Source organism: Aquicella siphonis (assembly GCF_902459485.1).
Classification (GTDB): Bacteria; Pseudomonadota; Gammaproteobacteria; order DSM-16500; family DSM-16500; genus Aquicella; species Aquicella siphonis.
In genome coordinates this window covers 230,687-346,029 of sequence record NZ_LR699120.1, presented here as the reverse complement: position 1 = coordinate 346,029, position 115,343 = coordinate 230,687, and the positions used below count along the sequence as shown (strand labels likewise).

The 115,343-nt window shown below is 46.2% G+C and carries 84 protein-coding genes and 1 pseudogene (2 of these 85 running past the window's edge); 46 read left to right on the top strand and 39 right to left on the bottom strand.

Features of this window, described 5'->3' with window-relative positions:
• The 12 genes from AQULUS_RS12650 to AQULUS_RS12595 all read right to left on the bottom strand — a co-directional run.
• Nucleotides 1–368 carry the 5' portion of a peptidylprolyl isomerase gene (locus AQULUS_RS12650; protein WP_148340662.1) on the bottom strand. 127 nt of this gene lie to the left of the window's left edge, so the window shows 368 of its 495 coding nt (coding positions 1–368); its start codon is at nucleotides 366–368; its stop codon lies off the left edge, out of view.
• Nucleotides 369–445: 77 nt separating this feature from the next.
• Nucleotides 446–1,834: an NAD(P)(+) transhydrogenase (Re/Si-specific) subunit beta gene (locus AQULUS_RS12645; protein ID WP_148340660.1), complete on the bottom strand. Its 1,389-nt coding sequence runs from the start codon at nucleotides 1,832–1,834 to the stop codon at nucleotides 446–448.
• Complete coding sequence (locus tag AQULUS_RS12640) at nucleotides 1,831–2,136, bottom strand: NAD(P) transhydrogenase subunit alpha (protein ID WP_148340658.1); 306 nt, start codon at nucleotides 2,134–2,136, stop codon at nucleotides 1,831–1,833. Before AQULUS_RS12640 ends, AQULUS_RS12645 begins: the two co-directional genes overlap by 4 nt.
• Nucleotides 2,137–2,248: 112 nt before the next feature.
• Complete coding sequence (locus AQULUS_RS12635) at nucleotides 2,249–3,400, bottom strand: Re/Si-specific NAD(P)(+) transhydrogenase subunit alpha (protein WP_148340656.1); 1,152 nt, start codon at nucleotides 3,398–3,400, stop codon at nucleotides 2,249–2,251.
• 14 nt (nucleotides 3,401–3,414) lie between these two features.
• Entirely contained in the window at nucleotides 3,415–3,756 is a 342-nt protein-coding gene (locus tag AQULUS_RS12630; protein WP_148340654.1) for a 4a-hydroxytetrahydrobiopterin dehydratase, read from the bottom strand.
• 29 nt (nucleotides 3,757–3,785) lie between these two features.
• Nucleotides 3,786–4,574 carry a phenylalanine 4-monooxygenase gene (phhA, locus tag AQULUS_RS12625; RefSeq protein WP_148340646.1) on the bottom strand — a complete coding sequence of 263 codons (789 nt, stop codon included), beginning with the start codon at nucleotides 4,572–4,574 and terminating at the stop codon, nucleotides 3,786–3,788.
• A 59-nt stretch (nucleotides 4,575–4,633) separates the two neighbouring features.
• Entirely contained in the window at nucleotides 4,634–5,926 is a 1,293-nt protein-coding gene (hmgA, locus tag AQULUS_RS12620) for a homogentisate 1,2-dioxygenase (protein WP_148340645.1), read from the bottom strand.
• Nucleotides 5,927–5,953: 27 nt separating this feature from the next.
• On the bottom strand, nucleotides 5,954–7,078 hold the full coding sequence (gene hisC / locus AQULUS_RS12615) for a histidinol-phosphate transaminase (RefSeq protein ID WP_148340643.1): 1,125 nt from the start codon (nucleotides 7,076–7,078) through the stop codon (nucleotides 5,954–5,956).
• Between the two features lie 19 nt (nucleotides 7,079–7,097).
• A complete protein-coding gene (gene maiA / locus AQULUS_RS12610) occupies nucleotides 7,098–7,739 on the bottom strand; it encodes a maleylacetoacetate isomerase (RefSeq protein WP_408608955.1) in 642 nt (213 codons plus the stop codon).
• Nucleotides 7,733–8,734 (bottom strand): fumarylacetoacetate hydrolase family protein, encoded by a 1,002-nt coding sequence (locus tag AQULUS_RS12605; RefSeq protein WP_148340641.1) that lies wholly within the window; start codon nucleotides 8,732–8,734, stop codon nucleotides 7,733–7,735. The genes maiA and AQULUS_RS12605 overlap by 7 nt, the downstream gene beginning before the upstream one ends.
• On the bottom strand, nucleotides 8,731–9,801 hold the full coding sequence (gene hppD / locus AQULUS_RS12600) for a 4-hydroxyphenylpyruvate dioxygenase (RefSeq protein WP_148340639.1): 1,071 nt from the start codon (nucleotides 9,799–9,801) through the stop codon (nucleotides 8,731–8,733). Before hppD ends, AQULUS_RS12605 begins: the two co-directional genes overlap by 4 nt.
• A 283-nt stretch (nucleotides 9,802–10,084) precedes the next feature.
• Complete coding sequence (locus tag AQULUS_RS12595; RefSeq protein WP_148340637.1) at nucleotides 10,085–11,440, bottom strand: MBL fold metallo-hydrolase RNA specificity domain-containing protein; 1,356 nt, start codon at nucleotides 11,438–11,440, stop codon at nucleotides 10,085–10,087.
• Between the two features lie 212 nt (nucleotides 11,441–11,652).
• On the opposite strand from AQULUS_RS12595, the gene AQULUS_RS12590 reads away from it, so the two are divergent.
• Nucleotides 11,653–13,713 (top strand): adenylate/guanylate cyclase domain-containing protein, encoded by a 2,061-nt coding sequence (locus AQULUS_RS12590; RefSeq protein WP_148340635.1) that lies wholly within the window; start codon nucleotides 11,653–11,655, stop codon nucleotides 13,711–13,713.
• Between the two features lie 108 nt (nucleotides 13,714–13,821).
• Here AQULUS_RS12590 and AQULUS_RS12585 read toward each other — a convergent pair whose 3' ends face one another.
• Together AQULUS_RS12585 and AQULUS_RS12580 are read right to left on the bottom strand one after the other, a co-directional pair.
• The gene (locus tag AQULUS_RS12585; protein WP_148340633.1) at nucleotides 13,822–14,784 is read right to left on the bottom strand and encodes a phosphatase domain-containing putative toxin; all 963 of its coding nucleotides are present in this window, start codon (nucleotides 14,782–14,784) and stop codon (nucleotides 13,822–13,824) included.
• Complete coding sequence (locus AQULUS_RS12580; protein ID WP_148340631.1) at nucleotides 14,781–15,266, bottom strand: cupin domain-containing protein; 486 nt, start codon at nucleotides 15,264–15,266, stop codon at nucleotides 14,781–14,783. Before AQULUS_RS12580 ends, AQULUS_RS12585 begins: the two co-directional genes overlap by 4 nt.
• Before the next feature lie 210 nt (nucleotides 15,267–15,476).
• Here AQULUS_RS12580 and AQULUS_RS12575 point away from each other — a divergent pair, with 210 nt between their 5' ends.
• The 5 genes from AQULUS_RS12575 (at nucleotide 15,477) to AQULUS_RS12555 (ending at nucleotide 19,853) form a co-directional block, all read left to right on the top strand.
• The gene (locus AQULUS_RS12575; RefSeq protein ID WP_148340629.1) at nucleotides 15,477–16,775 is read left to right on the top strand and encodes a cation:dicarboxylate symporter family transporter; all 1,299 of its coding nucleotides are present in this window, start codon (nucleotides 15,477–15,479) and stop codon (nucleotides 16,773–16,775) included.
• A gap of 33 nt (nucleotides 16,776–16,808) precedes the next feature.
• A complete protein-coding gene (locus AQULUS_RS12570) occupies nucleotides 16,809–17,414 on the top strand; it encodes a thymidine kinase (protein WP_148340627.1) in 606 nt (201 codons plus the stop codon).
• Nucleotides 17,415–17,724: 310 nt separating this feature from the next.
• Entirely contained in the window at nucleotides 17,725–18,168 is a 444-nt protein-coding gene (locus AQULUS_RS12565) for a CBS domain-containing protein (protein WP_148340625.1), read from the top strand.
• A 102-nt stretch (nucleotides 18,169–18,270) separates the two neighbouring features.
• Nucleotides 18,271–18,783 (top strand): Dps family protein, encoded by a 513-nt coding sequence (locus AQULUS_RS12560; protein WP_148340623.1) that lies wholly within the window; start codon nucleotides 18,271–18,273, stop codon nucleotides 18,781–18,783.
• 221 nt (nucleotides 18,784–19,004) lie between these two features.
• Nucleotides 19,005–19,853, top strand: coding sequence for an alpha/beta fold hydrolase (locus tag AQULUS_RS12555; protein ID WP_148340621.1), 849 nt, complete (start codon nucleotides 19,005–19,007; stop codon nucleotides 19,851–19,853).
• Nucleotides 19,854–19,910: 57 nt separating this feature from the next.
• Here AQULUS_RS12555 and hemB read toward each other — a convergent pair whose 3' ends face one another.
• Complete coding sequence (hemB, locus tag AQULUS_RS12550; protein WP_148340619.1) at nucleotides 19,911–20,915, bottom strand: porphobilinogen synthase; 1,005 nt, start codon at nucleotides 20,913–20,915, stop codon at nucleotides 19,911–19,913.
• A 397-nt stretch (nucleotides 20,916–21,312) separates the two neighbouring features.
• Between hemB and AQULUS_RS12545 the strand changes: the two genes are divergently transcribed.
• From AQULUS_RS12545 to AQULUS_RS12490, 12 genes and pseudogenes are all read left to right on the top strand, one after another.
• A complete protein-coding gene (locus AQULUS_RS12545) occupies nucleotides 21,313–23,454 on the top strand; it encodes a RelA/SpoT family protein (protein WP_148340617.1) in 2,142 nt (713 codons plus the stop codon).
• Between the two features lie 220 nt (nucleotides 23,455–23,674).
• Entirely contained in the window at nucleotides 23,675–24,376 is a 702-nt protein-coding gene (locus tag AQULUS_RS12540; RefSeq protein WP_148340615.1) for a GntR family transcriptional regulator, read from the top strand.
• A 1-nt stretch (nucleotide 24,377) separates the two neighbouring features.
• On the top strand, nucleotides 24,378–25,676 hold the full coding sequence (locus AQULUS_RS12535; RefSeq protein ID WP_148340613.1) for a type III PLP-dependent enzyme domain-containing protein: 1,299 nt from the start codon (nucleotides 24,378–24,380) through the stop codon (nucleotides 25,674–25,676).
• A complete protein-coding gene (locus AQULUS_RS12530) occupies nucleotides 25,673–27,232 on the top strand; it encodes a methionine--tRNA ligase (protein WP_148340611.1) in 1,560 nt (519 codons plus the stop codon). Before AQULUS_RS12535 ends, AQULUS_RS12530 begins: the two co-directional genes overlap by 4 nt.
• The gene (locus AQULUS_RS12525; RefSeq protein WP_148340609.1) at nucleotides 27,222–28,538 is read left to right on the top strand and encodes a lysine N(6)-hydroxylase/L-ornithine N(5)-oxygenase family protein; all 1,317 of its coding nucleotides are present in this window, start codon (nucleotides 27,222–27,224) and stop codon (nucleotides 28,536–28,538) included. Before AQULUS_RS12530 ends, AQULUS_RS12525 begins: the two co-directional genes overlap by 11 nt.
• Complete coding sequence (locus tag AQULUS_RS12520; protein WP_172622888.1) at nucleotides 28,531–28,869, top strand: cupin domain-containing protein; 339 nt, start codon at nucleotides 28,531–28,533, stop codon at nucleotides 28,867–28,869. The genes AQULUS_RS12525 and AQULUS_RS12520 overlap by 8 nt, the downstream gene beginning before the upstream one ends.
• 7 nt (nucleotides 28,870–28,876) lie before the next feature.
• On the top strand, nucleotides 28,877–29,917 hold the full coding sequence (locus AQULUS_RS12515; RefSeq protein WP_172622887.1) for an NAD(P)/FAD-dependent oxidoreductase: 1,041 nt from the start codon (nucleotides 28,877–28,879) through the stop codon (nucleotides 29,915–29,917).
• A gap of 221 nt (nucleotides 29,918–30,138) precedes the next feature.
• On the top strand, nucleotides 30,139–30,225 hold the full coding sequence (locus tag AQULUS_RS13205; RefSeq protein WP_148340814.1) for a potassium-transporting ATPase subunit F: 87 nt from the start codon (nucleotides 30,139–30,141) through the stop codon (nucleotides 30,223–30,225).
• Nucleotides 30,226–30,248: 23 nt separating this feature from the next.
• Entirely contained in the window at nucleotides 30,249–32,069 is a 1,821-nt protein-coding gene (gene kdpA / locus AQULUS_RS12505) for a potassium-transporting ATPase subunit KdpA (protein ID WP_148340603.1), read from the top strand.
• Nucleotides 32,059–34,122, top strand: coding sequence for a potassium-transporting ATPase subunit KdpB (gene kdpB, locus AQULUS_RS12500; protein WP_148340602.1), 2,064 nt, complete (start codon nucleotides 32,059–32,061; stop codon nucleotides 34,120–34,122). The genes kdpA and kdpB overlap by 11 nt, the downstream gene beginning before the upstream one ends.
• Before the next feature lie 24 nt (nucleotides 34,123–34,146).
• Nucleotides 34,147–34,734 (top strand): annotated as a pseudogene (gene kdpC, locus AQULUS_RS12495) (potassium-transporting ATPase subunit KdpC).
• Between the two features lie 67 nt (nucleotides 34,735–34,801).
• Nucleotides 34,802–37,480 (top strand): sensor histidine kinase, encoded by a 2,679-nt coding sequence (locus AQULUS_RS12490; RefSeq protein WP_148340601.1) that lies wholly within the window; start codon nucleotides 34,802–34,804, stop codon nucleotides 37,478–37,480.
• 26 nt (nucleotides 37,481–37,506) lie between these two features.
• On the opposite strand, the gene AQULUS_RS12485 is transcribed toward AQULUS_RS12490, so the two are convergent.
• The 3 genes from AQULUS_RS12485 to AQULUS_RS12475 all read right to left on the bottom strand — a co-directional run bounded on the left by AQULUS_RS12485 (nucleotide 37,507) and on the right by AQULUS_RS12475 (nucleotide 39,430).
• Nucleotides 37,507–37,974 carry a MarR family winged helix-turn-helix transcriptional regulator gene (locus AQULUS_RS12485; RefSeq protein ID WP_172622886.1) on the bottom strand — a complete coding sequence of 156 codons (468 nt, stop codon included), beginning with the start codon at nucleotides 37,972–37,974 and terminating at the stop codon, nucleotides 37,507–37,509.
• Nucleotides 37,967–38,392, bottom strand: a complete 426-nt coding sequence (locus AQULUS_RS12480) for an SRPBCC family protein (RefSeq protein WP_148340598.1) — start codon at nucleotides 38,390–38,392, stop codon at nucleotides 37,967–37,969. Before AQULUS_RS12480 ends, AQULUS_RS12485 begins: the two co-directional genes overlap by 8 nt.
• Before the next feature lie 84 nt (nucleotides 38,393–38,476).
• Complete coding sequence (locus tag AQULUS_RS12475; protein WP_172622885.1) at nucleotides 38,477–39,430, bottom strand: isopenicillin N synthase family dioxygenase; 954 nt, start codon at nucleotides 39,428–39,430, stop codon at nucleotides 38,477–38,479.
• A gap of 240 nt (nucleotides 39,431–39,670) precedes the next feature.
• Between AQULUS_RS12475 and AQULUS_RS12470 the strand changes: the two genes are divergently transcribed.
• On the top strand, nucleotides 39,671–40,987 hold the full coding sequence (locus tag AQULUS_RS12470; protein WP_148340596.1) for a hypothetical protein: 1,317 nt from the start codon (nucleotides 39,671–39,673) through the stop codon (nucleotides 40,985–40,987).
• A gap of 76 nt (nucleotides 40,988–41,063) precedes the next feature.
• On the opposite strand, the gene AQULUS_RS12465 is transcribed toward AQULUS_RS12470, so the two are convergent.
• Entirely contained in the window at nucleotides 41,064–42,143 is a 1,080-nt protein-coding gene (locus AQULUS_RS12465; RefSeq protein ID WP_148340595.1) for an NAD(P)H-dependent flavin oxidoreductase, read from the bottom strand.
• 12 nt (nucleotides 42,144–42,155) lie between these two features.
• On the bottom strand, nucleotides 42,156–43,382 hold the full coding sequence (locus tag AQULUS_RS12460; RefSeq protein ID WP_172622884.1) for an alpha/beta hydrolase family protein: 1,227 nt from the start codon (nucleotides 43,380–43,382) through the stop codon (nucleotides 42,156–42,158).
• A 197-nt stretch (nucleotides 43,383–43,579) separates the two neighbouring features.
• Here AQULUS_RS12460 and ppsA point away from each other — a divergent pair, with 197 nt between their 5' ends.
• Nucleotides 43,580–45,940, top strand: coding sequence for a phosphoenolpyruvate synthase (ppsA, locus tag AQULUS_RS12455; protein WP_148340593.1), 2,361 nt, complete (start codon nucleotides 43,580–43,582; stop codon nucleotides 45,938–45,940).
• Nucleotides 45,941–45,991: 51 nt separating this feature from the next.
• Here the strand turns inward: ppsA and glmS are convergent, their stop codons facing one another.
• Together glmS and AQULUS_RS12445 are read right to left on the bottom strand one after the other, a co-directional pair.
• Nucleotides 45,992–47,824 carry a glutamine--fructose-6-phosphate transaminase (isomerizing) gene (glmS, locus tag AQULUS_RS12450; RefSeq protein WP_148340592.1) on the bottom strand — a complete coding sequence of 611 codons (1,833 nt, stop codon included), beginning with the start codon at nucleotides 47,822–47,824 and terminating at the stop codon, nucleotides 45,992–45,994.
• 375 nt (nucleotides 47,825–48,199) lie between these two features.
• Nucleotides 48,200–50,365, bottom strand: a complete 2,166-nt coding sequence (locus AQULUS_RS12445) for a sensor domain-containing protein (RefSeq protein WP_172622883.1) — start codon at nucleotides 50,363–50,365, stop codon at nucleotides 48,200–48,202.
• A 270-nt stretch (nucleotides 50,366–50,635) separates the two neighbouring features.
• On the opposite strand from AQULUS_RS12445, the gene AQULUS_RS12440 reads away from it, so the two are divergent.
• From AQULUS_RS12440 to AQULUS_RS12430, 3 genes are all read left to right on the top strand, one after another.
• The gene (locus AQULUS_RS12440) at nucleotides 50,636–51,862 is read left to right on the top strand and encodes a Bcr/CflA family efflux MFS transporter (RefSeq protein ID WP_148340590.1); all 1,227 of its coding nucleotides are present in this window, start codon (nucleotides 50,636–50,638) and stop codon (nucleotides 51,860–51,862) included.
• A gap of 78 nt (nucleotides 51,863–51,940) precedes the next feature.
• A complete protein-coding gene (locus AQULUS_RS12435; RefSeq protein WP_148340589.1) occupies nucleotides 51,941–52,957 on the top strand; it encodes a hypothetical protein in 1,017 nt (338 codons plus the stop codon).
• Nucleotides 52,958–53,048: 91 nt separating this feature from the next.
• The gene (locus tag AQULUS_RS12430) at nucleotides 53,049–54,140 is read left to right on the top strand and encodes a serine hydrolase (RefSeq protein WP_148340588.1); all 1,092 of its coding nucleotides are present in this window, start codon (nucleotides 53,049–53,051) and stop codon (nucleotides 54,138–54,140) included.
• A gap of 134 nt (nucleotides 54,141–54,274) precedes the next feature.
• Here the strand turns inward: AQULUS_RS12430 and AQULUS_RS12425 are convergent, their stop codons facing one another.
• Both AQULUS_RS12425 and AQULUS_RS12420 read right to left on the bottom strand, forming a co-directional pair.
• Nucleotides 54,275–55,057, bottom strand: coding sequence for a hypothetical protein (locus AQULUS_RS12425; protein WP_148340587.1), 783 nt, complete (start codon nucleotides 55,055–55,057; stop codon nucleotides 54,275–54,277).
• Between the two features lie 67 nt (nucleotides 55,058–55,124).
• Nucleotides 55,125–55,463: a GIY-YIG nuclease family protein gene (locus AQULUS_RS12420; RefSeq protein ID WP_148340586.1), complete on the bottom strand. Its 339-nt coding sequence runs from the start codon at nucleotides 55,461–55,463 to the stop codon at nucleotides 55,125–55,127.
• A gap of 151 nt (nucleotides 55,464–55,614) precedes the next feature.
• Between AQULUS_RS12420 and AQULUS_RS12415 the strand changes: the two genes are divergently transcribed.
• The 3 genes from AQULUS_RS12415 to AQULUS_RS12405 all read left to right on the top strand — a co-directional run bounded on the left by AQULUS_RS12415 (nucleotide 55,615) and on the right by AQULUS_RS12405 (nucleotide 58,077).
• Nucleotides 55,615–55,827 (top strand): cold-shock protein, encoded by a 213-nt coding sequence (locus tag AQULUS_RS12415; protein ID WP_148340585.1) that lies wholly within the window; start codon nucleotides 55,615–55,617, stop codon nucleotides 55,825–55,827.
• Between the two features lie 120 nt (nucleotides 55,828–55,947).
• Nucleotides 55,948–56,949, top strand: coding sequence for a serine/threonine protein kinase (locus AQULUS_RS12410; protein ID WP_148340584.1), 1,002 nt, complete (start codon nucleotides 55,948–55,950; stop codon nucleotides 56,947–56,949).
• Between the two features lie 354 nt (nucleotides 56,950–57,303).
• Nucleotides 57,304–58,077: an SDR family oxidoreductase gene (locus AQULUS_RS12405; protein ID WP_148340812.1), complete on the top strand. Its 774-nt coding sequence runs from the start codon at nucleotides 57,304–57,306 to the stop codon at nucleotides 58,075–58,077.
• A 55-nt stretch (nucleotides 58,078–58,132) separates the two neighbouring features.
• On the opposite strand, the gene AQULUS_RS12400 is transcribed toward AQULUS_RS12405, so the two are convergent.
• Nucleotides 58,133–59,017: a glutaminyl-peptide cyclotransferase gene (locus AQULUS_RS12400; RefSeq protein ID WP_148340583.1), complete on the bottom strand. Its 885-nt coding sequence runs from the start codon at nucleotides 59,015–59,017 to the stop codon at nucleotides 58,133–58,135.
• Between the two features lie 288 nt (nucleotides 59,018–59,305).
• On the opposite strand from AQULUS_RS12400, the gene AQULUS_RS12395 reads away from it, so the two are divergent.
• From AQULUS_RS12395 to AQULUS_RS12385, 3 genes are all read left to right on the top strand, one after another.
• Nucleotides 59,306–61,816, top strand: a complete 2,511-nt coding sequence (locus tag AQULUS_RS12395) for a bifunctional diguanylate cyclase/phosphodiesterase (RefSeq protein ID WP_148340582.1) — start codon at nucleotides 59,306–59,308, stop codon at nucleotides 61,814–61,816.
• Between the two features lie 179 nt (nucleotides 61,817–61,995).
• A complete protein-coding gene (gene zapE, locus AQULUS_RS12390) occupies nucleotides 61,996–63,093 on the top strand; it encodes a cell division protein ZapE (RefSeq protein WP_148340581.1) in 1,098 nt (365 codons plus the stop codon).
• A 599-nt stretch (nucleotides 63,094–63,692) separates the two neighbouring features.
• Nucleotides 63,693–64,625 (top strand): transglycosylase SLT domain-containing protein, encoded by a 933-nt coding sequence (locus AQULUS_RS12385; RefSeq protein ID WP_148340580.1) that lies wholly within the window; start codon nucleotides 63,693–63,695, stop codon nucleotides 64,623–64,625.
• A gap of 55 nt (nucleotides 64,626–64,680) precedes the next feature.
• On the opposite strand, the gene AQULUS_RS12380 is transcribed toward AQULUS_RS12385, so the two are convergent.
• A complete protein-coding gene (locus tag AQULUS_RS12380) occupies nucleotides 64,681–65,634 on the bottom strand; it encodes a diacylglycerol/lipid kinase family protein (protein ID WP_148340579.1) in 954 nt (317 codons plus the stop codon).
• A gap of 179 nt (nucleotides 65,635–65,813) precedes the next feature.
• Between AQULUS_RS12380 and AQULUS_RS12375 the strand changes: the two genes are divergently transcribed.
• The 4 genes from AQULUS_RS12375 to AQULUS_RS12360 all read left to right on the top strand — a co-directional run bounded on the left by AQULUS_RS12375 (nucleotide 65,814) and on the right by AQULUS_RS12360 (nucleotide 70,670).
• Nucleotides 65,814–66,230 (top strand): hypothetical protein, encoded by a 417-nt coding sequence (locus AQULUS_RS12375; protein ID WP_148340578.1) that lies wholly within the window; start codon nucleotides 65,814–65,816, stop codon nucleotides 66,228–66,230.
• Nucleotides 66,220–68,493 (top strand): GAF domain-containing protein, encoded by a 2,274-nt coding sequence (locus AQULUS_RS12370; protein ID WP_148340577.1) that lies wholly within the window; start codon nucleotides 66,220–66,222, stop codon nucleotides 68,491–68,493. Before AQULUS_RS12375 ends, AQULUS_RS12370 begins: the two co-directional genes overlap by 11 nt.
• 250 nt (nucleotides 68,494–68,743) lie before the next feature.
• Nucleotides 68,744–69,748, top strand: coding sequence for a Crp/Fnr family transcriptional regulator (locus tag AQULUS_RS12365; RefSeq protein WP_172622882.1), 1,005 nt, complete (start codon nucleotides 68,744–68,746; stop codon nucleotides 69,746–69,748).
• Between the two features lie 4 nt (nucleotides 69,749–69,752).
• Nucleotides 69,753–70,670 carry a class II glutamine amidotransferase gene (locus tag AQULUS_RS12360; protein ID WP_148340575.1) on the top strand — a complete coding sequence of 306 codons (918 nt, stop codon included), beginning with the start codon at nucleotides 69,753–69,755 and terminating at the stop codon, nucleotides 70,668–70,670.
• A 35-nt stretch (nucleotides 70,671–70,705) separates the two neighbouring features.
• Here AQULUS_RS12360 and AQULUS_RS12355 read toward each other — a convergent pair whose 3' ends face one another.
• Both AQULUS_RS12355 and AQULUS_RS12350 read right to left on the bottom strand, forming a co-directional pair.
• Nucleotides 70,706–71,593: a ribose-phosphate diphosphokinase gene (locus AQULUS_RS12355; RefSeq protein ID WP_148340574.1), complete on the bottom strand. Its 888-nt coding sequence runs from the start codon at nucleotides 71,591–71,593 to the stop codon at nucleotides 70,706–70,708.
• Nucleotide 71,594: 1 nt separating this feature from the next.
• Nucleotides 71,595–73,160, bottom strand: coding sequence for a thymidine phosphorylase family protein (locus tag AQULUS_RS12350; RefSeq protein WP_148340573.1), 1,566 nt, complete (start codon nucleotides 73,158–73,160; stop codon nucleotides 71,595–71,597).
• Nucleotides 73,161–73,689: 529 nt separating this feature from the next.
• Between AQULUS_RS12350 and cfa the strand changes: the two genes are divergently transcribed.
• On the top strand, nucleotides 73,690–74,889 hold the full coding sequence (gene cfa, locus AQULUS_RS12345; RefSeq protein WP_148340572.1) for a cyclopropane fatty acyl phospholipid synthase: 1,200 nt from the start codon (nucleotides 73,690–73,692) through the stop codon (nucleotides 74,887–74,889).
• Entirely contained in the window at nucleotides 74,886–76,016 is a 1,131-nt protein-coding gene (locus AQULUS_RS12340) for a CapA family protein (protein ID WP_148340571.1), read from the top strand. The genes cfa and AQULUS_RS12340 overlap by 4 nt, the downstream gene beginning before the upstream one ends.
• 1 nt (nucleotide 76,017) lies before the next feature.
• Here the strand turns inward: AQULUS_RS12340 and fabD are convergent, their stop codons facing one another.
• Nucleotides 76,018–76,899, bottom strand: coding sequence for an ACP S-malonyltransferase (gene fabD, locus AQULUS_RS12335; protein ID WP_148340570.1), 882 nt, complete (start codon nucleotides 76,897–76,899; stop codon nucleotides 76,018–76,020).
• Nucleotides 76,899–78,500, bottom strand: a complete 1,602-nt coding sequence (locus AQULUS_RS12330; protein ID WP_148340569.1) for an HAL/PAL/TAL family ammonia-lyase — start codon at nucleotides 78,498–78,500, stop codon at nucleotides 76,899–76,901. The genes fabD and AQULUS_RS12330 overlap by 1 nt, the downstream gene beginning before the upstream one ends.
• A gap of 387 nt (nucleotides 78,501–78,887) precedes the next feature.
• On the opposite strand from AQULUS_RS12330, the gene AQULUS_RS12325 reads away from it, so the two are divergent.
• Together AQULUS_RS12325 and AQULUS_RS12320 are read left to right on the top strand one after the other, a co-directional pair.
• On the top strand, nucleotides 78,888–92,798 hold the full coding sequence (locus AQULUS_RS12325) for an SDR family NAD(P)-dependent oxidoreductase (protein WP_172622881.1): 13,911 nt from the start codon (nucleotides 78,888–78,890) through the stop codon (nucleotides 92,796–92,798).
• A 19-nt stretch (nucleotides 92,799–92,817) separates the two neighbouring features.
• Nucleotides 92,818–96,720, top strand: a complete 3,903-nt coding sequence (locus AQULUS_RS12320) for a beta-ketoacyl synthase N-terminal-like domain-containing protein (protein WP_148340567.1) — start codon at nucleotides 92,818–92,820, stop codon at nucleotides 96,718–96,720.
• An 88-nt stretch (nucleotides 96,721–96,808) separates the two neighbouring features.
• Here the strand turns inward: AQULUS_RS12320 and AQULUS_RS12315 are convergent, their stop codons facing one another.
• Nucleotides 96,809–98,092, bottom strand: coding sequence for an OmpP1/FadL family transporter (locus tag AQULUS_RS12315; RefSeq protein ID WP_232051926.1), 1,284 nt, complete (start codon nucleotides 98,090–98,092; stop codon nucleotides 96,809–96,811).
• Between the two features lie 93 nt (nucleotides 98,093–98,185).
• Between AQULUS_RS12315 and AQULUS_RS12310 the strand changes: the two genes are divergently transcribed.
• Both AQULUS_RS12310 and AQULUS_RS12305 read left to right on the top strand, forming a co-directional pair.
• Nucleotides 98,186–98,965 (top strand): class I SAM-dependent methyltransferase, encoded by a 780-nt coding sequence (locus AQULUS_RS12310; protein WP_148340566.1) that lies wholly within the window; start codon nucleotides 98,186–98,188, stop codon nucleotides 98,963–98,965.
• Between the two features lie 71 nt (nucleotides 98,966–99,036).
• Nucleotides 99,037–101,136: a putative bifunctional diguanylate cyclase/phosphodiesterase gene (locus AQULUS_RS12305; protein ID WP_148340565.1), complete on the top strand. Its 2,100-nt coding sequence runs from the start codon at nucleotides 99,037–99,039 to the stop codon at nucleotides 101,134–101,136.
• Between the two features lie 72 nt (nucleotides 101,137–101,208).
• Here AQULUS_RS12305 and glsA read toward each other — a convergent pair whose 3' ends face one another.
• A complete protein-coding gene (glsA, locus tag AQULUS_RS12300) occupies nucleotides 101,209–102,234 on the bottom strand; it encodes a glutaminase A (protein WP_148340564.1) in 1,026 nt (341 codons plus the stop codon).
• A 359-nt stretch (nucleotides 102,235–102,593) separates the two neighbouring features.
• On the opposite strand from glsA, the gene AQULUS_RS12295 reads away from it, so the two are divergent.
• On the top strand, nucleotides 102,594–102,803 hold the full coding sequence (locus AQULUS_RS12295; protein WP_148340563.1) for a cold-shock protein: 210 nt from the start codon (nucleotides 102,594–102,596) through the stop codon (nucleotides 102,801–102,803).
• Nucleotides 102,804–102,939: 136 nt separating this feature from the next.
• Nucleotides 102,940–104,067: a DEAD/DEAH box helicase gene (locus AQULUS_RS12290; protein WP_148340562.1), complete on the top strand. Its 1,128-nt coding sequence runs from the start codon at nucleotides 102,940–102,942 to the stop codon at nucleotides 104,065–104,067.
• 86 nt (nucleotides 104,068–104,153) lie between these two features.
• Here AQULUS_RS12290 and AQULUS_RS12285 read toward each other — a convergent pair whose 3' ends face one another.
• On the bottom strand, nucleotides 104,154–105,062 hold the full coding sequence (locus AQULUS_RS12285; protein ID WP_148340561.1) for a replication initiation protein: 909 nt from the start codon (nucleotides 105,060–105,062) through the stop codon (nucleotides 104,154–104,156).
• 90 nt (nucleotides 105,063–105,152) lie between these two features.
• Between AQULUS_RS12285 and AQULUS_RS12280 the strand changes: the two genes are divergently transcribed.
• On the top strand, nucleotides 105,153–105,950 hold the full coding sequence (locus AQULUS_RS12280; RefSeq protein WP_148340560.1) for a sulfite exporter TauE/SafE family protein: 798 nt from the start codon (nucleotides 105,153–105,155) through the stop codon (nucleotides 105,948–105,950).
• 95 nt (nucleotides 105,951–106,045) lie between these two features.
• On the opposite strand, the gene AQULUS_RS12275 is transcribed toward AQULUS_RS12280, so the two are convergent.
• Together AQULUS_RS12275 and AQULUS_RS12270 are read right to left on the bottom strand one after the other, a co-directional pair.
• A complete protein-coding gene (locus tag AQULUS_RS12275) occupies nucleotides 106,046–107,098 on the bottom strand; it encodes a DMT family transporter (protein WP_148340559.1) in 1,053 nt (350 codons plus the stop codon).
• Between the two features lie 32 nt (nucleotides 107,099–107,130).
• Entirely contained in the window at nucleotides 107,131–108,123 is a 993-nt protein-coding gene (locus AQULUS_RS12270) for an aminoglycoside phosphotransferase family protein (RefSeq protein ID WP_148340558.1), read from the bottom strand.
• A gap of 226 nt (nucleotides 108,124–108,349) precedes the next feature.
• Between AQULUS_RS12270 and AQULUS_RS12265 the strand changes: the two genes are divergently transcribed.
• Entirely contained in the window at nucleotides 108,350–109,333 is a 984-nt protein-coding gene (locus tag AQULUS_RS12265) for an IS30 family transposase (protein WP_197737351.1), read from the top strand.
• A gap of 5 nt (nucleotides 109,334–109,338) precedes the next feature.
• Here AQULUS_RS12265 and AQULUS_RS12260 read toward each other — a convergent pair whose 3' ends face one another.
• The 4 genes from AQULUS_RS12260 to AQULUS_RS12245 form a co-directional block, all read right to left on the bottom strand.
• Nucleotides 109,339–109,734 carry a hypothetical protein gene (locus AQULUS_RS12260; RefSeq protein WP_148340556.1) on the bottom strand — a complete coding sequence of 132 codons (396 nt, stop codon included), beginning with the start codon at nucleotides 109,732–109,734 and terminating at the stop codon, nucleotides 109,339–109,341.
• 265 nt (nucleotides 109,735–109,999) lie between these two features.
• Nucleotides 110,000–110,896 (bottom strand): haloalkane dehalogenase, encoded by an 897-nt coding sequence (locus AQULUS_RS12255; protein WP_148340555.1) that lies wholly within the window; start codon nucleotides 110,894–110,896, stop codon nucleotides 110,000–110,002.
• A gap of 21 nt (nucleotides 110,897–110,917) precedes the next feature.
• Nucleotides 110,918–111,298: a DUF1398 family protein gene (locus tag AQULUS_RS12250; RefSeq protein ID WP_148340554.1), complete on the bottom strand. Its 381-nt coding sequence runs from the start codon at nucleotides 111,296–111,298 to the stop codon at nucleotides 110,918–110,920.
• Nucleotides 111,299–111,311: 13 nt separating this feature from the next.
• On the bottom strand, nucleotides 111,312–111,713 hold the full coding sequence (locus tag AQULUS_RS12245) for a MarR family winged helix-turn-helix transcriptional regulator (protein WP_172622880.1): 402 nt from the start codon (nucleotides 111,711–111,713) through the stop codon (nucleotides 111,312–111,314).
• A gap of 539 nt (nucleotides 111,714–112,252) precedes the next feature.
• Here AQULUS_RS12245 and AQULUS_RS12240 point away from each other — a divergent pair.
• The 3 genes from AQULUS_RS12240 to AQULUS_RS12230 form a co-directional block, all read left to right on the top strand.
• Nucleotides 112,253–113,263: a polysaccharide pyruvyl transferase family protein gene (locus AQULUS_RS12240; protein WP_148340552.1), complete on the top strand. Its 1,011-nt coding sequence runs from the start codon at nucleotides 112,253–112,255 to the stop codon at nucleotides 113,261–113,263.
• A gap of 305 nt (nucleotides 113,264–113,568) precedes the next feature.
• A complete protein-coding gene (locus AQULUS_RS12235; protein WP_172622879.1) occupies nucleotides 113,569–114,516 on the top strand; it encodes a glycosyltransferase in 948 nt (315 codons plus the stop codon).
• Nucleotides 114,517–114,534: 18 nt separating this feature from the next.
• Nucleotides 114,535–115,343: the 5' portion of an MATE family efflux transporter gene (locus tag AQULUS_RS12230; protein ID WP_148340550.1), read on the top strand. 556 nt of this gene lie beyond the right edge of the window; 809 of the gene's 1,365 nt are visible here — the first part of the coding sequence; the start codon lies at nucleotides 114,535–114,537; its stop codon lies off the right edge, out of view.

Below are 115,343 nucleotides of genomic sequence, written 5' to 3'. Positions count from 1 at the left end.
AATACACAATAACCCCACCCGTTGGGCGATTCGGATGTAAAATTCAGAAAATCATTGTCAACGACATTGATGAAGAATTGCGCGCTTGCCGAGTGAGGATCCGACGTGCGGGCCATGGCGATGGTGCCTTTTTTGTTAGGCAGGCTTTTGTTGGCTTCGTTAGCGATGGGTTGCTGCGTAGTCTTTTGCCTCATGTTGACGTCAAATCCTCCGCCTTGAATCATAAAGCCATTCATGACGCGGTGAAACAAAGTTCCATCGTAATGGCCGCTTTTGACATATTTCATGAAATTTTCCGCAGTCTTAGGGGTATTTTCAAGGTCGAGTTCAATAGTGATGTCACCGTAATTGGTGTGTATTTTAATCATGAAAAGCTTCTCCAATCGGAATATCGTCGAATCAAAGCGTGAAGTATACAGGCACGAACACAAATTGCCATAAGCGCCTAGCCTCCCCAGGCGCGTTTAAACCCGTATGCAAGCCGGGTGAGGCTTTCTTTTGCGTCACCAAAGAGAAGGAAAGTATGTTCCTTGTGATAAAGTTCATTTTCAACGCCTGAAAAGCCGGGGCTCATGCTGCGTTTCAGGACAATGACTTTTTTGGCTTTATCGACATCGAGAATGGGCATGCCATAAATCGGGCTGGATTTGACGGTACGTGCGGCCGGATTTGTCACATCATTGGCGCCCACTACGAGAGCGATGTCCGCATGCGGGAATTCAGGATTGATTTCATCCATGTCAAATAAATCCGTGTACGGAACATTTGCTTCCGCCAGCAAAACATTCATGTGGCCTGGCATCCTGCCGGCAACCGGATGTATGGCGTATTTCACATTCACGCCGTTTGCTTTCAGTTTATCTGCGAATTCTCTCAAGGCATGGTGAGCCTGTGATGCTGCCATACCATAACCTGGAGCAATAATGACAGATTTGGCCTGTTCGAAAAATGGCAATACTTCTTCCACCGAAATGGATTGAGGCTCGCCCTTGTCTGGGGAATATGCTTTTTTTGTGTGTTCTTCTTCCATTTTCCCGAATGCGCCAAATAAGACATTGGTAATGGATCGGTTCATGGCTTTGCACATAAGAATGGAGAGAATGAATCCTGAAGCGCCGTCCAGCGCACCGGTGACAATCTGGATGCGGTTGGCCAGCATGAATCCCATGACGGCGCCAGTCAATCCGCCATAAGAGTTAAAAACAGCAATAACAACAGGCATATCAGCAGCGCCTATCGGTGTGACAAGAAATATTCCGAACAGAAATGAGAGTGATAACAAGACATAAAAGGTAAGATTCGTTTCAGGATTCAGCATGAGATAAATCACAATCCCGGCCATGACAACGAACAGTGATATGTTCACTATATTCTGTCCCTTGTATGTGATAGGGCGGCTAGGAAGGACGCCATGCAGCTTGCCGGCGACCATGAGACTGCCTGTGAATGTCAGCGCGCCCAGCATGACTTCCACGGCGATAATTCCCATGCTGGCGGAGGAAAGTGATGCGTGGTAGCGGTAATATTCGGCGACGCCGATTAAGCAGGCTGCCAGCGCGCCGCCAGCATGGGAAAGGGCGATGCGCTGGGGAATCTTGGTCATGGGAATCCATAGCGAAATCGGCAGGCTGAGCACTGTTCCCAATACAATACCGGCAATAATCCAGACATAGGATACAATCTGATGGTTGAACAAGGTTCCAATGATGGCAATCAGCATGCCGACAGACGCAAAATTCATGCCTCTTCTGGCTGTTTCCGGGGAACTCAGGGAGCGTATGCCAAGAATGAAAAGTATCGCGGAAATAACATAACACAGCTGCAATATGCTCATGATTTATTGCCCCTGGGATTTTCTTTTTTAAACATTTTGAGAATGCGGTCAGTTATCAGAAAACCGCCGACCACATTGATGGTTGAGCAAGTCACAGCAACAAATGCCAGAAGGTTGGTGATCAGGTCATAATTTTCGCCTGCGACGGCAATGGAGCCGATCAGGGCAATACCTGAAATGGCGTTTGTCGCCGCCATCAGCGGTGTGTGCAACAGGGGAGGAATGCGTGAAATCAGCTGAAAACCAAGAAAACCGGCGAGAATGAAGATATAGACATCAGAAATACCCAGTTCGTTATGCATGACGAAGTCCTTTTCAATTCATTTAGCTGGCGGGTACGCCCGCGGGGCTGTATCATCTCATGATCTTATCGTATACAAAAACACTTTCAGATACCAATATCGGCAATGAGGATTATTTCAGAACCTGTTTGACGACTGCATTCAGGACGTCGCCTTGATAAGTCACCAGGCATCCTTTGACAATCTCGTCAGTCATATCAAGCCGGGATGCTTGTAATTGCGGTGCGATATAACTCAAAAACGCAAGCAGGTTTTTTGAATATAGCTGGCTTGCATTTGAAACGACCGTGCTGGGAATGTTTAAAATGCCGATGATGGTAACATCATGTCTGACTATGATCTGTCCGGGTTCTGATAACTCACAATTTCCTTCTTGTTCGACGGCCAGGTCCACAATGACCGACCCGCGTTTCATTTCCCTTACCATGGATTCCGTGATTAAAATCGGCGCGCGCTTTCCCGGAATCAGGGCTGTGGTGATAATGACGTCTGCTTCGCGGCTGTATTGGCGGATAATTTCCTGTTCCTTTTGGTAAAATTCCGCCGTTTGTTCTTTTGCATATCCACCCGTGTCTTGAGATTGTTCGTGTGATGTTTCCAGACTGACAAAATCAGCGCCCAGACTTTTGACTTGTTCGGCCACCACCGGCCTGGTATCGAAGGCGATGACGACACCGCCAAGACGCCGGGCTGTTGCGATGGCTTGTAAACCTGCGACGCCCGCCCCGATCACAATAACCTTGGCGGGCAGAATAGTGCCTGCCGCCGTTGTCAGCATGGGAAAAATCTTCCCAAGATGGTCTGCCGCCAGGATGACACTTTTGTAGCCGGCGAGATTGCTCATGGAACTCAGGATATCCATAGACTGCGCGCGGGCAATTCTCGGGAGCATGTCAAGTGAAAAGGAAGTGATTTTCTTTTCTATCAGCTGTTTTACGAGGTCCGGGTTGCGAGCTGGATAAAGCGGAGCGATGAGTGTCGTTCCCTCCTTCATCATGTCAAGTTCATGCATGTGTAACTTTTCATCCATGACAGGCTTGTTAACCTTTAAAATTACATCCGCTTGTGCGAACAAGGTCTGATGGTCCGAAGCGATCACAGCGCCCGCCTGCTGATAATCCTTGTCTTCAATATGAGACAGCAACCCGGCTCCGGACTCAACCGCTACTTCCATTCCTGCCTTGATCATCCGGGATACGGTTTCCGGAACGGCGGCGACACGTTTTTCTCCTGGCATCACTTCCCTGGGAATACCAATCTTCATGTATTCTTACTCGCTCAGATGTTGGTGGCTTCGAGATTATCTATTTTGGCAGCGCAGATAAAATCATTTTTGGTTAATCCATTGACCGCATGCGTTGTGTATTTGATCAGGCAGTAATTATAACCTACTTCCATGTCTGGATGATGATTTTCCTGATTCGCAATCCACGCCACCGCGTTGACAAACGCCATGGTTTTGTAAAAACCCTTGAATGTGAAACGCTTGCTGATAAATTTTTCGTCTGCGCTCACATCCCATCCCTTGACCTGCGGGAGCAATTTGCTGATTTCATCATGAGTTAGCGCGGGAATACCGCCTTCGCAGCCTACACAGCGTATAGTATGTAATTCGGACATTTGGAGTCTCCAGGAGTTAAGATGAAATATCATTTTGTATACGCAGGTTCGTACATGCCTAACTCGCGCGCTTGATGGATCATGCCAATCAAATCCATTTCCGTTAAACTGAATAGTACGTCAAAGCTGTCTATCACAAAATAGATAGGTTGAATGATATCAATTCGATAAGGCGTGCGTAATACGTCCATGACATCAAACGGCTTGCGCTGCGGTATCGGGCTTTCCAAACAATATACGGTTTCGCTCTTTGAAGATAAAATCCCGCCGCCGTAAGCGCGCAATCCGGTGCCGGTTTTGATTAAACCAAATTCTATAGTAAACCAATAGAGTTTCGCCAGCATGACTTGGTCAGCATGTGATGCCTTCAGGCCTAATTTGCCGTAGGTATGGGTGAAATCAGCGCAAGCCTTATTGGTCAGCATGGGGCAGTGGCCGAAAACTTCATGGAAAATATCCGGTTCCTGCAAATAATCCAGTTCTTCACGTCGTCGTATGAATGTCGCGGCAGGAAATTTTCGACTGGCGAGCAGGCTAAAAAAATGATCGAATGGAATCAGGGCAGGCACGGGCTCCAGCGCCCAGCCGGTCGTGTCACGCAGGACGCTGGATACTTCAGGGCATTGAGGAATGCGGTCGTGAGGCAAATCCAGCAAATCAATCCCGCGTATGTACTCGTCGCAGGCGCGTCCCTGGACTATGGGAATTTGCCGGGTAATCAAATCCTGCCAGATCTGATTTTCTTCGGGAGAATAATCTGCGTTTCCATGTTCATCAACAGGCCTGGCAACATAAGTGGATGTTTTTTTGTATGTCATATCGTTGAGCCTTTTCCTTTGCCTTGGTGATATTTTACCATGTTACATATATTACTTGGTTAAGCCTGAAAGCAAACTTTTAAACCTTTCCAGCATTCCAGATAGTTTTTTTGACGAAAATCCGCATTTAACGCAGCAGGGGTCAATTGCCATACTTGTCTGGATTCAAACATAAAAGCAAGTGTATCGCTGTAATATTCCGGCTGCAAAGGCATGGAAACGGCTTTTTCGTAAGCACTCGCATCCGGACCATGTGCAGACATGCAGTTGTGCAGGCTGCCGCCGCCGGGTACAAAACCGTTTTCCTTGGCATCATACGTACCATAAATCAGTCCCATGTATTCGCTCATGATATTACGATGATAGTAAGGGGGACGAAACGTATCGCTCGCGACCATCCAGCGGGGAGGAAAAATAACAAAATCGACGTTTGCCACGCCAGGTTCTTGCGAAGGCGAGGTAAGCACAGTGAAAATGGATGGATCAGGATGATCAAAACTGACGGTATTGATGGTGTTGAAAAGTCTGAGGTCATATTTGTATGGCGCGTAATTGCCATGCCATGCCACCACATCTAACGGGGAGTGGGAAATTTCTGCCTCCCATAAATGACCTTGGAATTTCGCCAGCAGCCGATAACGGCTTGCACTATCTTCGAAAGCGGCAGTGGGATAAAGAAAATCACGCGGATTCGCCAGCCCGTTTGCGCCTATGACGCCCAGTTCCGGAAGGCGAAAAGGTGCGCCAAAGTTTTCACAGATGTATCCGCGCGCACGTGATCCCAATAGTTTGACTTGATATTTGATGCCGCGCTGGATGACAAGAATTTCACCAGGTTCAATGTCCAGCGTGCCAAACTCGGTTTTAAACCGCAGGCGTCCTTCCTGGGGTACGATGAGAAAATCCCCGTCTGCATTATAGAAATACTGATTCTCCATGGAACGTGTCGCGCAATACAGATGAATGGCCGCTCCTGTTTGCAACTCTATGCTTCCGTTTCCGGCCAGTGTGACCAAGCCTTCAATGAAATCGCAGTCAGATTGCGGATATGGCATGGGATCCCAGCGCAGCTGGGTAGGCGGTGTGAGCGAAGGGTTAAAAGGCGTGCCGGCAAGACCCGAGGGAGTAACCGGGGTAAATTCACCGTGTAAAACCGAGGGACGAATGCGGTAGAGCCAGCTGGACAGATTTTCCTTTCTGGGAGCGGTGAATGCACGCCCGCTTAATTGCTCGGCATAGAGTCCGTATGGCACTTTTTGCGGAGAATTCCGGCTTTTTACCAGCGCGCCGGGAAGCGCTTCCGCTTCAAAATGATTTCCAAAACCGCAGTGGTAAGCTAATGAGTCTGACATAAATACACCTCGTGCCGAATGACATTTTTACGCTGTTACCGTGTTGTCCCGGGCATGCAATACCTTGTTGACCGCTTTCAGAAAGCGGTCATTTTGCTGCCGTGTGCCTATGGTTACACGAATGTGCCGCGGCATGTCATATGCTTTGAGCGGCCGGACAATCACGCCTTCAAGCAATAACTTTTGATATACCGACATGCCATTGCTGACATCCACGGTGATAAAATTGCCGATGGATGGAATGTATTTCAGATTTAACTGGCGCAAGCCTTCTTCCAGTTGCTGCATTCCCTGCTGGTTAATCTCGACACTGTTTTGTACATGTGATTGATCATCCAGCGCGGCGCAGGCCGCTTTGGCGGCGATGGTGTTGACATTGAATGGAAGACGGGTACGGTTCAGGATATCAGCAATTTCTACGGATGAAATGGAATATCCCAGCCTGAGCGCGGCCAAACCATAGACTTTGGAAAAGGTGCGCGTGATGACAAGGTTGGGGTATCGGGGGAGAAACTCCAGCGTATTCGGGTAGTCTGGATTGGTAATGTATTCGGAATAGGCTTCATCGACCACCACCAGCACGTGAGGCGGAACGGATTCCATCAGTCTGATGAAATCCATTTTATTGGTATAGGTTCCGGTCGGGTTATTGGGGTTGACCAGAAACAAGACGCGTGTTTTTTCATCGATGGATTGGATCATGCTGGGGATGTCATGTCCCCATTCCCGCGCAGGGACAACTTTGGCGCGTGTTCCATAACTTTGAATCAAAATGGGAATGGTCAGGAAAGCGAATTGTGAAATTACAGCGGTATCATCCTTGTGAAGATAGGCTTTCACGATTAATTCCAGCACGTTTTCAGAACCGTTTCCGACAGTGATTTGTTCAGGCAGTACAGAGAGAAATCTTGAAAGCGCCTGTTTGAGTTCATAACAGCCCCCATCAGGATAAAAATGCGCTTTTTGCAAGGCTTGCGTCGCGGCCTGTATTACTTTCGGGCTAGGCCCCAGCGGGTTTTCGTTGCTGGCGAGTTTGATGGAAGAAGTAATCCCGAGCTCGCGCTCCAGTTCTTCAATGGGTTTGCCTGGCTGATAAGGAGTCAGGTTGCGTACGCTGTTGTTTGCCAGGGAACGAAAGTCAACTTTACTCATGGGTGATGATCCTTTATTTTTATGCCGCCGCCTCAGCAGGACGTGCCTTGATAAAGGCTTCCAGTTTTTGACAGTTTGCGTCAATGCGCACCAGGGTGGGGCAGGCATCTAGATTGCAGTTAAATCTTCTTGCGTTCAGCAGTTGTGGAACCAGGCACAAATCAGCGAGTGTGGGCTGGCTGCCAAAACAAAATTCATCGGTTGATGGGTGACGCTCCAGCTGTTTTTCCAGGGCGGTAAGACCTTTGTTCATCCAGTGATGATACCACTTGGTTTTTTGCTCGTCGGACAGATGCAGCTCTTCCGTCAGATATTTCAAGATGCGTAAGTTATTCAACGGATGCAAATCCGCGGCGATGGATAAGGCGAATGAGCGAACCCGGGCTTTTTCATAGGGATGGGATGGCAGCAAAGGCGGTTCAGGATGCAAGTCTTCCAGGTATTCAATGATCGCAAGCGATTGGGTCAGGATCTTGTTTCCATCCTGCAGCGCGGGCACCAGGGATTGGGGGTTGATCTTCCGGTATTCATCGGAATGCTGCTCCCCGCCGTTATTCAATAAATGAACAGGAACAGATTGATAATCCAGCTTTTTCAGATTGAGCGCAATTCTTACGCGATAACTCGCGCTGGAACGGAAATAATCATAGAGTTTCAGCATACTTCCTCACGTTCTTTCACGGCAATCACTTGTTGGTCAATGGCGCCAAATATCGAGTGTCCCTGCGCGTCAAGCATCTCGATGCGGACACGGTCTCCCGGCTTCATGAATGGTGTGACAGCCTTGCCCGTCGCGATGATTTCCAGCATGCGTTTTTCGGCAATGCAGGAGGAGCCTTTGGACCGGTCATAATTGGAGACGGTTCCTGAACCGATAATGGTGCCGGCAGACAGCTTTCTGGTTTTGGCGGCATGGGCGATCAAAGCAGGAAAATCAAAAGTCATGTCCGTGCCCGCATGCGGCTGCCCAAATAACTCTCCATTGAAATGTGTCAGCAATGGCAAACTGAGTTTTTTACCATCCCACACCATGGGCAATTCGTCGGGCGTCACAGCGACAGGTGAAAATGCACTGGATGGTTTGCTCTGGAAGAAGCCAAAACTTTTTGCCAGTTCATCGGGAATGAGGTTGCGCAGTGAGACATCATTCACCAGCATGATAAGACAAATGGATTGTTCAGCGATTTCTCTGCTGGCGCCAGGAGGAACATCTGTTGTAATGACCGCAATTTCGGATTCAAAGTCCAGTCCCCATTTTTCATCCTGCAGGGGAATGCTGTCCCAGGGGCCGAGAAAAGTATCAGAACCGCCTTGATACATGAGCGGGTCATGCCAGAAGTTGGATGGCATTTCCGCGCCCCGCGCCTTGCGGACCAGTTCAACATGATTGACATACGCGCTGCCGTCCGCCCATTGGTAGGCGCGCGGAAGGGGGGAGGCGACAGATTGCTGGTTAAACCGCAATGGATTGCTGATTTCACCCGCGTTTAACTTCTGATAGATTGATTCCAGCCTGGGTTTGCATTCCATCCAGTTGTCCAGCGCGTGCTGCAGGGTAGGCGCGATTTCCGGAACAGTCACCGCAAATTCCAGGTGGCGGCTGACAATTGCAAGATGCCCGTCGCGCGAGTTGTTTTTCAGGGTTGCGAGCTTCATACTTTCTGGTCTTCCACTTTGAGTACACCGCGGCGAATTTGGTCAAGTTCAATGGATTCGAACAAGGCGCGAAAGTTGCCTTCGCCAAATCCTTCGTCACCTTTGCGTTGTATGATTTCAAAAAACACGGGCCCCAGCATGTTTTTAGTGAAAATCTGCAATAATAATTTTTTGCCATTCGATGTGTCGCCATCAATGAGAATGCGGTTTTTTCTCAGATCTTCAGTGGGTTCACCGTGATTGGGCAGGCGTTTTTCGATGAGATCGAAATAAGTGTCCGGTGTATCCAGGAATTCGAGACCCTGGCCGCGTAAGGATTCAACGCTTGTATAGATACTGCTTGTCCCCAGGGCAATGTGCTGTATGCCTTCGCCATTAAAGTCTTTGAGGAATTCTTCAATCTGAGATTTGTCGTCGGAAGATTCATTGAGAGGAATGCGAATCTTGCCGCAGGGGCTGGTCATGGCCTTGCTTTTTAATCCGGTGACCCTGCCTTCGATATCAAAGTACCGCACTTCATGAAAATTGAAAAGACGCGTATAAAAATCAGCCCATTCCACCATGTTGCCGCGATGCAGATTATGTGTGACATGATCAAGATAAGTAAGGCCGTTGCCTTGATGCGGCAACTGTGACGGCTCATGATAAGAAAAATGATGAGCGTAATTAGAACTGCCATTTTTATAATCAACAAAATATATCAGGCTGTTGCCTACGCCGTATATTGCAGGCATGTCATAAACGGCTTTGTTAGCCAGCGGTTGATAGGGAATCGCGCCTTTCGCCAGGGCGTGCTGGTAGGCGGCTTTCGCATCGCTTACGCGGAATCCCATTGCCGAGACCGAAGCGCCGTGCTCATCCGCAAATTGGCTGGCCATGCTGTCTTTGGTGGAATTAATGATGAAGCGTATGTCATTTTGCTGGAAGATGACGGCATCATGTTGATTGTGATGTGCTACAGGAATAAAACCCATGGCCAGGAATTGCTGAGTGAGTTTGGGAACATCATGAGTGGCAAATTCAAGAAAATCAAATCCATCTGTTCCTACAGGGTTGTGAGGGTGCATACGTCACTCCTTAATAGTCTATTTTATAACCCGCGATTGGCAGCGCGCCTAATAACAGGGTTGAGAATACATCTTGAGTTTTCGCAATAGTGAATGGTAATAGATCAAGCGGGCTATGTCACGCAGGAAGCGCTGATCTCAGGCGGGGCAGGCGGCAGCTGTCGTCTCGTCCAGCGATATTTGAAGTCCTATCAAGAGGTTGTTGACCTGTCACCGTTGTTCTGCCAATTTGTGTCCTTGTCCGCATCCAGGGCATGGAGATACAGCAAAGGCAACATTTTCATCAGAGACTTGCGGTTTGTAAATATTCTGGTATTTGGCAAGCCCAGCCCAGTTCAGTAGAAATTTTTTCTGACAATGATAAAGCACTTTCAATCATGCCGTGTGTGATAAAGACTTTGCCGGGCGGCTGTTTGAAGTGCTTCAGCCAATCCAGCATTTCCTGATAATCCGCGTGTGCAGACATGTTTTCCATCATGAGGATGCTGGCGCGCACAGGAATATATTCACCGTGAATTTTGATTTCAGTTTCACCTCGCATCAGGCGGTCGCCGCGAGTGCCGGGCGCCTGGTAACCAGTGAATAAAATGGTGTGGTTTTCATAAGGTAAAAAGGCTTTCAAATGGTGCAAAATACGCCCGCCCGTCGCCATGCCGCTCGCTGAAATGATGATTTTGGAATGGCGAGATTGAGAAACCGCTTTGGATTCTTCTGGTGTGCGAATGTATTTTGCGGTTTTGCATACCTGAATACATACGTTTTCCGGCAGTTGATGTTCGTCCGCGTATTTGCAAAACAGATCACTTACATCCTGCGCCATGGGGCTGTCAAGGTAAACGGGCACATCAGGTATGCGGCCTTGTTCTTTTAATGAGTAGAGATAATAAAGAATATCCTGTGACCGTCCAACCGCGAAAGCGGGAATGATGACGCTTCCCTCCTTGGAGAGTGTATTGTTAACAACGTCCGCTAATTGATTTTCGGGGCTGGAGGCACTGTGCAGCCGGTCGCCGTAAGTGGATTCGATCACAAGGTAATCGCTATGGGTGACGATAGCGGGGGCGCGCATAATGGGGTGATGCTTTCGTCCCAGGTCACCCGTGAACAAAATGGATTGACCGTGATGCTCCAGCCTGACGAGTGATGCTCCTATTATATGTCCTGACGGCAATAATTTTAGCGTCAGGTCTTGCGTCAATTCGTGTGCGGAATCGAAATCCAGGGGCATGAAGTAATCCAGCGCTTGTATGGCATCCTGATAGGTATAGAGTGGCAGGGCGGGAGTATGCTTGGAATAGCCGTATCGGTTCGCACGGGCGGCATCCTCTTCTTCCAGATGCCCGCAATCAGGAAGAAGTATGCTGCATAAATCGCGGGTTCCACGGGTGCAATATATTTTTCCACGAAAGCCGTTCTTTACCAGCAGCGGAATATAGCCGGAATGATCGACATGCGCATGGGTGAGTATGACAGCTTCAATCTCTTGGGGATTAACCGGCAATTTGTCCCAGTTTTTAAGACGCATGTCTTTATAACCCTGATAGAGTCCGCAGTCGATCATGAATTTTTTATTCTTGACGGTGAGCAGGTATTTTGATCCGGTGACGGTTCTGGCGGCGCCCAGGAATGATATCTCCATGATTCAGTCTCTTTGTCTTTCCAGCCCTTATCATAACCTGTTTTGAAAAAGAAAGAATCAGGGATTGATATTCAGGTACGAGATCAAGCTGATGGAACATTCTCATTTTCTCAGAATGATTCTATGGCATTCAGGAGTTGTCATGTAGAATGATCGTAATTGTCTGTATGAGCGATAAAGAAATCAGCTGTCCCGCGTAACAAGGAACGTACATGATCGATAAATTATTGTCCAAGTCTCGGCATTGGCTGTTCAGTCTTCGATTTTGCATACTTGCAATTTTTATCTCTCTCTTTTTGCTGACTGCCATTTTAATTATTGCCGTGACTTCTATCGCATTTTCCGATGAGTTGGCATTTACCTCGCTGTCTCTGATGCGGCACGTGTCTGATGTGGTTTTGCATGAGCTGGTTTCCGGAATCCGGCCTGTGGAAGTGGCTGCCAAATTCTCGTCTGACCTGATTAGAAGCGGTGTGGTAGAAAAAAATGAGACTGATCTTGTCCCGTATACCTATTATCTGACTAGCATGGCTGACCTGGTGCAGGGTGCGTATTGGGGAGATGAAAAGGGAAATTTCATCTACTCCCAGAAGACATCCGATGGCTCAATCAGTTCGGAGATTTACACTCGCAAAGGCCAGACTGCCAAGCATGTCACTATTCAAAGAGATATGCACGGAAAAATCATTAACACCGCAGTCTCTCCGAATGTATCTTTTGATCCGCGCACAAGACCATGGTATGTCGAAGCAAAAAAAATAAAAAAAACCACATGGACGGATATTTATCAGTTTTATGAAGAAATGCCCGTCAGTCCTTTGGGCATTACAGTCGCATCACCCGTACTAGACCGTAATGGGAATGTCACCGGTGTATTTGGCGTCGATATGAGGCTGGACTTTTTGACCAAATTCATCAATGAAGTCAAAGTGACTCCGCACGGCTTTGCATTCATTATCACAACCAAGGAAAATCTGGTGGCCTATCCGCAGCTGGGCCCGTTCACAACCTACGGTGTTCATAACGAAGATTTGATTAACGTGCACAAACAAGCTACGCCGTTGATAGATAAATCGATAGACAAGTATAAAAAAACAGGTTTGTATGAATTTGGCATCCGGGATCACGGTGAGACTTATATCGTCACGTACCATGAAGTTCCTGATCTTGCAAACCATGGCTGGTTGATTGGGGTTATCACTCCGACAAATGATTTTGTGAGTTTTCTTAAGCGGGTGCATCTGATTACATTGCTTGTCAGCTTTTGTATGCTGATCCTGGGTATCATTATCGTCTCCAGGCTGGTAGCGCGCGTTGTGAAACCGATCAATATGCTGGTCAGGGAAACAGATAAAATCAAGCGCTTTGAACTGGAGGGAGAGATCACGGTCCAATCCAGAATAAAGGAAGTGCTTTATCTGCGGAATTCAATTTCATCCATGAAGCAGGGGCTTAAACATTTTCAGCGTTATGTGCCGAAAATGCTGGTGCGCCAGCTCATTGAAGTCGGACAGGATGTTTCTGTGGGCGGAGAGAGAAAGGAATTGGTGGTGTTTTTTTCGGATATTGAAAATTTTACTACCATTTCAGAAGCGATGAATCCGAATCAATTGATGGAGCAGGTGTGTGAATATTTCGAAGTCATGACACAGGTCATTCTTGCTGAAAAGGGCACAATCGACAAGTATATCGGGGACTCCATCATGGCGTTTTGGGGTGCTCCCATCGAAGAAGACCATCCCTGCGAACGCGCGGCTAAAGCGGCGCTGGAATGTCAGACAAAAATTGCGAATCTTAACGCGAAATGGAAAAAACAAGGCAAACCGCAAATGCATACGCGAATGGGCATTCATCTCGGCGAGGCTGTCGTGGGTAACGTCGGATCCTCAGAGCGGATTAATTATACCGCGCTGGGAGATACCATCAATATTGCAAGCCGTCTGGAAAACATCAACAAGGTATATCACACGCATATTGTTGTCAGTGATGCCGTATATGAGATAATCAAGGATAAGTTTGTACTCCGCCTGGTAGATCATGTCGTCGTGAAGGGAAGAAAGAAACCAATATACATTTATGAGTTATTAGGTGACGATATGGGTAAAATCCCTTTTGATATCCTGTCTTACCGCCTTGAATTTGAGAAAGGCTTTCAAGCCTATGAACGCCAGAGCTGGGAGGTTGCCCTGTCCCATTTTCAAAAGTGCATGCAGATATATCCGGAAGACACGATTGCCAGCCTGTTTATACAAAGGTGTCGAAAACACGCATGATCATTTTAATATCCGCCAGGATGGCAAGTTCAGGCTGTTCACGCCGGGCCTGGCAAGACTCAAACCGTCCTAGCGTGGCGGTTTGAGTCTGTGAATCCAGGAGTATGTTTAGCTAAGCGGGTGCTCCTTGATCCAGGTGCTCCAGGCGCCGGAATATCCGCGCAAAGATGTGCTGGCGTACTGGTAAAAGTGCATCAGGAAATCGAGTCTGGCCTTGTAATACTGTTGCATGTCAGGATGCTTGCGTTCGATATCTGTCAGATCATAATAAGGCGAAACCGACGCTTGTCGTTTGATAATTTCATTAAATGAAATCTTGTCTGCGTTTTTCAGCATGTCATACATGGCCATGAACGTTGTCGCGCGGCCGTTGCCGCCGCGGCAGTGCATGTGCAGCCAGACATTGTCGGGAAGGCTTTTGACGAGGCTGACAAAACGGTCGACGTCTTCATCGCGCGGCGCCATATGATCGGTTACGGTCAGCCGGATATATTCAAAACCGGCTTTTTCCGCCACGCTTTTTTCGCTTTCCAGTGTGTCTACCTTGACATTGACGCCCTGGGAAAATTTATGTTCATCGAACTGATCAATCGATAAGACATTATTTATTACCGACCGCCCCGCCAGGGACTGCAGCCAACCTTGCTCGGCAGCGATGGATTGTTGATAGGAATTTCCCAGATTGATCCAGTTGTGTTCGTCAGTGAGTGTAATTGCATTATTATTCAGGTATGCATGATCTTCCTCGCGCAAATCCAGGTCTATCATCTTTTTGTATTTGCCCCCGGTCTCCTTCTCAATATTGCTCGCGATTTTCTTGAATCCTTTCGCGCTGGGCGCGCCGCTTGCCGATACCCACGCGTGTTTCAGGCCTGACGTATTGCCTTTATAGGCATCCCTGATCATCTTGACCGTGCGCCAGTGCTTGACATCGGAAGTGCTTTTATCCGTATCCTGCACAATACAAGGGTGTTCCCTGGTCCCGTCGCAAAAATCGGAATTGAGCGCATATGCGTGATTCGCTATGGCGAAAGCCGATGCGAGTGTAGCTAGAAGAGGAATGATTTTCATGAATGTATCCTTGTTTGATTGGATTGGGATTGTGCCGCTGCTGTGTCGTTATAAATCGCCCCCCACGGGCCGACGCCGCTTATCTGCAGGATGGTTTCATCCTGTGTCCAGCCATAATGCTGAGTCTTGGCGGGAATGGTGATATACGTACCGGCTGTCATAGGAATAGTTTTGTTTAAATCAAACTTGTTGCCGGTTCCCAGATGATATGTGCCGGAAATAACCATGTCATGCTCGGAAATGTCATGGTAATGAGGGGCGATCTTGAAATTTGCCGGAAATTTCAGCCTTGCTATAAAGAAACCCTTTTTTTGCGGGTCTCCTGCTAGTATGGCGACTTGCGTGCCCGGCAGGCTGGGCAGGTTATTCCAGACCAGCGTGCCGCTGTCTGATGTTATCGGCCTCAGTTCTTCAGAATGGGCGGCGCAGGTGAATGCCGCCAGAAGGATAGAGGCCGTCACAGGGAGAAATTTTGAGCGCATTACTAAAACTCCTTTTTAGTCATACTCTTGGTCAGAATGAGTCGGAAAAAAATCAGAGCGAGTTTATGGAACCCGGTGAAAAGTTGCAAGTCCGGCTTGCTGAAAATCAGCCGCTGCGGGCAAGAAGGTTTCCAAACCTTGATTTTTATGAGACTCTAAATAGTTACGATCATAACAAGACAGCATAAGTAACGGGGGGTCGTTTAGGTCATGATCATTTCAATGGTTGATATACTGGTTTTTATTTTTTCGCTTGGGTTGCTGCATGGAATTAAAAGTCCAGCAGTACAACTGAGTGTTCGTGTGCTGCTGGGTCTGGGTCTGGGAATTGGATATGGTTTTCTTCTCAAGTTAACACCGGCGAATTCCTTGCTGGACATCATTAAAAGTATACTTTACCTGATTGGCAACGGTTATTTGGCATTACTGAAAATGCTGGTTATCCCGCTCATCCTGACCTCTATTATTCATGCGATCCTGAACCTGGGCGTGGGAGAAGAACGCTCTATCAAGACATTAAGTTTTTACACCTGCGGTATCCTGCTCGCGATGACATCTGTATCTTCACTGATAGGAATCAGTGTTGGACATCTGCTCGGGGTGGGCAGCGGGCTGTCACTTCCGGAGTTCATCCAGGTTCCCAAGCATGCTTATACAGGCGTGATCGATACCTTGATGGGGATGCTGCCTGCTAATCCTGTGAGCGCGATGTCGCAGGAAAACACAATTGCGATTGTTATTTTTGCCGCGCTGTTGGGTGTTGCGGCCCGGACGCTTGATCACAAAGACCACGACAAGATGAAAGTTTTTCGGGAATTTGTCGCTTCCCTGTTCGCGATTGTCAAAAGACTGGCTAATCTGGTTTTGAGTTTGACTCCTTACGGGATTCTTGCACTTATGTCGCTTTTGCTGCTGGATCAGGGGACAGCAATGTTGAGCGGAATGATACGTTTCATTCTGGCGATGTACGCGGCCATGGTGCTTGTCATGGGCATGCATAGCCTGCTGCTGATGCTGTTTGGCGTGAATCCCGTCGCCTACTTCAAAAAAGCCTATATTCCTTTGCTGGTTGCTTTTACAACGCGTTCCAGTTTCGGAACCCTGCCTGTGACTGAAGAAACATTAAGAGATAAGTTCCGCACCAGTCAAACCACGGCAACATTTGTGCCCAGCATAGGCGCTACTATAGGCATGAACGCATGCGCCGGTGTGTTCCCCGCCATGCTGGTCGTCATGACATTGGCAGTCCTGCACCAGCCTCTGACGCTGAATATTATTCTGATGGTCATGTTTATCAATGCTCTTGCCTCACTGGGAATATCTGGGATTCCTGGCACAGCCTACATTGCGGCGACCGTGACACTGACCAGCCTGAATCTTCCGTATGCGATCGTGGCTTTGGTGCAAGGCATTGATCCTGTCGTCGATATGGGGCGTACGGCGGTAAATGTAAATGGAGTCCTGACAACTTCTTTGATGGTGGAAAACCTCACGCGCCCTGATAAATAATAGCGTGTCGGAATCCTAGTCAGGGGAAATGCAATGGCAAAACTTTATTTTTATTACTCGGCGATGAATGCCGGAAAAAGTACGGTATTACTCCAATCAGCATACAATTACCGTGAGAGAGGCATGGCGACCCTCTTATTCACACCGTCGATAGACAGTCGTTATGAAAGCGGCAAAATACATTCGCGCATAGGCTTAAGTGCGGATGCCGTTTCATTCGACGCCGGCACCGACCTTTTTGACTATACGCAAATGGAAAAAAATCACACTCCTCATCTCCAATGCGTGCTGGTTGATGAAGCCCAGTTTCTCAGCAAGGCGCAAGTCATGCAGCTGTCAGAAGTTGTTGACAAACTGCATCTTCCGGTCTTGGCATATGGTTTGCGCTCGGACTATCGCGGCGAACCATTTGAAGGCAGCCTCTACCTGCTGGTCTGGGCGGATAATCTGGTGGAATTGAAAACAATTTGTCACTGCGGCAAGAAGGCAATCATGAACACCCGGATTGATGCGCAGGGCAAAGTTGTCAAAACAGGCAACCAAGTGTGTATAGGCGGCAATGATCAGTATATTCCTATGTGCCGGCAGCATTTCAAGGCGGCTGCTGGTCAGGGTGCAATAGCGGACAAATTAAAATAACGTCGGGGCAAAAGCTCCATATACCCAGTCCAAGCCGGAAGCCGTGTATGGGCTAACGCTCCGGGCTTGTTAAGCATCTAAAATATTATTTAGTTCCGTTCCAGGACGCCGAGCAGTATTTTTTGTTCGGTGTTTTTTTGTCTGTTTCTAACTCAATGATTTAGCATAAAGTGTTCAGGGGACGCGGAGCAGCATTGGTGTTTTAGATTACAGGGGACAGGATTTAACCGGCGTCAAATCATGTATACTACATAGAGAGGCCGCAAGTGAGAAAAAGGATAGTAATGCTTTGATTCAAGAGGGTTTTATTATGGATACACCACTAAGTGTGCTGCTAAAGGACAAGGGTTATAAAATTGAAACTATTACGCCCGGTATTTCTGTTTATGATTGTGCGGTGAAGCTGACCCAGCTCAAGGTCGGCGCGCTGCTGGTCATTGATGGCGGAAAACTGGCTGGCATAGTGAGTGAACGCGATATTCTCCGAAAAATCGTGGCGCTGGGTGAAGACGCCAAAAAAGAAATTGTTAATTCCATCATGACCAGGGAATTGATTACCGTAACGCCTTCCACAACGGTGGGGGAGGCCATGAGGATAGTGACAGACAAAAGGATAAGGCATCTCCCAGTCCTGGAAAGCGGCAAACTGGTGGGTATTATCTCAATAGGCGATTTGACGCGGTGGGCGATGTTATTGCAGGAGCAACAGATTTCGTCACTTACGAATTATATTCAGGGTGAACGTTCCGGCTGAACATCTCTTTAGCATGGGCGCTGCAGCAACACGACTCCTGCTCGCCTGCGGATGAACGGTAGCTATTCAGACATTGGGCCAACTAACATAGGGATAACGAATATGAAAGACATCACATTAATCGCTGCTACTCCACAAAAACTGTCCACGCCTAATGATTTGGGCGAAAAGGCGCGTCAGGCTGTTCCTGCCGCGATTAACCCTATCGTCGCCGATGCATTTGCCTTATATGTCAAGACAAAGAATTTTCACTGGCATATGTCGGGCAGCCATTATCGGGATTATCACTTGCTGCTTGATGAGCAAAGTGACCAGATTTTTGCGATGATAGATGTGCTTGCGGAGAGAGTGCGCAAATTAGGCGGGCTGACTATTCGATCAATTGATCATATCAAGAGCCTGCAGCGTATTCGTGATGACAATGATGCATTTGTGCAGCCTAAAGACATGCTCAGGCGATTGATGGAGGATAACAAAAGCTTTGCCTCCAGTCTGCGGGCTGCTCACAAGATTTGCGATGATAATAATGATATTGCGACCGCCAGCCTTCTTGAAAATTATGTGGATGAGACCGAGCGCAGGATATGGTTTTTATACGAGACACTGTCAGATTAATTGTTTTTCAATGCGAACAACTTTGCGTTCGGGTGTGACACATGAGGTTAATGCCGCGCAGGACTTCGGTATGTTGATATCAATGAATCTGCCGGAATATTATGCTGCGGTTTCTATCACGCATGATGATTGGCCGGCCATGAAACTCGTCGAGAATGATTGCTGAACTCTTGAGTGCGAAGAGTGATGCACAGTGAGTTCTGATATCAACAGGGTCTGATATGAAACCGAATTACTTATGGACCAGCTCAGGAGCGCGTTTGAGATGTATACGCAGTGCGTGTGACGGCAATGTCAACTGGATATTCCTTCCCGGCGGCCCGGGACTGGGCTCTGAATCATTAAGAGGATTGACGCAAATCCTGAAGATGCCCGGGATGATATGGCACCTTGATTTACCCGGCGATGGATCAAACACCAAAACGGATAGCGGCTTTTCACATTGGTCCAGGGCGCTTGTTGAGGCAGTCAAGGCATTGCCTAACGTTATCTTGGCGGCGCATTCAACGGGCGGTATGTACGCGCTTTCCACACCGGCATTGAGCAGGTTACTGACAGGGCTGGTATTAATGGATACGGCGCCAGACGCGTCGTGGCAAAATCGGTTTATGCAATTTGCTGTTAATCATCCAATAGATGGCATCACGGAATTACAGAAAAAATATATAAAAAAGCCAAGTAATGCTTTATTAAAGCAAATAACAGTTGCTTCTGCGCCATATTCATTCACAAAAAGGGGGCTGAGGAAGGGTGTTGCGCTTTTCAAGTCATTACCATTCAATTATAAGGCGTGTGAATGGTCAGCAAAGCATTTTGATAGTACTTACAGGGCTAAATGGGTGCCAGACAATATGCCGGTATTAATTTTTGCGGGCGCAAAAGACAGAATCATTCCATTGGATTTTTTTATCGCATCGAAAAAATTTCAAAGAAAAAATATTGTGTTTCTGCGCATTAAAGACGCTGGGCATTATCCCTGGATAGAAAATCCCGGGCAGGTGGCTGAGGCATTCAATCAGTACTCCCGCATAGTCATGGCCAGGAGCGCGGAGAAAAAAGGGCGGCGTTGAATGCATCCTGGTCAGCCTCTGCAACTTAAGTGCAGGGTTCATTGAATAAAATAAAAATTAATTTTCATTGAGCCACGCGGCTGCTTCTTTCGCGAAATAAGTGATGATGAAATCAGCCCCCGCGCGACGAATGGATGTCAGGATTTCAATGGCCGCGCTGCGCTCATCCAGCCATCCTTTCTGTGCTGCCGCCTTGATCATTGCGAATTCGCCGCTGGTATGATAAGCGCCCAGCGGCAGCGCAGGATATGCTTGTTTGACTTTTGCAATTACATCCAGATAAGTATGGGCGGGCTTGACCATCAGCATGTCCGCGCCTTCTGCGATGTCGAGGGCGCATTCGCGAATCGCTTCGCTGACATTGGCGAAATCCATTTGATGCGTGCGGCGGTCGCCGAATTTCGGCGTGCCTTCAGCCGCATCCCGAAATGGGCCATACATGGAAGAAGAGTATTTTACTGAATAACTGAGAACTGGAATGTGTTTGTATCCGGCTTCATCAAGGGCATGGCGGATAGCCTGAACCATGCCGTCAATCATTCCGCTGGGCGCGATGACATCAGCCCCTGATCTGGCGTGGCTGACAGCTTGCATCGCGAGCAGCGCCAGTGTCTTGTCATTATCAACATCCATGCCATGCGCATGCTGGGTGAGGACGCCACAATGACCGTGGTCGGTGTATTCACAAAAACAGACATCAGAGAAGATGAGAAGCTCCGGGGCGGTTTGTTTGATCAGAGGAATCGCGGATTGTATGATGCCGTTTTCGGAATAGGAATCCTTGCCCTCGGGATCTTTGTGCTCGGGTATGCCGAACAACATGACGCTGCGAATTCCAAGAGCAGTGAGGTCTCTGATTTCATTTTCCAGCTGATCCACGCTGAGCTGAAAGTGCCCAGGCATGGAGGCGATGGCGTTTTTGATGTTTTTCCCGTGGCGTATAAATAACGGCAAAACGAAATCGCCGGGTTCCAGCCGGGTTTGTTTTACCAGGTTTCGCAGGGTTTTATGCTGTCTTAGACGTCGCAAGCGTGTTTTGGGATACAAGCCGTGGTAGTTCATCAATATGACCTCAGGTTCATGCTCATGGATATGCGGTATGCGCACAGCGTTTACATTTGCACAAGTTCAGCCGGTTCGGCCCGGGCGGAGAGGCAATATTCTGCTTATTTTGAAGCTTGCGGTCAGCACGAACCCAGCGCCGCAAATAATAACCTAATTTTCAGGGTTAAACAAACACTGTAAATTCAAAAGCTAATGCTGTGAAGTCCGTGTTCCGCTGCCGCGCTTCCTGATCATATATACTATTATTCAGTAAGTTAGAAAATGCCATTCGCGATGAAATAAGCTTATATTTCTCGGGGATAGTTGGGATATAATTAAAAAAAAGAAACCGGACCAAAGGTCCAGCGACTGAGTCGAATTGCGAGAGTGGTTTGTCTATCGATACAGGTATTTTATGAGTAAGCGCCGTTATCCTATTAATCCTGAAGAGTGGATTCATTTTCTGTCTGAAACGCGCGGCGAAGCTGCCGCTGCTCCGCTAAAAACAGCAGTGGGTCTTTATGACAGTAAAAACCAGGCACAACTGGAAAAGGGTCTGGGCATTGCCGACATCCTGCTGGCGCTGGGACTTGACAATGAAACGCTGGCTTCGGCGGTTCTTTACCCTCTCCTGCAGGCAAACGAAATTCATATTGATTCTGTCGCGGAATGTCTGGGTGAAAGCAGCGGCAAGCTATTACAAGATGTGATGCAGATGCGGCTGCTGGGGAAGCTTCAACAATTTCAACTCAAAGGCAGCCACCAAATCGAAAACCTGCGCAAGATGCTATTGGCGATGGTCACGGATGTGCGGGCAGTGCTGCTTGTTCTCGCGGAGCGGTTATGGGAACTTCGCCACTCCAAACACATCGATAGCAAGGAACAGAAATTATTGGCTGATGAAACCCTTTCCGTCTATGCGCCCCTGGCGAATCGCCTGGGTGTGTGGCAGTTGAAGTGGGAAATTGAAGATTTATGTTTGCGTTATTCACATCCGGAAATTTATACCGAAATCGCGAAAGGCATTGCGTCCCGGCGCGATGACCGTGAAGCTTATATCCAGCGCATGGTGAAAATACTGAATGACACAGTCACGCAGGCTGGCATCAAGGATTTCCAGGTCAAGGGACGCGTCAAGCATATCTACAGCATTTATAAAAAGATGCAGCGTAAAAATGCCAATCTTGAGCAAATCTATGACATGAGCGCGATACGCATCCTGGTCCAGACGGTGGATGATTGCTACGCTGTGCTGGGCGTGTTGCAAAACGGATGGCAGCAGCTTCCGGAAGAGTTTGATGATTACATCATGCATCCTAAGCCCAATGGTTACCGATCCATTCATACGGTGCTTCTGGGGCCGGAAAACCATTTTGTTGAAGTGCAAATTCGTACTTACCAGATGCATCAGGAATCTGAACTGGGAGTGGCGGCGCACTGGCGATATAAGGAAGGTGTTCTGCAAACTTCCAATTATGAGGCGAAAATCGCACTGCTCAGACAAATTATTGAATGGCAGAAAGAAGTGGTCTACCAGGATGAAGTCAAGGCAGAGCAGCCGATTAAGGATTTGTTCGCGGATCGTATCTATGTATTTACACCGATTGGTGATATTGTCGATTTACCCAAGGGCGCCACACCGCTGGATTTTGCCTATCTTATTCACAGTGAAGTCGGTCATCGCTGCCGGGGAGCGAAAGTAGATGGCAATATCGTGCCATTGACGTACGAGTTGCAGATGGGGCAGCGGGTGGAGATTCTTACGGCCAAACTGGCCAATCCCAGCCGCGACTGGCTGAATCCTCAGCTGGGGTACCTGAAGTCCCCGCGCGCGCGCGCTAAAGTACAGCACTGGTTCAGAGTGAAAGACAGCATGAAACACGCTGTCAATGGCAGGGAGCTGCTGGACAAGGAATTGAGACGGCTGGGCATTAGCAACAAAACCAGTCTTAACAAAGTGGCTGTTCAACTCAATTATAAGTCTGATGACGAGATGCTGGCGGCTCTGGCCGCAGGCGAGATCCGCATGGCCCAAATCATTCATCATCTGCTGCCTTCGGATCATGTTGAAAACGTTCCCGTCATTGAGGCGCGTGTAAGCGGCAGCGCGGCGCCCAATATCCATATCTTGGGAATGAATAACTTGTTAACCCATATTGCGCGTTGCTGCAAACCTCTGCCGGGGGATTCTGTCGTGGGATATGTCACGCGAAACCGCGGTGTGAGCATACACCGGCGAGATTGCAGCAATATGAGAAATCTTTCCGGTGAAGGGCTGGATCGAGTCATGGAGGTGAATTGGGGCGATAGGCATTCCGGCGCATATCCTGCCGATCTGTTGATACGGGTATATGACAGGCCGGGATTATTGCGTGATATGACCACTATGCTTGCAAGTGAAAAAATCAACGTTCTGGGCCTGCAAACTCAAAAAGTCAACGATTCACCGGAGGTAGATATCTATCTTACGATTGAAATCGCCAACCGCCAGCAGTTGAAAGTTGCGCTGGAACAGATTCAAAAACTGCCAAATATCATTGAAGTCAGGCGCCGCTAGCCCGGCGCAGTTTTTCCGCTGTTATCGTGTGTGTGCCCGGCCGGTTTTGCAAGGCCGTTGCCGGTTTCTTTTATGAGTTGGAAATTCAGCCAGTAAAGATAGCGCAAAAAATAACCACGCCTTGTAAATTTCGAAAACTTGTTTATTTTCGAAAATACTTATACACTCTCCCTTCTATTTAATTATCAGAAAATTCCTGGAAAGCGGCAGAGGCTTAGCGATGACTTTGAAACAACGTAAAACAACCAAATCAACCAGGGTTATGGAAAGCATACGGAATGATATTCTTTCCGGTGCGTTGGCGCCTGGCGAAAAGCTTCAAATGGATATCCTGAAAGAGCGGTATGGAATTGGCTACAGTCCGCTTAGAGAAGCACTTTCCAGATTGGCGAGCCTGGGGCTGGTACACTCCGAAGAACAATGCGGTTTTGAAGTGGCGTCCCAGTCCCTGGAAGAATTGCACGATTTATATCAGATCAGGGCCTATATCGACACGATCGCTCTTGAATTATCCATACAAAAAGGGGATGAGCGCTGGGAGGCGGATATTGTTTCCAGTTGGTATTGTTTTTCCAGATTGCTGGACCCCGCGCAGAAATCCAAAATCGAAACGCATGACTGGGAGCGATTACAGCGAAATTTTCTCTATTCACTAATCAAGGGTTGCGGCTCGCCCTGGCTGCTCAAAATCCATATGATGCTCTACGATCAGGCGCAGCGTTATCGCGCAATATGCATCAACCATCACGCGAAGGATAAGAAAATGTTGCAGAATTACAGGCTGGAATGCCAGCGCCTGGTCGATGCGGTGCTGGCCAGGGATACTGTAAAAGCCATACGGATCTCCCGAGCAAGCTGGGAAAATACTGTCAAAGGGATTGCTGAAGTTATTGAGCGTCAAACCTCTTCAAGAGATCCATGACATGCGCGAGAGTGAAAATCATTTTTCTGGAGTGAGCGCCGTTGTTGCCTCGGAATGGGCTGAGCGGTTTGGCACTCCGCTTTTCATCATGGATGAAGCGGGAGTCTTGCAGCGTTTTGATTCATTGCGCCAGGCCGTTCAAACGCGCTACCCGCATTCCATTGTGTCGGTGTCATATAAAACCAATTGTCTGAAAGGGCTGCTTGCCCGTCTGCATCAGGCCGGCGCGCACGCGGAAGTAGTTTCCGGACTCGAATATGCGATTGCGGATGAGATCCGCCTGCCCGGACAACGTATCATATTCAATGGCCCGATGAAGACGCGGGAGGAAATCGAGAAAGCGATTAAAGACCAGGCGATAATCAATTGCGATCATGATGATGAAATTGAATTGATTGCCGCTGTGGCGCAGCGCATGGCTAAAACGGTATCGATAGGGCTGCGAATTTATTTTTCAGACACGCAGTCGTCCTGGAACAGATTTGGATTTCAGGTCGACAAGGAGCTGGCTCAGGCAGAGACGCGTAGTTTGGTCGATAAAATCCTGAAATCCCCTTATCTGAAGTTGGGCGGCGTGCACATGCATATTGGCACCAATATCCGCGACTTGCGTCAGTTCAGACAGATGGGCCAATGTCTGGGATTATTTGCCTCGGCACTGAAATCGATTTATCAGATTGAACTGGAATGGATTGATGTGGGCGGCGGTTTGGCCGGGATAAGTCCTTTGCGCGCAGACAGCCATAACCGTCACCTGCCGCTTCCGGACGCCGAAGCTTACGCGAATGCGGTAATTGCACCGCTGCTGCCCTATCTGCATGGCGCGTCACAGCCGCCTCTTTTGATCTTTGAGCCTGGACGTACTTTGTTTGAGGCATATGGCGCGTTATTGACCCGGGTCGTAGGAAGGCGGCATCAGAAAGATAGTTTGCCTGCTGTTATTCTGGATGCGGGGATCAACACCTTGTCTACCAGCTATCGATATGACTTTCCCATCCGGTGCTTTGCCGACACAAAATCTGCTCGATTGACCCAATTATGGGGGCCGACCTGCAATCAGGCAGATCAATTGCACACACCTTTGGCGCTGCCGGAGTTATCCGTTAATGACTTGCTGATGTTTTATGGAGTGGGATCATACTGTATGGCTTTCAGCTATTCATTTATTCGATTTCGTCCGGGCGTCATTCTCTGGCGGGGCGGCAGTCACGCGGAATGGCTGAGATTGCCGGAATCGCTTTTGCATAACTCCATGATAGGGCATATCCCTGAATCAATAGCGAGGGAAGCAAGACAATGAGTCAACGAGGGAAAAAATATTTGCTGATACCTTCTGTGCCTACCCCGAACGGCGGTCTGCACCTGGGTCATATAGGCGGGCCTTACCTTGCCGCAGATGTTCTCGCGCGTTATCTGAGAATGCGGGGAGCGGAGGCGCTGGTCATGTCAGGCACGGACAGCTACGAATCTTACGTCACGCTGCAGGCCGCGAAAGAAATGCGGCCACCTGATAGTGTCTGTCATGCTTATCACGAGCGCATTGTTAATGATTTGGAAGTCATGCAAATCAGTATGGATGAATTTGTTAATCCGCTGTCTTTGAGATGGAATGCTGTTTATTCAGGGTGGCATTATCGTATTTTACAGCAGCTGCAGGATGCGGGATCCATTCTTAGAGTAAATGAAAACATGCCATGGGACCCGGTCAGGAAAATGTATCTTGCCGGCTGCTGGCTGCAGGGAAAATGCCCTCAATGCGCGCTGGAGGTGACGGGTTATTTTTGTGAAAACTGTGGCGCGCATTTTCGTCCCGAAGAATTAAGTCACGACAGCGGGTTGTTGCACAGAGAAGTGACGAACCTGTTTTTGAGACTGCAAGATATTTGTCGGTTATCAGAAACAGGCATTCAGCCCGAGATTGAATCATCATATCGACAGTATCTGAACCGGCAGCAAGGCATGCTGCGACTTACAGCGAACAATCCTTGGGGTCTTTATCATGATGATGAAAGCACGCTTTTTAATTACGGATTTATTTTCGCATATTTCCTCATGCTGGGTGAGATTGCGTCACAGCGGCTGCATGCAAATGAAAATGCCTTTTCGGCAGATTCATCCATTATTACAATAGCCTGTTTCGGTATTGATAATGCAATCCCTTTTCTCGCCAGCGTGTTAGGCATCACGAATGCCTGCGCGGAATTCAAACCCTTTGATTATTATCTGGCGAATCATTTTTATCTGCTTGAAGGCCGCAAGTTTTCAACCAGCCGTCGGCACGCTATCTGGGTTAAGGATTTCAGCGGCTCTGAAAAGCTGATTACGGATTGCGTTCGATATTATTTGTCATCTATTAATGTGAGGGAAAATCAGGGTGATTTTATCATGTCTGAATTCAAGGCCTGCTGTCTAAGAATGATGGATTGTGTGCAAAGACTGGTTATTCCCGCCTTACAACAAATTGCAGACGTTCCCATAACGGCTATTGGCGCTGACATGATGGAAGAAATGGAATCCGCGCTCGCGAGACAAGAGCAGGCCATGCGGCCGGTGCGCTATCTTCCACAGACTGCTACCGATCAGGTGGAGGTGTGGATACAGTCGGGAGAAGGTCATGCCAAGGCCGATGGAAATGCCTTCTGGTGGCTAAAAGGCTTGTGCCTGTTGGTTTACCCCATGATGCCGCATTTAGGGCAGGAAATGTGGTTTGCATTAGGGTATGACGGGGCTCCGGATTCGCTGGAGCTGTCGAGGCTGCCGGAAAGGCGGGTGCGGCCGCTTGAGATGAGGATTGTATCAATCCAAGACATCAGTCTGGATAGATGGACAAGAGAGGTGATGTGCCATGCAGGTTAATGATGACCAAAATGCTGTCGATTTACTAGGTGTGGGTGTCGGGCCCTTTAATTTGAGCCTGGCTGCGCTGCTCGCACCATTGCCGGCGATTACCAGCTGTTTTTTTGATCGCAATCCGTCATTTGTCTGGCATTCCGGATTGCTGCTGCCTGAAGCAGAAATCCAGGTCAGTTATCTGAAAGACCTGGTGACCCTGGTCGATCCGGCGAATCCTTTTTCATTTATTGCCTATCTCGCCAAGCATAAACGATTATACCGGTTCATGAATGCCCGCTTTCATCAGGTTTTGCGGACCGAGTTTAATCAATATCTCAACTGGGTAAGCCGCTCGCTCGCCAATTTGAATTTTGATGAAGAGGTGGAATCTATTCATTTTGAACAATCCTCTTTTGTCGCCCGGACATCCAAAAGAAAAATCCGGACAAAACATCTCGTCCTGGGCAGCGGTTTGTCACCCTCTATTCCTGAATGTGCCAGGTTGAAAACAGGAAATAATATTTTTCACGGAAAGGATTACTTGTCCCATAGCCATCGCTGTCGTGGACGGCGGGTGGTTGTGATCGGAGGCGGTCAAAGCGGCGCGGATATCGTCAATCACCTGCTGAGTGACAGCGGAGCGCTGCCATCGGAACTGGTCTGGGCAACCAAACGAGCCATATTTTCGCCGATAGATGAATCGGTATTTGCCAATGAATATTTTACACCCGTGTATAATGATTATTTTTTTTCGCTGTCATCAGGTAAAAAAAGCCGGTTGCTGCAAGAACAGGTCCTGGCGAGCGACGGCATCTCCGCGCATTTGCTCGAATCCATCTACCGCAAGCTTTATTTTTATGAATTCATTGAAAACATGCCGCGCTTTTTCCGTTTTATCGGCAATCATGAGTTAACCAGCTTGAGCCGCAGCGGGAACTCGGTTGAAATCGGCCTGCGAATCTGTGACACCATAGAGCAGCGTCATTATGCTGCGGATGTTGTCATTCTCTGCACGGGATACCATTGGCAAATGCCGGCTTATCTTGAAGGTTTGCGGGACAGGATTCCTCTGGAAAATGGTCATTTCTGTGTGCGGAAAGATTATTCCATACACTGGTACGGACCTTCACAAAATCAGATTTATGTACAAAACGCGGCGCGCCACTCACACGGAATTGCCGATCCCAATCTTAGTCTGATGGCATGGCGCAGCGCCAGGATCATTAACAGTCTTGCCCAAAAAACGGTTTATGATATTGACAATGAAAGCACGGTCATGGAATGGGAGGGATTCTCCGGGTACCAGAATGAGGAAAGACAGTATGCCTGAAAACACTCCGATTCGTGAACCTCGTTTGCATCTGCAAGAGCGGGATCTCATTGCGCAAGGGGTTGACGTTCGCATGTTCGGGTTCGTTGAAAATGTCAGACCGCCATTTCATGCGGCCCGTTTTGAAGTGCTTCCTGGCTGCAGGACACCGCTGGATCAGCATAGCGTTCAAGAGTGCTGGATTATTCTGAAAGGATCAGGTCTGCTGGAACATGAAGGCAGACAATATCCTGTGATGGAATCTGATATCTTTTATTTCGCATCTTTTGAGCGGCATACTTTGATTAATGATCGTGATCGGGCTATCACGGTGTTATCAATATACTGGTAACCATTTTATGGCGCGAGAACAGGCTGATATTGTCATTGTGGGTGCGGGAATCACAGGCTGCGCCATATTTCATGAATTGTCAAAACGGAAGATGGGCAAGATCGTGCTGCTGGAAGCTTGCCGGATTGCCGGCAAGACAACGGGGCAATCGGGCGGCCTGATTCGTCAGTTTGCGCTGGAGCCGGCGCTGCGTGCGTGTCAGATAGAGGGATTTCAATATTATCATCGGTTTCATCGCGAAGTTGGATCATCCTGTTCATTTCATCAAACTGGTCTGATAAGCCGGATTTCGCGCGCATCCGTTAAATCATTACGAGTCTGTAAGAATGAATTAAACCCGGAACACTATCCAGTCATCTGGCATGATGACGGCGACACTATCCGTATTCACGAACCCTTGGCGGGATCAGTCAATCCGGTACAGACGAGTCAGGCATGGGTCAGCGCGGGGAAGGCGCACCATGGCGTTTGTTATGAAAACAGACCGGTATCCCGCATTCTCGGAGATACGACAGGGGTGCAGGGAGTCGAGACCTCCTGCGGTGAAATCCGCTCGGAGAAGGTGATTTTGGCCGCAGGGCCAATGACGCCTGCGCTGATGAGAACTGTTAATCTCGAATGCAAAATCCGGATAAAGTCGTTTCAGTATCATCTTTATCAGCGAGCTTCAACCCTGTTTGAAACCGCTCATCTTGACTTTATCAATGACTTTTATGTTTTGCCGCTTAGGGATGGAAATGTGCTTGCAGGCTGCCTGCATCAGGATGAACCTGTCATTCATGGATCTGACCCGCTTCCAGTCAATAATCATACTGCCTTTGAGCTGCATGTCTTGATAGCACAGCAATTTCCCGCATTGGAAAAGGCAGAGTATTCGGTTCACACCAGCGTAGATACCTTTACATGTGATGGTCGAACAGAAGTGAATGCAATAATGCCGGTCAAAGGATTGATTGTCGTTCCTCCCGCCAACGGCGGAGGTATCAAAACGGCGCCCGCCATCGCAAAGCGGATTACTGCCATGCTCATCCCGCACGGGACAGCTTAAGGTTTCTCCGTTAATAGTCATGATGTGTCGGCATTGCTCAGGATTATCCAGCCATTCGGATTTGAGAATTTACTCCGTGCTGATACTGATATACCCTATTTACATTACTAAAAGGTAAATTTCATGGAAGACTTAATTTATATTGGCATGGCGATTGTATTCTATACGTTCAGCTTCGTCCTGATCAATTTTTTTGATTTGCTCTCCCGGAGCGATGAACCATGAGTGTTTACAGCGCATCTGCTGTGATTGTCTTGGTATTATTCATCTATTTATTATTCGTAATAATGAAGCCGGAATTATTTTGAATTTCGCAAGAAAGGGATGATTGATGACAAACATGGGTTGGCTGCAGATTTTATTGTTTGTTTTTTCACTTCTGGCTTGCGTGAAGCCGTTAGGATGGTATATGGCGTCTGTCTATGAGGGACATCCGCGCGGCCCCGGTAAGCTGCTCCGTCCCCTGGAACGCTGGATATATCGCTTTTGCCGGATACGCGAAGACCATGAAATGACTTGGAAAGGTTATTTGTCTTCCATGCTGATTTTCAATCTGGCGGGATTGATGGCAGTCTATCTCATTCTGCGGGTGCAGTATTATCTGCCGCTTAATCCCCAGCATTTCAACGGCATGGCACCTGACCTCGCATTCAATACCGCTGTCAGTTTTTCCTCCAACACCAACTGGCAGGCCTACGCCGGTGAAGCCGCATTGAGTTATTTCTCGCAAATGTTCGCGCTTACGGTGCAAAATTTTCTCTCGGCTGCCACGGGAATGTCTTTGCTCATTGCCATGATTCGAGGCATAGCCAGGCATGAAAGCAAAAGTTTGGGAAATTACTGGGTAGACATGGTCAGGGGCATTCTCTATATATTGATGCCTCTTTCTTTGATTCTGGCCGTCATATTAACCTCTCAAGGAGTGATTCAAAACTTCAGGCCTTATTATCAATCAATCATTTCAATGCAGTCGTTCGTTTCACAACAATCGGCTCCAGGAAAAGCTGGAATGCCAGAGATGAATGAAAGAGATAACGATGCCGCGGAAGCCGGACATGTCACCGAACAAGTTATACCTATGGGTCCAGCGGCATCGCAAATTGCTATTAAGCAGTTAGGAACCAATGGAGGAGGTTTTTTTAATACAAATTCTTCTCATCCATTCGAAAATCCCACGCCATTAACCAATTTTTTTGAAATGCTGTCCATATTGTTGATTCCTGCGGCGCTTTGTTACACATTCGGTGTGATGGTGAATGATAGACGCCAAGGGTGGGCTGTTTTGTCTGCCATGTTTATTCTGTTTGTGCCGCTGGCTTGTTTGACCATTATCGTGGAGCAGAGCGGCAATCCCGCTCTGGTGTCTCTGGGTGTTGATCAGGCACCCGTGGCTGGCTATTCATCGGGTGGAAACATGGAAGGCAAGGAAGTCCGTTTCGGCATAGTGAATTCCGGACTTTGGGCGGCTGCCACGACAGCGGCATCAAATGGTTCGGTCAATTCCATGCATGATTCCTATTTGCCGTTGGGGGGGCTGGTTCCCTTGTGGCTCATGCACCTTGGTGAAGTGGTGTTTGGCGGTGTGGGATCCGGGCTGTATGGCATGTTGCTGCTGGTCATTATTACGGTATTTATCTCCGGACAAATGATAGGACGGTCGCCTGAATATTTGGGCAAGAAAATCGAGCCCTTCGAAATGAAAATGGCGGCGTTAGGTGTGTTGATCATGCCGGTGGCCGTGTTATTTTTTTCTGCTATTGCAGCTACAACGCGCATGGGCATTGACGCAGTCGGTAATCCTGGCGCTCACGGACTCACAGAAATGCTTTATGCATTCACTTCCATGGCGAATAATAATGGCAGCGCATTTGCAGGTTTGCGGGCTAATACGCCTTTTTATAACATGGCAGGCGGTATTGCCATGTTGGCAGGGCGCTACTGGATCGCCATTCCCGCGCTGGCGATCGCGGGATCGCTGGCGCGCAAGAAAATTGTTCCTGGCGGACTTGGCACGCTGCCTACGCATTCGCCATTATTTGTTTTTCTGTTGATCGGGGTTGTTATTTTGTTAGGAGCGCTGACATTTTTTCCTGTGCTTGCCCTGGGTCCTGTCGCTGAACATCTCATGCTGTGGAGTCAATATGGCCGCTAAACTTTCTATTTGGGACGCAGGCATTATCAGGCTTGCGGTACGCGATGCAGTATTCAAGCTGTCTCCCCATCATCAGATTCGTAATCCCGTGATGTTTTGTGTATATACCGGATCCATCCTGACTACTGTCCTGTTCATCCAGTCTATTCTCGGTGAGGAGGATATTACGCCCGGTCTGGGTTTCATGATCACGATATGGCTTTGGGTTACCGTATTGTTCGCCAATTTTGCGGAAGCAATGGCGGAAGGGCGTGGAAAAGCGCAGGCACAGGCATTGCGCAAATCACGCCGCGCCGTGCAGGCGAAGAAATTATCCAAACCAGCGCGGCATGCCAAAGTCACCATTCTTCAGTCAGGCGAGCTGCGCGCCGGCGATATTGTGCTGGTTGAGGCGGGTGATTTTATTCCCAGCGACGGTGAAGTGATAGAAGGGTGTGCCTCTGTCAATGAAAGCGCTATCACGGGTGAAAGCGCCCCGGTTATCCGCGAAAGCGGGGGCGACCGCAGTGCTGTCACAGGAGGCACGCAAATTATTTCCGACTGGTTAATTGTACGAATTCTATCGAATCCCGGAGAAACATTTCTTGACCGTATGATTTCCCTGGTTGAAGGAGCAAAAAGACAAAAAACACCTAACGAGCTGGCCTTGACTATCTTGCTTGCTGCGCTGACACTGATATTTCTTCTGGTTTGCTCCACTTTACTGCCATTTTCCCTGTATAGCCACATGGTCGCGGTGTCCGGCAAAACCGTCAGTGTGACTGTATTGATTGCATTGTTTGTCTGTCTCGCGCCCACAACGATTGGCGGATTGATGTCTGCGATTGGAATTGCCGGCATGGATCGCCTTATTCAAGCCAATGTCATTGCCATGTCTGGCCGTGCCATTGAAGCGGCGGGCAATATCGATGTCTTGATTCTGGACAAGACCGGAACGATCACGCTTGGAAACCGGCAGGCGACGGAATTCCTTCCAGCTGAAGGCGTAAGCATGGAAACGCTTGCGGACGCGGCACAGCTTGCTTCTCTTGCGGATGAGACGCCTGAAGGACGCAGCATTGTGGTGTTGGCCAAGGATAAATATAATTTGCGTGGACGGGAAATCGCCGAGATGCAAGCCACTTTTATTCCATTCACCGCGCAGACCCGCATGAGCGGCGCCAATTTGCCTGGCAGACAGATACGCAAGGGTGCGTTACAGGCGATTGAAAGTTATGTTTCAGAAATGGGAGGAACTTTTCCTCAATCCGTTCTGAGGAGCGTGGAACTGATAGCCCGCAAGGGGAGTACGCCGCTTGTCGTTGCTGATGGCGCCAGAGTATTAGGTGTGATTTGTCTCAAGGATATTATCAAGGGGGGCATCCGCGAACGTTTCGCGCAATTGCGGCAAATGGGAATCAGAACGATCATGGTGACGGGAGATAATCCCTTGACTGCCGCCGCCATCGCTGCGGAAGCAGGAGTGGATGATTTTCTTGCGAATGCCACACCGGAAGACAAGCTTAAACTCATTCAGCGTCTGCAGTCAGAAGGCCGACTGGTCGCCATGACTGGAGATGGAACCAATGATGCGCCCGCTTTGGCTCAGGCGGATGTCGCTGTCGCGATGAATACCGGCACCCAGGCGGCGAAAGAAGCGGGAAATCTCGTGGATCTGGATTCTAATCCCACCAAGCTGATTGAAGTTGTCGAGATCGGGAAACAACTGCTAATGACTCGCGGTGCATTGACGACGTTCAGTATTTCCAATGATGTCGCGAAATATTTCGCGATTTTGCCGGCGGCATTTGCTGCCACTTACCCCGAGTTGAACACATTGAATATTATGCACCTCGCGACACCGTCCAGTGCCATTCTTTCCGCGGTAATATTTAACGCGCTTGTGATCGTGTTACTGATCCCGCTCGCGCTGCGGGGAGTGGGCTGGCAGCGGGTTAGCGCAGCGCGTTTATTACGCCGCAATGTTTTTATCTACGGGTTCGGGGGATTGGTTGTTCCGTTTGCCGCAATCAAACTGATTGACTGGATTCTGGCGGCAGCGGGAATTGTTTGAATATGCGGCAAGAGGATATTCACGGTGTTTAAATTTGCGAATCAGATCAGAACGGGAATCAGATTGATGATCGTGATGACCATACTGACCGGCATGATATATCCTCTGGCAGTGGCGGGATTAGCCTATTTGTTTTTTCCCTGGCAATCCGGCGGCAGCTTGATTGCGGAGCGAGGCAGGATCATAGGCTCGGCGCTTATCGGACAAGTGTTTACGGATCCGCGATATTTTTGGGGGCGTCCTTCCGCGACAGAGCCTTTTCCCTATAACACAGCATTTTCAAACGGTTCCAATCTCGGGCCCGGCAATCCTCAGCTGCTTGAAGCAGTCAAGGCGCGTGTGCAGCGATTACGCCAGTTTGATCCGGGCAATCAAAGCCTTGTTCCTGTGGATCTGGTCACGACTTCAGGAAGCGGCCTGGACCCTGATATCAGTCCTCTGGCTGCCTATTACCAGGTTCACAGGGTTGCGCTTGCCCGCAATCTGCCAGACGGTATGGTTCAACAACTGGTCTAGAGCGTCATACGCGGCCGCCTGTTGGGAATATTAGGCGAACCCCGCGTGAATGTATTAGAATTGAATACGGCGCTGGATAAATTGCATGGAATGTAGAGATTATTTCGCGGCGCCTCATTTCCCTGGTTGAGGACTGATTGCAGCGGTCAAAAAAGGACAGGTGATGATTCAAGATCGGCCGAATCCGGAAACATTATTGCGGCGCGTTCAGGATGAAGAAAGACAGGAGCGTCGCGGCAAACTGAAAATTTATCTTGGTGCCGCACCGGGTGTGGGTAAAACCTATACCATGCTGCAAGATGCGCTTGCCAGGCGTTCGCAAGGCCTGGATGTTCTGGTCGGTATCGTTGAATCACACGGCCGCAAGGAGATTGAATCCTTGCTTGACAAATTGGAGGTCTTGCCCAGGCTCGCGGTTGATTATCATGGGCGTCAATTACATGAATTCGATCTTGACGGGGCATTGAAGCGCAATCCGGGGTTGATTTTAATCGATGAAATGGCGCATACCAATGTGCCGGGCTCACGCCATGCAAAACGCTGGCAAGACATCAAGGAAATTCTTGACCGCGGCATTGATGTTTATACCACTCTTAATGTTCAGCACGTGGAAACCTTGAATGATGTCGTTTCACAAATCATCCACACCCGCATCAAGGAAACAGTTCCGGACGCCATGCTGGAAATGGCTGATACCATCGAATTGGTGGATTTGCCTCCGGAAGACTTGCTGAAGCGGCTTCAGGAAGGGAAAGTCTATTTTCCCAAGCAAGCAGAACTTGCCGCAGAAAACTTTTTTCGTAAAGGAAATCTGACAGCGCTTCGCGAGCTGGCCCTGCGTGTCACTGCGGAACGCGTAGGTGCGCAAGTCTTGCTATACAGGCAAGGTCAGGGCATTAAACATATCTGGCCAACCAGGGAAAAAATCCTGGTTTGTGTCGGCACAAGAGTGGAATCCGCCAAATTGATACGCGCGGCGCGACGCATGGCAACCAAATTACAAGCGGATTGGATCGCGGTTCACGTGGATACGCCGCGAGTCCGGCTGTCAGAGGAAGAATCTTTTCAGGCCATGCAAAACCTGCGTCTGGCGGAGAAGCTGGGAGCCGAAACACGTATTCTCACAGGCTTTGATGTGGTCAAGGAAATCATGGATTTCGCACGCGAGCAAAATATAACACTGATCATGGTGTGGAAGCATATTCGCTCCCGTTTGCGGGATTTGCTGTTCAGGAGCCTCGCGGATGAATTAACCCGGCGCAGTGGTGAAATTGATATTTACACTGTCACCAGTGAGACGCGGGATGATAAAATACTTGAAGCATTTGCACCGGCGTCACGCTCCCGCCAGGATAAAATACCCTGGCGCGTCTACGGAATATCTTTTGCGACCGTCATTCTGGCTACATTGATTAATTCGACTTTGTATGCAGGCATTGATGTGGTTAACCTGATTATGGTGTATTTGCTAGGCGTTACCTTTGTGGCCTTATTCGGCCAGGTGGGACCTTCAGTCATGGCGTCGGTGCTGAGCGTGCTGGCTTATGATTTCTTTTTTATTCCGCCCTATGATAGTTTTGTCATCACTGACATACAGTATTTTTTCACCTTGATGGTCATGCTGCTCGTCACGCAAGTGATCAGTCATCTGGCAGTCCGGACCCGCCAACAGGTTGAAGTCGTCAGGCTGGTGCAACATGAAACTGCCGTTTTGCATACATTGAGCCGTCAATTGGCGAGCACGCGCGGCATTGACAAACTGCTAGGCATCGCTGTTCGTTATATTGGCGAAGTATTTGATTGCGAAGTGCTGGCCTTAATGCCTGAAAATGACAGGCTTGGCATTCGGGTAGGGTACGGCATGGAACCTGTGCTGAGTACAAAAGAACAGGGCGTGGCGCAGTGGGTGTATGATCTGGGACAAATCGCCGGACTGGGAACAGATACACTGCCATTTTCCGATGCCTTATATGTTCCCCTGCTCGCATCGCAAAGCGTGATTGGTGTCTTGCGTATTCGCCCGACTGAAACCGGCCGCTTATTCACGTCGGACCAGGTTCATTTGCTGGAGTCATGCGCGAATCAGATTGCCCTTGCGCTGGAAGTGGACCGGATCCAGGAACAGGCAAAAAAAACCGAATTACAAAGCGAGACTGACCGGGTGCGTCTCGCCCTGCTGCAATCCGTGACACATGATTTGCGCACGCCTCTGGTCGCCGTGATGGGATCCGCCAGTACGCTCATGGAAATTGGTGATGAACTCGATGCTGGTGCTATCAAGAAGCTGGCGAGCGACATTTACTTTGAAGTTGAACAATTCAGCCGGCTGATCAACAACTTGTTGCAAATGACCTACCTGGAAGCAGAGTCGGTTGTATTGCAGATTGAACCGCACGCCTTGAGCGATGTGATCCACGCGGTGGTGAAATCCCTAAGTAAAAAGATTGGCAAAAAGCCCGTACATATTAAATTACCCGCTGATATGCCCGCCGTTCCTTTTGATAACACACTGATTCAGGAAGTGTTCATCAATTTGCTTGATAATGCTATCAAGTTCACTCCTCCGGAATCACCCATTGAAATCTCAGTGGTTCTGGAAAAAGAAAGAGTTTTGGTCAGTGTGGAAGATCATGGGCCGGGGATCGTGTTTGACGAGGTCAATAAGTTGTTCGAAAAATTTTATCGTGGCCGACTATTGACCACGGAACGCGGATTGGGGCTGGGTCTTGCCATTTGTTATCGCATTATCAAGGCCCATGGAGGAGAAATATGGGCTGAAAACCGGCCCGATGGCGGTGCGGTATTCCGGTTTACCTTGCCTTTGGAAAGCAAAAAGAAATAAAGCATTCTGCGGCAGTTTGCAGCCGATCATGGTTCGGTGTTTTCGCTATTTATAACCAGCTGTTGCAAAATCTTAAGCAACGCCTGCTGATCGAGTTTTTTAATGGAATCAAAAAACCCGGAGTCTACTTTTTCGATTATCGATACCATTCTAGCCGTAACCATTTGACCGGTTCTGGTCAGGCGCACGCATTTGGCGCGTGAATCTTTCTGATTTTCCTCACGCATGACCAGGCCGTGCTCAACCAGTTTTTTAAGCGACTTCGACACAGTCATTTTATCCAGCCTGGACTGGCGTACGATCAGGCTTTGTGAAACCTCTTGTTTTTTGCTTTCAAACCATAAGGTGATGGCAAGAATGACAAACTGGGCATGCGAAATGCCAAATGGATCAAGTGCATTTTTGATTTTGCGCTGCCACGTTATCGTGGTTTGCCAGAGCAGAAATCCGGGGCTGTCCTCCGGCTTGTCAAAACCAAATGTGTTCTTAATCATGCGAGGCCTTCGCGAGCTCAGCCAGCGCGTCCATTTGTCTTGGAACAGCTTTCGCGACATTTTTCGCTACCAGATGTGTCCAGAGCAGGCCAAGCGGCCCTGTGACAGTGATCGTATTCGTGATTCTCAGCCCATCCGGCGTTTCTTCGAGATGATGATAATCATGCATGGTCGCGCCAAAGAATGTGCAATAGTCCGTGAACGTCTCATATGGAACCACTTCTGACAAGATGATTTTTACTTTCGGTCCGCCCACGGGTTTAAGAATGAATTGACTATCTTTTGCGAAAGCACCCTGCATCTGACAATATTCCAATTCTGTGTCCCATCGCGGCCAGTTGTTGACATCCGTCCATAACTTCCATACGGCTTCTTTCGTCACTCCCGGATAAATCTTGCTGCAAGACTGAGTCCACATGGCATTCTCCCATTTTGGTAAAAATGCATATTATATGCAAGTTTACTAAATGTCAATCTGGATGGCGGGTTGTCACGCCTGCCATCAGTTCGTGAGGCCGATTTTCTGGTACCGTTCTTTCAGGAAGTCGCCGAATGTAATGTCCTGTGGGAGTTCGTGAGAAGAGGGCGTGACTTTGCATTTATCCAGCACACGCAGCACGCACTCGAACGGGAGGCTGCCAAAAAACGGGATCGAATAGCGATGCGAAGTATCCTGCCGCGGCGGATTGATTACCCGGTGTGTGGTACTGGGTATGACTCCATTAGTGATGCGGCTGAGTGTGTCGCCGGAATTAATGATGGCGGCATTGTCGGGCACCACCACATCCAGCCAGTTACCCTGACGGTTCTTGATTTGCAGCCTGGCATGGGTCGCGCGCGGGATGATCGTCATCAGGCTGATATCTTCATGCGGCGCCGAGCGCAAGGCTCCCGGATGCGTGTGCTGCGGATCGATGGGCGGATAATGCAGGATGCGCATCACGCCGTGGCCGGGTGCCATCATATTCGATAAAAGAGCGTGCTGGTTTTCGTCTTCATAGCCCAAATAAATGGCGGTTGCCTGCAGGCAAAGCTTTAAGGCGTTTTCCAATTCAGTGTAAAGCGCCATCATGGTATCCCGGAAACCGGGCAGGAGCGGCCACAACGCCTCTGGCTGGGAAATACCGGTGGTCTGGTAGAATTCTTTCAAGTCCATCACGCTGGTGTATTTCGCGTGCTCGGTACCAAACGGTATAAATCCTCTATGCCCGTCGGGTGAACGTTCCCGCTGCTTGATGGCGTCGGGTTGTGCAAAATAGGTTTCAGCCATGGCATAGGCTTGCGAAATGGTTTCCGCACGCAGTCCGATATTGGTCACCGCCACAAATCCGGTTTGCTGTAATGCCAGTCCGAATGCTCGTGCGGTGGCGATTTTTTGTTTTGTCGCGCCGTGGACAAAGTCATGCATGTCTATCCATGCTATATGTTGAGAAGCGTTATGATGTGGTGTGGTCATGATGGTCAAGTCCGGTAATAAGTAGCGTGGAAGTTGAATAATACCACTTGCCATTCAAGAGGCGAAGGCATGGCCCGGCGTATGGCGATGATTATGTGAAAGTATCGTGTATTCGCGGGTTGGCAATCTTAAGATTGCCTTAAGATTTGAATGCTACATTCAAGGCTCTCATTGTTAATTAGGATAAATGTAACAAAGAGAATGTCTTACGGATTCAAAATTTTAAAGGAGATATGACCCATGCCCGCATTTCAGTTTTTACCTTTCAAAGACCTTGGTGATAAACTGGTCAAATTATTCGAAGATGAATATCAAAAATACGCTGATTTGAAACAAGAAGTTCCGGCAAAACGTGAAGCGCAAATGCAGGAACTGAGTGATCTGTATGAACACTTGCGTACGATGACATCCGCCACAGATTCACAAAGACTGCTGAAAGATAACAGCAGCAAACTCGATGAATATTACCGCCGTTTGAACGAATTGGATGAATTGGCAGAATTGTCTGCTGAGCAGAAAAAAGAAAAAGATGAATTAACTGCCAAAAAAGATGCATTGTTACGGTTTGATATCGAATTACGCAAAACCAGACATGATGATCTGGCTGTCGAGCAAGCCCTGAGAATAATGTCGGATGAACAAAAAGCAAAAGTCATGGTAGGTGCCTTGCTGGTTCTTAAACAAAAGATTAAAGCCGAGTATGAGCAAGGACTTGCCAACGCGTTCATTAACCTTGCGGCGTACATGAGACTGGTAAAGGAAAACAAACCGGAAAACAGTCGGTTGTATACTGGCATACCCGCGGCCATTGGCATGTCGGACGAAAATGTTCTGGATGAAGCATCCGAAAAAGAAGCTCTGGCGGCTTATAATCAATTCGTGGGTGTCATGAAAGACCTTGGAAATAAAGTGAAACCTGCGGCGGTTGATGCTGGGGTTGACGCTTCTCATCTTGACACAACCAAGCTGAAAAAAGCTGCGACAGTTGAAAAACAGGCGAAGCTGGTCATGAAAGATTTGACTGTTGTTCCGGTGGAACCTGAGCTGGCTCCGTCCAAAGAAACCAATTCTTCAGCTAAAATCAAGGCCATGATGGCAGCCAGAGAGTACACGCCTGAGTTGATCAGATCGTTTGACGCCGCCAGACTCAACCACGTTGTTCCAAACGAACAAGTACCTCAGTTGGGCGTTGTAAGAGAACCCACTGAGCAGGAATCTGTGCGTGTTCAAGTAAAAGAAGCGGAAGCCGGCAAGAAGGCAAGTCCCCATCGCGCAAAATGGAGAGAAAATGATGAAGGCGAATGGGTCAATCACAGTCATCATAAGCAATTCGATGTGAAATACCATGAAGAAGATACCGCGAAAGTCAAAGCGGCATGGAAAGGTGTGAAAGAACCTCACATCAGGGAAATGACGGAAGTCATGTTTCATAGGGATGTCAAAAATGATCTCACCGGATTCAACAAAAGAAAGCTCAAACATGTTGAACCCAATGTGAAGAGTGATGTGGCGGTTGTGGCGGATGACAACGGGCCGCAAATTCGTCACGGCATGTAATATTTCAGCACTACCATCCTGATGAGTACAGGAATTAACGGTGTCTTCGGGCACCGTTTTTTTTGGTGTTCCTGCTTTAATCCGGGCGGCCAAGTTGCTTCTGCATCTGCCGCACGGCTTTATCCCAGGATTTGACCAGACGGTCTGCCCGTTCCATCCGGCATAATGAACTCGCCTGGCCTGACCATAGCGACAGATAGTCCAGTTGGTTTTTTTTCGCAGCGGTGTCCCGGAGCGGCTTGGTCAGCGCGTGTTGCGCGGGATAATCCAGGATTTCTTGTTCATGCTCATGCATCTCTTGAATGAAGCGGTTGCGCAATCCGCGGGCGAGTTTGCCGGAAAATACTCGTGTAAGCACCGTGTCCTGGTCTTGCGCATGCAGCAAGGCTTGCTGGTATCTTGGATGGGCTTTTGCTTCGGGGCAGGTGATGAAAGCCGTGCCCATTTGCACGCCGGATGCGCCGAGTAAAAGCGCAGCAAGAATACCCCGCGCATCCATGATCCCGCCAGCCGCGATCACAGGCACCGAAACAGCGTCTGCCATTTGCGGGATGAGCGCCATGCCGCCTATGAGCGATTGTTCGCCGGGAGTGAGGAAACTGCCGCGATGACCGCCTGCCTCATATCCTTGCGCGATAACCATGTCTATCCCTTTTTTTTCCAGCAATCGCGCTTCTGCGACCGAAGTTGCCGTACCTATCATGCGGACTTGTTGGTGTTTCAATTTCTTGACCCAGGCGGCAGACAGTACGCCAAATGTGAAACTAAACACGGGAATATTTTCTTCCAGTATAACTTGCAATTGTTCTTCAAATGACGGGACATAAGGAGGCTTGACAGGCTTGATGACACTCGCCAGAGCGGGATACAGTTTTCTGAGACGGCTGGTCATGGCATTCATCTGTTTTGTGGTCACAAGGGGTTCGCGCGGGATGAATAAATTGACGGCAAACGGCCTGTCAGTGAGACTGCGGATATCTGCTATGGCTTTTCGCATGTTTTCCGGCGTCATGTATCCGGCACCCAGCGAACCTAACCCTCCCGCATTGGAAACGTTTGCGATTAATTCGGCTGATGTGATGTTCCCAGCCATGGGCGCCTGAATCAGCGGAAGATCAATTTTCAAAAGCTTGCTGACCGAAGTTCGAGGCCACATAGTCACTCCATGCTAATTGAAACGATATCCCAGGGTTTCATCCAGCCAGTCAAAAACACGTTGATGATATAAAGTGCGCGCCAAGGCTTCACAATGACCGCCCGCGCCTTCGGCACGGGTAAAACGAAGCAGCGTCTTGGGTGCTTGTATTGCTTCATAGAGAGCGGGCGCGCTTTGAGAAAGCGGATCGCCTTCAGAACATGCGATCAAGGCAGGACAGCGGATGTGTTTGGCTACAGAGGAGACTTCAAAGTCGCGCATGATGCGCAAGTAGTCAAACAGGGAGTCTGCGTGATGCACCCATTTGCCGCGCTGCAATAAACGCCAGCGTGTGACGGGATCTGCGCTATTATTTTCTATGGCTTGCTCAATTGGTGTGAATACTTTCGGATCTATATGTGGAAAGTTCGCCTTGTCATCCGGCTTAAGCGGCAGTGTTTGGATGACGGCATTCATTGCGGGACCGAGGTCCCACACGCCCGGGTCTGCCACCAAGGCAGCTATCCTGTGTTCAAATGCCGCCGCACGCGGTGCCAGAAATCCGCCAAAACTCCAGCCTGCCAGCACCATTTTCTGCGGGTCAATTTCAGTCCTGGTTAAGGCATAATCAATGACAGGACGGACGACAGTTTCCCAGTCTGGGCGCATGGGCACATCATCACGAATCAGATTTCGTCCTTGTCCCGGGCCATCGAATAACAGGCAATGATAACCGCGCCGGACAGCCGCGGGGACGTGATTGAAATACATTTCCTGGATGTTGGAATCATATCCATTGGTATGTATGAGTGTCGGTCCTGGGCGCCCGGAATGATCGGCTTTTATAAAATAGGCTGGCAGAGTGATATTTTCGAATGGAATTTCCAGGCACTCAATCGCTGGCGAGAAAAGCCGGGCTGCCTTCTGAAAGGTTTCGCATTCCCGTGAAAACGCGTGCGTGAGACGCGGGTCCAGCGGCCTGCCAAACAAGGGCATGTAGGAGGCGTGAAAGTAGGTGGTTGCTCTCAAATAGGCTTCACGGGCGCTGACGAGATGGTGCCTGGCCAGACAATCATCTCCTGTTTTGGCAAGCCGGTCAGCGATGGCCAGCCATTCCTGATACCAGATATCCACAGGGTGATTGCCTATGCGTTCGACGGCAGATAAACACTCGCCTATGTCAGCCCCTCCGTAGACGCAGCGTGTCAGTGCTCGTTGTGCGAACATGTCATAAAACGCATTATCGGTCAGTAAACCCATAGAGTGGTATTCCCGGTATTGATTTGGTCGTTTGGAGCCAGAGTTATTATAGCGCATTTCATCCGGATTGGACTCTGAAAGTGCATGCGCGGCTCCGGTCATGAGCCGGATAACAGAATCACTTTGCAATTCGATTGTATGGATGATAAAAAATTACGTACGCTGTCCGTAACCGATGTGTTGAAAGGGATGAATCAATGAAGTATGTCACGGATTTGAAAAAGGTCAATTTATCCAGTATCGCCCTGGTCGGAGGCAAAAATGCTTCCACGGGCGAGATGATTCAAAACCTTGTCAAAATGGGAATCAGAACACCTGGCGGTTTTGCGACCACCACGGAGGCTTTTAACCTTTTTCTTTCTCAAAATCATCTGGATCGTGATATCAGTAAGTTGATCGCGAAAGTCAAGTCAGCGAATATCAAGACCTTGAACAAAATCAGTGCCCTGATACAGCGCAAAATCATGTCAACGCCGTTTCTTCCGGAGTTTGAAGCCGAAATTAGCAGTGCTTATAAGAAGCTGCGCCAGCCTGCGGTTGCAGTCAGGTCTTCTGCCACGACGGAAGACCTGGCATCCGCTTCGTTTGCTGGCGCTCAAAAGACATTCCTGAATGTCAGAGGCTTAAAAAATTTGCTGCGCGCCGTCAAGCTGGTGTATGCCTCGCTCTACACTGCCCGCGCGATTGCTTATCGGTATGACAAGCGTTTTGATGATGTCCATAGCGCCATATCAGTGGGAGTCCAGCCCATGATACGCAGTGACAAAGGCGCATCTGGTGTGATTTTTACGATAGATACGGAATCCGGTTTTGATAAAGTGATTATTATTAATGCTACCTACGGATTGGGAGAAGCGATTGTACAAGGCAGTGTCAATCCTGATGAATTCATCGTATCCAAGCCTTTGCTGGAAGAAGGAAGATTTGCGATCCTGCAGCGCAAACTGGGTGAAAAAGCTTTAAAAATGATTTACACCGCAGACAGTAATCCTGAAAAATCGATTAAATCCGCCATCGTACCGAAAAAGGACCAGCTGCGTTTCTGCATTACGGACAGGGAGATTGAAAGACTTGCCAAGCAGGCGCTCATTATAGAAAAACACTACGGGAAACCCATGGACATAGAATGGGCCAAGGATGGATTGAATGGCCAGCTGTATATCCTGCAGGCCAGGCCTGAAACCGTGGTCAGCCAGATGAATCGTGAACAGGGTATTGAGCGTTATGCTCTTGCTGGTAAAGGAGAAGTGCTGTCCAGGGGGCAGAGTATTGGCCAGCGTATCGGCAAGGGTCGTGCCCGCGTTATTTCCGACCCTAAAAAAATGCATGCCGTCAAGCCGGGAGATGTGCTGGTCACCGATATGACGGATCCCGATTGGGAGCCTATCATGAAGACAGCCTCGGCCATTGTGACCAATCGCGGAGGCCGTACCTGCCATGCCGCCATCATTGCGCGCGAATTGGGCGTGCCTGCTGTGGTTGGATGCGGGGATGCCACACGCATGATAAAAGATAACCGGAACGTGACAGTGTCATGCGCGGAAGGCGAGATTGGATATGTTTATTCCGGAGATATTCCTTATACGATAAAAAAAGTCACCGTGAAAGACATGCCCAAAATTCCGGTCAAACTATGCATGAACATTGGAAACCCTGAAAAAGCCTTTATCAATCGTTTTCTGCCTAACCATGGCGTCGGTTTGGCGCGCCTTGAATTTATCATTGGCACCATGATTGGCATTCATCCCAATGCGGTGATTGCGCATAAAAAGCTGAAGGGATCTGTCCGGCAGGCTATTGCTGACAAGACGGCTGCTTACAAGAATCCCGTTGAATTCTACATAGAAAAATTACGAGAAGGCATTGCAGTCATTTCGGCGGCGTTTTATCCGCAAGATGTCATTTTTCGGTTTTCAGACTTCAAGTCGAATGAATATGCAAACTTGCTGGGCGGTGATTTATTCGAACCATTGGAGGAAAATCCGATGATCGGATTTCGCGGCGCATCGCGTTACCGGGATAAAAAATTTATCAAGTGTTTTGAGCTGGAGTGCATGGCATTTAAACGTGTTCGTGATCAAATGGGCTTGGTGAATGCGCAATTGATGATTCCTTTTGTCAGGACAGTGGAAGAGTTGCGGGATGTCATGACATTGATCGCGTCATATGGATTGAAACGGGGTGAAAACGGCTTGAAGATTTATATGATGTGTGAAATTCCTTCGAATGTGTTACTGGCGTCGGAGTTTCTGAAACAGGTGGACGGCTTTTCCATAGGATCAAACGACTTGACTCAGTTGACGCTGGGGCTGGATCGTGATTCCAGTCTGGTTTCTAATCTTTTTGACGAACGCGACGCATCAGTAAAAGCCTTGCTTCATCAGGCCATATCCGAGTGCAATAAACAGGGCAAATATATTGGAATCTGCGGTCAGGGTCCCTCTGACCACCCTGATTTTGCCGCATGGCTCATGCATGAGGGGATACAATGCATGTCATTGAATCCGGACACTATCATTGAAACCTGGCTGATGCTCGCAGAAAAAAACCGCCAGTAAAACAGCAAGGTCAGGACATTTCAAGCTATCAATCGCTGCTATTCTGACCGGTTATTCGACGGTGACGGATTTGGCCAGATTACGTGGCTGATCAATATCGGCGCCTTTGAGAACAGCCGCATGATAGGCCAACAGCTGCAGGGGAATCGCGTAAATAATCGGCGCGAGCAGCTTGGGAACATGCGGCATGTGAATGACGCTGATGCCGTCACGGTTTTCCATGCCTGTCTGCCCGGTCGTCAACAAGACAATGTTGCCGCCTCGTGACAGGATTTCTTCAAGACTGGATTTCATTTTTCCAATCATGTCGTCATTGGGAGCAAGTGCGACGATGGGAATGCTGTTGTCAATCAGCGCAATGGGGCCATGTTTAAGCTCGCCTGCAGGAAAAGCCTCGGCGTGAATATAGGAAATTTCTTTGAGTTTTAATGCGCCTTCCATCGCGACAGGAAATTGGATGCCGCGACCGATGAAGAAGCAGTTTTGTTTGTGCTCTAGCCCTTTGGCAATTTTTTGGATTGCGGCATTTAATTTCAACACTTCTTCCGCATAACCCGGCATGGCGCGTAACTCTCTTATCATGTCGGTTTCTTTCAGCGCATCTAATGCGTGAGCATGTCCTAATGCAATCATCAGCATAAATAATGCTTCTAACTGGCAGGTGAAGGATTTCGTTGAGGCAACACCTATCTCAAATCCGGCATCAATCAGCAGCACGAGGTCGGACTCGCGAACCAGCGAACTTTCAGCCACGTTGCAAATAGATAAGGTGGCGAGATAACCACTGGTTTTGGCCAGGCGCAGCCCGGCGAGGGTATCAGCGGTTTCACCGGATTGTGAAAGAGTAATAAATAAGGTGCCAGGCTCGATAATATGATTTCTGTATCGATATTCGCTGGCAATTTCCACTTCACAGGGAATTCTAATGATTTCTTCAAACCAGTATTTGCTCACCAGTCCCGCATGATAACTGGTGCCGCAGGCAATAATCTGAATACGTTTTGTCCTCCTGAAAATATCCGCCGCATTTACGCCAAACGCTTCTGCCATCACCTGATGCGTGGTCATGCGGGATTGAATGGTTCTGGACATGGCATCAGGTTGTTCGAATATTTCCTTCAACATGTAATGGGGGTATTTACCTTTGCTGGCAATTTCATGATTGGACGGAATCTTGTGACTGGGCCGATTCACTTTCTCGCCATTGATGCCGTATATGGTGACAGTATCGCTCGTGATGTCTGCGACATCGCCGTCTTCAAGATAGATGACTTGGGTGGCAACGGGACGCAGGGCCAGTGTATCAGAACTGATGAATGTTCCCTCTTCACCCAAACCAATCACCAGCGGACTGCTGAATCTTGTTGCAAACAGCCGCCCTGGCTCGTCCTTGTTGATCACGCCAATGGCATAGGCACCTTTTAGCTGCTGAATCAGAGAGCGGACTGCCGTGAGTGTATCCACGCCTTGTCTGATTTTCTGGTGGATTAAATGAGCGATGAGCTCTGAATCTGTATCAGATGTGATATGGCATCCTTCTGAGAGCAGGCGGTGACGCAATGATTCATGATTTTCTATAATGCCATTATGCACTATGGCGATGGCGTCGCCGGCGGTATGCGGATGAGCATTATTTTCGCTGGGTCTGCCGTGCGTTGCCCAGCGTGTATGGGCTATCCCTGTGTTACCGTCCAAAGAATTTTTTCCGACTTCGTCAATGAGTACCTGAACTTTACCCGCGGTGCGAATGCGCTGCAGCTGTTGGTTCGGGCTGATTACCGCTATGCCTGCTGAATCGTATCCGCGGTACTCCAGCCGTTTCAAGCCTTGGAGCAAAAGGCCGGAAACGTTCTGCGTTCCCACCGCACCTATGATTCCACACATGAGCGTCATCCCCAATTATATGAAAATATGTGAAATTAATCAGAGAGGCTTGGCATAGAGAAATCTGTTTGCCTCTTCTTAATCATAGCACTGAATATACTGTGCCAGGTATGAGGGAACATGCGCCAATTCAAAACATGACGCGGACAGAAAAACGCGATTCCTTTTGCCTTGAGCATCTGTATCTGTTCTGCCGGTGAGTTGGCGGTTTCATCAGGATTGAGCGACACGACCGACCGGATGGGAATGCTGACGCTCAAGATCATACGTGATTCAATATACAGCAGTCTCTTTAGAGGCACTCTGTGAAATTTCGGGGATATCCTTGAACTGTGCTAATTTTCTATCCTGTTTTCTTTGTTCCAAACGCTGCCATTATCCCTGGTAAAACTGGTATTGATTAGTGCCGGACTCTTTGGATGCGTACATGGCTGAATCGGCGTGTTTCAGCAGTTCAATGGTATCGTTTCCATCTTGTGGAAAAATGGCAATGCCGATGCTGATGCCTGATTGGAGTTCGTGTCCCATAATAAGAAACGGCTGTCTCATTTTGTCCAGAATTTTCCTTGCTACACTCTCTGCGTCCAGCGCATTATTGATCTCGTTCAATACAATGACAAATTCATCGCCGCTCAGACGTGCGATGGTGTCTTCCTTGCGCAGCGAAAGGCTTAAACGTACTGCGACAGCTTTAAGCAACTCGTCTCCGATGTCGTGCCCCAGCGTATCGTTGATATGCTTGAATTTGTCCAGGTCCAGAAACATGACGGCAAGAATATGATGGTGTCGCTTAGCCAGGGCGATGGCATGATTTAACCGGTCGATCAGCATGCGGCGGTTGGGAAGGCGGGTTAGTGAATCATGATAGGCAAGCTGGCGGATTTTATCTTCCATGAGTTTTCGTTCAGTAATATCTTCTACCTGAGAAATGAAAAATAAGGGGTCATGTGTCAAAGAGTCACGTTGCAGAGACACGGTAAGCTGTACCCAGATAATTTTTCCATCTTTGCGGATATAGCGCTTGTCCAGATGATAAGACTGGATTTTTCCCTCTGTTAATTGTTTTAACCGAACCAGGTCTGTAGACAAATCATCCGGATAAGTAATCTGCTGAAATGACTTTTTTTCAAGTTCATTTTTGGGGTAACCCACTATCTGACAAAGTGAATGATTGACTTCGATGAATTGGCCGTCAAGCGCGACAATGGCCATGCCTATCGGCGCGATGTCCATGGCGTTTCGAAACTGTTCTTCGCTGATCTGCAGTGCTTTTTCAACTTTTTTTTGCTCTGTTATGTCGAACATGGTTGCTCGGCTCATGATCAGGCTGCCGTCGGGATGCTGTTTCGCGTGAGCGTTATAGAGAACGATCAGTGACGTGCCGTTCTTTCGAGTCAGATGCATTTCCTGGTTTTTTAGCGAAGCCCATTTTGTGGGATGTTTGAAATGCTTGCCCAAGGTTTGGCGGCTTGAATCTGCTAACAGATCAAACAGCTTCATTTTACCCATGATTTCGTCGCGTTGATATCCAAGCCATTCCAGTTCGGTATCGTTCATACGGATGAAGATACCCTTATCGTCAAGGGAGTGATAACCGCAAGGCGCATGATTATAGAGATCTTCGATCTCATCATGTGATTTTTGCAATTTCATTTCGGCGGTTTTCCGCCGGATGTCGGCTTTCATGAGCATATGGGAAACGAACAGAATCATGATGAGATAAATGGCTGTAATCGTGATGAATGAGCGGGATATTTGCGGCATGAAATCATACAGATTTGCCTCATGGCTATAAATCCATAAATTACCAAAAATGACCGGAATCAAGACAACCAGTGGAACCAGCCAGCGCGCAACAATGCCACCGGTGGTGTCGCTGATAAAAAGCGACATGATGCCTTTTTCAGGGCGAATGCAGAATAGCGCGGCGGCAACGAATGTGAAAACAATAGCGATATAAACCGTTGATTGTGAATATGTCAAGGACTGGAGCGGCGCATTAATCTGGGACCCGGTGCCAGAGATAATGGATAAGCCATATAAACCGACAATGAAACTGCTGGCCTGGACCATCCAGTCAGTATGCCGCATATCCAGTAATACCAGAGCCAGCCCGATGAACACAATGCTAATAAAGATTCCAGGCAAAGTTTGGATAAATGAATAGCTAGAACCTGAATTTGTCTGGCTTGTCCGTATAAGTTCCCCTAGATGAAAATTCTGCCCTGTCACATATTCCGCGAGAGGAATCAGTCCAAGTAAAAGAATAATCACGCCAATCAGTTTTCCGGTCATATTTAAGATAAGACGGTCTCTGGAAAGGGGGCTGGCTTGCAGCAAGAGTGACATACCGGTCAAAACAAACACCGCGGAGATGCCGGGTTTTATCGAGGCCAAGCTTGGAAGGAAAGAGCGGGCCGCCGGCATGTGTGGAATCCATACGATGAGCGCAAGCAAGCCCATCAGGCAAATGAGTAAACCCAGCAGCAAGGAAGCTTTTTGGAAAGCCGAGACAAGCCGCATGTTTAGATATTGACCCATGGGTTCTCCCTCTTGCTGCATTACATTAAATGTGTAACCAGGCAAGGAAAGCATGATGAAGTATATGATTATTATAAATCATGACGGTACAAATTAATGGTTTTGATGCCGGGGTCTGAAGGCGGGAATTGTATTCAATGCAATGATATAATATGAAAATAAGAGACTGGTCACTTTAATTAGGGCGTCGGCGGACCAAGGGGCGTATTTTAACTCATATGGAAAAAGTCTATAATTCATGAACATACATGAGGCGGAGGAGTCGGGTGCATGAGTGCCACCGGAGGGGCTGAGCTGGATGCGAGAAAACACATCATTACGTTTATTGCCCTGATTGGCATGCTGATTTCCGGCTTAAGCGTTGATATCTATGCTCCATCCTTGCCCGCGGTGACGCAGTATTTTAATGTTGACAAAGGGCTTGTCCAATTCAGTATTACCACTTACATGATAGGGTTCGGGCTGGCGCAATTGTTTGCCGGCAGTTTCTCTGACAGCCTGGGACGGAAAAATCCATTGATTATTGCTATTTGCTTATTCAGCCTTATTTCATTTCTGATTCCATATTCACAATCCATATATCAGCTGCAATTGTTGCGGCTATTGCAGGGTGTTGCTGTCGCGTGTGTCAATGTGCCAACCCGGGCGATTATTGCCGATTTATATGAAGGACCTGAATTTTATAAAATGATGAATTACGCTACCATTGCTTGGGCGATTGGTCCAATTATCGCGCCGGCGATTGGCGGCTATTTGCAGCATTATATTGGATGGTACGCATCATTCTATTTCCTGGGTGGATATGGTGTTTCATTACTGCTGCTGAATCTTTTTTTTCTGCCTGAAACCATCAAGAACAGACGCCCGTTTAACGGCAGGGAACTCCTCTACTGGTACTGGACTTTGCTGCACGATCGCAGTTATCTTCTTGGCATAGTCTGTCTCGGACTGCTCTATGCCATGTTAATACTGTTTGGAGTGGTTGCACCCTTTCTGATACAAAACGTATTGAATTATTCGGCGGTCCATTTCGGGTATATGGCTTTGCTGATAGGACTCGCATGGTTTTTTGGAAATATCACTAACCGCTTCATGATCCATATCAGAATTGAGAAAAAGGTGAAAATCAGTTTGATGATCATGTTAATGGTAACCTTGGTCATGCTGAGTTTCGCCTTAAAGGATACCATCAGTATTTATGACATCATACTGCCGACGATATTCCTTTATTTTCTTGGCGGGCTGGTGTTCCCAAATCTATTTGCGCAGAACATTGCGATTTTTCAGCATATCGCGGGTTATGCGAACGGGCTGATGGGTTCTTCTGTCGTGCTTATCGCAGGTGTGGGCAGCGCTGTTGGCATCATGCTTAAATCACACTCCCAGGTTCCGCTGACCTTGGCGTATTTATCCATTACAATGATATGCTTGCTGTGCAGTTTTTTGGTTACATACAGGGAATTGGCGACAATCAAGAGCAGCATCGTCGTCGAATAGAAAGGCGGTTAAAATGCCGGGGATTTTTCTGGGATAATGGTATTTATCACTGAATAATGGATACTCACGGGATGGATTATGAGAGATACCGAAAATGAATTTGTAGACGACCCTTATGACGGGTATGCGTCTTGTCCTGACACCAGCCGTGCCTACCATCATTCGTCACATGAAAATCAGCTTCGCTGGATGCAAAAAAGCGAACAAGTCATCCAGGAGTTCATGGATAATTTGTTTTCATTTAATCATTTTCATGATGCATTCGCTCATCTTGCCCGCCAACGACATGAGATCGCGTTCGAACTCAAGCAAAAGTCGGAAGAAGGGCAGACAGATAATTATGGGTCGTTCCGAAAGGAAGATGATCATTTTCGTCAAATTATTTCAGCCGGTGACGGAGAACAATTCTGGAAATGGCAAAAAACTAAAATCTTTGATCTCACCCGTGAGCTCATCGCGCCATTGAGAATGGATTCGGCGAACAAGATGGATAACAGGAATTATTTTGAAAATGACATCCTAATTTGCCTTAGGGAAAAAGTGGTGGTGGACGAAAATGATGCCACTTATTATTGCATCACCATCAAATTTCCCAAGGATGATATGATACCTGCCGGCATTCAGCATGCTGCGACGCTGACGCAGATTGAATTATTTGATTTTGATCATCATTCCAACCGCGATATGATCCGTATTGAGTATACACCTGTTGACAGGGAGAATACGCAGGGGCACTTGCAAATCGCAGACATATATTACCAGGCGCTGCTTGCCTGGCGGCCAGCAAACGGTGTGACGCGATATCTGGAATTGTCAGCCAGACTGGCCTATCTCCTGGCCCATTTATTGCTTGTTAAACAGGGAAATTCGGGAATTGTCGAGTGGATGCTTCGCGGTATTGCGTTCAAGAACGGGCTGGCTTTGGGAAAATTTAATCGTGCAGAGGGTATTAGCTGGGATTTCAAAGCCATTTTGACCCCTAGTCAGCCACAGTATCTTGACTGGTTTTCAACATCTTTGTTCTCAGGCTGGGCATTGATAGATTATGCAAACCCATTGCCGAGATTTTCTTACCATTATCATAAATCCACCTGATCAAGCTGCAGGGTTTCCTGCCGGGTTTATCGTATTCAGAGGTTATTTTTGATATGATGTCGCGACTTTTTATTTGATCCGGACATATATCATGCGCCAATCATTGATTATCTCCCTGTTGTTTTTCCTGATGGTCTTGAATACAACCGCTGCAGCTGTGCAGCCTTACATGGAGCCGCTTGCTGTGAGTCAAATGATTGACAGAATGGCAGTTTCACACCAGCGCAAACATGATATTCCGGGAATGGCGATAGCGGTTTATTACCAGGGACGAGATTATTTGCATAATTACGGACTCGCAAATGAAACACGGAACACCCTGGTGACAGAAAACACCTTGTTCGAACTGGCTTCGATTACCAAGGTATTTACCGCCACTTTACTCGCGATGGAAGTGCAAACCGGAAGTGTACATCTGGATGATCCTGTCGTGAGATATCTGCCTGGTTTATCCACAACGAAAAACCTTCCGATTGATCATGTTACGCTGCGGGAGCTCGCGACGCATTCTTCAGGCTTTCCGCGAGATGTGGAAGGGCTGGGTATCAGCAAGGGAAGGGATGATACCCTGATTTACGCTTTGAAAACATGGCGTCCCAGCCGCCCCGTCGGATCACATTATCAGTATTCCAATATCGGATTTGGTTTGTTGGGCAAGGCGCTTGAGAATGCAGCGCACGCGAGCTATCAAGACCTGCTGAGAAAAACGATTACACAGCCGTTAGAAATGTCCCATACCCTGATTAATGTGCCTGATACAGGATTCCCGCGCCAGGCCCGGGGATACCGTGCCAATGGGATGCCTGCGCCTCATTATGTGCCGTTAAATCTCCTGGGTGGCGGTGCGCTGCGCTCTTCTTCTTCTGATTTATTGAAATTTATGAAGGCATATTTGGGCGTCCCCGGCGCGCCTGTTTCAAAGAACTTGTTCTTAGCATTACAGCTTGCCGTCAGCCCGTTTTATAAGGTCAATTCCCGCTTTGACATGGGACTGGGCTGGCAGCGTGTTACCCGCTCCGGTAAAGTTTATATTACGAAGAATGGAATGAATCAGGGATTTAATACATTTATCGGTTTTGATCAAAAAGACAAATTTGGAGTCGTTGTCCTGACTAACAAGCGTGACGGCAAGGCGGAAACCCTTGGCACAGTTATTCTGGACCGCCTTGCTGCCGGGCGCTGAAACTCATCTTAAGTCTCGCTTCGCTACACCGCGAAGAATTGTCTGTTTCCAGTGCGGCCGCCGCCTCGCATAGCGAAGCAATATCGAGTCTTGAGACGAGTCCCGGGAAAAACCGCATGCGGTATCCACCCTGTTCAGGTATACCGGCGTGCATCATGCGGCGACGGGGAGTCAGGCGGGGATGCATTAGAGCCGTTTTTCCCTGATACGCTTTTGAATAACAAGGTTCCGGTGATGGCAAGCCCGGCTATCAAAAGTCCGGTCAAGCCCATGGCGGCAGTTAATTCTTTGTGCTCAAGTGGAAAAGCCAATATTTTTCGGATCATATCTGGTTCGGATGCTCGCGAGGAAGGCGGATCAATCGGGCAGGCAGCTTTCTTCATGACATCTTGTATCCATCCGCGATAGTTAGAGTTGACGTAATCGCAGGCAGCGGTAAATTTTTCCTTTTGCTTTTCGATCTGATCGGCAAACCTGAGTATGGCAAAATGATTTACCGCGCCAACAAATGCGCAAATCAGGCTGCAATTGTCTATTTGATCCAGATATTTTTCCCAGTCCAGCAAGACCACGATTTCTTTCTTGATTTTTCCCTGGTCATCCAGTAGTTCCCTGCGCGCCTTGTCCGCGATCGCGCTTTCCCAGAGTCGCAGTCTGGTTTTGTCATCCTGGCTGTCCAGATGAATTCCATTGTCAGATAGGCGAACAGTCCTGATTTCAGAGAATATTTGTTGAAACTGGTCAGACAAGGTATCCAATTCTTCTGGTGTCACGAGTGATGGAAACTCATCGAATACGCGTGAAACAATACGGCTTCGGATTTTCGCCTGGCTGGATTGGCGGCAGAGGGTCATGACTTCAGGGTTGGTAAAGTCCTCGGTCAGGATGTCAATGAAGGTCAGTCGTGGAGAAGACATATGGGAAGTCCATTTCAGTTCGGTTTAGCCATATTAAACCATATCTGATGGAGAATGCGCGAAACAATTAAAACAGGCTGGATGGTGCTTTGCCGCCCGACATCAGTTCTGCCGGATGGCAGCATGGAAACTGATGTGTAAGCATTTCTGGAAATGCGATCAAATTTTGTTTTTCCTGCCGGCTCAGCGTCTTGATATGGCGTTCAACCTGCATGGCGCCAGATTTGCCCGCAGCGATTCGCCAGCATTGAACAATGCGTAAGGGTTTGAAACTACGAGTAAATTTGCATTTAAGCGTACCGGCGGCATGTTCTTTCAGCCGCCGCGCGAGGTTGGTTGTGTAGCCGGTATAATAAGCTCCATTTTCACAGAGCAAAATATATACATAGCAACCTGACTGATCCATTGTGTCCCCTGATATGATATTTACAGACTAAGCTTAAACTTTGTGTTAAATTACATCATATCTCATAGCGTATTCTGATTTAATTCATCATGAAATTAAAAAGGGATGGTTTTTGAGGTATTACATCAATTTAAACTAAAGGTTAATTTATATGTCAGCTCGTGAAAGAGGAACCGTTAAGTGGTTCAACAATGATAAAGGTTTTGGTTTTATTCAACGTGAAAATGGCCCGGACGTGTTTGTGCATTTTCGTGCTATCAATAGTGATGGCTACCGTTCCTTAAGCGAAGGACAACGGGTAGAATTTACTGTTGCTCAAGGACAAAAAGGTCCACAAGCAGAGAATGTTACTGTCGTTGAATAATCCCGACAGTTTCTGCGATTGACACAGTCGCTGGTGCGTGACGCATCAGCTACCTGAAACTTGTAAGCAGGCCTGCCATGTCTTGGCGGGCCGCTTAGCATGATGTGCTGTATCCTAATTTTGAATAATACCAATACACCTTATACCAACCTGGATCCCAGTTTGATCATGGACGCGATCGAAAGCCTGGATTATCGCTGTTCAGGCAGTTTATTCGCATTAAACAGTTATGAAAACCGTGTTTACCAGGTCGGCATCGAAGATCGTGCGCCTCTTATTGTCAAATTTTATCGGCCTTTTCGCTGGAGTGATGCTGCAATCATAGAAGAGCATCAATTCGCTATCGAATTGGCGGCATGCGATATTCCCGTGGTGGCTCCTTTGGAGTGCGGAACTGGAGAGACGCTGCATCGGTACCAGGGTTTTCGTTTTGCCCTGTTTCCAAGGCAATCGGGGCGCTCATTGGAGCTGGATAATCTCGAGCATCTGGAATGGATGGGACGCTTCATCGGGCGTTTGCATGCGGTAGGCGCTTGCCGGCCGTTTCAGCACCGCATGGAGTTGAATGTGGAGACTTATGGCCATGCTCCCTACCGGTTTCTGGTGGATAATCAGTTTATTCCTTTCGAGCTCAGACATAATTTTTGTCTTGTGCTGGATCAATTGCTGGCCAAGACGGCACAGTGTTTTGATGAAGCCGGATGTTTTTCAACTTTGCGTCTGCATGGTGACTGCCATGCGGGAAATGTGCTATGGAATGACAAAGGCCCGCATATCGTTGATCTGGATGACTGTCTGACGGGTCCTGCGATACAGGATATCTGGATGCTGTTGTCGGGCAGCGCGGAACAGGTTGAAGTACAACTGGACAGGATTCTTGACGGGTATTGTGAGTTTTATGACTATAATCCGCGTGAACTTCACCTGATTGAACCGCTGCGGACTCTGCGGATGATTCATTACGTGGGGTGGCTTGCAAAACGCTGGGAAGACCCAGCGTTTCCTCTCAATTTCCCTTGGTTTAACACACCGAGGTACTGGCAGGATTTCTTGCAAAACCTCAATGAGCAAAATGCCTTGCTGGATCTCTCACTGGATAAGATGCGTCATCCTGAACAATAAATAAATGCGTTATCCGGTGGTCTGATATGAGTTATTTGCCTCGTTTTTCCTTTTTAGCGGCACGTTTTTCCTTCAGCGTCTTAGTGGGCTTTTTTTTCTCTTCTTTCTTGCTTTCTTTTGATTTGGCCATACTTTTCTCCTATTCAAGTTTAATGTAGGCAATATATTATTTGATTGCCTCGCGCTGTTGTCAATGAGCAGACAAGACGGTGATGCTCGAGGCTGTACGCAAGACAGGACAGGCAAGATTAGCAGGATTCGCTGCAATAATAATTTAACAGAATTGAATATTGGCCGGATGATATGGTAGAAGAGCGACAGGGCTTTGATGTCAGTCCAATAACAATTGGAGAGATGCGCATGATGAAAGACAAAGTAGTTTTTATTACAGGTGCTTCCAGCGGGATAGGCGCTGCCTGCGCCAGACGGTTTGCCAGAGAAGGGGCGGGGCTTTTACTCTGTGCGCGGCGGCTTGATGTACTAAATGAACTGGCGTCCGAGTTGCGTGCGCAATTTGATGCAGAGATCCATACCTTCCAGCTGGATGTCCGCTGCGCGGATGAGGTGAAAAAGGCTTTAGCCGGCCTGCCTTCAGAGTGGCGGCAGGTGGATATTTTGTTAAATAATGCCGGACTGGCGGCGGGACTGGATACGCTTCAGGAAGGCGATATTCAAGACTGGGAAGACATGATCGACACTAACGTCAAAGGACTGTTGTATGTCACGAGAGGAATATTGCAGGGCATGGTCGAGAGAAATGCGGGGCATATTATTAATATTGGTTCTATTGCCGGCCATACGGTCTATCCAAAAGGCGCTGTCTATTGCGCTACAAAATTTGCTGTTAACGCCTTGACGCAAGGTCTGCGCATGGACTTGTTCGGCAAAAAAATTCGTGTCACCACGATTGATCCTGGCGCGGTGGAAACAAACTTCAGTCTCGTCCGCTTCAAGGGAGACAGCCAGCGTGCTTCAGCGGTTTATGAAGGAATGGATGCCTTGTCAGCGGAGGATATAGCTGACACGGTGTACTATTGCGCGAGCCGTCCTCCGCATGTGAATATCAGCGAAGTAATTATCATGCCTACGGACCAGGCAGCTGCAACCATGGTGGCAAGAGCGACTTGACTACACAGGGCGGGAGAGTGTCGTGCTGGACAAGTTTGAAAGCCGAGTGGTTACTTTACTGCGTGACAGACTGGTTTGCAGGGTTTTTCTTTTCGATTTTGATAGTGTAGATGAATGGCCAGTTTTTACCGGTCACTAACAGTGTATCATCGCTTTGATTATACGCAATTCCATTTGCGATGCAGTCTGATACGACAGGCGGGCAATTTCTGTGTGTGTAAAGCTGTTTAATATTGATCCAGCCGGTTACTTGGCCTGTCTGAGGCGAGATCATGATGATGATATCTGTAGGCAAGACATTGGCGTAAATACTGCCATTAACATATTCAAGTTCATTCAGGGAGCTGATTTTGTAATTTTGCGCAGCGACGGTAAGCGTACGCATTGTCTTAAAGGATTTAGGATCAATGAAGAATAAGGTAGAACTACCATTGCTCATGATAAGTTGCTGATCATCATTGGTTAATCCCCACCCGTCCGTCTGATAATGAAAGGTGTTCTGGATGGAAAACGTATTTTTATTATAAACAAATCCGGTTCTTTCCTTATAGGTAAGCTGATACACCAGGTCGCCGATGACCGCGATTCCCTCCGCGAAATATTGAGGCGGAAGCGTGTATTCCTGCAGGACTTTCCCTGTCATCATCTCTATTTTTCTTAATTTGGATTTTTTATATAATCCGGTACTCTCATAAAGATAGCCGCCATCGATCAGAAAACCCTCGGTAAAACTGGTTTTGTCATGAGGGGAGGTAGTGATGACCTGATACTGATATTCCGGTACATGCGCGTTTTTTAAGGTTTGTTCAAGGAGAGTGTGTGCCTCCGAGGGAGCGAATTCATTTTTGACAGCTCCCTTGCCTTTGCAAGCCATGAAAACGAATAGGGAAGCGGCAAGAACACAGAAAGAAAGGATAATTTTTATCATTCGTTTGTTCAAGACATGTCCTCATAAGCTGTAAAAAGTGTGAGAGATGATTTGAAATCCTTAAGACAAAAATCCTTTCCAGCCTTGGCAAACCCGCGTCTTGCAGCCGGCTTCGCAAGGCCACGAATCGCTGCCGCGGGCGCGATTAACATTCATTCATTGTCTTGGCTGGTTCGTCAAATAGCATATATTGAACAGTCCTTGCATTACAAGCCTCCGAAAAGGCGTCTTGGTATAAAACCATGTTACCATGTCATTGAATACTTTGATGAGACTCGGGACATAACTCCGGAGAATGTAATGAAATTGAATAATAAGGTATTGCTGGGTATTGCCTTGGTATGGTTGATGTTTTTGATCGCGGCGTACGCCGGGTCTCGTCTGTATATGCTTGACAGCTACTTAGTGCTTGAACAGGAAAAGGCAAATCGTGATCTCGCGCGCATTGATCAGTCTCTGGATCAATTACACAATTCCCTGCGGACTTTTACTTTTGACTGGTCACATTGGGGTGAAGTTTATGCGTTTATGCAAGGGAAGAACGCGGCGTTTGTTCGCAACAACTTCAATCTGGCCACATTTATTGCTTCTGACATCGATTTCCTGACTTATTGGGATAAACACGGCAAGCTGTTGGCGGGAGCGGCCATTGACTCACGTAATGAGCGGTTCATCCCCTATCCGGCAGGTCTGGAAGAATATCTATATCCCGGTAGTTTTTTGCTTGATAATGATACGAAAAATACCCTTTTGAGCAGTTATATTTCTCTGCCGGAGGGCATCATGATGCTTGCTGTCAACGATGTGACAGACGGTAAAATCACTACAACACCGATTGGTAAATTGATAGCAGGACGATTTTTGTCTGACAAGATGATGCAAACCATGCGGAAAATGACGCAGCTTGATCTGGAATTACTGCCTGTAGACACGAATGCTGGTTATGCTGATCCCGTGATGCTCAAAAATGCAATTGCCGGCCTGGCGGATAATCATTTCATTAAAATCACGGATGATAAAACCTTACAAGGGTATGTTATTCTGCGTGATTTCAATGGCCGCCCTCTGGCGCTGATACGCATGACAGCCCCGCGCGGTATTTACATGAGTGGGCAGAAAACGACATATTATTTTCTTGCCATTTTTGTGGCATTTGGGATATTGGCTTCACTTATTCTGATGATATTCATCCGACTCCTGGTCATTAGGCGGCTGGAAAACCTGGATCGCGGTGTCGCAGATATCAGTGCAAATAACCGTTTTGACAAACGCGTATGGGCGTCTGGAAATGACGAATTATCCTCTGTCGCCAGGCAAATTAATAAGATGATGGGTGTGATTCAAGCTTCACAGGAGGCTTTGGAATGCCGGGTTCTGGAACGAACACAGGAATTGCAGCTTGCCAATGAAAAACTCAGGGCTGAAATTCATGAGCGTTTATCCATGGAAAATGAGCTGCTGGTTCACAGGGAACATCTCGCCCGCCTTGCTCATTATGACAGCCTGACTTCGCTGCCTAATCGGATTTACTTCAACCAGCTCCTAGATCATGAAATCAGTATAGCAGCGCAGGAAAACGGAAAATTTGCGGTGTTGTTTATTGATCTGGACCGGTTTAAAAACATTAATGATGCCTTTGGCCATCAAGTGGGCGATCGTGTTTTGAATGAAGTAGCTAAGCGTATGAAGGCAGTATTGAAAGAGGACGATTTACTGGCGCGTCTTGGAGGAGACGAATTCATCATACTGTTAAGAGCGGTGACTGGCCGCAAAATGACGGATACTTGCGCAGAAAATATAATAAAAGTATTTTCACAGCCTATCACGGTTGAGAATCATGAATTTTATTTGTCAGCGAGCATGGGGATCAGCATTTTCCCGGATGATGGCGATTCACTGGAAATTCTGCAGCGTAATGCGGACCTGGCAATGTATGAATGCAAGTATGCGGGCGGTCACGGCTACAGCTATTTCACCAGGGACATGACCTCGCTGGCAAATGAAAAAGTACAAATGGAATATGCAATAAGAAAGGCTCTGGAGAACAAGGAATTTATCTTGTACTACCAGCCAAAATATCATGTGTCTTCCGGCGCGATGGCGGGAGTGGAAGCCTTGATACGTTGGAACCATCCTGAATTAGGCGTCATCAGTCCTTCCAGATTTATTCCGCTTGCCGAGGAAACGGGACTGGTTCTGCAAATTGGCGAATGGGTTTTGCATGAAGCATGCCGTGCCTGCCGCTCATGGCAAATGCTTGGGTTCGAACCAGTGCGTGTCGCTGTGAACCTGTCAGCCAGACAGTTTCACCAGCATGACTTTGCTGAACGGGTTATGCGCGCGCTGGATGAAGCAAAATTGGATGCGAAATATCTGGAGCTTGAAATCACCGAAAGTGCCATCATGGAAAATATTGATGGGACGGCGGCCAGGCTACTGGAAATCCAGAATATGAATGTTGCCATATCAATTGATGATTTTGGGACAGGATATACCTCCATTGGTTATCTCAACAAACTTCCTGTCAGCATTCTTAAAATTGATAAAGAATTCATTCACGGTATACCTTTCAATCACAGTGACAATGCCATCGCTGCCGCGGTGATCGCGCTGGCTCACAATCTTGGTCTCAAGGTGGTGGCGGAAGGTGTGGAATCGTCTGAGCAGTTGCAATGGTTGTCAGATCATGGATGCGATATGGCGCAAGGCTATTTTTTGAGCAAGCCCTTGCCTGAGCAGCAGCTAATCAAGGAATTCGCCAATTCGGGTGCAGCAGCAGGGGAGGCAAGCGGCATCGTACTGACTGCCTGATACGGCTGCGGGGATGTGATGTAAGCGCTCTGTGCTCGCGTCGGGCAATGCCTGTATTGAAACAAGGCTCTTCCCTTCCGGGGGTTCTTGATTAAAGGAGAGCCTGCTGATACATTATCGGCGCTGGTTCTGTTGTCGGCCGGCATTCAATGACATTATGCATGCCATGATATTGATAAATGCAGAAAATGACGCCTCTCGATTATTACCGTGATCTGTGCAGCAAAGGTTTGATTCTAGAAGACCAGCATCAGCTTGAAGTGATGAATGATTTACAGCTGGTTTATCTGGATATTGTTTCAGAACACAAGAAACAGTCGCGGATTTCTTCTATCATACGCAAATCAAGACTGGTAAAAGGTTTGTATCTCTGGGGGGGAGTGGGCGTAGGAAAAACCTTTATGATGGACTGCTTTTATCATTGCATTCCTTATCACGATAAAAAACGCATGCATTTTCATCAATTCATGCAGCTTATTCATCACGAATTAAAAAAGTATCAGGGAAAAAAGGATCCCTTATCCTACATCGCAGATGATTTAGCGAAAAACACATCATTGCTTTGTTTTGATGAGTTTATCGTGACAGATATCGCTGATGCCATGTTACTAGGGCGGCTGTTGAAATTACTGTTTTCAAGGCGCGTCTGTCTGGTGGCAACGTCAAACACCATGCCTGATGATCTATATAAAAATGGATTGCAGCGCAAGTCATTTTTGCCCGCCATCTCTCTTATAAAACAACATACCCATGTTGTGCATATTCCCGCGGTGATGGATTACAGAATGAGGTCCATTAAAAGAGCGGATTTGTTTTATATCCCGCATGACCGTCATGCCGTCGTAAACATGGAAAGAATATTTGCCAGGCTGGCCCGTCATGAATCTGTGACACAAGAGGCGGTGATCATACATGACCGCGCTATTCCTGTGATTGCACGTTCGCATTCCGTTATCTGGTTTGATTATCGTGCAATCTGCACCCCTCCCAGAAGTCAGAATGATTATCTGGATATTGTGCGGCACTACTCTACAATCATGATCTCCGATATTCCGTTGATCGCGCCTGAAGCAAGAAACCAAATCACACTTTTCATCAAGATGATAGATATTTTTTATGATCATCATGTTTGTCTCATCTGTTCCGCAGCCGGTGAGCCGGATGAAATCTATAAACATGGCAGTCTGCTATCTGAATACTCGCGTACGCGTTCGCGCTTGTTAGAAATGCAATCTGACGCGTACAGAAATCAATGCATGGGTCGCAGGCATGACTAATCATGATAGTTATAATTTATCGCGGCAGACACTGGAAATCTGCTTGTTGCCAAGTATAATGATATTCGGCAGGCATTGATCGAAGCCCTACAAGCAAAGTCCGAGGAAGTCAGAAAGATGGTGCGGTGTGCATGCCTCTTGATAGTCTAACAGTGGTTGGGCTTTTCATTGAGGAAGCCTTAAGCGCCACTGAGACATCCACTTATCATTCTCGGGCCTTCGATCAATCCTGCCTTTTTATTTTTTATATGGAATGGTTGTGGAATCAACCGCGTATCGAGCCTGCAAATACCGGGTATGCCTGCCTCGGAATCATTATTCGCCATGCTGCAATTGCATATGAATTCATGCTGTCTGTCCAGATAAGGCTGATAAAATAAAATGAATTTGCGCGATTTTAAAATCATGAAGCGCATATTAATGCCAGCTTAACAACAGGAAAATCTGTGCATAAAAGGATATTTTCAGGCTAATTTTACTGCGGATTTTGGCCTGAATGAGGCACATAATTATTTAAATAATAAACAATTTAAAAAATACAAGTCCAAATAGGCGCAAAAAAAGTTTTTCCGCGATTGAAATTATTGTAGAATGTCACGATGCAATTAATTATCAACTTGTCTAAATTTATATTTCTTGCCGTATTGAGTTGTACTCTGTTGATTACCTGGTATGGTGAAGAAACCGAAGTGATCAATCTGGTTCCGAACTATTATGGTGAGGCTGCCGGTGATGACGCGAGTGACTCTATCTGGAACACCATGAGAAGTGAATTCCGGCTGGATTCGCGCACACAATCAGCGCAAGTGCAGGCTGAAATCCGCAAGATGATTGCGGATCCCGTCAGGCTTTATAATATTCTCAAAGCATCTGTTCCCTATATTTATTTTATCCATGAGCAGACAGAAGCGCGGGGTTTGCCGGCTGAGCTTGCGCTGATTCCCGTCATAGAAAGCGAATACAATCCCAATGATCGTTCAAATAAGGGCGCGACAGGTCTGTGGCAATTAATGTCGCAGACTGCGCATGAATTAGGCGTGAAAGTCAAATCCGGGTATGATGGCCGCCGCAACGTGATAGCTTCAACTAAAGCTGCGCTGGCATATTTTAATGACCTGGGTCAATATTTTAATGGAAATTGGTATCTGGCGATTGCCGCGTATAATTGTGGACAGGAAAGAGTAAAATCCGCCGTTCGTCGCGCCGGCACCGACAGTTTCTGGAGTTTGCCTCTGCCCAAGGAAACAAAATACTATGTTCCGAGATTGCTGGCAGTCGCTGCAATTGTGAAAGATCCGAAAAAATACGGTGTTGAACTGCCGCCGGTATCCAACAAACCTTATTTCGAGGAAGTCAAGGTGGCTAAACCTGTTAGCCTGGATAAAGTGGCGAGAACAGCGGGAGTGAATATAGAAACATTAAACCGTTTGAATCCTGACTACACACACGGTTCAACCCCTAAATCGGAAAACGCAACATTGCTGGTTCCTGTTGAAAAGGCACCTGTTGTCAAAGCACAACTTGGCGCCTGACATCCACTCTCAATATCATTGACCCAGACGCAATTCAGCCTGAAAGCTGGCGCAATTATGATATCACTGGCAATAATACGCGCAGGGCGCCAGGACGAACGGATATGTTCGCTGGTGAATAACCAAGCGCGTCGCCATCAGCAAAAATCTGTGATTCATTGAGCGTGCGTATCCGGATATGTCGCCCGCGGATAATCTTGACGCCTTCTTCTAAAATATGCGTGCCTTTATATAACCGCGGCAGATTAAGCAGCAGCCTGAATCGGGAAACCATGCCAATAAGAACGACATCAAGCATGCCGTCCATGACTGACGCATTGGGCGCCAGTTTCATGCCGCCGCCGTAATACTGTGAATTTGCGACGGCAATGGAATGGCCATGATGTACAAATTCATGCCCATCTATATTGACTTCAAACTGCATGGGTTTCCACCTGGGCAATACGCACAAACCGGCTATAAGATAAACTGCGGGTCCGTTTATAAAGTGTATGCGGTTCGCGAGATCGCTAACCGCTGCATCCAGGCCCAAGCTGCAAATGGTCAGAAAAGGAAGACGATTGACTATGCCCATGTCAATAGCTGATTCTTTGCCGGCAGCAAGGACCTGGCACGCGGCCACTGGATTCAGCGGATAATTCAGCATGCGGGCAAAGTCGTTTCCACGCCCCGCAGGGAGCACTGCAAGAATGCCGTTACATTGCGCCAGCTCCTGAGCGACGATACGTATCGTCCCGTCTCCTCCGAATACAGCGACGCATTCGCCTGCGCCGGCTGCGTGGCGTGCGGCCTGTTTTGCCTGTTGCACATCGGAAGGGATCACTAATCTGTAGTTGAGCGGAATCGATCGCATGGCTTGCTCGACCCTGGGCAGAAGACGCAGTGCTCGCGCGTTCGCGGCGTACGGATTGACCAGTATACAGATATCCCTTGAATGCATTATTGACGCTCCCATGTCTGTCATGCGCGGCTTGGATTTGAGGGAATGTATACGAAATTGTGGCGCCATGCCATGACTTTCATTAGGAGAAGGATTGACCGGCGAAGGGAATGAAGTGAATTAAGTTTATGTTTTAATAAGAATATTTGGATAGAAACAAGGACACTCTGCCTATGCTAAACTTAATATAAGTCTTTAAAGCGAAATGTACGAATCATTTTGCCTCGATGTCGATGAGGAAATATTGAATGACAACATCAAATCCGGAACAAGATAATCGACAATTAAAGGAAACCATACTGTCCCTGAGAAATAAGCTGGAAACAATTCATGCGGAGATGAGGAAGAGCTTTCAGAAAGATGTGTCAGTCTATAATAGCCAGATCATGCAATTGCAAATGAACATCCTGGAACTGAGACAGGAGCTGGAAAAGTCAAAATTTGAAAATCTGAAGAATCTGGAAGAAATGACAGCAGTCAAAAATAGCGAAATTAGCCAGCTGCAGATTACTATATTTTCCTTGAGAGACAAGCTTGAAACAATACATTATGAACATGAAAAAAATATTCAGGCACAGGCTTCAAAATATAATCAGGAAATAAGCCAGCTTCAAAATACCATTCGTGAGCTTAGGGCGATAGTGGAGCAAGCCAATGCAAAATGAAATGGTCGTGAAAAACTTGAAATCAAAAAGTTATTACCGTCTGCTGTCCCAGATATATAGAGATGTGGCTAAAACGTCAACTTTAAAAGAAGCGTTGACAACACTGGTAAATGTAACAACATGCGTGATTGGCTGTGAGCGCGGATCAGTCTTTTTAAATGATGAAAAGACAGGCGAGTTGTATTCCTTCATTGCACAGGGAGACTTGCACCACGAAATCAGGGTGTTGAACACGAGCGGGCTGGTTGGCTGGTCATACACACATAACGAAGCTGTTTGCGTCAAGGATGCTTATAAAGATGAAAGATACAATCGGGTAATAGACCAGATCACCGGATTCAGGACAAAAAGCGTATTATGTGTGCCGCTAAAAAGCGTAAATAACGAATTGATTGGCGTGACACAAATGCTCAACAAGATAGGCGATGAATTTACCGAAACTGATATACAGCTTGTTAAGGCGTTGACCGAGCAGGCTGCCTTGGCAATCCAGAGCAAACTTACCATTGAACACATTGAGGCGGCGCATAAAAAGGAGCTGGAGTTTCTGGAAGCCATGTCGCGTGTCTCTGCTGAAATTCAGTTGTCTTCACTCTTGGAAAAAATCATTGCAACCATCACTAAGGCGCTGGATGCCGAGCGTTCCACATTGTTTATTAATGACTCCAAATCAAATGAATTATATACCGAGGCCAGCATAGGTCTTGAAAAGAAGGAGATTCGATTTCCCAATCATCTCGGTATCGCGGGCGCAGTGTTTACAACAGGAGAAATCATTAATATCCCGCATGCTTACGCGGATTTGAGGTTTAACCCTTCATTTGACAAAATGACAGGGTTTTTTACCAGATCAATTCTGACCGCGCCAGTCAAAAACAAGGCTGGTCATGTAATTGGCGTCACTCAGGTGTTGAATAAAAAACATGGCGAGTTTAATGAAGATGATGAATCACAGCTTGTCGCGATCAATACTCAGATATCCATGGCGATTGAGAACGCAAAATTATTCGACGATGTGCAAAATATAAAGAATTACAACGAAAGCATACTCGAAAGCATGTCAAACGGTGTTTTGACAATCAATGAAAACAATAATATCGTGACTTGTAACAAGGCGGGAATGAGAATTCTGGAGATAAGCTCGCTTTCGGACATTCTTAACAAGGATGCAACGATATTATTTAGCGGTCCTAACAACCTTTTGTCCGAAAAAATAATGCAATTGAACCGTTCGACTGATCAGGTTCAGCAAGAAGTGATGCTTGATGCTGAAATTAGTTTCAGAAACAAGACGGTCGTGGCGAACATCACGATTATGCCGTTGTTGAGTATCAAACAGCAGCGCCTGGGTATCATGATCATGATAGAGGATATCAGTTCTGAAAAAAGAATGAAATCGACCATGTCGCGGTATATGAGCCCGGATTTGGCGGACCAGCTGCTAAAATCGAGTGAATTTTCATTAGGCGGCACGAGTACGGTCGCAACAATTTTATTCTCGGACATAAGAAATTTCACGACGATTTCTGAATCACTGGGTGCGGAGCAGACAGTCAAGCTGCTCAACGATTATTTCACTCTAATGGTGGATTGCATACATAATGAAGGCGGAATGCTGGATAAATTCATAGGTGACGCAATCATGGCTGTCTATGGTACGCCGTTCCCGCACGAAGATGATCCTGACCGGGCGGTGAGAACAGCTATTGCCATGATGAAGGCATTGCAGAAATTCAACAAGAAACGGTCAAAAAACAATTTGATTACCATTAATCATGGGATAGGAATCAACACGGACAAAGTGGTGTCAGGCAACATAGGTTCAGAAAAGCGTATGGATTTCACTGTGATAGGTGACGGAGTCAATTTGGCATCGAGGATAGAAGGCCTTTGCAAACAATACGGCGCACAGCTGCTAATCAGTGAATTCACATACAAAAAGCTCAAGGCAACGTACCGGACAAGACAAATTGACAAGGTTATTGTCAAAGGAAAAGGCAGGCCTGTTCAGATATATGAAGTAATCGACTTTTATGATTCTGAAACCTTTCCCAATCAGATTGAGGTGTTGGGTCATTTTAATAATGGCATTGAGTATTATAACCGCGGCGATTGGAACAAGGCAATTGACTGTTTCGAATCTGCGCTAAAATTACATCCTGATGACAAACCGTCTGTTGTTTATTTGGAGCGATGCAGAAAGTTAAGAAAGAATCCTCCAGTCCAGGATTGGAATGGCGTCTGGATCATGGAGCAAAAATAGCTGGCCTTGTACAGGCAAAACGCATCTCTCGTCCTAGGCGCTTGATTATTATTAGTGCCATTTCAATCAGAGTACTTGTCCTTCGTCAAGTGCCGGCAATCCGGCAACGGGTTGTTCAGGTAACGTGAAATTTCCACATATTCAAGATGTTGTTGTATAATAAAATAAGATGAATGAAAGCGCCTGGATAGATTCAAACGAATCATCTGATCATTGCAGGGTGATCGCAATATTAAACAGGGAAGCATTCATGTTGGATTCGGAATACGAGCGATTATCGCGTCATAGTGAACTGGCGAAATATCTGGATTCCAGCGATCTGGAGATGATGGCATCTCACAGCAAAATCATCACTTTTTCAACCGGGCAAGTGATCTTGCAGCAAGGCAGGGAATCAAGGGGTATATTTCTTATTATCGATGGCGAAGTCATTTCCACAGCCAAGCTGCTGGGAGCGGGGACTACCAATCTTGAAAGTCTGGGCCCGGGAAGTTTTCTAGGTGATGTCAGTTACATTGAAGGCACGCCATGTTCAACCTCCATTATTGCCAACTCTTCCGTCAAGTGTGTGTACATTGATGATGTCTATATGAATATGTTAACTACATATTATCCGGGCATGAAATACAAACTGCTCAACGCGATTGCCAAGCAGGCCTGTGAACGACTCAAGAAAGTGCATGACAAAGTCACGGATTCTATGTCTAGCGCGGATATGACAAAAAGGTCTGTATTTGGTGAAATCATGCATTCATTGACCAGGCCGGCTGAAACACCGATGAAATTGACCGAGGTCAATATTGATGCGATCAAAAAATCAGAAATATTCAAACTGTTCAGTCAGGGCGAACTGGATGAGCTTTTTAACCATGTCGCTGCCCTTAAGGCACCGAAAAATTGCACCATCATCAGGAAAGGTGAAAAAAATGCGTCGTGCTATATTGTCATTCAGGGCGCGGTTCAATCCAGCGTCATGCATGAAAACAAGATAGCAAAGCTATCCGTTATTGGACCAGGAACTTTGTTTGCCAGCATATCCTGCATAGATAACATTACATCCTTTGTGATTACTTTTACCACTTGCGAATCTGCTGTTTTACTCAGAATTTCCGACGATGCCATGCTGCATTTTAAGAATGCGCAAACCACACTCTGGTATAAGTTATTTGATTTGATATGCAAATCCTTGTTGGCGCTTGAAAAATCCGTCGACAAGCTGGATATCAGGTTAAACATTGAAGATTATAACAGGTGATCCCATGTGCAGGATATTATCCTACTTAGGCAAGCCTATCGTTATAGAGGAATTACTGTATAAACCTGATAATTCATTTATCAAGCAAAGTTATCATCCTAAATACATGTCATATCTGCTCAATCTGGCAGGTTTTGGCATTGCTGCCTGGGATGGCATTTCGCATGAACCAAAATTTCCCTATCTTTATAAAACACATTTACTGCCTTTTTATGATGAAAATCTGCATAATCTCGCATCTAAGATTACACCGCACTGTCTGCTCGCGCATTTGCGCGGCGTCTCATATACTGACAAACAGGTTGTTTCCACGCAAAATGTCCATCCGTTTGTATTTCGCGGCACGAATGTGGCATTGGCGCATAACGGGTCTCTCTATGATTTCGATAAAATGAAATACGATTTACTTGAATATATCAATCCTGAAATTGTGCGTCATATCCATGGTACAACCGACAGCGAATGGATTTACTCTATCTTCTTGTCGCAATTGCCGAGTCTGGCCGCGAAATATGATACTCAGGACATTATAAAGGCTATCCTGGACACTCTAAGAATCTTACAGAAAGTGCGCAACAAAAATAATATTTCGATCAACTCTCCTGTAAACCTGTTTATTACCAACGGTGACTTTATCGCTGCTACCCGGTTTGTCATGGATTATGGGTGGTGGCCTCTTGACGGAGTGCCGTCTGCTCATTTTACCTATCACTCATTATGGTATACGTACGGCGACAGCTATGGGTTTTATGATAACGAATACAAGATGAAAGGAAGCAAATCGAAATCCAGTCTTATTATTGCGTCGGAGCCTCTTACACAGGACACGACCACTTGGGTGGAAATCCCTGAATATACCTTGATTGTTGCTCGTCTAGAGCAGAATGAAATTCAGATTGTCACACAAGATATCAATATATAAGCAGAGCTTCTTTACATTTATTCTGGTTTTTGTTGCTAAAGCAACTGCATGATGCCGGTTGCAATCAGTCCGGTGATATCAATTTCATTTGTTGCGTGAGTGATGGTGTTGCAAGTAATAATCTTGCTTGCGCCGGCCAGACGCAGATTCTGCTCGGTGGTGGAATTAAAAAGCGCATGCACTCCTATGCAGACAGGCTGCTTAAATCCCTTTTCAATGAGCTGACGAAGAGTCGCCAGCATGCTCGCGCCGGAAGAGATAATATCATCAATCAGAATTGGAACGGTATTCAGATCAGGCAACTCAGGGAGCGAGACGGTGACTGTCGTATCTCCAAGTCTGGCTTTTTCGCATATAATGAAAGGGGCGTTCGCCTGATGTGCTATCTCTGCAACCCATTGTCTGCTTTCTTCATCGGGTCCGATGAGAAATGGTGATGCCGCATTTTGTCTGATCCACCGGGCTATTTCCTTGGTTGCATGCAAGACATGAGCCGGCCTTACTGAGTAAATTTCATTCAGACTATGGAATCGATGCAGATGCGGGTCAATAGTGACTAACGCGTCAGCCCATTTAGAGACAAATCGGGCAAACAAGATGGACGTAATGGCTTCGCCGGGATGAAAGCGCTTGTCTTGTCTCATGTATGGCAGATAGGGAAGTGCAAGACATATCTTTTTTGCGCCCAGTTCCCTAAGAGTTTGAGCCATGAACATGAGAGGCAGCAATTTATCGTTGGGATCATTAAGTGAGCAAACAATGATGGCTGTTTTATTGGTCACGTCGGAGATGATACGAATGTATGATTCGCCATCCGGGAATTTTCTTTGTTCGGTATATCCTAGTGCAATCGTGGATTTCTCGGCCACCATGCGTGCAAATTGTGTTTGATCGGGCATCGAAAAAAGAATGGCATTTTCCATCTTATTCATCATCCCGGCTGATTTTCACAATATTCGGAATTTGGCGTGCGTATTGCAGAGAATAATGCAGCGCTCCTTTTGTTTCTGCATGTATGCGGTAGAGGAGCTGACCTTTGTCAACCCGTTTGCCTCTTCGCGCAAAGAATTCGATCCCGGCCGCCGGATCATGCGGCGCGCCGGCAAGTTTCGCCACCATGGCAAGATTGCGGTTATCGATTGCCACAACCGTGCCTGCATGTCCGGCGACAATCGCATGCGTATAAGCCGCTACTGGCGGTTGCTTGAATCCGCCCTGTGCCTCGCAGATAGCCATGAATTTTTTATATGCTGCCCCGCTTTCCAGGACCGCGCGTGCCATTGCCTGACCTTGTCCTTGCGGCGCTTTTCCCCCCAGTTCTAATATGGCGCCGGCAAACAGGATGGCTTTTTCCTTCAAATCCGGGGGAGCATCACTTTTGTTATTCAGGACTGCCAGGATGTCAACGGCTTCCAGTGCGGGCCCGATGCCTTTGCCTAAAGGCTGTGTGCCGTCGGTTTTCATGGCGCGCAGTTCCAGGCCCACAGCACGGCCAACCAATTCAAAATATTCCCTGAGTTTATCAAATTCTTGATCGGAACGAATCTTGGCAGTGGCGCCTACAGGAATATCTATCACCACGTGAGTCGTGCCTACAGCCGCTTTTTTTGAGAGAACCGAAGCGATCATTTGCCCGGTTGGATCAAGATCCAGTGACCGTTCCACACGAATAATGATGTCGTCTGCCGGACTTAATCCAATGGCTCCTCCCCATACCAAACAGCCGCCTTCCTGGGCAACCACCTGTTGCATTTTGGCGATACTCAAATCTACGGTGGTCATGGTTTCAACGGTATCCGCTGTGCCAGCCGGCGAGGTGATGGAGCGTGAAGAAGTTTTTGGAATAATCAAGCCAGATTCCGCGACAATGGCAACGACAATCGGCGTGGTTCTGTTCCCGGGAATTCCACCCACACTGTGTTTGTCCATGACGCAGGAATGATGATCCCAGTGCAGTTGCTCGCCGACTTTGATCATAGCCTGAGTCAGGTAAACAATTTCATTAATGTTTAATTCATCTGTTGCACAGGCAGTGATAAAGCTCGCGATCTGAATATTGGAATAGCGGCCAAGTACAATGTCACGGATGATTTCATCGAATTGTTCGGCTTTGAGTTCATTGCCATGAATTTTGGCGCGTACGTGTTTAAGAGATGTGGTGGGTTTGACATGAGAGAGACTGACCAGGTTGCCTTCTTCTGCGCCCAGATGATCCCAGGCACTTTCAGACAGGCTGGCTTCGCAGGGATGGATGATGTCTGTATGCACAATATCCAGCGTGGCGATGATGGATTTGCTGCCTAATGTGACCAGGATTCTGGATGATGCTTCGAACCCTTCAGATTTGCAGACAAAGCAATCCGCATGCATGTAGATGATAAATTCATTGCGCGCTTCAATTCCCAGGCGCACCAGTTTTAGATGATTGTTTTCATGATTCAAGTGATTTTTCCCTGTGGCGCATATCTGCAAGTCTTGATGGTATCGCATAGTGGGTAGAATTTTCCAGAAGCGTGTGAACTGGGTGTTTTGCAATACAGTTTTTTTCAGGCATATATGTTTATTGCAATGATGCGGCAAGTTTAATATATATGCATGAAACAGCATGAATATCAAAATATATTCAATCATAGCGCCTCTGATATATCTGATATTTAAACTATGATTATTAAGCGGATATAGTGGCAATATTCCAGGTGAAAATCATATTTTTGATAGAATTCAATGTCGATTATTGCTAGCATTTATGCGTTGACAAAAAATGAAGGATGTCATTTACATGCGCGTAATGAAACCGATTGCCAGCCAGTTTGTCCCAGGGGAAATCTTGAGCTCTGCCGCGAAGGCTGCAATTCATGCACCTATCGCTAATAACACACTCGGTGTATCCATGCCTGACTTGAGTCCTGGGTTTGAATTCAAACAGATGCTGAAGAATTGCTTGTTTTGACTGCGTCAATGCAGTGGTAAAAACCATGTTGATTGATGAAGCTTATTTCCTGGAGAACTGAAGATACCCATGAATGAAAATGCCATGAAGCGCGCGGTGCATGAAATCCTGCAGTCTGCTGATATCAAAATCAATGGTGACAGACCATGGGATATTTTGGTTCATAACCAGGAGTTTTATCGCCGCGTGCTTAAAGAAGGCACTTTAGGCCTGGGCGAATCCTATATGGACCATTGGTGGGACTGTGATCATCTCGATCAATTTTTTGAGCGTGTCATCCGGTTTAATCTTGCAAGCCGCATCAAGTCAAATCCATGGTTGTTGTTCAGATTCATTTTCCTGAAATATGTCAATATGCAGACTAAACGGCGCGCACGTACCGTGGGGAAAAGACATTACGACCTTGGCAACAGATTGTTTCAATCCATGCTGGATAACCGTATGAATTACACTTGCGGATATTGGGAAAAGGCAAACAATCTGGACGAAGCCCAGCGCAATAAATTGGAACTGACCTGTCAAAAGTTGATGCTAGAACCAGGCATGCGCATGCTGGATATTGGTTGCGGCTTTGGATCTTTGGCCCGGTACGCTGCGGAAAATTATGGAGTATCTGTGGTTGGCATTACCATATCCAGGGAGCAGAGCGACTATGCTAAAAATAATTGTGCAGGGCTGCCTGTGGAGATTCGCTTTCAGGATTACCGTGATATCAATGACAAATTTGACCGTATCGCTTCACTTGGGATGTTCGAACACGTTGGGCATTTGAACTACCATCACTATATGAAAATAGTAAAAAATTCCCTTAAGGATGACGGATTGTTTCTGTTGCATACGATTGGCGGCAATATCAGTCAAACGTCGAGCGATGCGTGGATCAACAGGTATATTTTCCCCAATGGCATGCTGCCTTCGATCACGCAAATTGGCAAAGCATCAGAAGGATTACTGGTGATGGAGGACTGGCATAATTTCGGCGCGGATTACGCTAAAACACTGATGGCATGGCATGCCAATTTCGACGCAAACTGGGATAAATTAAAACAACATTATGATGATCGTTTTTATCGCATGTGGAGTTATTACTTGTTATCTTGCGCGGGTGCTTTTAGAGCGCGCAGCATACAACTCTGGCAGATTATCTTTTCCACGCAGGGCGTACCGGGTGGATATCGCAGGCCATTTCCTGATTTTGAACCTATGCCATCCTTGAATACGGATGAATCCCAATCGGGTGGAATGGCAAGACTGAATAAATCTATATGACAAGTCATGCAAAAGGAAATATACGCTTGTATCTGGGCGGCGATGTGATGACAGGAAGAGGAATTGACCAGATTCTGCCTCAATCTGTTAATCCCAGATTATTCGAGTCGTATGTTAAGGATGCGCGCGAATATGTATTTCTGGCGGAACAAGCAAACGGCAAAATCCAATATCCAGTTGCGGAAGACTATATCTGGGGTGATGCCTTAAAAATTTGGCTGGAACTGCAACCGGATGTCAGAATCATTAATCTGGAGACGGCGATTACTCAAAATGAAGATCATGATGCGCATAAGGGCATACATTACCGCATGCATCCAGGAAATGTATGTGTGCTAAACGCAGCGAAAATGGATATCTGTGTCTTGTCGAATAATCACATTCTTGACTGGGGACAAGCAGGATTAAAGGAGACGCTAGATACATTAAAACATGCGCATATTGACTATGCAGGAGCGGGCGAGAATATATTCCAGGCGATGAAGCCTGCTGTGTTTCAGTTGGATTTAAATAGAAGAATTCTCGTATTCTCGGCAGGTATGCTTTCAAGCGGGATACCCCTCGGCTGGGCGGCGGCTACTCACCATGCCGGTGTGTACTATCTTCCAGAGTTATCGCATGAAATACTAATCAAAACGGCAGACCATATTAATCAATATCGACAATCAGCCGATTTGGTTATCTTCAGCCTTCATTGGGGAAGCAATTGGGGTTATGATGTTAGCGAGGCATTTCAGACATTCGCACGCGGTTTAATTGATGACGCCAAGGTTGACGTGATATTTGGACACTCATCCCATCATCCTAGGCCCATAGAAATTTATCATGGTAAACCCATATTGTATGGCTGCGGTGATTTTATTAATGACTATGAAGGAATTGGCGGCCATGAAGAATTCCGAAGTGATTTGACGCTGATGTATTTCCTGGATTTTGATGCTGAATCACTGCAGTTCATTAAAATAACATTGGTGCCTATGCAGATAAGGCAGCTTAGACTGCATAATGCTGGTCAAAATGATATCCAATGGCTTTATAAAAAAATCAATCAGTATTTGATGAGTGATACCCCTTTTACGATACAGAACCGGTGCCTGGTTTATGAAACTGGGATCGCTGAAAGATAAGCTACACGCTTGCGCTTTTTATCGATTCCCTGGATATGCGCGCGGCCTTGATGCTGGCAAGCAATCCGCTTAAGACCTGGCCGGGTCCGATTTCTTTCAGCGTGATACCTTTATGAGTGAGCAAATAATCAATTATGGATGTCCATTTTACCGTATGTGTGATTTGCGCGGACAAATTTGTGCGGATAACAGCTGGATGATAAGGAGATGCATTGAGATTGGCGATGACAGGGACTGCAGGAACATGAAATTGAAATTCCTCAAGAAACTCTGAGAACTGCTGTTGCGCTTCAGACATATAGGGAGAATGAAATGCGCCGCTGACTTTGAGTGGTATGCAAGAAGCGCTTGTGTTTTCTCGAAATATGCTGCATGCATGGTTTAAATCCTTTTGGGGTCCGGATATGACGATCTGGGTATGGGTGTTATAATTCGCGATAAAAATGCTATGCAACCCATGCTGGTGCAGAAGATTCTGAATCTCGGTGATAGTCAAGCCTAGAACGGCAGTCATTCCGCCGTCTCGCACCCGGCTCATTAGTTCACCCCGCATTTTTACCAGTTTCAATCCTGTGCCAAAATCAAAGACTTTTGCGGCAAGCAAGGCATTATATTCGCCCAGGCTATGACCGCATACAAAATCCGGCCTGGGGCCGTCCATTTTGAGTTGTTTAAAATATGATAATGCGTTGACTACGTATAAAGCGGGTTGTGTATATTGTGTCTGGTTCAGCTGCTGATCGGGATCCTGCAGGCAAAGTTTTTTAATGGAATATCCCAATATGTCATCAGCCAAAGCAACATGATCAGGAAACTCGTCAAATAGGTCGCCTCCCATTCCACGTACTTGCGATCCCTGTCCGGGAAAAAGATAAGCCAGCATTAAATAAGTTCTTCCTGTAACAGATTGACAATGGATGTGAGTTCAGCAGACATGGGGCGGCACTCTGACAAGACGGGCGAATGAGCCCGAATCACTTGATGAATTTCCTGTGCCCGCAGGCTTGCCTTTTGTATGCCGCGCAATTCCAGCGCTTGGGCAGAGGCAAGCAATAAAACGGCTGTCAAACGTTCCAGGTTCATGACGGATTCCCGTAAATCGAATGCCGCATGTGCGCCCAGACTGCTGACATCCTGATTGTCGCCTTCTGTAGGCAAGCTGAATGCCTGTTGCGATTGTGCGAGTTTACGGTTTTGAACCGCCAGTGCTGCGGAAAGCAATTGCATGGAACGGAAGCCATTATGATTATCCGGATCCAAGGTCAGGTTAACCGGTAGGCCATGATTTTTACGTGGGTGCAGCATATTTGCCAGCAAGGCATGTATCCAGGTAGACGCTTGCGCAATATCGGCTTTTAAGAGATCACAGGCTTCCGTGATGTAATACCCCATGAAATTTGCTGTATGATGAATTTGATTCTCCTCGGCATCTACAATGGGATTGTCATTGACGGAATTCATTTCATTCTCAACCCAGAGAACAGCTGTGCTCAGATTTTCCTGTAACGGTCCAAAACCTTGAGGCACGGCGCGCAGAGAGTAATAATCCTGAACCGGCTTGTATGCTGTTTCAGTTGTCCGCAACTCATCCAGATTGGAAATTAAAAGGCTTCCTTCCCAGAAATTTAATATGAAATCGTTTATGCTGTTTTCACCTTTATGAAATTTCAGTTGGTGCACCAGCGGATGGTAGGCGCTGCTGATGACGAGCATGGATTCAAGTGACATGGCCACAGCTGATAAGGTTTGTGTGAACAAGCGGTTCAGATCATAAAGCGCCGTGCTTGCGATGGCTGTCATGAACGAGGTTCCATTAATCAGTGCGAGACCATCGCGCAGCTGCGGTCTCAATTTTCCTATTCCCGCCTGTTTCATGGCTTCAGAGGCAGGCATGATTTTGCCTTGGTAAGAGACTTCCACGTTTTCACCCAGAAAGCAGGCCGCAATGGAAGCCAGCGGTATTAAATCACCGCTGGCTCCAATGGAACCATAACATCGCACTACAGGGGCGATTCCGGCATTCAGATATGACAGTATAGTCGCGATTGCATCAGGGCTCACGCCGGAATAACCTTGCGCCAGACAGTGTGCTCGCAATGTCATGGTGACACGTATTATTTCAGGTGTTACAACCTGTCCTTGGCTGCAAGCAAGAGATTTAATGATGTTGATTTGCCGTCTCATCATCGATGCGTAATACAATTCTGAATTGTCACATTTCAGATGAGTGTCCATATACCTCACCTGATCGCCAAAATTGGTATTCATGCCGTATACAGGAATGCGTTTGTCCGCAAGTAATTTAAGCATTTCATATGATTTTTTGACTGTGTCGTGGGTGTCGGGACTGAGATCAATAATGACAGGGTATTGCGCAATTCGTTTAACATCGGATAGTAATAATTTTCTATTGCTTCCAATAATGACCTTGTCCTGTCCGCTGCAGGTATTTGCTGAACTGTCTTTTTTAACTGTGTTTAACATAAATGATGACTTCCTTATCATGATGAATTGATTGCTACATCATTTATTTCGCCTGGCAATAATAGCGTGAGAATATTTCTTGCAAGTAATGACCTTTCAAAGCGCGAAGGCTGACATTCTCCTCTTGACTCCGTACATGGAAGAATCACATCCAAGCTCAATCATTTAATCCGGGGCTGGATGGCCTCTTTCATGGGTTATCAATATATCATAATAAAATTATGCAGCGCTATTTTTTAATCATTTTATTATATTAATCAATAAATTGTAACGCGATTCTCATGCTTGCGCGCGGCACGAGGCTGCGCTGTGCTATCGCATAATTTAAATATTGCCTTGCGGCAGGTATAGTATTGGCTGATAAAACAAAGCATATGGATGTGCGTAATGTCAGATATTATCTCGGTGTTAAAAAAACGCAGCGCGAAACGTCCCCATGATACGGCTTTTATATTTTTGCAGGACGGCGAACAAGAATCGGATCGCATCACAATAGGCGAATTGACGAAGCGGGCCGAACATATCGGAAAATATCTGCTTGAGCAAGGACTCTCTGGTGAACGTGTGATGCTTTTGTACCCGGCGGGCATCGATTTTGTTGTCAGCTTTATAGGATGTCTTTATGCCGGTTCGACAGCAGTTCCTGTGCCATGCCCCGCAGCGCACGAGTTTGGTCAATCACTGGAAACCTTGAAATTGATTGCAGCGGATGCAGACATTTCAGCTGTGCTCACTTGTTCGAATTGGACGGAAACTGTCAGAATAAATATTTCGCAAATTCTGCCTGGTAAAAAACTGTTTGTTGCCGATACGCAGAAAATCAAGTCCGGAAACAAAATGGACCGGAACAAATTTGTGATCACGCCGGACACTATTGTGTATCTGCAATATACCTCGGGATCAACTTCAACACCCAAGGCGGCTGTCATTCGCCATGCCAATCTTACGCACAGCTTGCTGCATACGGCCAGGGCCTGGAAGTATACAAAAAATAGCGTTACCCTTACCTGGGCGCCTCATACACATGTCTATGGTCTGGTGTGCGGATTGCTCCTGCCACTATATCATGGAACGCTGTCTATCATCATGCCGCCGGCTGCATTTGTCAGCAAGCCATTATTGTGGTTGAAGGCCATATCCAAATATCGCGTAACACACAGCGGCTGCCCGAATTTTGGGTATGAGCATTGCATAAAACAGATAGATATCAGTGAAATGTCTGGAATAACGTTAAATACCTGGAAGGTTGCGGTAAATGGCGGAGAGCATGTTCAATATGATACGCTCATCCGTTTCAATGCCAAATTTGAAGCGTTTGGATTCCAATTGCGGCGATTTAATCCCGCTTTCGGAATGTCAGAGGCTTCAGGGGCCATTTCAATCAGCTCCTATGGAAAAAATCCCGGGCGGTTTTCTCTGGATATGGACGCTCTTCAGCTGGATGAAGTTAAATTTACAACTGAAGATCGGCATAAAATATTTGTGAGTAACGGGCGCATGCTGCATGGTTTGAAGGCAGTCGTTGTTGATCCGGAAACGCTTGTTCCCGTTGGTATGGGTGCTATCGGTGAAATCTGGCTGACGGGCAAATCTGTGGTGCAGGGGTATTGGCGCCGCCAGGAAGAAAATCAAGCTGTTTTTCAGGCGCGCCTGGCCGGCTCGAACCAGGTGTATTTTCGTACGGGTGATCTAGGGTTTATATATGAAGATGAAATTTGTCTGACCGGCCGATTAAAGGAATTGATTGTTATCAATGGGAAAAAGTATTATCCGCTTGATCTTGAAAACCTGATTGCTGAAAGATTGACGCCACTCTCCATTCATGATCGCAGAGCTGTATTTTCATGTCCTTCATTGGGCAATGAGAAATTGGTCGTAGTGCAGGAAATCCATGAAAGTATTAGGCAGGATTCAAGGGAGAACATCATTGCAGCGATACGCCATGCTATTATCAAGGAATATGGGCTGGCGGTTGATACAGTCTTGCTGGTTGCGCGTAACAGCATACCTAAAACTGTAAGCGGGAAATTGCAACGTAAATTATGCCAGAAACAATATCTGGAAAACAGTCTGGAAATTCTATACCAATCGGTGCTGAATGCATTGCCAACTGTATCCGGACAAATAAACTCATTGGATACGAAAGCTGCCGCCTTTGCGAAAGTCGTGGCTTCCGTGTTAGGCGTCAGTGCGGAACAAATTGATTTTCATTCTCCTCTTAGCAAATATCAGTTCGATTCCATTAACATTATTCAATTAACCGCATTATTAAACGAAACGTATGGAAAATCATTGTCTCCGGCTGTTTTGTATGAATACCAGACTTTAGATGAGTTCTATCGCGATAATATTGCAGTAACCATGAAGATTGAAAATAAGCATTCAACAGATGCATCGGAAGCCGGTCACCGTGATATCGCTATCATCGGTATGAGCGGTGTGTTTCCCGGTGCGCCGGATATCGATACTTTCTGGAAGAATCTGATTGAAGGTAAAAACTCTATCGGTGTCATTCCATCCAGCCGCTGGGACTGGAAAAAGTATGACGGTAATCCTGAGACCGATTTAGGCAGGATATCTGTCAAATGGGGTGGATTTATAGATGATATTGAATGTTTTGATGCGCCATTTTTTAACATGTCTCCCCGTGAGGCAGAATTGACTGATCCGCAGCAAAGAATATTTCTGCAAGTGGTATGGAATACAGTGGAAGACTCGGGATACTCCGTGCAAGACATTGCACATTTTAAAACGGGGTTGTTTGTCGGTGTATTCAACCATGACTACGCGGAATTATTGCATGAAAATAATGTCTTTGGCGCATATAGAACCACAGGCACTGCCGCCAGCATTCTCGCTAACCGTGTCTCATACTTGCTTAATCTTCATGGCCCCAGCGAAGCGGTTGATACGGCATGTTCCAGCTCACTGGTGGCAATTCATCACGCTATTATGGCGATTCTCAACGGCGACTGTGATTTGGCCATTGCCGGCGGGGTCAATGCCTTGTTGTCTCCAACATCATTCATCACGGCAAGTAATGCAGGCATGCTTAGCCTGGATGGACAATGCAAAACTTTTGACAAGGATGCAAACGGGTTTGTACGCGGTGAAGGTGTCGCAGCTGTTCTTCTGAAAAAACTGGATAGAGCACTTGCTGACCATGATCATATTTATGGCATCATAAAGGGCTCGGCGGTGAATCATGGCGGTCATGTCAACAGCCTCACAGCGCCTAATCCTGCCGCGCAGGCTGATGTTATCATGGCTGCGCACGAACGCGCTAATATTCCAGTGGAGAGTATTACCTACATTGAAACCCATGGTACGGGAACCGCCCTGGGAGATCCAATTGAAATCAATGGATTAAAAAAGGCATTCTCACTGTTAGCCGAACGCCAGGGGAAAGTGCTGAAACCGGAAACCTGCGGCCTGGGAGCTGTGAAATCAAATATCGGCCATTTGGAATCCGCGGCTGGCATTGCCGGTTTAATCAAGATATTGTTGGCGTTCAAACATGAAAAAATCCCGTCAAACCTGAATTTTAAAACCATCAATCCCTATATAGACCTTGCGGATAGTCCATTTTATCTGATCAACAAGCCGCAGCCATGGAGACGGCAGCAGAATTCAAGGCCCAGACGAGCGGGCCTCAGTTCATTTGGTTATGGTGGGACGAACGCGCATCTTGTCATCGAAGAAGTACCGGACTCTGTATTTCAACAGACAGACTACTCGCCTGAAGTCAGTCTGATCACACTCTCAGCCAGAACAACGCCGGCATTGCGGCAACGCATCAGGGATTTACATTCATGGTTGGGCCAGCAATCATATCCGCCCGTTCTTTCGGATATCAGTCATACCTTGAATTCAGGCAGGACGCATTTTGAAAAACGCTGTGCCATCATTGTGGATTCGATACCTCATTTACAATCCACCCTGGCTAAGGTTCTCGAAGGTTTTTCACCGGAAAATTATATTGATAATACAGGATTGGAATGGGAGAAAGTGTCACAATCGATTGACATGATAGACAGCAACACGCATTTGCGGAAACAGGAAGCGTTGTCATTATGGGTCGTCGCCAGGCAGTTTGTTGACGGCGATGAGATTACATGGAAATCCATTCCCAACCATCAACCATCTTGCAGAGTCAGCCTTCCGGGATATCCATTTGAAATGCGGCGCTTCTGGATTCCCGGCAATGAAACAGACATGCATGCCGGAAAAAATGACAATGGCATCTGGCATATCGCGTTGGACGTCAGTCTGTCTACCTCTGATAACAAGCGTTTCTCAACTTCATTGACGGGAAAGGAATGGTATTTTCAGGATCATAAAATTAAAGATTCTTTGGTGATGCCGGGCGCGGCTTGTATGGAAATGGCAAGGACAGTCGGCATGCTGGCATTTCCGGAATTCAGGATAATCAGGCTGCGCGATATTGTATGGTTCAATGCCATTAACGCGGTTAAGACATTGCGCTTGCTGATCAATCTTAAAAAAACGGGGAATCGTGTTTCGTTTACTGTTTCAGACAAGGAGTCAACCGAATACGCAAGTGGCGAGATGGATTTGCATCCGGCTTCTGAAGTGAACAGAAATGATCCGGCAGTGAATCTCGTAAATCTGACAATGAGCCTGCCGCACCGGTTGAAACGCAAGGAGATTTATTTCAAGTATCGTGGTCTGGGATTCGATTATGGGAGCCATTTTCAAGTTGTAGAAGAAGCGCGTTATAATGATGAAGAAGCTGTCGCATGCATCAGGCTGGGCGCGCCTCACCACCATTTGTCAGCGTCCGAGAAAAACATCTGTGTTCTGGAGGGAATGCTGCATGCCGCGATGATATTGTTACCAAAAAATGCCGTATATTTGCCACAAGCGGTAAGCCAGGTCGATTATCATGGTGTTTTGCCAGATTGTTCCTATGCCCACATCAAACTTGTTCCTGCATCGGCTGACGCCATTTTTACTTTTGATATCAGCTTGTATGATCAGGCTGGCCAGAGAGTGCTCGAAGTTCGTGATTTTCGAGTTTCTGAATTGGGCGGCAGCCGGTATAAGGAGTTACACTGTTATCAGCCTGTCTGGAATGAATGCAAAATCAATTCGATTTTACATGGCATGGTTTCATCCGGGAAATCTATTTTGATATTTGATGATGATCATTTATCGGATTTTATTCGCGATCGATTACCGCAGAATCCCGTGATATCACAGCTGAGCGCAGCGGTGTTCAAGCAATGTGATGACGGTATTTTTACTCATGAGACGGATGAAAATCATGCTTTTAATTTCTTTCATGAATTGAATGTCAATCAGTCGTTGCCTGGCTGGATCATTTTTCGCTTACCCGTTTTCAGGCCGGATACTGAATTTAAAGAAAACATCCACCTGCAACTGCATCACATTTACCATGTTCTTCATTGTCTTGCTAAAGCGCTGCTGCAAATCAGGCTGAATGAACCTGTCCAAATTCTTTTTGTCAATCTGGCTGAGTATCATCAGGATATATCAGCATTCACACAGGCGATAGCCGGTTTCGCCAGGACGCTATGTGATGAAAACCCGAATCTGGTATGCCGCGTGATCAATGCGCAAACCGGGGATGAAGTATTGGACGAACTCACACAGGGTGATACCGAGGTGAAGTACGCGCCAGGCGGTGTCCGTTTTGTCAGAAGATTTCAGAATATCACTTTAAATATTCATCCTGATTTATCCGGATTACTCACAAGAGGCGGAGTATATCTGATCACGGGCGGAATGGGCGGCCTGGGTCTAATATTTGCGCGTTATCTGGCAAAAAATTATCACGCAAAACTGATATTGACAGGCCGGTCTCTGCTGGATGCTGCCAAAGAGTCGCATTTGTTGGCGCTGAAACAAGAAGGCGCGGATGCGGTTTATATTCAGAGCGATATTGCCAGTTTTGCTGATGTGCAATCATTGATACAGACCATTAAAGCCATGCATGGAAATATTGATGGCATTTTTCACGCGGCGGGTGCGATATGCGATAATTTCATTTTGCGTAAACCTATCCAGGAATCCGCATCTGTTTTAGCGCCCAAGGTTGAAGGCACATTATTCCTGGATGAAGCAACAAAGACCGAACCCTTGAAGTTTTTTGTACTGTTTTCCTCGCTTGCCTCTGTTTTGGGTAATGCTGGCCAATCCGATTACGCTTACGCGAACGGTTTTATGGATTATTTCTCTGTCAGTCGTGAATCGCTGCGGCTTGCCGGAAAGCGCACAGGGAAAACACTGTCGATCAACTGGCCGTTCTGGACTGATGGCGGATCGAGTTTGAGTGAGACGGCACGCGCATGGCTGGAAAATTCAATGGGCGTCTCAGCGTTAGCCACCGCTGACGGCATGCGGATATTCGAACAAATCCTTGGATCTGATTTCAGTCAGCTGATGGTGATGCCGGGAGATAAAAGCAAACATGAGCGGATATTCGCGGTACGAAATAATCAAGGCACAGCTATTTCCGGCACCGCCGGCATGCGGCATTTAACCAGCCTGGATGTCAGGACTCATCCCTTAAAAGAGCAGACTGAAAATTATCTTAAACAGACTCTTGCCTCTGTCATTAAAACTGATCCTGTCAATATTCAGAATCATACAGCGTTTGAAATCTATGGTATTGATTCGCTGATGATCATTCAATTGAATCAGGAATTAGGACGTGTCTTCAATGCTTTACCAAAAACCCTGTTTTTCGAGTATCAGACCTTAAATGATCTGACTGGTTACTTTCTTCAGCATCATTCAGAACGCTTAAGTCAATTATTTATTTCCGATGTCACAGCGGTACGAAATCCTATGTTTGATCAAGCAGCCAGCGCTCACATTTCGCAGCCCGCAATGGCTGCAAGAATGGATCATAAGGATATTTCATACGTACAGGATATCGCCATTATTGGTTTGAGCGGGCGTTATCCCCAGGCGAATGATCTTGAAACATTCTGGAATCATCTCCAATCCGGCAAGGATTGTGTTACAGAAATTCCCGAAGAACGCCGGATGAAATATGACGAGATTGATAGCTTATGGAACATGGATGGTCAAATGAATGCGATATGCGGGGGATTCATTGACGATGTGGACAAGTTTGATCCGCTCTTTTTCAATATATCACCGCATGATGCCGAATTAATGGATCCGCAGGAGCGGCTGTTTCTGCAAACCGCATGGAATGCCATCGAGGATGCTGGTTATACTCGCGTCAGCCTTTCGGATAAGCAAACAGGCGTGTTTGTGGGCGTTATGTATGGACATTACCAATTGTTTTCAACGCAGGCATACCCGCAAAAGGGAACACGGATGACCCATTCCCTGTTTTCATCCATCGCTAACAGGGTATCCTATTTTCTCGATTTGCATGGTCCCAGTATGGCGATTGACACTATGTGCTCATCTTCATTGACAGCTTTGCATTTGGCATGTCAAAGCATACGCCAGGGTGAATGCGACATGGCGGTCGCTGGCGGAGTCAATCTCACTCTGCATCCTGATAAATATCGCCTGCTTAACCAGGGGAATTTTCTGTCGTCGGGCGGGCGGTGCCGCAGTTTTGGTGTTGATGGTGATGGATATGTTCCTGGTGAAGGTGTGGGAGCGGTGCTGCTAAAACCATTTCATCTTGCACTTCGTGATGGTGATCATATATACGGTGTCATCAAGAGCAGCAGCATCAATCATGGCGGTAAGACTAATGGCTACACGGTGCCCAATCCCGCTGCCCAGGCGGATGTCATCGCGCAGGCATATCGAAGAGCTAATCTGGATCCGCGAAACGTCAGTTATATTGAAGCACATGGTACAGGAACGTTATTAGGCGATCCGGTTGAGATATCAGGACTTGCCAGAGTATTCTCGCCGGGAGACCGCCTGACATCATGCGCCATCGGTTCCGTCAAATCCAATATCGGACATTGCGAATCCGCCGCGGGTATTGCGGCATTGACAAAGGTTTTATTGCAGTTAAAACACAAAAAACTGGTGCCATCATTACATGCAGACCGGCTGAATGATAATATTGACTGGCAAGGAAGCGGTTTCAGGGTTCAGCAAGAATTATCCGATTGGGAGCCCGCCCCTCGCATGGCTGGCATCAGTGCTTTTGGAGCGGGCGGGTCGAATGCGCATGTCATTATTGAGGAGGCGCCCGATTCACGCAAGCCTGGCATTTCATTTTCCAAGCCCTCGTATTTGTTTGCATTTTCAGCCAAAACCGAAACAGCGCTGATGCAAAAACTGGATGATTTTTACCGCTGGCTCTGTGTTCCAGATAGCGAAATTTCGCTAACAAATTCCCTGGATGATATCAGCTATACCTTGAATGTCTGCCGATCCCATTTTGAAAAGCGTTGCGCTGTCGTTGCTCATTCAGTTGATGAGCTCAAACGCGTGTTGCTTGCGCTAAAAACGGGAACAATACCGGACCTTGCTATGATAAATCGTGCCGGCACGCTTAAAAAACCGAATCAGTCGCTTGCAATCAAATTGTTTAATCAATTGATTCAGGAATTAAACCGGAACCAGGAAATGAGAGCAGATGAATACCGTGAACATCTGTTGACACTTGCCGGATTTTATGTGGATGGCTATGAGATGGATTTTGTGAATTTGTATCAAGGCAAACCTTACCGCAAGTTATCCTTGCCTGCTTATCCATTCGATAAGCTTTATTGCTGGTATAAAAAGCGAGTTTCTATACCGGAAGCGGTTAATCAGTCTGGCGTTCACCCGGATAAAAACACTGTCTCCCTCCTGGAAAACGTCAAGTCACGTTTGACTAGCATTGTGTCTGCTCAATTAGGCATCAGGATGCAAGACATTAATGAGACATGTCATTTGAGTGACTATGGAATGGACAGCGTTCATTTTATAAAATTATCCTCTCAACTCAATGATTATTACGGAATCAGCATCACGCCGGCGTGGTTTTACACCAATTCTTCTATTGCGGCGATCAGCAGGCGTCTGATAGAAGAATTTCGGAGCCAGGTTTCAAGTCCTCGCCATGAAAAAATCATGAGCATGCACACAAGCCATGATCCAGCCGCTGGTATAAAAGTAGATGCATTATTTGAAGCCCAACCAGTCCGGGATATTGCAATTATCGGCATTCAGGGCTTGTTTCCACAATCAAAAGATTTACAGGCTTTTTGGGACCATCTCGCCGCAGGACATGATCTCGTCACTGAAATTCCCGCAGATCGCTGGGATTGGCGGCAATACTATGGTGATATCAAACAAAATGCTGACAAGATGAATTGCAAATGGGGTGCGTTTATTGATGGCGTGGATTGTTTTGACGCCGGATTTTTTAATATATCCGCGCGTGAAGCCAAATTGATGGATCCGCAGCAACGCCTCTTTCTTGAGATCATCTGGAAGACCATAGAAGACGCGGGCTATGATCCTTTCACATTTTCGGGCAAGCGCGTCGGTGTTTTCGCCGGCGTCGAATTCAATGATTATCAGGTCATGCTCGCAAAACGACAAAAGGAATTTCACGGCTATATCGCGACTGGCAATTCCCACAGTATGCTGGCCAATCGTATCTCCTATTTCCTGAATCTGCTGGGCCCGAGCGAAGTCACTGACACGGCATGTTCCGGTTCTCTGGTCGCCATACATCGTGCGGTATCGGCTATCCGAAATGGCGAATGTGAAATGGCCCTTGCTGGTGGTGTCAGTTTGATTTTGAATCCGGATACCTATGTTGTGACCAGTCAACTGGGTGCAATCTCGGCGCGCGGCCGCTGTAAGACTTTTGATAAGGAGGCGGATGGATATGTGAAAGGCGAGGGCGTCGCGGCCATCTTGCTCAAGCCGCTGTCACGGGCATTGAATGACGGCGATCATGTCTACGGAATTATTAAAAATACTGCCGTGAACCATGGCGGGAAAGCGCAATCACTAACGGCACCCAATGCGGCGGCTCAAAGCGCACTGCTGATAGATGCTTATATGGGAGCCAATATCGATCCGGCAACAGTCACTTATATTGAAACACATGGCACCGGCACTGCGCTGGGAGATCCCGTTGAAATTGAGAGTTTGAAGCTTGCCTTCAGGCATCTGCTTTCAAATGGAGTCAGTGAAGCTCGCATCGCGTTAGGCTCGGTCAAGACCAATATTGGACATCTTGAACCTGCGTCAGGGATTGCCGGATTGATCAAGGTCTTGCTTGCGATGGCTTATGGTAAATTGCCTGGTAATGTCCATCTTGAAGAAGTGAATCCATATATTGATCTTACCGGCAGTCCGTTTCATATTTTAAGAAAATCCCAGCCATGGATTAAGCTAAAGGATTCTTCCGGGAGAGATGTCCCTTATCGAGCGGGCGTCAGTTCCTTTGGTTTCGGGGGCACGAATGCGCATATTGTCATCGAACAAGGGCCGATACGGCAGCCCGCCCGGCCTTTGACCAAGCCTTTTTATCTGCTGACCATCTCAGCCAAGCATTCGTCCGGCGTGAAACAGAAAATCGCTGATTTGCATGACTGGCTGGTTGACAACAAACAGGGCATTGACCTGGATTCTCTTTGTTACACCCTGAATGCGGGACGGGCGCATTTTGAGAACCGCACCGCACTCGTGGTGGAGTCGATGCACCATTTATTGGATACCCTGCAAGCGCTCATGCTGGGCAAGCAAATTCCTAATTGTATGAATACTGCAAATAATACAAAGGACATTCCCGTTTCCACTACGAATGACGCCTATCATTCCGCCTTGTCTGTTCTAAATGATATGACGCTTGCGGACCGTGAAAAATTTCGCCGCGCATTGATGGTTCTTGGCGAATTATATTGTGAACATTATCCTATAGACTGGACAGCCGTATATTCGAATGCATCTTACTTGCGTGCGGCGTCCCTGCCGGGGTATCCATTCAATAGACAAAAATATTGGTTCGGCGACCCGGAAATTTCCAGGGTGAAATCGTCCATACTGCCTGTTCCTTCCTCGCATTCGGAAGCCGGACTGGATATTATTCATTATTTGCGAGGGATTTTCGCCGACAAATTGCACATTGCGATTGATCACATCAAACCGGATCAAACCTACGAAATCTACGGAGTTGATTCGCTGACTGGACTTGAAATAACGGAACGACTGGAGAAGGATTTCGGTGTTTTATCCAAGACACTGCTTTATGAATATAATACCCTGAAAGATTTGTCAGCCTATTTTAAAAAATATCATGCTGGCGCGTTACAGGCGCTGATGTCTCATGCCGGATGCACACCAAATGGTGCAGCAAACGATACGGCAGCTGTCGAGCGTGAAAACATGGAATGTAACATCGATTCGGGCATAGCGGTATCTGGAGAGGCTATGCAGGCCGATACCATGGATATTGCTGTCGTAGGACTAAGCGGTGTATTTCCCATGGCGGCCAATATACATGAATTTTGGCAGAATCTGATCACGGCTCGTGACTGTATAGAAGAAATCCCGCCGGAACGCTGGAATTATAAAGATTATCCGGTTACGGTGGGCGGCGTGGAAAAGTATTTTCGCTATGGCGGGTTTCTCCGCGATGTAGACATGTTTGATCCGCTCTTTTTCAACATCTCACCGCATGACGCAGCCATCATGGATCCTCAGGAGCGGATATTTCTGCAATCTGTCTGGACAACCCTGGAAGATGGGGGTTATACGCGCAAACGGCTGCAAGAAACCGCGAATAACGAGATGGGTGTCTTTGCCGGTATCACATATAATTATTATCCTCTGCTGATCGCCGAAGACTGGAAAAATGGCAATCAACTTCCTGTTGACCTGCAAACTTTTTCAGTTGCGAACCGGGTATCCTATTTCCTGAATCTGTCCGGGCCCAGTTTTGTGATAGACACCGCTTGCTCGTCTTCTTTGGCTGCCATTCATCTCGCGTGTGAGAGCCTGCGGCGGGGAGAGTGCAAGATGGCTGTCGCGGGCGGTGTTAACCTGTCACTGCATCCTGGTAAATTCCATTTTCTCGGCAGTTTTAATTTCATGTCGGAGGAGGGCCGTTGTGCTAGTTTCGCGGAAGGGGGCAAGGGTTATGTGCCTGCAGAAGGCGCAGGCACAGTGCTGCTGAAACCATTGGCAGCGGCAATTCGCGACCATGACCGTATCTACGGGATCATCAAGGGCAGTGCCATGAATCATGGGGGTAAAACCAGTGGTTATACTGTGCCCAATCCAAAAGCTCAATCTGATTTGATCAGAAGCGCTTTGCAAAAGGCCGGAATTCATCCGAGATCAATATCCTACATTGAAGCGCATGGCACCGGAACCGCTTTGGGTGATCCCATAGAAATACGCGGATTACAAAACGCCTTTGAAGAATTCACACAAGACAGGCAGTTTTGCGCGGTTGGATCAGTCAAATCAAACATCGGGCATCTCGAAGCCGCAGCCGGAATATCGCAGCTGGCCAAGGTTTTACTGCAAATGCAATATAAAAAACTGGCTCCCACGCTGCATGCGGAAAATCTGAATCCATACATCGATTTTTCACACACTCCTTTTTATGTACAAAGAGAATTATCCGAATGGCGTTCGGATACAGGCATGCCAAGACGGGCCGGCATCAGTTCGTTTGGCGCGGGGGGTACAAATGTGCACCTCATCGTGGAAGAGTATCTTGCTTCCGAAATGGATACCAGACAGCGGACAGGCGAGCAATTTGCTTTTATCTTGTCTGCAATGAATGCGGAACGTTTAAGGGATTATATAATGTCTGTCCATGATTATTTGCGGCGGGAAGCAGAAAATCACCATGACGATCTGGAATGCTGGCTGCGTGATATTTGTTATACCGCGCAGACAGGCCGTGAAACGATGCCCGCGAGGCTTGCTGTCGTCGCATTTTCATATCAGGATTTGATGAGCAAGCTCAAATTATGCATGCAAAAATCCAGGCCGGTCATGGACAGGGTCTGGATCAATGATTCCGCGAGACCTGGGTCTGCCCAGGAGGGAAGGGTGCTTTCAGGCGAGCTGAGCAGAGAGGAACAACTGGCGGAATTATGGGTCAATGGCGCCAATATTTCCTGGGAACCGCTGCATTCATCAAGCCGGTCACTGGTTTATTTTCCCACCTATCCCTTTGCGAAACGCCGGTGCTGGTTTTCGAATCATCCCGCTGCTATCCCGGAAAACGCATCGGTGACCAAAATAAAACCCTCATTGTCTTTGGTGGCAAACACAGTGACGAAACGGACAAAATGGGTCATTTTCAGCGACCTGGAAACCGGATTCCTGTTGCAGGATGGATTGGGCGAATCTTCCTGTCTGTATTGTTTCTCAGGCGACCATTTTGATGATTTCCAGCATGACGTGATTTACCTGAATCCTGATCATCCGGATGATTACAAGCGATTATTTTCCAGGATTTCGGCCGATCCGTTAATTGAATTGCAAGGTGTTGTCTATCTCTGGACCATGAATGGATCCAGTACTAGGGATGACGCCCGGAATAACCAGAGATTATTGTATTTGATCCAGAGCTTGATCCAACAGAATTGGAAACAACCGATGACTTTCCTTTTCGTCACCCGTGAATGTTCGCCAAGCGGCGAGCATGAATCTGACAGGAATGATATCGTGCAGCATCATTTGTGGAACCTGGCGGAATATTTTCGGAGCGAGCAGCTGGCGCATCAAGTATCCTTACTATCACTAACACAGACAAAAGCACTGCGAAAACAGGCTGGCTGTATTGCTTTTGAATTGCAAAACAGGAAAGAAGGCCACGACCGCATCTGGTATGTGGAAAATGAGCGGTACGCGAAAGCATTGACCAATCCTCCGCGTTTTATTGAGCCGCCCGGCGCACGCCGGCAGTCGGAAGAGCGGTTGACCCGGACGGACATTTCCCTGGATGACGAATATGTCACATCACTGGTCATGAACTCGCTGGCAAACATGCTTGGATTGGATGTATCCGAGATAGATCCGGATGTGGCTTATCTGAATTATGGCATGGACTCCATCAAAGGGATCAACTTCGTTGCGCGTATCAATGAGTCATTTCCGGATTTGTTGTCGCCCATGGATTTGTACCGCTACCCAAATGCACGGCAGCTCGTCAACCATATCATAAATTTCTGCGGACAGATGGAAACGCCAGAGTCCGCGGTTTCTGATGCTTCCATTTGTTCTGTCACGACAGAAAATGAGTTTATGTCCAGTATCGCACACCTTGATAATGCCCAGGTAGCGCGACTGCTGGAAGATGAATTCTCCGAGATTGAAGCTTTATTTTCCGGTCAGGGCAATTAATCAATGAAAGGGATGAGTCATGGATGAACAGATAACATTGCAGAAAGCATTATTTACCATTAAAAAACTCAAACAGATGATTCTAGAGCGGCAAGACAAGGCGGCGCGTCAACCTATCGCCATTACCGGAATAAGCTGTCGCTTCCCCCAGGCGCCAGGCAAGGATGCCTACTGGAAACTGTTATGTGAGGGCCGCAATATCATCTCTAACATGCCTGAATCCCGATGGGAACTGTTAAAAGGCACGCATGAAGCTGCGCTGCGTGATTCTGCCTATCCCTACTGGGGCGGTTTTTTGCCGGATATCAGCGCGTTTGACGCTTATTTTTTTGGCATCAGTCCTCGTGAAGCTGCTCGCATGGATCCTCAGCACCAGCTAATGCTGGAAGTGGCTTATGAAGCTTTTGAAGACGCCGGACTGACAATCGACAAGCTTGCCGGCTCTAATACGGGTGTTTTTTCAAGTTTATATGTCAGTCAATTAATGCATATGCAGCAAATGGATTCAGAAATGGATGCGTTGTATCTTCCGACAGGAAACGCGATCAGCATCGCGGCAAACCGGCTTTCGTATCTTTTTGATTTGCGCGGCCCCAGTGTGATCATTGATTCCGCCTGTTCCTCATCGATGGCTTCTTTGCATCTTGCGTGTCTCAATCTGCTGAGCCAGTCGTGTGATACGGCGATTGTGTGCGGTGCCAAGCTGAATTTGCTGCCCTATGTCAATTTCGTCCTTACCAAGGCAAAAATGCTTTCGGTGGATGGACAATGTAAAACCTTCGATGCGGGGGCGAATGGTTATGTGCAAGGCGAAGGCGTCGGAGCGATAATATTGAAGCCGCTGGACAAGGCGATCAGGGATAACGACCGTATCTATGCGGTGATTACGGGCAGTGCTGTCAATCAGGATGGCAAAACCAATGGCCTGACGGCACCTAACGGGTTACAGCAGGAAGCCTTGTTGAAATCCGCATATGAGGCTTCAGGCACGGATCCACAGAATATTTCATATGTTGAATGCCATGGAACCGGTACTTTTTTGGGAGATCCTATCGAAATTCAGGCGTTGGGCGAAGTCGTAGGCAGAAACCGTGATATTAACCGGCCTTGCTGGATAGGCTCTGTCAAGACCAACATCGGCCATCTTGAACCGGCAGCCGGAATTGCGAGCATGATCAAGGTTGCGCTGGCATTATATCATGGTCAAATTCCTCCGCATCTCAATCTTTCAACTCCCAACCCTCATATCCCATTTGAAAAGTATCGATTCAAGGTGCCCCGCAAAGTGGAAGACTGGCCTCGATATGGCACTCATCGTATCGCAGGTGTCAGCGGGTTTGGTTTTGGCGGGACCAATGCGCATGTGGTTATGCGTGAAATCTTGCCGGGTGAGAAACCGGCGTTTGTCTCATCTGCCCTTGTCAGGCCGGAACTGTTTACTCTCTCGGCCAAAGATCAGGCTGCATTAAAACAGTATGTTCACGCATGGCGCGGATTTCTTGAAGAGCATCCTGCCTTAAACCTGTCACAGATTTGTTATTCCCTGCATACCAGAAGATCACATTATTTTTGCAGGCTCGCCGTTAGCGCGTGTAGTATTTCTGATCTTGCCGCCGCTTTACATCTGCTTTGCGAAAGTGATTTTAATGAGATGATGGTACCGGATAATGTCTATCTGGACTTGAATAGGAAGAAGAATCAACAAGGATATTTAAAAGGCGGTATGGAAGAAATTCCATTAACTGAATTGGCGTCCGCCTATGTGAGCGGCGCCAATATTGACTGGCATGCGTTCGAAAAAGGCAGAAGTTTTCCTCATATGGATATGCCTTTGTATCCCTGGCAACATAAAGATTACTGGCCTCCGCTGATCAATCATCATGCTGAAAGACACGCGGCAAACTCATATCCTCTCCAGGGCAAACGCCTGGATTCACCCTTAAATACCTTGCAGTTTGAGTTTATCATTGACAAAAATTACATGCCGGATTTGCAGGACACCTACAATGTTGTTCATGCCGGCTATTACATGGAAATTTTCGCATTCATTGCCGGTCACATCCGGCAGCGCCCAGGGTTTACCATTGAAAACCATGAGTTTCTATCACCTTTATTCATGTTGAATGATGCAAGCATTACCATTCAGGTCACGGTGGAGCAAGCCGGCGATGATCAATACCAGTATCATTTCTACAGTCATACCGGCACTCAAAAACATTGGGCGCATCATGCTCAGGGATGGATTCATTTCAAAACGGCCGTGCCGCCAGTGATCGATGATCTGGATGCTATCAAAAATCAGTCTCTCTTCAATGAAACAGCCGATTCTTTGTATGAAAGGATTACTGCGATGGGAATGCCTGCGGGTGAAAGCATACGCTGGACCCGTAAGTTCTGGCTTGGAAAAAACTCCATTCTGTGCGAATTCAGCCAGCCGCAATCGACAGTGGCAAAAAACGGATTGTTCATGCTCAAAATCCATCCTGGCGTGATTGATGCCTCTATCCAGCCCATATTCCAGTTGCTGCCGCCCGAATTGATCAAACCATATATTGCGTCAGGCGTAAAAAAAGCCGTGTATCATGGCATAAAAAGCGGCCCTTATTATCTGCTGGGAATACTGGATCATCTGAATGATAACGATGCGCGGATCACAGCGAATTGTTATCTGATCAACGAGGGCAGGCAAGTGATAGCTGAATTCGAGGGGATGACCTTAACCCAGCTCGATAATCGCATGCAAATGGAAAGAATTGTCCATGCCAAGGAGGCGCATATCAAAATCGATCTCGCCGCATTGCCGGAAGCGGAGCGAAAGACATATGTCATGCATTTTCTTGTGCAGCAAATTGCGGTCATTTTTTCCATGCCTGAACAAGATGTTGCGGTTAATCAATCCCTGCGGGATATGGGTATTGACTCGCTGATGGCGATAGTGTTGATGAGAACATTGGAAATGGGTCTTGGTGTGAATTATGCCATCCAGGATTTGCTGGAAGGGCCGACGATTGAAGAAATCGCCGCCAATGTGTTGAATGCTGTCGCAGGCCGGTCAGGGGTACTGGAGGACAAGACGGTCACACAGTTTGCGGGCAGGCAGACCAATCCATGGATTGCCTATAGGCAGCCTCAGTCAGAGGCAAAATATCGTTTATTCTGTTTTCCATACGGTGGCGGCGGTGCGTCAATATACCGCGGCTGGCAGGAAAACATCTCCCGCTTGATTGAAGTCTGTCCCGTTCAATTACCAGGCCGTGAAAGCAGGCTTGATGAAATGCCCATCGGCAATATCAACACTCTGGTTGCCGTCCTGGCTGAGCAGTTACGTGATGAGCTTGACCGGCCTTTTGCCTTCTTTGGCCATAGTTTTGGTTCATTGATTGCGTTCGAATTGACACGCTATTTACGCAAACATAAATTACCGCAGCCAGTTCACTTATTCGCATCCGCTTTTCCTGATCCGCGCACTCCCACTAAAAGTCTAGACATTATTCTCAGGCAATTACAGGACATCAATGTGAACCTGTTTGATTGTCATCAGCCCGGGTTTATTTCCCGGCTTAGTGACGAGACTCTAGCGCGTGTGTCCGCCATATTCAATGAAAACGGAATTGATGAATATGGCGATTCCTTGATGAACAAGGAAATTACCAGGGTCTTGCTGCCTATTTTCAGCGGTGATATGGGTATCGTGAAAAGTTATCAATATTATGAAGATGATGCTCTGGATATTCCCATTACTGTCTTCGCTGGCAGGAAGGATACCTGGGTAGCATACGAAGATCATCTGAACTGGAGTGATCACACCCGGCAGCGCTGTGAAATCCATGCGTTTGACAGGGGTCATCTGTTTATCCGAGAAGAAGAGATTCGGTCTAGCATGATGCACAAGATCAGTCTCGCACTGGAAAATGCAGTGTAATGAATGTGACCATATTTTGAATGCCAGCCGCTGTCGCTGCAAGGCGATGGCGCGCTTTATGATATCCAATACGCGAGACAGTTCGGTGCTAGGTCAGGTTCCATGCAATCTGCGCGCCAAATACATTGGTAGCGGTATTGTTGTGGCCGACTGCTTTCGTAAGAGCGTTGGCATAATCCACGGATTCTTGTTTGAAAAAGGAATGACCGTAGCCGATGTCATAACCCACGCACAAGTTTTGTTGATAATGCAAGCCCAGGCCGATCACGATTGCTCTTCCTATCGGATCCGCTACGCCTCTGTCGCGGTCATTTGACGGCGTATTCATATATTGAACGCCTGTGCGCAGCAGCCATTGTGGTGAAGGCTTGTAGCTTAGGCCAAGCGAATAATCAAAGGTGTTGTGGTAATTAAAAGGAATCGTGACTGAAGTAATATTTCCCCCGGGGATGACGACTCTTTTCATGGTGATTTTTTCGAAAGTGCGCCAATTGGTATAAAATGCGGTTCCCATGATAGACCAGCGAGAATTGAGATCTTGCTGTATGCTTAATTGCGCCCGTGCCGGCAAGCCAGCGTTTGTCTTGTTATTTTCAATCTTGATTCTGCCTGGAGGAAAGGAGCCAAATACTTCACTTGATCCTGTCGTATGCATCATGACCATGGAATTGAAGCTGGCTCCCACGCGCGTCGCGGGCAGTACCTGGTATAAAATCCCGCCATGCCAGCCGTATCCCCAGCCCGACAGATAATTTTGTCCCACTGTATCGGTAAACGCGAGCGGCGGCCCATAAATATTGTTCAATTTGAATGCCAGTCGGACAGCATCCAGACCAAGTCCAAACGAGAATTTGTCATTCACTTTTACGCCCAGGCTGGGGCCCATATCAACGGCAAGCACTTGTGAACGGGTCGCAGCATAACGCACGATGGAATCCGTGCCATAATTGGTGCCCAAGGCGAACGGGACTGTTACGCCAAATCCGAAAGCCAGCCTGTTATTGATAGGGGCCGCGTAATAAAAAGAAGGAAAAAAAGCGCTTAATTGACTGGATGCGGTTCCTGACTGGCTGATGGTTAAGGGGAATGAAAACGGCGGGGTTTGGGTGGAACCGGTGAAACGGGTATGTCCTTTCAGGCCCAGTGCAGCTATCACCAACTGCTGCCGGTCAATGTTGACTAAACCCGCCGGGTTGGTATAGGTCGTGCTGGCATCGCTGGCTGCTGTCGCCCAGTCTGCATAGGCATTGCCCAGACCGGCGGCGTTAATAAATGGAATATTAAAGTCGGATGCGCAGACGGGGGAGGACAAGGCCAGGGCGGTGCAGATCCAGCCAGCGCGGCAATAGGTATTCATGAATGTCCTTTCCATTATGAAAATTCCTTTTAAATACAGAATATACTACTATAATCAAATGAATAATGGATAATATTTCCTCAATTTGAATCCAGGGAGCAGGGCGGCATGGGACGTATGCATTTGTTTGAGCTGGAAGATAAATCGTGGTGTCCGCGGGTTATTCGTGAAACAACCACGGATTTTCTGCTGGGGATTTATAATGTTTTTAATATCTATGAGCCGGCTTATGAAAAAATAGTCGAGATACTGGACAAAACGGGTTCTGATACCATCATAGATTGTTGTTCAGGCAGCGGTGGCCCTATCAGGCGCTTGCGTGATCATCTGGATAAATCCGGAAAATCCTTAGTCGTCATTAACCTGACGGATAAATATCCTAATGCAAGCGCTTTTGCCAGTCTTCAGGCGCGATACCCGGAAAAAATTGTTGGGCATGATCAGTCTCTTGACGCAAGCAAACTTCCGCCAGAGATGCAGGGGATGCGGACATTCTTTTCCTCATTCCATCATTTTCAACCGGATGAGGCGGTCAACATACTCCAGGATGCCGTAAATAATCAGGTTCCTATTGCCATATTTGAAACGACTCAAAGACATCCCATGGATTTTATTCGCGCGTTGCTCAGCCCTATTCTGATCTTGCTGATCTTGCCGTTTTCCAGACGCATGACCTGGAAAAAATTCTTTTTTACTTATCTTGTGCCTGTCACACCCTGGACTAACTGCTGGGATTATATTGTTTCAAATCTTCGGACATATTCCACAAAGGAAATGCAAGGTTTGATCAAACAACTGCACGCGCCGGGTTATTACTTTGAAACGGGCAAACTGTGGTCCAGGCGCGCACGCAGCCAGGTACCCTATTTGATCGGCTATAAACTATAATCATTATATAATTGCGGGATTAATTTGCATGAATATATATCATTTATGGTGATTATGTTTAAGGAATACGCATGAATGATATTTTAAAAGTAGGTACTTCAAGCGAAGCTTCACGCTTAACATCCAGTGAAGCGGATGACATTGAGAAAAAAATAGATTATGAGATCATCAAAACGCACCATAGCATGCTCTTGCTCGGTGCGATAGCCAATTATATCGGCGGTGCGTTTTATATTTTACTTCTTATGCATCATGATGACAGTGCAGAAGAAAAAAACCTGATTGTCTGGTATTTGATTCTGGTGATAACCAACACTATCAATATTCTCTGGGCTCTGCGATATCATGGCAGCGTCACCATTGATGCTCTTAAAAAATGGCGAAAGGTATTTCTGTTTATATTGGCCGCCATCTGTTTGACCTGGAGCAGCATAGGCATATTTTTTATCAGCGGCAGTATTTATTATCAGTTCACAACATTGACATTTCTACTCGCCGTTCTGATTTGCTTCAGTTTTTCATCCATTACAGATTTTACAGTAGCTGCAATTAGCATTGTCTGCCTTCTGGCACCCGTGATCGTCTTTAGAACCTCTATAGGCTTGCATAATTTTCTCACGACGCAACATGATCCCTTTATCAATCTCGGTGTCAGCGGAAGTTTTCTGGTATTGGGAATTTTCATGATGATTGCTTGTTATATAGGGCAGCGCATGGTGAGAAAATTCTTCAGACTCAGTTTTGAAAATATCCTGCTGAGCGACAAATTGAAAATGGCGAATGAATTTCTTGAGCAGCGCGTAAAAGAGCGCACAATCGAGCTGGAGAATTCACTTAAACTGGTGAAATACCAGGCCACGCATGATTTGCTGACGGAGCTCCCCAATAGACGCTTATTGGTTGAATATGTTCATGATGCAATTGAAAAATCCATAAAAAATAATAACATGTTCGCTATTGCCTGCGTCAGCATTAACGAAATCAAAAAAATCAATGAAGCGCTGGGAATGACGACTGGGGAGCAGGTTTTGAAGCGTATATCGCGCCGGTTTCAAAATATCATGAATGACAATGCGAGCGCTGGCAACAAGGTGGTGACTTATTTGCCGACCATCTCGCGGCAGGATGTATTTATCGTTCTGATTCATCCGTTTGATAATTTGAATGAAGTCATCCCAAAAGTGGAATTTCTTTTTTCATTATTTAAAGATCCGGTGATTATTTTAGATCAATCCATACATCTTACTGCCAGTATTGGTGTCAGCATATATCCCAGAGACAGCCTGGATGTGAATGAGCTGATCATGCATTCACACGCGGCATCCATCATTGCAGAGCAGCGCGGCGGAAATAATGTATTAGTCTATGAGGTTGGTATCGACACGGATTTGGCCAGGAAGCTGAAAATGGAAAATCAATTGCATAACGCCCTGAACAATCATGAATTCATGCTGAAATACCAGCCGTTCATCGACTTGAAGACCGGTAAAATATGTGGAATGGAAGCATTGATCCGCTGGAATAATCCCCTGTTGGGAACGGTGCGCCCGGACGAATTTATTCCTATCGCAGAAGCGAATGGAACCATTATTCCCATTGGTGAATGGGTCTTGCGCACGGCGTGCATGCAGACGGCCAAATGGCATTCTCAGGGATATAATAAACTGCAGATTTCTGTCAATCTTTCCGCCAAGCAGTTCAAGGAAAGAAATATTATCAAAGTCATTTCGGACACGCTCGCACAAACCGGGCTTGATCCTCAATATCTCAAGCTGGAATTGACAGAATCAAAAGCATTCAGGGAAGACGTGGTTCCTATTATTCATGAAATATCAGCCATGGGTATTTTGCTCTCCATTGACGATTTCGGCACGGGTTATTCGGCGTTTTCTAACCTCAAACTGTTTGAAATCGATCAAATAAAAATTGATAAATCGTTTATAGATGACATTGCAACAAACAAAGACAGTAAGGATATTGTCAGGAACACGATTGCCCTGGGAAAAAGAATGCAGATAAAGGTATTGGCTGAAGGTGTGGAGACCGGAAAGCAGATTGAAATATTAAGAAAATACGGATGTGACATGATCCAGGGCTATTATTTCAGCAAGCCGCTGGATGCGGAAGCATTCACGAGCTTGCTAAATGAGCATGAGATGATATCCACTTGATATTAATCAGGTCAAGCAGCGTGCTATCATTGACTGTGAAATCATTTTATACCTGTACTCAAGTTCACTTGATTATATACGGTTCATGTTTTTGTTTCCTAGAAGGTGTAAATTCCAGCGCTGCGAGATTTCTTTGATAACTTGTTGCGCGCGGACACTGTTTCCTGCTTTATCCAGCGGCGGCGAGAAAACCGCAATAGCCATTTTACCCGGGACAACGGCTAATATACCGCCGCCCACACCGCTTTTTGCAGGTATTCCAACCGTCCAAAACCAGATACCGCTATTTTCATATAATCCATTAATTACCATTTCAGAAAGGACATCTTGTACTTCTTTAGAAGAAATGACTCGTTGATGTGTTTGAGGATTAACACCTTGATTTGCCAATGTGGCGCCCATTAAAGCCAACTGACGGGCAGTGATCATAATGGAACATGCTTTAGTATACCTGTCTACAGCATCGAGCGGATCGCTCGCCATCATTCCGTAAGAATCAAGTAACTCAGCAATGCCACGATTATGTTGATTTGTTGCCATTTCAGATTGATACACAGACTTGCCTAAATATGGATTGCCATCACTTAGTTTTTTTATAAAATCGAGTGCACGCTGCCATTTTTCATGGCTGGTCTTGCCTTTGATAAGACTTGTTATTTGAATTGCGCCTGCATTGACTAAGGGATTTTGTAAATGATCTTGCTTTTCTTCTATAGCCATGACTGAATTAAAACTATGGCCTGTCGCATTCAGGCCCACTTTTTCCGTGACAATTTTCTCGCCATTGTCATGCAACGCAAGAGCATAAATAAAAGGTTTTGAAATCGATTCTATGGCAAATGGAACGTCAGCATCGCCAATGGATTGGATGTCTCCATTCACTGTAACAATCGCGATTCCAAACAGAGTTGGATCCACTTTGGCGAGTTCAGGGATATAATCTGCGTTTTTGCCGCCTTTTTTATCTTTATATTCCCGGTAAACATCATTAAGCGCTTGTTTGATGTCACGCGGATTGCTTATCCAGTTTGCAAAACCATTAGTTGAAATCAGGACAATTAACAATGCAAAAAATAATACATTATGTTTTTTGATCATATCGATTACTCAATATTTGGAAAGAATTCATTTTATAGTATAAATGGCATTACATTTTATTCAGACAGGTAATTTTATTGATTTGATTATCCCATTTGACTCGATCATGGCATGGCAGTCTGAATCAGTATTCAGGATTATAGACTAAAGAATGCTGTACCAACAATTTCCTTTATTGTCCTGTCTTGAAATAACGTCCATTTTCAGGCCGTGGCGGCGGGTGATAAAGAAGAGCTGGACGTGCGTGGCCGCATATGATATTCTTTATTACCGTGTGATTCATTACTCCGCAATTTCTCCTCAAGTGCAGTAGCAGTCAACAAGGCGTTTTTCATATAAAACTAAAGGTTAATCAATTTATGGCTATTCGTGAAAAGGGAACCGTCAAGTGGTTCAATAGTGACAAAGGATATGGATTTATACAACGTGCTCAAGGTGACGATATATTCGTGCATTTCCGCTCAATCACAGGAGAAGGATTCCGTACGCTTGAAGAAGGGCAGTTTGTAACATTCACTGTTAAACAAGGTCAAAAAGGATCACAGGCTGAAAACGTATCAGTTGAATAAAATAAATAGGAGTTTTGGCACTAGCATTTATGCTTACAGAATTCGCGAGTATAATCTAATAATCCTGCCCATCCTGATCTGTCTTGACTTTTAACCGTGAAGATGGTTTTAAAATAAGAAAATATGAGTATTTACAATGAGTTTTGATTCGTTCAATTTACACCCGTGTGTTTTAAACAATATACATGCGTTAGGCTATATCACTCCAACACCCATACAAAACCAAAGCATTCCTCCGATACTTTCAGGCAAGGATGTAATGGGTCTGGCACAAACTGGAACCGGCAAGACAGCTGCTTTTGCATTGCCTGTTGTCAATCGTCTCTTGACGGGGCCACGCTCTTGTATTCGCGCACTTGTTGTTGCGCCTACCCGGGAACTGGCGCAGCAGATCAATGATGCATTTGTTGAATTATGTCAGGGAACAGGGTTGCGTATTTTGACGCTTTATGGCGGTGTTAACATTAAATCGCAAATCAAGGCTCTGGAAAACGGCGTAGAAATTATAGTCGCGTGTCCCGGGCGTTTGTTGGACCATGTGCAACAAAAAACAATTAATCTCTCCAGGGTTGAAATGCTGGTGCTTGATGAGGCTGATCAAATGCTGGATATGGGTTTTTTACCCAGTATACGCAGAATTCTGAATCACTTGCCTAAGTCACGACAAACATTGTTGTTTTCAGCGACGATGGCATACAATATTGATGAGTTGGCATATGAAGTATTACACAATCCAGTCAGGGTGAAAATTGGCAATATCACGCCCGCCTCTTCAGTGAGGCAGGCATTGTTTCCTGTGGCGTCCCATCTCAAATCAAAATTGCTGATTGAGATATTGCGCAAGACAGATATTGAATCTGTACTGGTATTCACGCGTACCAAACATGGTGCCAAAAAAGTGGCGAAAAAACTGGAAGAAGCGGGTTTCCGTGCTACTTCATTGCAGGGAAATTTGTCCCAGAATAATCGGCAGAGAGCGATGGATGGTTTTCGTGACGGGACTATTCAGATACTCGTTGCGACGGATATAGCTTCAAGAGGCATTGATGTGTCAAAGATCTCCCACGTTATCAACTATGATATGCCTAACACTGTAGAAGCCTATATTCATCGTATTGGCCGAACCGGTCGCGCGGATAAAACAGGTGAAGCCTATACGCTTGTAACACATGAAGATGATAACGAGGTGCGCAATATTGAACGTGTGCTTGGTAACCGGTTGGAACAGTGCAATTTGCGAGATTTTGATTACTCGCATGCATGACATTGAGCGCGTTGTTTGTCGCAGTTAAGTCATTTAACGAAGTAAAGTTAAAAAAGCCTGTTTAAAAGGAATATGAGACAGCTGTCTCAATCCTTGGTTTTTGTTAGCAACTGGCGCTCTACCCATTTAAACCATAAATCTGGTCTATCAAATTCTTCTTCTGTTATCCTTTTATTTTTCTTCTCTGCCGTTTTGCGCGCCAAATCAAAAAATTTGCGTCGCTCATCGGTTTCAGCGTTTAAAAGATAAGCATAGGCGCGCTCCATATCTGGATTATCGATAAATAATCGAGGGCGTTTGGGAGGGATTACATTTTCCGTGTTTGAAATATCGCGCTTGCTGGTCATCTCAAAAATGACATCCGTTACTTTCATTCCCTTACGCTTAGTAAAGTATTTCACAGCAAAGCTTGCGTAAGAATTTATTTCCTTGATTGCCGGAACTAAGGCAAACCGATCTAGATCACTAAAGTTAGTCAGTTTGCCTTCGTGAATATGTAAACGACTGCGTAAATCGGTTATTTCTAGGGACAATGTTGATTTTTTGGCATAATGCGCGGTAGCTAATATTTCATACAATAAATTACTATATTTTTGAGTAAAGTGGGCTTGAATAAGGCTCTTCTCCAAGATAATCGGATCCTTGAATAACATCTTGCACTCAACAGGGTAAGAATATGTAACCTGTTCCAATTTTTCATCTAATTCTGCTTTTTCTAATAAACTTGTAATATTCCATTTCCCATCGACCTCATATTCAATGAGCGTTCTTATCAGCCTTCGAAACGACTCCTTTAGTCTTTCAAGCGGCGGCAGCCCTGCGCCATATACTCCTATCAATTCAGTCAGTAAAATCTTAAAACTGTCTTGTTTTAAAAAATGATGGAATGCATTATGCAGCAAATAGTTATATAACCTTCTGTCCGCGAGAGTAAGCGGGGTTGAGCTTGCAAGAAAAAGATTTTGAATCAATATCTTTTGTGTAGATTTTTTCATGTCAAACAAAGCGCCTTTATTAAGAGTATTTACATAATAAAACTCGTAACATATAATATCATATTATCATGCAATTTGTAAGGTATTCTTATGCTTGACTTGATTATGATATGCTTCATTGCGGGCGGCCTGGGTGCGATATTGCAAGGCATGGTGGGTGTCGGAACTGGAATTGTTATTATTCCATTGCTTACATTTATTCTGCCTGGTTATGGTATTCCTCAGGATATGGCAATACATATCGCATTAGCAACCTCCATGGCAGCAATCGTTACTAATTCATTTAGCGCTCTTATCAGCCATCATAAGCGCGGTAATGTTCAATGGCATATTTTTAAGAAAATTATCTTGTTCAGCGTAATTGGATCCTGTCTTGGAGCCTTGGCAGCCAGCATCACTTCTGGCCGATACCTTGAGAGTATTTTTGGCATTTTTATGCTATTTACCGCTGCTTACATGTTAGTTAAAGAATCAGCTGTCGATATTACAGACACCGCTCCAATATTATCTTTACCAAAGATGGCAACAGGCGGATTTGGCATTGGTTTTGTCGCAAGTGTTATCGGGACTGGCGGCGGTATATTAATGGTTCCATTTTTACATTCCCTTAATGTTAAGATGCGATACGCAGTGGGCACCTCGACTCTGATTGGATTGCCCGTTGCAATTATTGGTGCCGTTACTTATGTTGTTGCAGGATTATCACAAATGCACTCATCTTCTGTTACGATTGGTTATGTGCATTGGCCAGCGTTTCTTGCTATTTCATTGGCTGGAATTATCTGTGCCCCGATTGGCGCTAGACTTGCAACCATCTTGCCTGCAAAAATATTACAGAAAGCATTTGCTCTTTGCATGGCAATTGTTGGTTTGAAAATGCTATTTTAACTACAATGCTGAATTCGCTTTAGAGAGAAAAAACTGTCTCCTTATTGCTAAAGGAAATGGCTCTGATGAACTTGATAAGTTGTGTTTTGGCTTTGTTATTTATGTTTATGGCGGTGATGAATATCCGGGTAATGATGATGTGAATGGGTAACGGCCTCGTGCTGATGCGGATGAGTATGAGGTTTATCTTTGTCCCAAGAAAAGTCATGCGAGTGCTGGTGATGCGCATCGTGTGCGTGATAATGGCTGTGCAGCAGTCTTTCATGTGTATGAGTATGATCGTGATACTCAGTTAGATGAATCCAAACGCCGATTCCCATGAATGAAGCGGCGATCCAAAATACTATTGATGTGGGTTCATGAAAAAATACGATGACAATGGCTGCGCCAACGAACGGTGCGGTGGAAAAATACGCACCTGTTCTGGCTGTTCCTAAGTGACGCAATGCTAAAACAAATAAGACAAGACTGACTCCATATCCAAGAAATCCAATCAATAAGGCATAATTGATTGTTGACCATGCAGGAAACGTTAACCCAATGGCAAATGCCAAACTAATATTTATAATTCCTGATATTAACCCTTTACTTCCTGCGATAAATACTGAATCAGACGAAGAGATTTTTCGTGTTAAATTATTATCTATTGCCCAACATAAACAGGCTGTTGCAATTGAGATTGATCCGATCCAGCCTTCTACGCTAGCATGTTTAGTTAAAGACAATAGCATGCCGCCAGCAACAATAAGTAACATGCCAAATATGATTCGACGATCAGTGTGTTCTTTAAAGAAAATCCACGCAAATAGGGCGGTTAATACGGATTCAAGGTTTAAGAGAAGAGAAGCCGAGGCTGCGCCGGTTTGAGTGAGCCCTAGCATCAGCAAGATAGGTGCAATGATGCCGCCAAAGATAATCGCTCCTACTAACCATCCCCATTCATTTCTTAAAAGACCGGAGCGTAAATTTTTATCTCTTACCAGCTTGGTAATGCCAAGTCCTATGCCGCTTCCAAGATAAAGCAAGCCTGCCAATAAAATCGGTGAAATATCACCGGTTAGTTGTTTAGCAAACGGCGTACTAGCTCCAAATAAAAGTGCGGCAGTAAGCGCCGCAAATGTTCCTGTAGATGAGTGAAATCTAATCATAAATTATATGATAACTGATATCAAAGAAAATATTAATCAGGCGCAAAAGCAATTTCAACAACACCGTTTGGATCAAACATCGCCTTAAAATGCGTAAACATTTCAATCCTGGACCGATCATTTTGACCTTGTGAAAGCAACTCTTGCCCGTACAGTGCTATGTCTTCTACAATTCGTTCGTGCCTGTAATAGGATAAAATTGTCTTGTCGATGTTTGTCTTGCCATATCCTTTATAAAAATAACCGGTTTCCTGAGACATATTCCAGACATTCCCGACACCGCCGCCAATAAACATAAGATCACGTTCTTTTGGTGCCATCATCGGCTCGTCCCAATCAATGATATAAATAGAATCATCACTGGCAATTATTACATTGCCAGCATGTATATCTGAATGACACAGCACGTATTCATCCGGATCAGGCTGAATTTTTTTGGACAGTTCTTCTGCAGAATCAACTAATCGATGAATTATATTGATATTCTTTTTAAAGAATGATTTGAACTCTGATGTGATGCTGTCATCTGTTGCGTCAGGTTTAATTTTGCTGTAAAAAGACCTAACAATTTCACGCCATCTGGCCGAGTAAGTTTCTTTTCTTAATTGTTGTTGAATAGAAGCGGGAACGGGTGTTCCATGAATTTTTCTTAGTGTTTTTCCAAGTTGTTTCCACTGTTCTTCTGTTAAATTCTTGATGAAACCATTTGGCGCATGGATAAATGGATACACAATTATTTTAAAATTATTCAACTGAAGAAATAATTTTCTTTCAAGCGTGTGGATAGGGAAAATAATTTCCTTTATCCCTGAATCGTGCAAGAGGTGAATAATTGATAAATTAATTTCATCATAATGACCATGCTTTAACTTCACGAAGTAAGAACGGGATGTTGCATTGGCTTTATATGCAAATGCATTCATATCAGCACCGCCAGGGATGAATTGTGCTTCTTGGATATCAATTCCATAATGAATTTTCAAGAGTTCGATGATTTGTTGTTCTTGGATCGTTTTTTTAAGCATAAGAGTCATAAGTTGTTAGAAAATGAGCTAATTTTAAAGAAAATATTAAATTCAGGATACCATTTAAATAGCTGCTTGAAGAAGTGCTATAAAATCACAAATACATTATATGAACGATTCTCGCGTGAATTAGGGTCCGTGAATCCCACTTATAAGCGCATATTTTGACTATTAATTAGCCAACAAATAGTTACAATGCGCTTATTAAATTATGGAGTGGGAAAGGGTGGGATACAAGCAGCTCGATTATTTGAAACGTTGTCAAATTCTCGCATTTTGGAAGGCAGGGTATACACAGACTCAGATTGCAAAGGAAATCGGAGTTAACCAATCAACGATTAGCCGTGAATTAAAACGAAATATCACTTTTGTAAGAACCCAGCTTGGTTCATGGCAATATAAACCGAATTATGCCCAAAGTTATGCGAGAGAAAGGCATAGAGAAAAAAATAAGAAAATTAAATTAACAAAGGAAGCAGCCGATTTTATTCGACAAAAATTGCAGGAAAAGTGGAGTCCAGAACAGATTAGTGGATATGCCAAGAAGCATAATTTATTTTCGATAGGCAAAGAATGGATTTATCAATTTATCTTAAAAGATAAACAAAAAGGCGGTAAATTATTTCTAAATTTGCGCCATCAAAATAAAAAATATCGAAAACGCTATGGTAGTCCAAAACGTACCGGACCAATAAGAAATCGACGCTTCATTGACGAACGGCCAGCAATAATAAATGATAAGCACCACCTTGGCGACTGGGAAATTGATACCATTATTGGCAAGCAACAAATGCAAGCAGTTATTAGTATCGTTGAAAGATATTCAAAGAAAACAGTACTAAAGAAAGTTTGCAATAAAACGGCAAAGCTTGTTGCAGAAGCCACAATTGATTGCCTTAAATCATATACGGATTCTGTACTGAGTATAACTGCTGATAATGGTTCTGAATTTGCTCACCATACAAAAATCAGTGAAGAATTACGTGCGGAATTTTATTTTGCCCATCCTTACTCATCTTGGGAGCGAGGCTTGAATGAAAACACAAATGGATTAGTCCGCCAATATTTGAAAAAGGGAGCAAGTTTCACTGAAATTTCTGATGTAGATTTAGAATTAATAATGAATGAATTGAATAGCAGACCTAGGAAATGTTTAGGTTTTTTAACTCCCAATGAAGTATTTGAAAAAGGTTATATAAATGTCGGTTAATCAACTTATAATTTAAAAATTAGTGTTAAGTAATCTCCCCACACAATCATTAATAACCCTAAAATCAGAACAATAGTATTTATGAACATCGCTCTTAAATAAATAATGGGGAAATTTAATTTTTTGAAACGTTGATATAAATATATTCTTCTAAAAACTAATATCATGATAGCGATCGTAAGTACAAAAGGAAGAATATGACTCCGTTCTATCCATTTTTCACTTGCTAAAAAACCCATCGATAAAATAACAGCAATAATAAGAAGAATAGCAAATGTAGGGGAAGAGCTATCAGACAAAATTCCTTTGTAATCATTAGGCAACTTTTTACGAATGCTTGCCATTGCGTAAAAATAATAGATGGTCGCCGCAATCCCTAGAAATATAATTATCAATGCCATTTTACAAATCTCCTAGGAATACTATAATATATGACTAAATTTCAAACAAGATATGATAAAAGTGAACTCCAATTTCATGTGTTTCATATAAGTGATAGGAAATCATTGATAAATTAGAAAAAAATGATATATAAAACGGTATGCACTTATTTGTGGCATTCACGGTCGAATCCTGATCCTATACTTCCAGTAAGGAAATTTACTGGAAGTATAGGGGCTATGCACAATCTCATGTTAAACGATCGAGACAATGCATCTAATTCGTTCATATTAATTTCTTGTACCAGTTCAATAATTCTTTACTAATCGTATGTGGATAATCTTCTATGTACCAATAGGCACCTTTACCTAAATCATAAGTAGTTAAATTTTTCAAATTATCTTTACACCAATTTAATTTATCTTTTGATATAAATGCACCTTGATCCACATGAAATAATAAGATAGGTAAATGTGTTCTCCTCAACCATCTATTATATTCTTCAATAAGATTTACAACATTAACGGGCTCTCCAGCTATCGGCAATTCCTGGGGCGCGCGCCATATAGGCAAACGACTGCGTGGTGATTCAAAAGGTTCGCGATAAAATTTTCTTTCTACTTCTGTGAAGGAACGAAGATTGCCGCCATCTCCAATACGACTTACAAATACATCTTGATTGACGATTAAATCCCATCCTACATCTTTAGTGCGGAATTTTTTGAATGTTTCCACAACTTGTGGTCTGCCAGGATTGAACTCATCCCAGGTTGCAAATGGAGAAAATAGAGGTTCCATGAATGCCATAGCTTTGACATTATCTTCGTGAGATTTTGCGTAATTTAAAGCAAAAGTCGAACCCCAACTATGAGCAACGAATACAATATTTTTTAGATTAAGCTTTTCAATGAAGCCATTTACATACTGAATATGATCAGCAATACTGTATTCAATATCAGGTTGCTCTGAACGACCACAACCTACTAAATCTAAAGCAATGCAGCGAGCATTTTTTGACAAATGCGGAATGACATTGCGCCATAGATATGACCATGAAGGCATCCCATGCAAAAATAAAATGACGTCTCCTTGGCCTTCATCAATATAGTGTATTTTTGATCCGTTTACAGTCACAAATTTAGAATCAAACGGGTATTCAGAAGAAATATTAGAATCGTACATAAACCACCTTTTCTTATATCATTAAAAATGAAATTTTTCTGTATGAGATTCGCCTTTTCGGCCTACGTAGATGACTTGCTCACCATCAAGATAAACGGTATAGCTGACCGTACCTGCCGCGATAATATTTCTTAAAAACGCTGGATAATCTATTTCACCTTTTTGGGCGGCCCGAATAGCTTCAATCACTTTTGCTTGATTAAAATCGTTCGCTAATGCGGGTAGATTTTCTATTGGCATACGCTCAACGTAAGACTCGCCGTCCTGAGAATAATATGTTATTTCCAACTTCATCAGATCAACATAATACCGCTCAATACCAATTTTTGATAAATTGCGTATTCTTTCAGGAAAGGATACTTTTTTATTTAAACATTCTTTAAGAAGATTAATATCAATCATAATTTACCTCGTTTTATTTTAAAAACCACCCGCCAAGCGACTCAATGCCGGCATGTCGCAGTAATTTTTTTAAAATTGACTTCAATTGTTTTTTCTCAGTCTCAGAAAGACATGAAAAAAATTCTTTTTCATTTAATTCAGCCAACTGCGCTAATTTAGGTGTTAGTTCTTCTCCTTTTTTCGTAAGAACAACAACGCTAGATCGCCTATCTTTGCCTGGCTGGCGAATGACTAATCCACTTGATTCCAATTTATCTAAGACTCGAGAAACAGCGCCTTTATCGACTTCAATAAACTTAGCCAATTCAACGATATTAGAAGCATCATTATTATATAAACTAATCAAGATGCGCCATTCAGGAATGGCAATATCTTGCTTCGCTAATTTAGCCAGGAATGAAGAATGTACTTTCATTCTGAGCCTGTTTAGCCAGTATCCAATGTCGTCTTGCAAGCTATGTTTGTATTTAGTCATGACGTAATTATAGTTGCATAAACAACAGTTGTCAAGACAACTATAATGTCGGCAACATTCCCAAGCTAAGTCTTTGATCATATCAACGACCACATTCGGCATAAAATATCTTTCTCACTGGACATCAATTACTTCTTCTATCATTTCTTCACTACCATCGCGACCTCAATGGAAACGTAATTTGTGTTCATAGGATATGCGCGTGTCTCTGCTGCTGATCAATATTGAATATGCAAGAAGACGCGCTATAAAGCGCCGGCTGCGAGGAGGTTGTTTATGTCGATAGGATAAGCGGCGCCAAGGCTTCATGTCCAGGTTTGCATTCTGCCCTATCACATTTGCGTAAAGACAGCACCTTGGTTGTATGGCGATGCGAATCAAATCGTTATGCCAAATATTTTCATAAATTAAAACTATCATAACCATAGAAATTAGAGAATATGTCTATGCATATAAAGTGACTATAATCGGACAACTTCGTGCCAATCAGTCGAGCCATGCCTGGCGCCATCGAAAATGTATGTGTGGTTTGTTCGATTGTCATGGATTTGAAAGTAAGGGTACTGCAAATCATGATAAAAATGTACTGGTGGGAAGGTTATTACGGATTTAAAAGAACATTCACCAGGGCGTTAACTGGCATGCGGCCATACGTCAATAATTTTGGTGATCAATTATCCCCTTTCATTATTGCCATGTTGTCAGGCATGAAAATCAAGCATACTTTGAGGGAGGGAAAAATATTGGGGTTGGGATCCATTTTCTTTTGTTTGCGCCAGCGTGACACGGTTTGGGGCGCTGGTTTATTGAATTCTAATCATCTTCATTTTGCCATGGCTGCACAAGATGTGAATTATCGCGCTGTGCGAGGACCAAAGACGCGGTCACTTTTGGTGAATAACGGGATTGCATGCCCTGAAGTGTATGGTGACCCCGCTCTTTTACTACCTCTGCTGGTTAAAAATGACATCGATAAGCGCTGGCGGATTGGAATTGTTCCACATTTCAGCCATTATCGGACTTTTAAAACCATGTTAAACCATGATCTGCGCGTGAAAGTCATTGATGTTGAAAAACCATTTCATGATGTGATTCGCGAAATTCTGTCTTGCGAGGTCATATTCTCAAGTTCATTGCATGGTTTGATAGTCGCTGAAGCCTATGGAATCGATGCCCTGATGTTGACTGTTGGCAAGCCTCTGCATGGGGATTTATTCAAATTTGACGATTATTTCGCCTCAACTGGCCGCCCCACCTTTTATGCCGATTTTATTGAGGTATCCGATATAAAGTCATTGGTTGCAATGGCAATGAATAATCCAAAGCCAAATATCAATATTCATCCGCTTTTGGATGCATTTCCATTTGAGTGTGCGCGTGAACGAGTGAAGCATCCGTCAGACACAGCTTGGAGCCGCATCCATGGCACAGCGACAATATACAGATCGTCTATCAGGCCGCCCTGTCTTCTGATACCCGAGGAGGATTAAAAGTGATTTACGCTGTCCCAAAAAAAATTGCAATTATCAGCCCGCCATTTGTTGGGCATTATCGTATCCTTTTTAATCTGGCTGCGCGGCTCATAGCGTCAGATAATAATATACATATAACGTTTATCATAACGGGCTGGACGCATGTCAGTCTTTCAGACCTAGAAAGGAAAAAGTTTGACATCAGCCGAATGACCTTGATAGAAATGGATGGCGGGATTTTTCAGAGACCTGCGCCATTTTACTTTACTTTTCCAAGAGTCACAAACCTGATTGAGCGCGTCATCAAGGCATGCGAAGACCACATGTATATTATTTACGACACGTTTTCGCTGGAAGGATATATCGCGGGTCAAATCCTTGGTATCCCAGCAATTTGTTCTGTTACCGGCGTAATGGGTCCGTTTGACTCTCGCCTACCCTTGTTTTCGCAAGCGATAACCGATAATGGGCCAATCATCAATCAGTTGGAAGATACTTACAAGATATCGCTACTTGAGCGCATTCAGATGCTTGGAGATGGATATTTTATCGCATCCGATTATCAAACTATACAATGGTCATGGCCGAAATTGATAGAGATAGATGATTATTCATGCAATAGATCTCTTGTGAATAATCAATTCATGCGCCCACTCAATAATCGAACCTGCGCCGTCAGAAGCTTAGAGGAAAAAATAATTTATTTTTCGTTGGGCACAGTCGTCACCACCCATTTATGGAGTCATTCTCAATCGCTGCAGAGATTTGTCAGAAAAATACTGGAATCTATAGTTGAAAAATTTGACGGCCGGCATGGATACAGGGTCATTATTTCGGCCGGGCGCAAGGTATCGGATCTGTTCACGACCATACCTAGAAATTTTCTGGTGAGTGAAAGCTTGCCGCAACTGGATATCCTTAGTCAATCGAATCTTTTTATAACTCATGGCGGCGGAAATAGCGTGAATGAAGCCATTGATGCCGGCGTTCCAATGATTGTTATTCCCTTTTTTGGTGATCAGCACCAAAGTGCTGCAAATGTACAAAAGTTAGGTATTGGCCATTCATTTATGCATGAAGAACACCTGCTTGATAGAGTGATAGATGCCTCATCGGGTTTATATGAAAGACCGTGTTTAACAGATAAAAATTCATTATATAATGCGATTGATTTCTTGCTGCATGAAAATGACTGCGCTGGAGCGTTTATGGATCTCAAACGTGATGAGCATATCAATATAACCAATTTGAACAGGCTGTCTCTGGGATAGTATTCTTTCGTGGCATTCATGGACAAACAATTATTCGTGAGACCAGATTTCACTTCCATGTTGGTTAAATTGTCTTTGCCAATAGCAATAACACAGTTTTTGACCATGGGGTGCGGGTTTCTCGCGATGGCGATGACAGCAAAGCTGGGCCAGCCTATGCTGGCTGCGGGAGCGATCATTTACACTGTGAACATGGTCGTCCTGATTATACCCGCATCGCTGTTTTTTATGCTGAGTATAAGCATAGGAAAATATTATAGTCTGGGTCAGCATGTATGCATTGGTCGGCTGCTGCGACATGCGTGGATCCTGGCGATACTTATGGCTTTGCCTGTCATGTTTATCTTCTGGTATATTCTTCCTGTTCTTGCATGGTTTAATCAGCCGCTTCAGGTAGCCCTCATTGTACAGGAATTTTTTCATGCCAGCATCTGGCGTGTGCCCCTGTTTTTTATGAGTGTGTGTAATCAGCAATTATGTTATGGCATGCGTAGACAAAAAATCGATTTGTACGTTAATCTCATTGGCGCGGCTCTGTTTTTGGTGAATGCTTATTCACTGATATATGGTGAGTTCGGCTTTAAAGCATACGGTGTCGCTGGACTTGGTTTTGCATATGCAATCCAAACCTGGTTCTATTTTTTCTTTAGCGTCACGATATTTTATTTCAACTCTAAGTTTCATGCAATTAAGCTGTTTTCATTTAAGCAGCGGATTAACATGACATTGGTGCTAAGTCTGATAAAAATGGGGTGGCCCATCAGTTTGCAAATCGCGTGTGAGTTGATATCACTCTTTTTATGCGCGATATTTATGGGTTGGATTAA

What these genes read in the sequence shown, in the direction of transcription:
- AQULUS_RS12645 (WP_148340660.1), bottom strand. Translation starts at nt 1,834, where the DNA reads ATGAGCATATTGCAGCTGTGTTATGTTATTTCCGCGATACTTTTCATT.
- AQULUS_RS12640 (WP_148340658.1), bottom strand. Translation starts at nt 2,136, where the DNA reads ATGCATAACGAACTGGGTATTTCTGATGTCTATATCTTCATTCTCGCC.
- AQULUS_RS12635 (WP_148340656.1), bottom strand. Translation starts at nt 3,400, where the DNA reads ATGAAGATTGGTATTCCCAGGGAAGTGATGCCAGGAGAAAAACGTGTC.
- AQULUS_RS12630 (WP_148340654.1), bottom strand. Translation starts at nt 3,756, where the DNA reads ATGTCCGAATTACATACTATACGCTGTGTAGGCTGCGAAGGCGGTATT.
- phhA (WP_148340646.1), bottom strand. Translation starts at nt 4,574, where the DNA reads ATGACATACAAAAAAACATCCACTTATGTTGCCAGGCCTGTTGATGAA.
- hmgA (WP_148340645.1), bottom strand. Translation starts at nt 5,926, where the DNA reads ATGTCAGACTCATTAGCTTACCACTGCGGTTTTGGAAATCATTTTGAA.
- hisC (WP_148340643.1), bottom strand. Translation starts at nt 7,078, where the DNA reads ATGAGTAAAGTTGACTTTCGTTCCCTGGCAAACAACAGCGTACGCAAC.
- maiA (WP_408608955.1), bottom strand. Translation starts at nt 7,739, where the DNA reads ATGCTGAAACTCTATGATTATTTCCGTTCCAGCGCGAGTTATCGCGTA.
- AQULUS_RS12605 (WP_148340641.1), bottom strand. Translation starts at nt 8,734, where the DNA reads ATGAAGCTCGCAACCCTGAAAAACAACTCGCGCGACGGGCATCTTGCA.
- hppD (WP_148340639.1), bottom strand. Translation starts at nt 9,801, where the DNA reads ATGCACCCTCACAACCCTGTAGGAACAGATGGATTTGATTTTCTTGAA.
- AQULUS_RS12595 (WP_148340637.1), bottom strand. Translation starts at nt 11,440, where the DNA reads ATGGAGATATCATTCCTGGGCGCCGCCAGAACCGTCACCGGATCAAAA.
- AQULUS_RS12590 (WP_148340635.1), top strand. Translation starts at nt 11,653, where the DNA reads ATGATCGATAAATTATTGTCCAAGTCTCGGCATTGGCTGTTCAGTCTT.
- AQULUS_RS12585 (WP_148340633.1), bottom strand. Translation starts at nt 14,784, where the DNA reads ATGAAAATCATTCCTCTTCTAGCTACACTCGCATCGGCTTTCGCCATA.
- AQULUS_RS12580 (WP_148340631.1), bottom strand. Translation starts at nt 15,266, where the DNA reads ATGCGCTCAAAATTTCTCCCTGTGACGGCCTCTATCCTTCTGGCGGCA.
- AQULUS_RS12575 (WP_148340629.1), top strand. Translation starts at nt 15,477, where the DNA reads ATGATCATTTCAATGGTTGATATACTGGTTTTTATTTTTTCGCTTGGG.
- AQULUS_RS12570 (WP_148340627.1), top strand. Translation starts at nt 16,809, where the DNA reads ATGGCAAAACTTTATTTTTATTACTCGGCGATGAATGCCGGAAAAAGT.
- AQULUS_RS12565 (WP_148340625.1), top strand. Translation starts at nt 17,725, where the DNA reads ATGGATACACCACTAAGTGTGCTGCTAAAGGACAAGGGTTATAAAATT.
- AQULUS_RS12560 (WP_148340623.1), top strand. Translation starts at nt 18,271, where the DNA reads ATGAAAGACATCACATTAATCGCTGCTACTCCACAAAAACTGTCCACG.
- AQULUS_RS12555 (WP_148340621.1), top strand. Translation starts at nt 19,005, where the DNA reads ATGAAACCGAATTACTTATGGACCAGCTCAGGAGCGCGTTTGAGATGT.
- hemB (WP_148340619.1), bottom strand. Translation starts at nt 20,915, where the DNA reads ATGAACTACCACGGCTTGTATCCCAAAACACGCTTGCGACGTCTAAGA.
- AQULUS_RS12545 (WP_148340617.1), top strand. Translation starts at nt 21,313, where the DNA reads ATGAGTAAGCGCCGTTATCCTATTAATCCTGAAGAGTGGATTCATTTT.
- AQULUS_RS12540 (WP_148340615.1), top strand. Translation starts at nt 23,675, where the DNA reads ATGACTTTGAAACAACGTAAAACAACCAAATCAACCAGGGTTATGGAA.
- AQULUS_RS12535 (WP_148340613.1), top strand. Translation starts at nt 24,378, where the DNA reads ATGCGCGAGAGTGAAAATCATTTTTCTGGAGTGAGCGCCGTTGTTGCC.
- AQULUS_RS12530 (WP_148340611.1), top strand. Translation starts at nt 25,673, where the DNA reads ATGAGTCAACGAGGGAAAAAATATTTGCTGATACCTTCTGTGCCTACC.
- AQULUS_RS12525 (WP_148340609.1), top strand. Translation starts at nt 27,222, where the DNA reads ATGCAGGTTAATGATGACCAAAATGCTGTCGATTTACTAGGTGTGGGT.
- AQULUS_RS12520 (WP_172622888.1), top strand. Translation starts at nt 28,531, where the DNA reads ATGCCTGAAAACACTCCGATTCGTGAACCTCGTTTGCATCTGCAAGAG.
- AQULUS_RS12515 (WP_172622887.1), top strand. Translation starts at nt 28,877, where the DNA reads ATGGCGCGAGAACAGGCTGATATTGTCATTGTGGGTGCGGGAATCACA.
- AQULUS_RS13205 (WP_148340814.1), top strand. Translation starts at nt 30,139, where the DNA reads ATGAGTGTTTACAGCGCATCTGCTGTGATTGTCTTGGTATTATTCATC.
- kdpA (WP_148340603.1), top strand. Translation starts at nt 30,249, where the DNA reads ATGACAAACATGGGTTGGCTGCAGATTTTATTGTTTGTTTTTTCACTT.
- kdpB (WP_148340602.1), top strand. Translation starts at nt 32,059, where the DNA reads ATGGCCGCTAAACTTTCTATTTGGGACGCAGGCATTATCAGGCTTGCG.
- AQULUS_RS12490 (WP_148340601.1), top strand. Translation starts at nt 34,802, where the DNA reads ATGATTCAAGATCGGCCGAATCCGGAAACATTATTGCGGCGCGTTCAG.
- AQULUS_RS12485 (WP_172622886.1), bottom strand. Translation starts at nt 37,974, where the DNA reads ATGATTAAGAACACATTTGGTTTTGACAAGCCGGAGGACAGCCCCGGA.
- AQULUS_RS12480 (WP_148340598.1), bottom strand. Translation starts at nt 38,392, where the DNA reads ATGTGGACTCAGTCTTGCAGCAAGATTTATCCGGGAGTGACGAAAGAA.
- AQULUS_RS12475 (WP_172622885.1), bottom strand. Translation starts at nt 39,430, where the DNA reads ATGACCACACCACATCATAACGCTTCTCAACATATAGCATGGATAGAC.
- AQULUS_RS12470 (WP_148340596.1), top strand. Translation starts at nt 39,671, where the DNA reads ATGCCCGCATTTCAGTTTTTACCTTTCAAAGACCTTGGTGATAAACTG.
- AQULUS_RS12465 (WP_148340595.1), bottom strand. Translation starts at nt 42,143, where the DNA reads ATGTGGCCTCGAACTTCGGTCAGCAAGCTTTTGAAAATTGATCTTCCG.
- AQULUS_RS12460 (WP_172622884.1), bottom strand. Translation starts at nt 43,382, where the DNA reads ATGGGTTTACTGACCGATAATGCGTTTTATGACATGTTCGCACAACGA.
- ppsA (WP_148340593.1), top strand. Translation starts at nt 43,580, where the DNA reads ATGAAGTATGTCACGGATTTGAAAAAGGTCAATTTATCCAGTATCGCC.
- glmS (WP_148340592.1), bottom strand. Translation starts at nt 47,824, where the DNA reads ATGTGTGGAATCATAGGTGCGGTGGGAACGCAGAACGTTTCCGGCCTT.
- AQULUS_RS12445 (WP_172622883.1), bottom strand. Translation starts at nt 50,365, where the DNA reads ATGGGTCAATATCTAAACATGCGGCTTGTCTCGGCTTTCCAAAAAGCT.
- AQULUS_RS12440 (WP_148340590.1), top strand. Translation starts at nt 50,636, where the DNA reads ATGAGTGCCACCGGAGGGGCTGAGCTGGATGCGAGAAAACACATCATT.
- AQULUS_RS12435 (WP_148340589.1), top strand. Translation starts at nt 51,941, where the DNA reads ATGAGAGATACCGAAAATGAATTTGTAGACGACCCTTATGACGGGTAT.
- AQULUS_RS12430 (WP_148340588.1), top strand. Translation starts at nt 53,049, where the DNA reads ATGCGCCAATCATTGATTATCTCCCTGTTGTTTTTCCTGATGGTCTTG.
- AQULUS_RS12425 (WP_148340587.1), bottom strand. Translation starts at nt 55,057, where the DNA reads ATGTCTTCTCCACGACTGACCTTCATTGACATCCTGACCGAGGACTTT.
- AQULUS_RS12420 (WP_148340586.1), bottom strand. Translation starts at nt 55,463, where the DNA reads ATGGATCAGTCAGGTTGCTATGTATATATTTTGCTCTGTGAAAATGGA.
- AQULUS_RS12415 (WP_148340585.1), top strand. Translation starts at nt 55,615, where the DNA reads ATGTCAGCTCGTGAAAGAGGAACCGTTAAGTGGTTCAACAATGATAAA.
- AQULUS_RS12405 (WP_148340812.1), top strand. Translation starts at nt 57,304, where the DNA reads ATGCGCATGATGAAAGACAAAGTAGTTTTTATTACAGGTGCTTCCAGC.
- AQULUS_RS12395 (WP_148340582.1), top strand. Translation starts at nt 59,306, where the DNA reads ATGAAATTGAATAATAAGGTATTGCTGGGTATTGCCTTGGTATGGTTG.
- zapE (WP_148340581.1), top strand. Translation starts at nt 61,996, where the DNA reads ATGCAGAAAATGACGCCTCTCGATTATTACCGTGATCTGTGCAGCAAA.
- AQULUS_RS12385 (WP_148340580.1), top strand. Translation starts at nt 63,693, where the DNA reads ATGCAATTAATTATCAACTTGTCTAAATTTATATTTCTTGCCGTATTG.
- AQULUS_RS12380 (WP_148340579.1), bottom strand. Translation starts at nt 65,634, where the DNA reads ATGGCGCCACAATTTCGTATACATTCCCTCAAATCCAAGCCGCGCATG.
- AQULUS_RS12375 (WP_148340578.1), top strand. Translation starts at nt 65,814, where the DNA reads ATGACAACATCAAATCCGGAACAAGATAATCGACAATTAAAGGAAACC.
- AQULUS_RS12370 (WP_148340577.1), top strand. Translation starts at nt 66,220, where the DNA reads ATGCAAAATGAAATGGTCGTGAAAAACTTGAAATCAAAAAGTTATTAC.
- AQULUS_RS12365 (WP_172622882.1), top strand. Translation starts at nt 68,744, where the DNA reads ATGTTGGATTCGGAATACGAGCGATTATCGCGTCATAGTGAACTGGCG.
- AQULUS_RS12360 (WP_148340575.1), top strand. Translation starts at nt 69,753, where the DNA reads ATGTGCAGGATATTATCCTACTTAGGCAAGCCTATCGTTATAGAGGAA.
- AQULUS_RS12355 (WP_148340574.1), bottom strand. Translation starts at nt 71,593, where the DNA reads ATGGAAAATGCCATTCTTTTTTCGATGCCCGATCAAACACAATTTGCA.
- AQULUS_RS12350 (WP_148340573.1), bottom strand. Translation starts at nt 73,160, where the DNA reads ATGCGATACCATCAAGACTTGCAGATATGCGCCACAGGGAAAAATCAC.
- cfa (WP_148340572.1), top strand. Translation starts at nt 73,690, where the DNA reads ATGAATGAAAATGCCATGAAGCGCGCGGTGCATGAAATCCTGCAGTCT.
- AQULUS_RS12340 (WP_148340571.1), top strand. Translation starts at nt 74,886, where the DNA reads ATGACAAGTCATGCAAAAGGAAATATACGCTTGTATCTGGGCGGCGAT.
- fabD (WP_148340570.1), bottom strand. Translation starts at nt 76,899, where the DNA reads ATGCTGGCTTATCTTTTTCCCGGACAGGGATCGCAAGTACGTGGAATG.
- AQULUS_RS12330 (WP_148340569.1), bottom strand. Translation starts at nt 78,500, where the DNA reads ATGTTAAACACAGTTAAAAAAGACAGTTCAGCAAATACCTGCAGCGGA.
- AQULUS_RS12325 (WP_172622881.1), top strand. Translation starts at nt 78,888, where the DNA reads ATGTCAGATATTATCTCGGTGTTAAAAAAACGCAGCGCGAAACGTCCC.
- AQULUS_RS12320 (WP_148340567.1), top strand. Translation starts at nt 92,818, where the DNA reads ATGGATGAACAGATAACATTGCAGAAAGCATTATTTACCATTAAAAAA.
- AQULUS_RS12315 (WP_232051926.1), bottom strand. Translation starts at nt 98,092, where the DNA reads ATGGAAAGGACATTCATGAATACCTATTGCCGCGCTGGCTGGATCTGC.
- AQULUS_RS12310 (WP_148340566.1), top strand. Translation starts at nt 98,186, where the DNA reads ATGGGACGTATGCATTTGTTTGAGCTGGAAGATAAATCGTGGTGTCCG.
- AQULUS_RS12305 (WP_148340565.1), top strand. Translation starts at nt 99,037, where the DNA reads ATGAATGATATTTTAAAAGTAGGTACTTCAAGCGAAGCTTCACGCTTA.
- glsA (WP_148340564.1), bottom strand. Translation starts at nt 102,234, where the DNA reads ATGATCAAAAAACATAATGTATTATTTTTTGCATTGTTAATTGTCCTG.
- AQULUS_RS12295 (WP_148340563.1), top strand. Translation starts at nt 102,594, where the DNA reads ATGGCTATTCGTGAAAAGGGAACCGTCAAGTGGTTCAATAGTGACAAA.
- AQULUS_RS12290 (WP_148340562.1), top strand. Translation starts at nt 102,940, where the DNA reads ATGAGTTTTGATTCGTTCAATTTACACCCGTGTGTTTTAAACAATATA.
- AQULUS_RS12285 (WP_148340561.1), bottom strand. Translation starts at nt 105,062, where the DNA reads ATGAAAAAATCTACACAAAAGATATTGATTCAAAATCTTTTTCTTGCA.
- AQULUS_RS12280 (WP_148340560.1), top strand. Translation starts at nt 105,153, where the DNA reads ATGCTTGACTTGATTATGATATGCTTCATTGCGGGCGGCCTGGGTGCG.
- AQULUS_RS12275 (WP_148340559.1), bottom strand. Translation starts at nt 107,098, where the DNA reads ATGATTAGATTTCACTCATCTACAGGAACATTTGCGGCGCTTACTGCC.
- AQULUS_RS12270 (WP_148340558.1), bottom strand. Translation starts at nt 108,123, where the DNA reads ATGCTTAAAAAAACGATCCAAGAACAACAAATCATCGAACTCTTGAAA.
- AQULUS_RS12260 (WP_148340556.1), bottom strand. Translation starts at nt 109,734, where the DNA reads ATGGCATTGATAATTATATTTCTAGGGATTGCGGCGACCATCTATTAT.
- AQULUS_RS12255 (WP_148340555.1), bottom strand. Translation starts at nt 110,896, where the DNA reads ATGTACGATTCTAATATTTCTTCTGAATACCCGTTTGATTCTAAATTT.
- AQULUS_RS12250 (WP_148340554.1), bottom strand. Translation starts at nt 111,298, where the DNA reads ATGATTGATATTAATCTTCTTAAAGAATGTTTAAATAAAAAAGTATCC.
- AQULUS_RS12245 (WP_172622880.1), bottom strand. Translation starts at nt 111,713, where the DNA reads ATGAAAGTACATTCTTCATTCCTGGCTAAATTAGCGAAGCAAGATATT.
- AQULUS_RS12235 (WP_172622879.1), top strand. Translation starts at nt 113,569, where the DNA reads ATGTATATTATTTACGACACGTTTTCGCTGGAAGGATATATCGCGGGT.